General features: G+C 62.5%; 114 protein-coding genes (2 of these 114 running past the window's edge). 60 read left to right on the top strand and 54 right to left on the bottom strand.

All coding sequences use genetic code 11. The features are described from left to right. The 4 genes in view from P0D96_RS12465 to P0D96_RS12450 are tightly spaced (at most 45 nt apart) and all read right to left on the bottom strand, a layout consistent with a single transcriptional unit that may run on beyond the window. Positions 1 to 69, bottom strand: the start of a protein-coding gene (locus P0D96_RS12465) for a chemotaxis protein CheX (RefSeq protein ID WP_408313627.1). Its footprint begins 903 nt before the window's first position; only the first 69 of its 972 coding nucleotides appear in the window; it begins with the start codon at positions 67 to 69; its stop codon lies off the left edge, out of view. Positions 70 to 106: 37 nt separating this feature from the next. After that, complete coding sequence (locus tag P0D96_RS12460) at positions 107 to 649, bottom strand: hypothetical protein (protein WP_408313626.1); 543 nt, start codon at positions 647 to 649, stop codon at positions 107 to 109. Further along, the gene (locus tag P0D96_RS12455; RefSeq protein WP_408284770.1) at positions 646 to 1380 is read right to left on the bottom strand and encodes a methyl-accepting chemotaxis protein; all 735 of its coding nucleotides are present in this window, start codon (positions 1378 to 1380) and stop codon (positions 646 to 648) included. The genes P0D96_RS12460 and P0D96_RS12455 overlap by 4 nt, the downstream gene beginning before the upstream one ends. A 45-nt stretch (positions 1381 to 1425) precedes the next feature. Continuing rightward, complete coding sequence (locus P0D96_RS12450) at positions 1426 to 3816, bottom strand: HAMP domain-containing protein (protein WP_408284767.1); 2391 nt, start codon at positions 3814 to 3816, stop codon at positions 1426 to 1428. A 280-nt stretch (positions 3817 to 4096) separates the two neighbouring features. On the opposite strand from P0D96_RS12450, the gene P0D96_RS12445 reads away from it, so the two are divergent. Continuing rightward, positions 4097 to 5869 (top strand): phospholipase D-like domain-containing protein, encoded by a 1773-nt coding sequence (locus P0D96_RS12445; RefSeq protein WP_408285059.1) that lies wholly within the window; start codon positions 4097 to 4099, stop codon positions 5867 to 5869. Between the two features lie 34 nt (positions 5870 to 5903). Here P0D96_RS12445 and P0D96_RS12440 read toward each other — a convergent pair whose 3' ends face one another. The 4 genes from P0D96_RS12440 to P0D96_RS12425 form a co-directional block, all read right to left on the bottom strand. After that, the gene (locus P0D96_RS12440; RefSeq protein WP_408313625.1) at positions 5904 to 6599 is read right to left on the bottom strand and encodes a DNA alkylation repair protein; all 696 of its coding nucleotides are present in this window, start codon (positions 6597 to 6599) and stop codon (positions 5904 to 5906) included. Next, on the bottom strand, positions 6596 to 6742 hold the full coding sequence (locus P0D96_RS12435) for a hypothetical protein (RefSeq protein ID WP_408313623.1): 147 nt from the start codon (positions 6740 to 6742) through the stop codon (positions 6596 to 6598). Before P0D96_RS12435 ends, P0D96_RS12440 begins: the two co-directional genes overlap by 4 nt. Positions 6743 to 6805: 63 nt before the next feature. Next, positions 6806 to 6958, bottom strand: a complete 153-nt coding sequence (locus P0D96_RS12430) for a hypothetical protein (protein WP_408313621.1) — start codon at positions 6956 to 6958, stop codon at positions 6806 to 6808. 593 nt (positions 6959 to 7551) lie between these two features. Beyond that, positions 7552 to 7803, bottom strand: coding sequence for a hypothetical protein (locus P0D96_RS12425; protein WP_132383423.1), 252 nt, complete (start codon positions 7801 to 7803; stop codon positions 7552 to 7554). Positions 7804 to 8145: 342 nt separating this feature from the next. Between P0D96_RS12425 and P0D96_RS12420 the strand changes: the two genes are divergently transcribed. Then, complete coding sequence (locus P0D96_RS12420; RefSeq protein ID WP_408313619.1) at positions 8146 to 8421, top strand: hypothetical protein; 276 nt, start codon at positions 8146 to 8148, stop codon at positions 8419 to 8421. A 43-nt stretch (positions 8422 to 8464) separates the two neighbouring features. Further along, positions 8465 to 8821, top strand: coding sequence for a superinfection immunity protein (locus P0D96_RS12415; RefSeq protein WP_408177599.1), 357 nt, complete (start codon positions 8465 to 8467; stop codon positions 8819 to 8821). Between the two features lie 64 nt (positions 8822 to 8885). On the opposite strand, the gene P0D96_RS12410 is transcribed toward P0D96_RS12415, so the two are convergent. The 3 genes from P0D96_RS12410 to P0D96_RS12400 form a co-directional block, all read right to left on the bottom strand. Further along, positions 8886 to 9404 carry a hypothetical protein gene (locus P0D96_RS12410; protein ID WP_408313617.1) on the bottom strand — a complete coding sequence of 173 codons (519 nt, stop codon included), beginning with the start codon at positions 9402 to 9404 and terminating at the stop codon, positions 8886 to 8888. A 213-nt stretch (positions 9405 to 9617) separates the two neighbouring features. Further along, entirely contained in the window at positions 9618 to 10097 is a 480-nt protein-coding gene (locus P0D96_RS12405; protein ID WP_132383417.1) for a nuclear transport factor 2 family protein, read from the bottom strand. Between the two features lie 13 nt (positions 10098 to 10110). After that, on the bottom strand, positions 10111 to 10776 hold the full coding sequence (locus P0D96_RS12400; protein WP_408313615.1) for a TetR/AcrR family transcriptional regulator: 666 nt from the start codon (positions 10774 to 10776) through the stop codon (positions 10111 to 10113). Between the two features lie 108 nt (positions 10777 to 10884). Here P0D96_RS12400 and P0D96_RS12395 point away from each other — a divergent pair, with 108 nt between their 5' ends. After that, entirely contained in the window at positions 10885 to 11535 is a 651-nt protein-coding gene (locus P0D96_RS12395; protein WP_408313613.1) for a YceI family protein, read from the top strand. Between the two features lie 81 nt (positions 11536 to 11616). On the opposite strand, the gene tdh is transcribed toward P0D96_RS12395, so the two are convergent. Further along, the gene (tdh, locus tag P0D96_RS12390; RefSeq protein ID WP_408313611.1) at positions 11617 to 12648 is read right to left on the bottom strand and encodes an L-threonine 3-dehydrogenase; all 1032 of its coding nucleotides are present in this window, start codon (positions 12646 to 12648) and stop codon (positions 11617 to 11619) included. A 13-nt stretch (positions 12649 to 12661) separates the two neighbouring features. Further along, positions 12662 to 13861: a glycine C-acetyltransferase gene (locus P0D96_RS12385; protein WP_132383410.1), complete on the bottom strand. Its 1200-nt coding sequence runs from the start codon at positions 13859 to 13861 to the stop codon at positions 12662 to 12664. A gap of 150 nt (positions 13862 to 14011) precedes the next feature. Between P0D96_RS12385 and P0D96_RS12380 the strand changes: the two genes are divergently transcribed. From P0D96_RS12380 to P0D96_RS12370, 3 genes are all read left to right on the top strand, one after another. Continuing rightward, positions 14012 to 14650 (top strand): helix-turn-helix domain-containing protein, encoded by a 639-nt coding sequence (locus P0D96_RS12380; protein ID WP_132383408.1) that lies wholly within the window; start codon positions 14012 to 14014, stop codon positions 14648 to 14650. A 105-nt stretch (positions 14651 to 14755) separates the two neighbouring features. Further along, complete coding sequence (locus tag P0D96_RS12375; protein ID WP_408177593.1) at positions 14756 to 15157, top strand: DUF2471 family protein; 402 nt, start codon at positions 14756 to 14758, stop codon at positions 15155 to 15157. 62 nt (positions 15158 to 15219) lie between these two features. Then, positions 15220 to 16302 (top strand): tyrosine-type recombinase/integrase, encoded by a 1083-nt coding sequence (locus P0D96_RS12370; RefSeq protein WP_408177592.1) that lies wholly within the window; start codon positions 15220 to 15222, stop codon positions 16300 to 16302. Positions 16303 to 16373: 71 nt separating this feature from the next. Here the strand turns inward: P0D96_RS12370 and P0D96_RS12365 are convergent, their stop codons facing one another. Further along, positions 16374 to 17579, bottom strand: a complete 1206-nt coding sequence (locus P0D96_RS12365; protein ID WP_408284746.1) for a DNA-binding protein — start codon at positions 17577 to 17579, stop codon at positions 16374 to 16376. Between the two features lie 614 nt (positions 17580 to 18193). Here P0D96_RS12365 and P0D96_RS12360 point away from each other — a divergent pair. Further along, the gene (locus P0D96_RS12360; protein WP_408177590.1) at positions 18194 to 18706 is read left to right on the top strand and encodes a hypothetical protein; all 513 of its coding nucleotides are present in this window, start codon (positions 18194 to 18196) and stop codon (positions 18704 to 18706) included. Between the two features lie 968 nt (positions 18707 to 19674). Then, complete coding sequence (locus P0D96_RS12355; RefSeq protein WP_408313608.1) at positions 19675 to 21024, top strand: replication initiation protein; 1350 nt, start codon at positions 19675 to 19677, stop codon at positions 21022 to 21024. Between the two features lie 62 nt (positions 21025 to 21086). Here P0D96_RS12355 and P0D96_RS12350 read toward each other — a convergent pair whose 3' ends face one another. From P0D96_RS12350 to P0D96_RS12340, 3 genes are read right to left on the bottom strand one after another with little or no spacing between them, the layout of a single operon-like run. Further along, positions 21087 to 22145: a ParB/RepB/Spo0J family partition protein gene (locus P0D96_RS12350; protein WP_408284742.1), complete on the bottom strand. Its 1059-nt coding sequence runs from the start codon at positions 22143 to 22145 to the stop codon at positions 21087 to 21089. Between the two features lie 25 nt (positions 22146 to 22170). Next, on the bottom strand, positions 22171 to 22833 hold the full coding sequence (parA, locus tag P0D96_RS12345) for a ParA family partition ATPase (RefSeq protein ID WP_012428795.1): 663 nt from the start codon (positions 22831 to 22833) through the stop codon (positions 22171 to 22173). A gap of 16 nt (positions 22834 to 22849) precedes the next feature. Next, complete coding sequence (locus P0D96_RS12340; RefSeq protein WP_408313607.1) at positions 22850 to 23080, bottom strand: hypothetical protein; 231 nt, start codon at positions 23078 to 23080, stop codon at positions 22850 to 22852. A gap of 797 nt (positions 23081 to 23877) precedes the next feature. On the opposite strand from P0D96_RS12340, the gene arsC reads away from it, so the two are divergent. Continuing rightward, on the top strand, positions 23878 to 24237 hold the full coding sequence (gene arsC / locus P0D96_RS12335) for an arsenate reductase (glutaredoxin) (protein ID WP_408177588.1): 360 nt from the start codon (positions 23878 to 23880) through the stop codon (positions 24235 to 24237). 41 nt (positions 24238 to 24278) lie between these two features. Here arsC and P0D96_RS12330 read toward each other — a convergent pair whose 3' ends face one another. Then, positions 24279 to 25265, bottom strand: coding sequence for a sulfonate ABC transporter substrate-binding protein (locus tag P0D96_RS12330; RefSeq protein WP_408284738.1), 987 nt, complete (start codon positions 25263 to 25265; stop codon positions 24279 to 24281). 229 nt (positions 25266 to 25494) lie between these two features. On the opposite strand from P0D96_RS12330, the gene P0D96_RS12325 reads away from it, so the two are divergent. Next, positions 25495 to 26871 carry a GntT/GntP/DsdX family permease gene (locus tag P0D96_RS12325; RefSeq protein ID WP_132383392.1) on the top strand — a complete coding sequence of 459 codons (1377 nt, stop codon included), beginning with the start codon at positions 25495 to 25497 and terminating at the stop codon, positions 26869 to 26871. A gap of 134 nt (positions 26872 to 27005) precedes the next feature. Next, complete coding sequence (locus P0D96_RS12320; RefSeq protein ID WP_408177586.1) at positions 27006 to 27296, top strand: DUF1272 domain-containing protein; 291 nt, start codon at positions 27006 to 27008, stop codon at positions 27294 to 27296. 55 nt (positions 27297 to 27351) lie between these two features. Here P0D96_RS12320 and P0D96_RS12315 read toward each other — a convergent pair whose 3' ends face one another. Both P0D96_RS12315 and P0D96_RS12310 read right to left on the bottom strand, forming a co-directional pair. Further along, positions 27352 to 27555, bottom strand: a complete 204-nt coding sequence (locus P0D96_RS12315; RefSeq protein ID WP_132383388.1) for a zf-HC2 domain-containing protein — start codon at positions 27553 to 27555, stop codon at positions 27352 to 27354. Continuing rightward, positions 27542 to 28150 carry an RNA polymerase factor sigma-70 gene (locus P0D96_RS12310; RefSeq protein WP_408313604.1) on the bottom strand — a complete coding sequence of 203 codons (609 nt, stop codon included), beginning with the start codon at positions 28148 to 28150 and terminating at the stop codon, positions 27542 to 27544. The genes P0D96_RS12315 and P0D96_RS12310 overlap by 14 nt, the downstream gene beginning before the upstream one ends. Before the next feature lie 446 nt (positions 28151 to 28596). Here P0D96_RS12310 and P0D96_RS12305 point away from each other — a divergent pair, with 446 nt between their 5' ends. The 3 genes from P0D96_RS12305 to P0D96_RS12295 all read left to right on the top strand — a co-directional run bounded on the left by P0D96_RS12305 (position 28597) and on the right by P0D96_RS12295 (position 29867). Then, positions 28597 to 28728: a hypothetical protein gene (locus tag P0D96_RS12305; protein ID WP_279388651.1), complete on the top strand. Its 132-nt coding sequence runs from the start codon at positions 28597 to 28599 to the stop codon at positions 28726 to 28728. Between the two features lie 573 nt (positions 28729 to 29301). Further along, complete coding sequence (locus P0D96_RS12300; protein ID WP_132383386.1) at positions 29302 to 29586, top strand: hypothetical protein; 285 nt, start codon at positions 29302 to 29304, stop codon at positions 29584 to 29586. Between the two features lie 11 nt (positions 29587 to 29597). Beyond that, complete coding sequence (locus P0D96_RS12295; RefSeq protein ID WP_243658573.1) at positions 29598 to 29867, top strand: DUF6723 family protein; 270 nt, start codon at positions 29598 to 29600, stop codon at positions 29865 to 29867. Between the two features lie 164 nt (positions 29868 to 30031). Here P0D96_RS12295 and P0D96_RS12290 read toward each other — a convergent pair whose 3' ends face one another. Beyond that, positions 30032 to 30238, bottom strand: coding sequence for a hypothetical protein (locus P0D96_RS12290; RefSeq protein WP_408177584.1), 207 nt, complete (start codon positions 30236 to 30238; stop codon positions 30032 to 30034). 362 nt (positions 30239 to 30600) lie between these two features. On the opposite strand from P0D96_RS12290, the gene P0D96_RS12285 reads away from it, so the two are divergent. Further along, a complete protein-coding gene (locus P0D96_RS12285) occupies positions 30601 to 31155 on the top strand; it encodes an NADPH-dependent FMN reductase (protein WP_408313602.1) in 555 nt (184 codons plus the stop codon). A gap of 84 nt (positions 31156 to 31239) precedes the next feature. On the opposite strand, the gene P0D96_RS12280 is transcribed toward P0D96_RS12285, so the two are convergent. Both P0D96_RS12280 and P0D96_RS12275 read right to left on the bottom strand, forming a co-directional pair. Next, on the bottom strand, positions 31240 to 32244 hold the full coding sequence (locus P0D96_RS12280) for a hypothetical protein (RefSeq protein ID WP_408313601.1): 1005 nt from the start codon (positions 32242 to 32244) through the stop codon (positions 31240 to 31242). 228 nt (positions 32245 to 32472) lie between these two features. Continuing rightward, entirely contained in the window at positions 32473 to 34758 is a 2286-nt protein-coding gene (locus P0D96_RS12275) for a hybrid sensor histidine kinase/response regulator family protein (protein WP_408177581.1), read from the bottom strand. A 713-nt stretch (positions 34759 to 35471) separates the two neighbouring features. On the opposite strand from P0D96_RS12275, the gene P0D96_RS12270 reads away from it, so the two are divergent. The 8 genes from P0D96_RS12270 (at position 35472) to P0D96_RS12235 (ending at position 43174) form a co-directional block, all read left to right on the top strand. Beyond that, positions 35472 to 35840 carry a response regulator gene (locus P0D96_RS12270; protein ID WP_132383375.1) on the top strand — a complete coding sequence of 123 codons (369 nt, stop codon included), beginning with the start codon at positions 35472 to 35474 and terminating at the stop codon, positions 35838 to 35840. After that, positions 35833 to 36456, top strand: a complete 624-nt coding sequence (locus tag P0D96_RS12265; protein WP_132383373.1) for a chemotaxis protein CheC — start codon at positions 35833 to 35835, stop codon at positions 36454 to 36456. The genes P0D96_RS12270 and P0D96_RS12265 overlap by 8 nt, the downstream gene beginning before the upstream one ends. After that, positions 36453 to 37391, top strand: coding sequence for a sensor domain-containing diguanylate cyclase (locus P0D96_RS12260; protein ID WP_132383371.1), 939 nt, complete (start codon positions 36453 to 36455; stop codon positions 37389 to 37391). The genes P0D96_RS12265 and P0D96_RS12260 overlap by 4 nt, the downstream gene beginning before the upstream one ends. Positions 37392 to 37665: 274 nt before the next feature. Then, positions 37666 to 38514, top strand: coding sequence for a presqualene diphosphate synthase HpnD (gene hpnD, locus P0D96_RS12255; RefSeq protein WP_132383369.1), 849 nt, complete (start codon positions 37666 to 37668; stop codon positions 38512 to 38514). 4 nt (positions 38515 to 38518) lie between these two features. Next, the gene (hpnE, locus tag P0D96_RS12250; RefSeq protein ID WP_408177580.1) at positions 38519 to 39787 is read left to right on the top strand and encodes a hydroxysqualene dehydroxylase HpnE; all 1269 of its coding nucleotides are present in this window, start codon (positions 38519 to 38521) and stop codon (positions 39785 to 39787) included. Beyond that, positions 39784 to 41814: a squalene--hopene cyclase gene (gene shc, locus P0D96_RS12245; RefSeq protein WP_408313599.1), complete on the top strand. Its 2031-nt coding sequence runs from the start codon at positions 39784 to 39786 to the stop codon at positions 41812 to 41814. Before hpnE ends, shc begins: the two co-directional genes overlap by 4 nt. Positions 41815 to 41817: 3 nt before the next feature. After that, complete coding sequence (locus P0D96_RS12240; protein WP_408313597.1) at positions 41818 to 42549, top strand: phosphorylase; 732 nt, start codon at positions 41818 to 41820, stop codon at positions 42547 to 42549. Positions 42550 to 42694: 145 nt separating this feature from the next. Further along, on the top strand, positions 42695 to 43174 hold the full coding sequence (locus P0D96_RS12235) for an acyl-CoA thioesterase (protein ID WP_408313595.1): 480 nt from the start codon (positions 42695 to 42697) through the stop codon (positions 43172 to 43174). A gap of 130 nt (positions 43175 to 43304) precedes the next feature. On the opposite strand, the gene P0D96_RS12230 is transcribed toward P0D96_RS12235, so the two are convergent. After that, entirely contained in the window at positions 43305 to 44333 is a 1029-nt protein-coding gene (locus tag P0D96_RS12230; RefSeq protein WP_408313592.1) for an MlaA family lipoprotein, read from the bottom strand. A 2-nt stretch (positions 44334 to 44335) separates the two neighbouring features. Then, positions 44336 to 46951, bottom strand: coding sequence for a hopanoid transporter HpnN (hpnN, locus tag P0D96_RS12225; RefSeq protein ID WP_408313591.1), 2616 nt, complete (start codon positions 46949 to 46951; stop codon positions 44336 to 44338). A gap of 213 nt (positions 46952 to 47164) precedes the next feature. On the opposite strand from hpnN, the gene P0D96_RS12220 reads away from it, so the two are divergent. Continuing rightward, positions 47165 to 47770, top strand: coding sequence for an MlaC/ttg2D family ABC transporter substrate-binding protein (locus P0D96_RS12220; RefSeq protein ID WP_132383355.1), 606 nt, complete (start codon positions 47165 to 47167; stop codon positions 47768 to 47770). A gap of 121 nt (positions 47771 to 47891) precedes the next feature. Here the strand turns inward: P0D96_RS12220 and hpnH are convergent, their stop codons facing one another. Then, the gene (gene hpnH, locus P0D96_RS12215; RefSeq protein WP_132383353.1) at positions 47892 to 49046 is read right to left on the bottom strand and encodes an adenosyl-hopene transferase HpnH; all 1155 of its coding nucleotides are present in this window, start codon (positions 49044 to 49046) and stop codon (positions 47892 to 47894) included. Positions 49047 to 49056: 10 nt separating this feature from the next. Continuing rightward, complete coding sequence (gene ispH, locus P0D96_RS12210) at positions 49057 to 50001, bottom strand: 4-hydroxy-3-methylbut-2-enyl diphosphate reductase (RefSeq protein WP_132383351.1); 945 nt, start codon at positions 49999 to 50001, stop codon at positions 49057 to 49059. Positions 50002 to 50346: 345 nt separating this feature from the next. On the opposite strand from ispH, the gene hpnC reads away from it, so the two are divergent. Together hpnC and P0D96_RS12200 are read left to right on the top strand one after the other, a co-directional pair. Beyond that, a complete protein-coding gene (gene hpnC, locus P0D96_RS12205) occupies positions 50347 to 51213 on the top strand; it encodes a squalene synthase HpnC (RefSeq protein ID WP_408177574.1) in 867 nt (288 codons plus the stop codon). Then, positions 51213 to 52385: a glycosyltransferase gene (locus P0D96_RS12200; protein WP_408177573.1), complete on the top strand. Its 1173-nt coding sequence runs from the start codon at positions 51213 to 51215 to the stop codon at positions 52383 to 52385. Before hpnC ends, P0D96_RS12200 begins: the two co-directional genes overlap by 1 nt. Before the next feature lie 63 nt (positions 52386 to 52448). On the opposite strand, the gene P0D96_RS12195 is transcribed toward P0D96_RS12200, so the two are convergent. Together P0D96_RS12195 and hpnA are read right to left on the bottom strand one after the other, a co-directional pair. Further along, positions 52449 to 52985 carry a hypothetical protein gene (locus P0D96_RS12195; protein ID WP_408313588.1) on the bottom strand — a complete coding sequence of 179 codons (537 nt, stop codon included), beginning with the start codon at positions 52983 to 52985 and terminating at the stop codon, positions 52449 to 52451. Positions 52986 to 53122: 137 nt separating this feature from the next. Beyond that, complete coding sequence (gene hpnA / locus P0D96_RS12190) at positions 53123 to 54133, bottom strand: hopanoid-associated sugar epimerase (RefSeq protein WP_168789160.1); 1011 nt, start codon at positions 54131 to 54133, stop codon at positions 53123 to 53125. Positions 54134 to 54297: 164 nt separating this feature from the next. Between hpnA and P0D96_RS12185 the strand changes: the two genes are divergently transcribed. Further along, the gene (locus tag P0D96_RS12185) at positions 54298 to 54591 is read left to right on the top strand and encodes an acylphosphatase (protein WP_063500556.1); all 294 of its coding nucleotides are present in this window, start codon (positions 54298 to 54300) and stop codon (positions 54589 to 54591) included. A 126-nt stretch (positions 54592 to 54717) separates the two neighbouring features. Here the strand turns inward: P0D96_RS12185 and egtD are convergent, their stop codons facing one another. Next, on the bottom strand, positions 54718 to 55698 hold the full coding sequence (gene egtD, locus P0D96_RS12180) for an L-histidine N(alpha)-methyltransferase (protein ID WP_132383341.1): 981 nt from the start codon (positions 55696 to 55698) through the stop codon (positions 54718 to 54720). 582 nt (positions 55699 to 56280) lie between these two features. On the opposite strand from egtD, the gene rarD reads away from it, so the two are divergent. Beyond that, complete coding sequence (gene rarD / locus P0D96_RS12175; RefSeq protein ID WP_408313586.1) at positions 56281 to 57177, top strand: EamA family transporter RarD; 897 nt, start codon at positions 56281 to 56283, stop codon at positions 57175 to 57177. A 50-nt stretch (positions 57178 to 57227) separates the two neighbouring features. Here rarD and P0D96_RS12170 read toward each other — a convergent pair whose 3' ends face one another. Further along, positions 57228 to 57767, bottom strand: coding sequence for an Mpo1 family 2-hydroxy fatty acid dioxygenase (locus tag P0D96_RS12170; protein WP_408177569.1), 540 nt, complete (start codon positions 57765 to 57767; stop codon positions 57228 to 57230). Positions 57768 to 57858: 91 nt separating this feature from the next. On the opposite strand from P0D96_RS12170, the gene P0D96_RS12165 reads away from it, so the two are divergent. Next, positions 57859 to 58572, top strand: coding sequence for a Crp/Fnr family transcriptional regulator (locus tag P0D96_RS12165; protein ID WP_408177568.1), 714 nt, complete (start codon positions 57859 to 57861; stop codon positions 58570 to 58572). 34 nt (positions 58573 to 58606) lie between these two features. Here P0D96_RS12165 and P0D96_RS12160 read toward each other — a convergent pair whose 3' ends face one another. Beyond that, the gene (locus tag P0D96_RS12160; RefSeq protein WP_408177567.1) at positions 58607 to 58831 is read right to left on the bottom strand and encodes a hypothetical protein; all 225 of its coding nucleotides are present in this window, start codon (positions 58829 to 58831) and stop codon (positions 58607 to 58609) included. Positions 58832 to 59077: 246 nt separating this feature from the next. Here P0D96_RS12160 and P0D96_RS12155 point away from each other — a divergent pair, with 246 nt between their 5' ends. Further along, positions 59078 to 59662: a lytic transglycosylase domain-containing protein gene (locus P0D96_RS12155; RefSeq protein WP_408313585.1), complete on the top strand. Its 585-nt coding sequence runs from the start codon at positions 59078 to 59080 to the stop codon at positions 59660 to 59662. A gap of 45 nt (positions 59663 to 59707) precedes the next feature. Here the strand turns inward: P0D96_RS12155 and P0D96_RS12150 are convergent, their stop codons facing one another. From P0D96_RS12150 to P0D96_RS12125, 6 genes are all read right to left on the bottom strand, one after another. Further along, entirely contained in the window at positions 59708 to 60592 is an 885-nt protein-coding gene (locus P0D96_RS12150) for a 4-hydroxy-tetrahydrodipicolinate synthase family protein (protein ID WP_132383320.1), read from the bottom strand. A 2-nt stretch (positions 60593 to 60594) separates the two neighbouring features. Next, positions 60595 to 60936 (bottom strand): hypothetical protein, encoded by a 342-nt coding sequence (locus tag P0D96_RS12145; protein WP_132383318.1) that lies wholly within the window; start codon positions 60934 to 60936, stop codon positions 60595 to 60597. 250 nt (positions 60937 to 61186) lie between these two features. Continuing rightward, entirely contained in the window at positions 61187 to 61567 is a 381-nt protein-coding gene (locus tag P0D96_RS12140) for a hypothetical protein (protein WP_342960210.1), read from the bottom strand. 301 nt (positions 61568 to 61868) lie between these two features. Next, on the bottom strand, positions 61869 to 62129 hold the full coding sequence (locus P0D96_RS12135) for a hypothetical protein (protein WP_132383314.1): 261 nt from the start codon (positions 62127 to 62129) through the stop codon (positions 61869 to 61871). Then, positions 62122 to 62871: a DNA/RNA non-specific endonuclease gene (locus P0D96_RS12130; protein WP_408177565.1), complete on the bottom strand. Its 750-nt coding sequence runs from the start codon at positions 62869 to 62871 to the stop codon at positions 62122 to 62124. The genes P0D96_RS12135 and P0D96_RS12130 overlap by 8 nt, the downstream gene beginning before the upstream one ends. Before the next feature lie 265 nt (positions 62872 to 63136). Next, entirely contained in the window at positions 63137 to 63496 is a 360-nt protein-coding gene (locus tag P0D96_RS12125; protein ID WP_342960212.1) for a DUF3564 domain-containing protein, read from the bottom strand. Between the two features lie 159 nt (positions 63497 to 63655). On the opposite strand from P0D96_RS12125, the gene P0D96_RS12120 reads away from it, so the two are divergent. Continuing rightward, entirely contained in the window at positions 63656 to 64330 is a 675-nt protein-coding gene (locus P0D96_RS12120) for a DUF4410 domain-containing protein (RefSeq protein ID WP_408313582.1), read from the top strand. 62 nt (positions 64331 to 64392) lie between these two features. Here the strand turns inward: P0D96_RS12120 and P0D96_RS12115 are convergent, their stop codons facing one another. Both P0D96_RS12115 and P0D96_RS12110 read right to left on the bottom strand, forming a co-directional pair. Continuing rightward, positions 64393 to 66087, bottom strand: coding sequence for an acid phosphatase (locus P0D96_RS12115; RefSeq protein ID WP_408313580.1), 1695 nt, complete (start codon positions 66085 to 66087; stop codon positions 64393 to 64395). 98 nt (positions 66088 to 66185) lie between these two features. Continuing rightward, a complete protein-coding gene (locus tag P0D96_RS12110; RefSeq protein ID WP_132379269.1) occupies positions 66186 to 66473 on the bottom strand; it encodes a hypothetical protein in 288 nt (95 codons plus the stop codon). A 302-nt stretch (positions 66474 to 66775) separates the two neighbouring features. Here P0D96_RS12110 and P0D96_RS12105 point away from each other — a divergent pair, with 302 nt between their 5' ends. Beyond that, positions 66776 to 67750, top strand: coding sequence for an IclR family transcriptional regulator (locus tag P0D96_RS12105; RefSeq protein ID WP_408177563.1), 975 nt, complete (start codon positions 66776 to 66778; stop codon positions 67748 to 67750). Between the two features lie 90 nt (positions 67751 to 67840). Here the strand turns inward: P0D96_RS12105 and P0D96_RS12100 are convergent, their stop codons facing one another. Then, positions 67841 to 68914 (bottom strand): porin, encoded by a 1074-nt coding sequence (locus tag P0D96_RS12100; RefSeq protein WP_408177562.1) that lies wholly within the window; start codon positions 68912 to 68914, stop codon positions 67841 to 67843. A gap of 441 nt (positions 68915 to 69355) precedes the next feature. Between P0D96_RS12100 and P0D96_RS12095 the strand changes: the two genes are divergently transcribed. From P0D96_RS12095 to P0D96_RS12030, 14 genes are read left to right on the top strand one after another with little or no spacing between them, the layout of a single operon-like run. Next, a complete protein-coding gene (locus P0D96_RS12095) occupies positions 69356 to 69670 on the top strand; it encodes a non-heme iron oxygenase ferredoxin subunit (protein WP_074289216.1) in 315 nt (104 codons plus the stop codon). A 1-nt stretch (position 69671) separates the two neighbouring features. Next, positions 69672 to 69983: a recombinase-like helix-turn-helix domain-containing protein gene (locus P0D96_RS12090; RefSeq protein WP_408177561.1), complete on the top strand. Its 312-nt coding sequence runs from the start codon at positions 69672 to 69674 to the stop codon at positions 69981 to 69983. A 48-nt stretch (positions 69984 to 70031) separates the two neighbouring features. Continuing rightward, positions 70032 to 71126 carry an aromatic ring-hydroxylating dioxygenase subunit alpha gene (locus tag P0D96_RS12085; protein WP_132379261.1) on the top strand — a complete coding sequence of 365 codons (1095 nt, stop codon included), beginning with the start codon at positions 70032 to 70034 and terminating at the stop codon, positions 71124 to 71126. Then, positions 71119 to 71886, top strand: a complete 768-nt coding sequence (locus P0D96_RS12080) for an SDR family oxidoreductase (RefSeq protein WP_408313578.1) — start codon at positions 71119 to 71121, stop codon at positions 71884 to 71886. Before P0D96_RS12085 ends, P0D96_RS12080 begins: the two co-directional genes overlap by 8 nt. 26 nt (positions 71887 to 71912) lie before the next feature. Next, positions 71913 to 72440, top strand: coding sequence for a cupin domain-containing protein (locus tag P0D96_RS12075; protein WP_408177558.1), 528 nt, complete (start codon positions 71913 to 71915; stop codon positions 72438 to 72440). A gap of 38 nt (positions 72441 to 72478) precedes the next feature. Further along, a complete protein-coding gene (locus P0D96_RS12070; RefSeq protein ID WP_408313576.1) occupies positions 72479 to 73378 on the top strand; it encodes an alpha/beta fold hydrolase in 900 nt (299 codons plus the stop codon). Next, positions 73379 to 74284 (top strand): IclR family transcriptional regulator, encoded by a 906-nt coding sequence (locus tag P0D96_RS12065; RefSeq protein WP_408313574.1) that lies wholly within the window; start codon positions 73379 to 73381, stop codon positions 74282 to 74284. Then, positions 74284 to 75093 carry an SDR family oxidoreductase gene (locus P0D96_RS12060; RefSeq protein WP_408313572.1) on the top strand — a complete coding sequence of 270 codons (810 nt, stop codon included), beginning with the start codon at positions 74284 to 74286 and terminating at the stop codon, positions 75091 to 75093. The genes P0D96_RS12065 and P0D96_RS12060 overlap by 1 nt, the downstream gene beginning before the upstream one ends. Next, on the top strand, positions 75086 to 76744 hold the full coding sequence (locus P0D96_RS12055; protein WP_408177554.1) for a thiamine pyrophosphate-binding protein: 1659 nt from the start codon (positions 75086 to 75088) through the stop codon (positions 76742 to 76744). Before P0D96_RS12060 ends, P0D96_RS12055 begins: the two co-directional genes overlap by 8 nt. Continuing rightward, positions 76737 to 77567: an aspartate dehydrogenase gene (locus P0D96_RS12050; RefSeq protein WP_408313570.1), complete on the top strand. Its 831-nt coding sequence runs from the start codon at positions 76737 to 76739 to the stop codon at positions 77565 to 77567. The genes P0D96_RS12055 and P0D96_RS12050 overlap by 8 nt, the downstream gene beginning before the upstream one ends. 39 nt (positions 77568 to 77606) lie before the next feature. Further along, positions 77607 to 79097 (top strand): aldehyde dehydrogenase, encoded by a 1491-nt coding sequence (locus tag P0D96_RS12045; RefSeq protein ID WP_408313713.1) that lies wholly within the window; start codon positions 77607 to 77609, stop codon positions 79095 to 79097. Between the two features lie 26 nt (positions 79098 to 79123). Further along, positions 79124 to 80089 carry a VOC family protein gene (locus tag P0D96_RS12040; protein WP_408286161.1) on the top strand — a complete coding sequence of 322 codons (966 nt, stop codon included), beginning with the start codon at positions 79124 to 79126 and terminating at the stop codon, positions 80087 to 80089. Then, positions 80082 to 81347: an NAD(P)/FAD-dependent oxidoreductase gene (locus P0D96_RS12035; protein ID WP_408286163.1), complete on the top strand. Its 1266-nt coding sequence runs from the start codon at positions 80082 to 80084 to the stop codon at positions 81345 to 81347. The genes P0D96_RS12040 and P0D96_RS12035 overlap by 8 nt, the downstream gene beginning before the upstream one ends. Before the next feature lie 25 nt (positions 81348 to 81372). Beyond that, the gene (locus P0D96_RS12030; protein WP_408177552.1) at positions 81373 to 82776 is read left to right on the top strand and encodes an MFS transporter; all 1404 of its coding nucleotides are present in this window, start codon (positions 81373 to 81375) and stop codon (positions 82774 to 82776) included. A gap of 109 nt (positions 82777 to 82885) precedes the next feature. Here P0D96_RS12030 and P0D96_RS12025 read toward each other — a convergent pair whose 3' ends face one another. From P0D96_RS12025 to P0D96_RS11995, 7 genes are all read right to left on the bottom strand, one after another. Further along, on the bottom strand, positions 82886 to 84613 hold the full coding sequence (locus P0D96_RS12025) for a J domain-containing protein (protein WP_408313567.1): 1728 nt from the start codon (positions 84611 to 84613) through the stop codon (positions 82886 to 82888). Between the two features lie 6 nt (positions 84614 to 84619). Continuing rightward, positions 84620 to 86329, bottom strand: a complete 1710-nt coding sequence (locus tag P0D96_RS12020; protein ID WP_408313565.1) for an Hsp70 family protein — start codon at positions 86327 to 86329, stop codon at positions 84620 to 84622. Positions 86330 to 86608: 279 nt separating this feature from the next. Continuing rightward, on the bottom strand, positions 86609 to 87070 hold the full coding sequence (locus tag P0D96_RS12015) for a GNAT family N-acetyltransferase (protein WP_408177549.1): 462 nt from the start codon (positions 87068 to 87070) through the stop codon (positions 86609 to 86611). A 120-nt stretch (positions 87071 to 87190) separates the two neighbouring features. Then, positions 87191 to 88294, bottom strand: a complete 1104-nt coding sequence (locus P0D96_RS12010; protein WP_408313564.1) for an NAD(P)/FAD-dependent oxidoreductase — start codon at positions 88292 to 88294, stop codon at positions 87191 to 87193. A 143-nt stretch (positions 88295 to 88437) separates the two neighbouring features. Next, positions 88438 to 88641 (bottom strand): DUF3562 domain-containing protein, encoded by a 204-nt coding sequence (locus P0D96_RS12005; RefSeq protein WP_132379526.1) that lies wholly within the window; start codon positions 88639 to 88641, stop codon positions 88438 to 88440. Positions 88642 to 88817: 176 nt separating this feature from the next. Continuing rightward, positions 88818 to 89882: a DMT family transporter gene (locus tag P0D96_RS12000; protein ID WP_408313562.1), complete on the bottom strand. Its 1065-nt coding sequence runs from the start codon at positions 89880 to 89882 to the stop codon at positions 88818 to 88820. 71 nt (positions 89883 to 89953) lie between these two features. After that, positions 89954 to 90847 (bottom strand): LysR family transcriptional regulator, encoded by an 894-nt coding sequence (locus P0D96_RS11995; protein ID WP_408313560.1) that lies wholly within the window; start codon positions 90845 to 90847, stop codon positions 89954 to 89956. Positions 90848 to 91010: 163 nt separating this feature from the next. Between P0D96_RS11995 and P0D96_RS11990 the strand changes: the two genes are divergently transcribed. The 8 genes from P0D96_RS11990 (at position 91011) to P0D96_RS11955 (ending at position 99320) form a co-directional block, all read left to right on the top strand. After that, positions 91011 to 91622 (top strand): lipocalin family protein, encoded by a 612-nt coding sequence (locus tag P0D96_RS11990; RefSeq protein WP_408286169.1) that lies wholly within the window; start codon positions 91011 to 91013, stop codon positions 91620 to 91622. Positions 91623 to 91692: 70 nt separating this feature from the next. Further along, positions 91693 to 92469, top strand: coding sequence for a DUF1295 domain-containing protein (locus P0D96_RS11985; protein ID WP_408313558.1), 777 nt, complete (start codon positions 91693 to 91695; stop codon positions 92467 to 92469). A gap of 77 nt (positions 92470 to 92546) precedes the next feature. After that, positions 92547 to 93647, top strand: a complete 1101-nt coding sequence (locus P0D96_RS11980; RefSeq protein WP_408313556.1) for an SAM-dependent methyltransferase — start codon at positions 92547 to 92549, stop codon at positions 93645 to 93647. 300 nt (positions 93648 to 93947) lie between these two features. Next, positions 93948 to 94754, top strand: a complete 807-nt coding sequence (locus P0D96_RS11975) for a class I SAM-dependent methyltransferase (protein WP_408313554.1) — start codon at positions 93948 to 93950, stop codon at positions 94752 to 94754. Positions 94755 to 94933: 179 nt separating this feature from the next. Beyond that, the gene (locus tag P0D96_RS11970; RefSeq protein WP_132379221.1) at positions 94934 to 95533 is read left to right on the top strand and encodes a cytochrome b; all 600 of its coding nucleotides are present in this window, start codon (positions 94934 to 94936) and stop codon (positions 95531 to 95533) included. Between the two features lie 49 nt (positions 95534 to 95582). Then, positions 95583 to 97034 carry a glycosyltransferase family 2 protein gene (locus P0D96_RS11965; RefSeq protein ID WP_408286176.1) on the top strand — a complete coding sequence of 484 codons (1452 nt, stop codon included), beginning with the start codon at positions 95583 to 95585 and terminating at the stop codon, positions 97032 to 97034. A gap of 186 nt (positions 97035 to 97220) precedes the next feature. Further along, positions 97221 to 98441: a Rieske 2Fe-2S domain-containing protein gene (locus P0D96_RS11960; RefSeq protein ID WP_408177540.1), complete on the top strand. Its 1221-nt coding sequence runs from the start codon at positions 97221 to 97223 to the stop codon at positions 98439 to 98441. Between the two features lie 465 nt (positions 98442 to 98906). Then, on the top strand, positions 98907 to 99320 hold the full coding sequence (locus P0D96_RS11955; protein ID WP_408286179.1) for a rubredoxin: 414 nt from the start codon (positions 98907 to 98909) through the stop codon (positions 99318 to 99320). 30 nt (positions 99321 to 99350) lie between these two features. Here the strand turns inward: P0D96_RS11955 and P0D96_RS11950 are convergent, their stop codons facing one another. Next, positions 99351 to 100205 carry an oxidoreductase gene (locus P0D96_RS11950; RefSeq protein ID WP_408313552.1) on the bottom strand — a complete coding sequence of 285 codons (855 nt, stop codon included), beginning with the start codon at positions 100203 to 100205 and terminating at the stop codon, positions 99351 to 99353. Positions 100206 to 100376: 171 nt separating this feature from the next. Then, positions 100377 to 101306, bottom strand: a complete 930-nt coding sequence (locus P0D96_RS11945) for a LysR family transcriptional regulator (protein WP_408313550.1) — start codon at positions 101304 to 101306, stop codon at positions 100377 to 100379. 70 nt (positions 101307 to 101376) lie between these two features. Between P0D96_RS11945 and lysA the strand changes: the two genes are divergently transcribed. Continuing rightward, positions 101377 to 102660, top strand: coding sequence for a diaminopimelate decarboxylase (gene lysA, locus P0D96_RS11940; RefSeq protein WP_408313548.1), 1284 nt, complete (start codon positions 101377 to 101379; stop codon positions 102658 to 102660). 24 nt (positions 102661 to 102684) lie between these two features. Here the strand turns inward: lysA and P0D96_RS11935 are convergent, their stop codons facing one another. Then, a complete protein-coding gene (locus P0D96_RS11935; RefSeq protein WP_408313711.1) occupies positions 102685 to 103605 on the bottom strand; it encodes a LysR substrate-binding domain-containing protein in 921 nt (306 codons plus the stop codon). A 121-nt stretch (positions 103606 to 103726) separates the two neighbouring features. Here P0D96_RS11935 and P0D96_RS11930 point away from each other — a divergent pair, with 121 nt between their 5' ends. Both P0D96_RS11930 and P0D96_RS11925 read left to right on the top strand, forming a co-directional pair. Continuing rightward, entirely contained in the window at positions 103727 to 104494 is a 768-nt protein-coding gene (locus P0D96_RS11930; protein ID WP_408177448.1) for a transporter substrate-binding domain-containing protein, read from the top strand. Between the two features lie 39 nt (positions 104495 to 104533). Then, positions 104534 to 105649: a succinylglutamate desuccinylase/aspartoacylase family protein gene (locus tag P0D96_RS11925; protein WP_408313545.1), complete on the top strand. Its 1116-nt coding sequence runs from the start codon at positions 104534 to 104536 to the stop codon at positions 105647 to 105649. 22 nt (positions 105650 to 105671) lie between these two features. Here the strand turns inward: P0D96_RS11925 and P0D96_RS11920 are convergent, their stop codons facing one another. From P0D96_RS11920 to P0D96_RS11910, 3 genes are all read right to left on the bottom strand, one after another. Further along, entirely contained in the window at positions 105672 to 105953 is a 282-nt protein-coding gene (locus P0D96_RS11920) for a cupin domain-containing protein (RefSeq protein ID WP_408286189.1), read from the bottom strand. Between the two features lie 154 nt (positions 105954 to 106107). Continuing rightward, the gene (locus tag P0D96_RS11915; RefSeq protein ID WP_408313543.1) at positions 106108 to 108261 is read right to left on the bottom strand and encodes a phosphocholine-specific phospholipase C; all 2154 of its coding nucleotides are present in this window, start codon (positions 108259 to 108261) and stop codon (positions 106108 to 106110) included. Positions 108262 to 108320: 59 nt separating this feature from the next. Continuing rightward, positions 108321 to 108800, bottom strand: coding sequence for a hypothetical protein (locus tag P0D96_RS11910; RefSeq protein WP_243658353.1), 480 nt, complete (start codon positions 108798 to 108800; stop codon positions 108321 to 108323). 45 nt (positions 108801 to 108845) lie between these two features. Here P0D96_RS11910 and P0D96_RS11905 point away from each other — a divergent pair, with 45 nt between their 5' ends. Together P0D96_RS11905 and P0D96_RS11900 are read left to right on the top strand one after the other, a co-directional pair. Further along, on the top strand, positions 108846 to 110831 hold the full coding sequence (locus P0D96_RS11905) for an amylo-alpha-1,6-glucosidase (RefSeq protein ID WP_408177444.1): 1986 nt from the start codon (positions 108846 to 108848) through the stop codon (positions 110829 to 110831). Positions 110832 to 110882: 51 nt separating this feature from the next. After that, positions 110883 to 111729, top strand: the beginning of a protein-coding gene (locus tag P0D96_RS11900; protein ID WP_408177443.1) for an MGH1-like glycoside hydrolase domain-containing protein. It continues 1961 nt past the right edge of the window; only the first 847 of its 2808 coding nucleotides appear in the window; the start codon lies at positions 110883 to 110885; its stop codon lies beyond the right edge, outside the window.

Genomic DNA, 111729 nt, shown 5'->3' with positions numbered 1-111729 from the left:
CAGCGCCTCTTTGTGCGCCGGGCAGTCGTCCAGCACCAGCACTTTGCTGACCGGCTTGTTCATGTTCATGTCGCGTTCCTGCTCACAGCGGCTATCCATTTCACGGTCAGAACAACTCCAGCTCGCCGCTGGTTTCTTCGACAACGCTCGTATCGGCGACGAAGTCGAGCGGCGCATGCGCGCACACGCACACCGTCGCGGCAAGCCGCACGTTGCCGTCGAGCGTGATCGCATACGACGACAACAGAGCCGGCTTCAATTCATGCAGATGCGGCAGGCAACGCGCGTTCAGCACATAAGGCGTCGACATGCCGAGGTCGGGGAAGTAGCGCAGCAATTCCTGATTCATCGCCCCGCAACACAGGTTGCAGATTTCCAGAAAGACTTCCTGGAAGGGCCGCTCGTCCGCCGTGTCTTTCAGGTAGTAGCCGCGTGTGGTGTCGTCTTCGTCGAAATGAAGAATTAGCAGCAGTCTGAATACGATCGACGAAATGGTCAGCACGACCACTTGTGTATCTTTGGATACGCCGACGCTGGCGTCCGCTATCGGCGCGATCTCGCACAGCTCGCCTGAATCCAGCGGCAAACGCGCCTGCGCGGCCTTGCGGAAAATGCGGTCGAAGCTGTCCTTGGCGTGGGCCGAGATCACACCGCCACCTCGTGCAGCTTCGAATGAAACTGATGGGCCAGCGACTCGACGCTCGCGAGCGATGCCGCGATCATCTTGCCGCCCGCCTGAATGTCCTGAAACGTGGACGTCGTGGTCAGGTCGTTGCGGTGCAAACTGTCGCGATAGCTCTTCGACAATTCCTCGGAACGCGCGGCGAGCGCGCGCACTTCGCTCGCCACCACCGCGAAGCCGCGTCCGGCAGGCCCCGCGCGTGCAGCTTCGATCGACGCGTTCAGCGACACGATCACCACGTGCCGCACAATCGACGACAGCTCCTGATTCTTCGCGTGCATGTCGTGGTTTTGCGTCATCAGCGAAATCATCTGTTCGTGCCAGCGCTCGAACGTCGCACCGAGACTCTTCAGACGCTCGGCTTCGCCGGCAATCTGCCGTGCCTGATGCGCCAGTTGATCTTTGTCCTCGGCGGCCGCTTTCAATGAGGCGCGCAGTTCGTCGGCGCTTGCCGATTGCTGCATCAAGTCCTCGCGCAACTGCGTGGTCAAAGCGAGGAGTTCCTGCTCGGCCTGCTCTCGCGCGCGAATGGCTGCGCCATGATCGGCCCGCTCAGCCTCGAGCCTGGAGATGCTGGCTTGCGCTTCAGCGCGAAGCCGTGCCGTCAGCTTCGCGCTGTGCAGCTTGTGCGCGGCAAATGCCAGCAGCGCGGTCACCGCGCTGCCTGCAGCCATCGCCAATACATACTGTTGAATCACAACCGTTCCCTTCGAATTCCGTCGCGACGTACGCCGATGCGGCGCTCAATCCGCCATCGCGTCGAGTTGCAGTGCGCCGGCTTCGCCACGCGCTTCCAAGCCGAGCGTATCGACGGCGAGGCTGTCCGGTAGACAGACGATCGTCTGGAACTGACGGAACGCCGCGCCCTTGTGATCGTCGGTGAAGCGCAGTTCGATGCTGCCGTTCGCGCGCTTGAGGAAGTCGCGCACGGCGTCCATACCGACACCGCGGCCCGACAACTCCGTGACCGTTTCCGCGGTCGAGAAGCCTGGCCGGAAAATGAAATCGGCGATGGCTTCGTCGCTCAGCGTGTCGTCGCGGCCGATCCAGCCGCGCTCCATCGCGATGCCGCGAATGCGTTCGAGCGCGAGGCCGCGGCCGTCGTCGCTGAGCGTGATCTGCAGCGCGCCATTGTCCACGCCGACTTCGACAGCGATCGTGCCGGCTGGCGCTTTGCCGTGGGCGCTGCGCGCCTCGGCGGTTTCAATGCCGTGGTCCATCGAATTGCGCAACAGATGCATGAATACGTTGTTCAGCGTGCCGCCGACCTGACCACGCAGACGGTAGCCGTTGTCGTCGATACGCACGGTCGGCGCGGGCTTGCCCAATTCGCTCGCGAGCGACGGCAGCGAGTCCAGCACGCCGGAGAGCGCGTCGCGCACACTTTCGCTGCCCAGCGCGCTCAGCGTGCGGCGCAGCGCATCACGCATCGACTGAAGCTCATGCAGTTCGCCGGCGTTGGTCTGGTCCAGCATGCTCAGCGTGTGCTGGATATGTTCCTTCGCAACCATCACGTAGTGGCCGGAGTTGCCGGCGTCATTCGTCTGGTTCTTGTTCTTGCGGCCAAGGCTCTGTTCGTTGATCTTCGCGTAGCTGTCGATAGCTTCGCGCACGCGCGTCAGTTCGCGCATCAAATGCTCCTGATCCCACGAACGATCCGCGTCCGGTTGGCGCAGCTCGTGATAGCTCTGCTCGGTTTCGTGCACGACGTTGGTCAGATGCTGCAGGTTGTAGGTCCGCGCATTGCCCTTGATGGTGTGCATGTTGCGGAACAGTTCGGCAATCGCCGCGTGATCCGCCTCCGAATGCTTGCGGATGATCCGCTCGTTCTCGCTGATGAAGCCCGCCGAGCTTTCGATGAAGTGGTGGAACTTCTCCTCGCTGACCGCGAGAATTTCACCGATCATGTCGAGGCGGCGGCGTTGTTCGCTGGCTTCCGCCGCGAGCTTGCGCAATTCGGTCACGTCACGCACGCAGAGCATCAGGCGCACAATCACGTCGTTTTCATCGGTAATCGCCGACCAGCTCAAGTCGAGAATCTTCACGCGGCCGTCAGGCATGCGTTTGGAAATCTCGCCGACCAGCAGATGCTGATTGAACACGAAGTTGATGCAGTCTTCGCCAAGACACGCATGCGCGGCTGCATCTACTTGCGAGAGCGCGTCCGAACCGAGATCGGTATCCGCGAACACCAGATCCATCAAACCGCGCCCGGCGATATCCTTCGTTTCGAAGATGTCTTCCAGATACGCCGAATACTCCGTGTGAATCACCGCGCCGTCGATCACGGTCAGAATGCCTTGCTGCATGTTCTGCAACATCGCCTGAATGTCGGCGGTTTTCTGCTTGAGTTGCGCCGAGCTTTCCTGAATTTTCTCGATCATGCCGTTGAAGGCGACGATCGAATGGCCGATCTCATCCAGGCGGCCCACCGGCACACGCCGCGTAAAGTCCTGGTTCGAGGCGATCTCGCTCATCATCGCTTGCATGCGGCTGAGCGGGCGCGTGATCTGACGGTAGAGCAGCGAGCCGATGGAGGTCAGCAGAATGATCGCGATGCCCGTGACAACGGCGATTGCCGTGGTCGTGGTCGAGAGCGTGGTGTTCAGCGTGCTGATCGCCTCGTCTTTCTCGCGATTCTTCTCGACGCGCAAGGTCTCGACGATCCCTTCGAGTTCGTCGCGATACTGCGCGACATTAGCGAACAGATACGCCTGCGCGAGTTCGTTCTTACCGTCGGCCTTCATTTTGGCCGTCTCGGCGATCGCGGAGAAATAGTTTTCGAGGCTGTCGTTGGCCTGCGAGACGAGACCCTTCTGGGCGTGGCTCGCGGCATCTTTCGCTTGCAAGGCGAGCGCCTGTTGCAGCGAGGCCCGCTTCTTCGTCAGGTCGTCCTGCGCCTGGGCAACCATGTTGGCGTCGGGCGCGTAGACCAGCGTCATGGTGGCGAGCTGCACATCCTTGACTTGCGACACGAGGTCGGCGGAAGCGAGCGCGCTGGGCACGACGCCTTCCGTGACCTTGCGCACCTCGGCGGCGCTGCCGCGCGTCTGGTAGACGGCGTAGCCGCCGATCGCCGATAAGGCGACGAACATCAAAACAACCAATAGCGTGATGCGATGACGAATAGTCATGTGAACCCCCCGGGGTCTGGCCTTCGCGTCAGCCCTCGTTGGGAGCAGCGCGTTTTATGCGAAATTTGGTCTGACTTGCAGCGCTGCGGAGTATTGCGCACGCATGTTACTAAGCGATGACCGCAGACTTTTAGAGCGCATTCAACGCGTTAAATATATTGCTAAAGTTTCCGAATAAAACGCCGTTAATCAATACCTTTTTTTGATTTCGCGTCTTGTCACCATTTCAACAAACTGCGCATCCAGACTGAAGCTCCATTCGACATCATGGAACCAAATGATGAATGTAAGCGTGCGCAGCTATCTGTCCCCGACACTCGTCCTACTCGCTTTCGATTGGCCCGAAGGCGGCAAGCGCGAAGACTTCCTCGGTTTCGCCATCAAACGGACGCCGGGTTTTCTCGCCGCCGATGGACATGAACGCGAAGCCAGCAGTTGGCTCCCCAACCGGTTGACGTTCAAAGGCGTGGTGCCGGATACGCAGAAAGACGCGCCGACGAATGAGGCGCCCATTCAGAAATTCATGTGGTGGGATGCGCGAATCGATGAGGCGGATCGGGAAAAGTCGTTCACCTATCTCGTCTATCCGGTGATCGGCACGCCGGAAGCGCCGCAATTGCTCGACGCGCAAAAAGGCGAATGCAAGCTGACTTTGCCCGCGCATATGGAGGCGAACATCGGCTCGTGGTTCAACCGCGCCGTGGTCAGTTCGCAGGCGTTCGCGCGTAAAGTCAAGGCGCTGCATCTCGCGCCGAACGCAGCGCCTTCGGCGGAACAGGCATTGCGCCTGCGCACCTGGCTAGCAAACGACTTGCAGGAAGTGTTCGCGCTGACGCTCGATCACGCGCATCGCGCGGCATCGGCGGTGTACCACCTGACCGATCCGCTCTGGGCGATTCCTGCCTTCGAGGCTTTCGGCAAGAAGCAGGGCAAAGCATCGCTTGCCATTGTTTACGACTCGCACAAGGTGTCGCAGAAGGGCAAGCCACCGGCACCGTCGCCGAATCAACCCGCTGTCGACGAGCTCGCCGATGTCGCCACGTTCGCGCCGCGCGACAAGACGCACATCATGCACGACAAGTTCATCGTGGTGGACAACGGCAATGGCGAGGCGTCACCGGCGCGCGTACTGACGGGCTCGGCCAACTTCACCACCGAAGGCATCACCGAGCAGGCGAACGTGCTCCATCTGTTCGATTCGCCGGAACTGGCCACGCTGTACAGCGAACGCGCCAAGGCGCTCGCCGGCAATCCGAGCATTGCGGCGACGGCGAAGCTCACGCCGGGTTGGTCCGAGTCGATTCAGATCGGCAGCGCGAAAGTGCGGGTCTGTTTTTCGCCGGAAGCGAAGGACTCGCGTTTGCAGATCGACACGATCGTCGAAGCGATCAACAAGGCGAAGCACTCCGTGGTGTTCTGCCTCTTCATGCCGACCGACGCGCCACTGCGCGATGCCTGTTTCGCGGCTGGCGACAAAGGCCGGATGATGTTCGGCCTCGTCAACCACATCAGCCCGAAGTCGGCGGAGGCAGCAGAGGAGGCGGAGAAAAACGGGCAGATCGTCTCGACGACCGCGCTCGCCAACATGGAGCTATATCACCGCGGCCGGGACAAGCACGACGTGATCGACGCGGAGTATTTTTCACCGGCAACCGTGCCGGCAGGCTTCGAACCCGAGTTGCGCCTTTTTCCAGGCGAACACGCGCCGAGCTACGCGCCGGTCATCATTCACCACAAGTTCCTGGTGATCGACGCAGAGGGCGCCAATCCGATTGTCTACACGGGCTCGGCGAATATGAGCAACAACTCGGAACATTTCAACGACGAGAACCTGCTGGAGATTCGCGACCGCCGCATCGCCGGCACGTATCTCGCGGAATTTCTGCGGCTCTACGAGCACTATCGGGCGCGTGCGTTGGCAATACGGCAAAAAAACGACGGCACGCATGAGCGTTTGATACTGGCGCCGAATGGCTCGTGGGCGAAGAAGTATTTCGTTGCGGACAGTCCGGAAGACAAAGCGCGTGTTGCGCTCGCGCACGGCGGTGATTAGACCGCACGCGGGCGAACGTTAAGCGATCGAAGCGTCAGCGAATCGGCGGAAGATGCTTCGACGCCTCGCGCAAGGTGAGCGGCGAGATAAGGTCTCGCGAGGCCGATAGAAAACCGCTCACCACGTCGGGCGCGTGCCGCGCGTAGTCGCGCAACGCCCAGCCGATCGCCTTACGGATAAAGAAGTCATTTTCCGCGGCGAGCGCCCGCGCGTAGCCGAAGAGGCGATCTTCGTCGGTATGCCCGCGCCAGCCGAGTTGATGAATCATCGCGATACGTCGCACCCACAGCGATTCGTGCTGAAGCGCGGCATCCATTACCGCCTGCGCCTGCGGCGTCCCGATTCGCGCCGCTTTCAGCACGTCGCCGACCACGGCCGCGAGCGGATCGATCGAATCCCACCACGAAGCATGCTGCGCGATGGCCAGCAAATGCGCGATGTCGGTGGTTGCAAGCGTCTTCCAGTTGCGCGCCAGCAGATCTGTCGCGACGTACTGGTATTCGCGCGCCGGCATCGTCCATAAGCGATTGGCGCACGCCAGCAAGTGATCGGCGTTCTCCACCGGCAGCCGCTTGAAAACCGGCGTTACCGCTTGCCGCCGCAGCGGCGTCGGCACACCGATGAAGTCGAACTGGTGACGCATATAGGCGCGCATGGCGAGCGCGCGGTCTGTGTCGGCGTGCGGGGCGAGCGCCGCCTTGATTTCCTTGGCGAAGGCGTTGGGTGTCATTGAGGTAAGCGCTCGACGTGAACTTCGCCGCGTCGGTAATCGGTGAAGTACGATTCGATGCCGGCCTCACCGAGCGCGCGCACCGGGCACTGCGCGCGGTCTTCGTCAACGCGACGGCTTGCTTCGTCGAGCTTGGCGCGCATGGTGATCTCCAGCAGGGTTGGACGTTTATTCGATGGAAGCATCGAAAATACGTTGAGCGAATGCTAGTTTCCCTGGAAATCGATGTCAAATTCATGCGGAAACGCGCTCGATAAGAACTCGGACTTCTGCTCCCGGATTCCCTCACCTTTGAGCGTGGCCAGATCGACATGAGTCACGCGCAGCGCGCTCTGCTTCTCGCAACGCAGGCCGAACATGACGGCGCACTAGCTGCGTCGCATGTCTCCGCGATACTCGGCGTGTCGTATCTGAAGGCGAGCGAAGTGATCGCGTCGGGCTGTCGCGCGCGATGTGAGAACACCTCGGCAGCGTTGCGCGGGCAAGCTGGCGCGTTCACGCTTTGTTTGTATATGGAAGAGGATGTAAGCAGATGGGCAGCATCGGCGCTGCGCCGATACGCTTCAAGGTGAGGTATTTGAGCGCTCGATGCTTCACCGTCGGCGCTACGAATAGAACTCCCTGGAAATCCTCACCTTATCTCAGGTGCGGATTCAGCGCGGCGTTGACTCACCTCCTGGAATCGCTCACCTTTGCCGGGTGATCTCCTGGAACGGCTCACCTTGCCGTCTCTTGTTTGTGGTTAAGGTGCTGTTCCGGCTCCTGGGACGGCTCACCTCTCGGCAAGTTTGAGCTGTCTGTCTCCTGGAAAGCTTCACCGTTGACCGTGATGCGCGTCATCTCCTGGAATTCCTCACCTTTGATCGTGGCGGCGTCATCTCCTGGAATTCCTCACCATTTATCGGTGCGGCGCTATCTCCTGGAATTCCTCACCATCCTGGAACGGCTCACCTCAACGAGCCACCCTATCGGCAAGCCAGACGACTGCTTTGATTGCCGCGCCGAGCGCTTCCTCCTTCGAAGGAAACACAGCGCCCGAATAGTATTGGACCGGCGTCCAGGCTCCGCCGTCTTCGACATCGCGACGAAATTCTTCGAATCCGTATGTGCCGTCCGAACGTAGGAACAGGTCCACGCATCGGTTGTGCTCATCGTTTTCGATGCTGTCGAACACCAGCGAAGACTTGTCGATACGTGATGACATTTCGGATCTCCACTCGCAGGTCGGGCCTGCACTGCGCGGTTGTCACAACTTGTCCGTCAACGATGCTAGCACCGCGGGCGAATCCATGTTTTCGCCCTTTGGTTCGACCTGAACGCAAATTTTTGGTCATCCGCAGGCTGTTCGTAATCGGCCTTTCTCAGCACGGTGATGCCCGGAAACCCGCCATGGGCCGCACTCCGCTTCATTGTTTGGTTTGCAGCAACTGTGATTTCACGCTATTGGCATAGAAAAAAGATAGGCGCCGTCTAAAGTACAACTTGTCAACGGCGCGGGTCTCACTCGACTCGCGGTGCTTCTAAAAAATCGCATTGGAGATTCATCATGAAAAGCAAACTTCTTGCAGCCTTGCTCGTCGCAGCTACTACCGCTTTCGCTGCTCCCGTATTTGCCAGCGGATATGGTCCGGCACCTTCGTATCGCCCGTCGGTTGGTGCCCCGGCGTCGCAGCGCGGCCAGAGCGCACAAACGGTCGCAGTCGAACGCAACAATGCGGTCGGTTCGGTCAATGATTCGTACGGTGGCGTAGTTGGGTCGTCTTCGGAATCCGGCAGCCGTCAACCTGACCAGTCTCTTGGTCGCTTGTACTCAGGTCACTAATCTGAAGGTCGTGTGCGTACCGAGGCTGTAGCGAGGTGTCGAAATGTTGAAGATTATCGAAGGTGCGGTGGTTCTGGGTGCCCTGATGCTGTATCTGGCGCCCGCAATGATTGCGGACGCCAGAGAACGCAAAGACGCCTTTGCGGTGACCATGGTGAACGTCTTGCTCGGATGGACGGTGATCGGTTGGTTTGCAGCGCTGATCTGGGCGCGGCATCCTGTGAGCGATCGCCGTCTGAAGCACTTCGCGAAGCGAGCACACCGCGCAGTCGCACGAGTCACCATTGATGCAATCGTCGCTCGAGCTGAATGTCGTGGTAGCTCGATCCCGGCGTTCAACCCTCGTTTGGTGCCGATAGTTGCACGTATTGCTGCAAGCAGTAATCGACCGAAAATGTAATTCGGGCTGCTGGTTGCCCGGTGCCTTCGGATGATTGCAAGCTATCTGAATATCGATAGTTTGCTTAGAACTTCACCTTCAATTGAAACCCAACGGTGAACGGAAGATTATCGGAAGGGATCGGCGGAATCACGATGAAGTTCGCGCCCACACGCTTGTATTCGACCATGACGATCGGCGCGACCACCGGCCCGATCGTATGGTCGCGGCCCAAGCCCCAGTTGCCGTAGTTATAGCCCGAGATGATGCCGCCGATCGCCGCGATCCGCACGATGCCCCAGTGCGCGAACTCCGGCGCCCACACCCCGCCGCCATAGTAGGAAGGCCGGCGCAGCGAGTTGCGAAAGCCACCGGCAGTCAACGCCCATTGGTTATTGAGCCAGCATTCGACGCCGAGACCCGGATTGAACTGCTCGAAATGCGTGTTTGGATCAGGGTTGATGTGATACGAACCCAGCATGGCGTCGACCCATACGCCGCCCTCGCACCAATTGCCCGCATGGGCGGCCGTCGCAGCGGCGAGGCTGGCAACGAGCGCCACTGCGGTACGTCGGATATTCTTGTTGATCTGCCGAAAATGCATGTCCTCTCCGCCACCGGTCGAGCGCCGGCGTCATCTATGTTCTGGGTATGCTTGCATGCCGTCCGTCGCGCACTGTACCTCAAGCCGCACACGCGATGTTGAGGACACGCTCGGGCGCGCGGGCACAACACGTGCCCGGACGCGCAGAGATAACAGTAACGGAGAACCGATGGCAGAGCGGTGAACGCGCATCGCGCGTTCACCTGCGCCAGGTCAGAGACCGAGATCGGACAGACTGGGATGGTCGTCGGGGCGGCGGCCGAGCGGCCAGTGGTAAAGACGGTCCGCTTCGCGAATCGGCATATCGTTGATGCTGGCGTGACGGTGCGCCATCAGTCCGTGTTCGTCGAATTCCCAGTTCTCATTGCCGTACGAGCGGAACCAGTTGTTCGAATCGTCGTGCCATTCATAGGCAAAGCGCACGGCGATGCGGTTATCCGTAAACGCCCACAGTTCCTTGATCAAACGGTAGTCGAGTTCTCTCGCCCATTTGCGGCGCAACAAGCCGACAATCTCCGCGCGACCATGCGTGAACTCGGCGCGGTTGCGCCACACGCTATCCACCGTGTAGGCGAGCGACACGCGCTCGGGGTCGCGGGTATTCCAGCCGTCTTCCGCGGCGCGCACTTTCTGGATTGCGGTTTCGCGTGTGAAGGGCGGCAGCGGCGGGCGGGTTTCAATCGAGTCGGCCATGGTAATTCCTCAGTCAGGTTGCGGTTCGCCGGGATGGCGGTCGTTTGCTTGGCGGGATGCCTGGGTCGCCCGCGCACTCCGCGTCGAGCAGGACTTGGGCTGCAGCTTGCGCGTCGAGGGCGGCATCGGGCTCGCCGCTCACCAGTGCCACGGCAATGGCGCCGTCGAGCAAGATCAGCCATTGACGCGACAAGCGCGCCGTGCGACGGGCGTCGATGTCCGACTCCGCCGCGAATGCATCACATTCGGTTTGCACGAACGCCAGCAGGCGTTCCTTGTGATGGCGCGCGACGATCCGGATCGGGTCGTCCGCGGAGGCAATTTCACCGGATGCGTTCAGAAATGCGCAACCGTGAAAATCCTCCGATGCAAACCATTCGCGCAGCACCTCGAACATGCCGAGCAGGCGTTTGCGCGCCGTCTTGCCATGCCGTTGCGTGCCCGCGATAAACCAGTTCATCCAGCGTTTGTCGCGCCGGTCGAGCGCGGCGGCCACGAGCGCATCTTTCGATTCGAAATGCGTGTAAAAGCTTTTGCGCGCCGCGCCGGACTGCTTGACGATCGCGTCCACGCCGGTTGCGTGAATGCCGCCGGCGTAGATCAGCGCTTCAGCCGCGTCCAGCAGCCGCTCGCGCGCGCTGCCGGGTGCGACTGATTCAGTGTGAGTTTCGGTAGCCATGGACGAAGGGTAGAACGATCATTCTCCCTCGTCAAGTCTTTTGCGTTTTTGCAGGTTGGGTGCGCGAACTGTTATCTTGAGCACGATCGGTCAACGGGAACGAACTTCATGAGTACACTGACTCTCCGCGCCACCTTCATGCGCGCCCTGCTCAGCGCAACACTACTGACGGCGGTGGCCTGCACGCCCGTGCAAGTGCTCACGCATACGGTCAGCCAGAACGAAACACGCGTGCCGCCCGGCCGCTACGAAATCGATCCGGATCATTGCAGCATTACCTTCGACATCGATCATTTCAAGTATTCGCGCTTCACGGCGCGTTTCGATCGCAAGAAGGGCGAACTCGACTGGAACGAAGGCGGTCTGGACAAGAGCACGACGTCGGTGACGATCGACGCCGCGAGCATCGATACGAATGTGCCTTTGCTCGACAAAATGGTGAAGAGCGCCAACATGCTCGACGTGGAGCGCTATCCGGAGATTCGCTTCGTCAGCACGCGTTTTGAGCGCACGGGCGAATCGCGCGGCACGTTGACCGGCGATCTGACGATTCATGGTGTCACACAACCGGTCTCGCTCGACGTCGCCTTCAATGGTTTTGCCCCCGATCCGCTCACGAAGAAAGACACGCTCGGCTTTTCGGCCGAGGGTCATTTCAGTCGCGCGAAGTTCGGCCTGGCGACGTGGTATCCGGCCGTCGGCGACGATATTCATGTGCGCATTCAGGCCGAGTTCGTTAAAACGCCCGCAGGCGGGTGAGCGCGGTGCGGGCGTTGGTCCAAGCGCTTTTTTGCTGCACGCTGAGACTGCAAGCGTGGTCGCGCGTCGGCGCGTGTTAACTCATGAGGCCGTCCAGTCGAGAATCACCTTGCCGCTTTCGCCAGAGAGCATCGTGGCGAACGCTTCCTGATAGTCGTCGACCTTGAAATGGTGCGTGAGGATCGGCGAGAGATCCAGGCCGCTTTGCAGCATCGCGACCATCTTGTACCAGGTCTCGAACATCTCGCGTCCGTAAATGCCCTTGATTTCAAGGCCTTTGAAGATGACCTGAGTCCAGTCGATCGCGGTCTGCGCGGGCGGAATGCCGAGCAGCGCGATCTTGCCGCCGTGGTTCATCGCTTCGAGCATGCCGGTGAAGGCGCTCGGCACACCGGACATTTCCAGCCCGACGTCGAAACCTTCGGTCATATGCAGGTCCGCCATCACGTCGCGCAACGATTCGCGCGAGACGTTGACCGCACGCGTCGCGCCCATCTTGCGCGCGAGTTCGAGGCGATAGTCGTTGACGTCGGTGATCACGACATTGCGCGCGCCCACGTGTTTCGCGATCGCCACCGCCATGATGCCGATGGGTCCGGCGCCGGTAATCAACACGTCTTCGCCGACCAGATTGAACGACAGCGCAGTGTGCGTGGCGTTGCCGAACGGGTCGAAAATCGCGGCGAGGTCGTCGGAAATCTCGGGCGGAATCTTGAATGCGTTGAATGCGGGAATCACCAGATACTCGGCAAACGCGCCTTCACGATTCACGCCGACGCCCACCGTATTGCGGCACAAATGCCGGCGGCCCGCGCGACAATTGCGGCAGAAGCCACAGGTGATATGTCCTTCGCCCGACACGCGATCGCCGATTGCAAAGCCGCGCACTTCCTGGCCCATTTCGACGATTTCGCCCACGTATTCGTGGCCGACATGCATCGGCACGGGAATCGTTTTTTGCGCCCAGTCGTCCCACTTCCAGATGTGAATATCGGTGCCGCAAATCGCGGTGCGCGTGATGCGGATCATCACGTCGTTGTGGCCGACTTCGGGTTTCTTGACGTCCGTGAGCGTGAGGCCGGGAGCGCGTTCAAGTTTTGCCAATGCTTTCATGTGCGCCTCCGTATTAGATGACACCGAGTTCACGGCCGACGCGCGCGAATGCATCCACCGCGCGGTCGATCTGTTCGGGCGTGTGCGCGGCGCTCATCTGCGTGCGAATGCGTGCGCGGCCTTTCGGCACCACCGGGAACGAGAAGCCGATCACGTACACGCCTTCCTTCAGGAGCGCATCGGCCATTTTCGAAGCGAGTTGCGCGTCGCCGAGCATGACGGGAATGATCGGATGTTCGCCGGGCACGAGCGTGAAACCGAGCGCACTCATCTTGCTGCGGAAGTGCGCGCCGTTTTCGCGCACGCGCGCGCGCAATTGCGCGCCTTCTTCGCTCGCCAGCAGTTCGAGTACTTTCAGCGAAGCGGCGGCAATGCTCGGCGTCAGCGTGTTCGAGAACAGATAGGGACGCGAGCGCTGACGCAGCAACTCCACGATCTCCTTGCGTGCGGCCACGTAACCGCCCGATGCACCGCCGAGCGCCTTACCCAGCGTGCCGGTGATGATGTCGATGCGCGACAGCACGCCACAATGTTCCGGCGTGCCGCGCCCGTGTTCGCCGACAAAACCCACCGCGTGCGAGTCGTCGACCATCACGAGCGCGCCGTAACGGTCGGCCAGATCGCAGATGCCGGCGAGGTCGGCGATGATGCCGTCCATGGAGAACACGCCGTCGGTCGCGATCAGTTTGAAGCGCGCGCCGGCGGCCTCCGCTTCGATCAGCTTCGCTTCGAGATCGGCGAGATCGTTGTTCTTGTAGCGAAAGCGCTTCGCCTTCGAAAGCCGCACGCCGTCGATGATGCTCGCGTGGTTCAGTTCGTCGCTGATGATCGCGTCGTTTTCGTCGAGCAGCGTTTCGAACAGGCCGCCGTTTGCATCGAAGCAGCTGGAGTAGAGGATGCAATCGTCGGTTTGCAGGAACGCGGCGAGCGCGTGTTCCAGATCCTTGTGCACGGTTTGCGTGCCGCAGATGAAGCGCACGGACGCCATGCCGAAGCCGTCGTTGTCGAGACCTTGCTTGGCGGCCTCGATCAGCCGTGCGTCGCCGGCGAGGCCGAGGTAGTTGTTGGCGCAGAAATTCAGCACGTCCGTGCCGTTAGCCAGACGAATGTCGGCCGATTGCGGGCTGGCGATCACGCGCTCGTTCTTGTAAAAGCCGTCAGCGCGAATCTGCTCGAGGGTGCCGCGCAGATGGGCGAGGTAAAGGTCACGCATGAACCAGACTCCTGAAAAGGGGTGATAGCGCCCGTGTCAGCGTGTTCGGCATGTGCGACCACGAGGCGGCCTGTTATAGTCGGCTGTCAGTTTTATCGGATTTTTTCGTTTTTCCGAACTAAAATCCGGTATGTCGAACAACTCTAAACGATGGGTCAGGAAATGGCAAGTTCGGGTATCCGCCGCGCCGCGGCCAACGCGGCGCCCATCCCAGGCGCAACTTCGGTCCCGGCAGTCGCGGCGCCGCCGCGCGTCGGCGAACAGATTCAGCGTTTGCGCGCCGAACGGCGCATGACGCTGGACGATCTGTCGCGTGCGGCCGGCGTGTCGAAATCGATGCTCTCGGAGATCGAGCGCGACAAGGCCAATCCGACCATCGCGGTCGCCTGGCGGCTGACCAATGCGCTCGGCGTCAGCCTCGATTCGCTGTTCGCGCCACAAAAGACGCCGGAAGCGATCGCTGTCTCCGGGCCGCACGAGATTCCCACTTTGAGCGGGCACGACGCCAAGTATCAATTGCGAGTGTGGGGGCCAATCGAGCTGGCCGGCAAGTTCGAGTGGTACGAATTGACGCTGCAGCCAAGTGGGGCGCTGGTGTCGAACGCGCACGAACCCGGCACGCGCGAGCATCTGACCGTGCTGCAAGGATCGATCGAAATCGAGGCGGCAGGCGCGACGAAACGGCTCAAGGCGGCGGACACCGCGCGTTATGTCGCCGACGAGCCGCACGCGATCCGCAACGCCGGCAAGGGCGAGGCGAAGGCGCTGCTGGTGGTAATTCACGGCTGATCTTCCGGCGCACCGTGGCTAGTTGTTGGCGGAATCGGGACTTCGCCCGAGGTTGCATCCGACACTGTATATTTGTACAGTACAGGGTATCGACTGGAGCCGATCATGAACAAGCTGACAACCGACTCGACCGACCACGCTCTGGCTGCGCTGCGCTATCAAACCGCAGCGCGTGATCTCGAACACATCGTCCGCAATATTGCTGCGCGCTACATCGTGCAACAGGTGCCGCTCACCTGGCGTTTGCTGCATGCCATCGAAGCCGAAGCGCTGGCTGACCTCGGCTTCGCCAGCCGGCACGACGCGGTGATGCTGGGTCTTTTTCAACGACCGTCCGATTTGCCGTATCCGGAAACGGACGAGGCGGTGGACTTCGGCACGTCCACGGCACTGCCGGCGGTGTTCGCGTTCGCGGTCAGTGCTTATGAAGAAGCGGCACGGCGGGCTGCGCAGCCGTCGTCGTCGGAGAACGCCCCTTTGAAACATGCTCGCGCTTGGGGCGACTGAATCCGGGCTGCATTTCCATCCGTTGCCACCTACAATGGGTGCAACTAACGGAAGAATAACCCATGTCACCTCCTCACCTGACCGACCCGGTCCCGCGTCCAGCGCCGTCCACGGATCTCTTCGATCAGCAACGTGAAGACTGGCGCCGCGACCCGCAAATCGCGTTCGACGCATGGCTAGCCAAACAACATTTCCGCCGTTCTTCAGCTGAAGTCTACCAGGCGCAGTGGGGGCTTTTTCTCGATTGGCTGAGCGCGCGTCAACAGAGTCTGGTCACGGTCGAAGCTCACGCGATTGCCGAATTCGTCGTCGGACTCGACGTCAAAAAGACTCAACGTGTACGGTATTTGCGGCTGATCGAGCGAGTGCTCGATCATGTGCGCGAGATCGAATCCGCTTCGACCAATCCGGCACGCTTCATTGCTCAGGATGGCGAAGCAGCGTGGCGAAACGCGCGCGATAACGAGCCGACCGGCTTTCTCAACCACGCCGAACGAACCGCATTGATCGCGCATCTGTTTTCGCCGTTGCCGGATTTGTCTGCGGCGCAACGTTGGCGGGAGCGGCGCGACCGCGCTTTGATCGCCGTGTTTTTAGGCGGTGGATTGAAAACGGGCGAGGCTGCTTCGCTTACGGTTAGTTGCGTGAATGTGGGATCACCTTGGGTAACAATCGAGTCGGCCAATCCGATGCTGACGCGGCGCACTCGGCTCGCACCTTTCGCCGCCGCGATTCTCGACGCGTGGCTCGCCGAACGGCGTCTGTCGGAATTGGCGGGTAATCTGGTTTTTCCCGCATCGCCTTCCGGACGTCCGATGCATAAAGCCACCATGCTGCGCGCGGTCGACGCCTTGATCGACGGAGCCGGGATCGCCGAGTCGCGAGCGTCGCGAGCCAGTCCGCAAACATTGCGCAACACGTTTGCGGCCGATCTGTTCGAGAGCGGGGTCGAGGCGGAACTGGTCGGGCAGTGGCTGGGGTTTGTGCAGGCGGTGTCGGCGAACCGTCTGTATCGCGCGTGGCAAAACTGGATGGATCAGCAGGATTCTCCTGCCGCAGAGGTGCCTGATCCGGCCGTTCCGCCGCTGCCAGCACCTAGGCGTGACGGGCGTTTGACAAGGAAAAGGGGAGACGCCGAGTCCTGAAACTCCTCACCTTTCGGGTCCCGAATTTCCTCACCTTTGGCAATTTGTCCATTATTGCACCGCGTCAAACGTCACGCCGACGCCGCAATCGGGTCGCTCGACAGAAACCGGCTAACCGCCTCCAGCCTAGATTTGCCGAGACCCGACGAGTGATCGCACTCCGGACATTGCAGTTCAAAGCGGTGATCCACCTGCGATAGTTCCGGCTCACCTTCCTCACATTTTGGGCACCGCAGCGGCAGGGCGACATGGCCATCCGCCGCAGTGCCGATCGCCCTTAATTCGTCACCCGTCAGCCGGCCAGCTTCGACCAGCGAGCAGAGCAGACTCGCGATCGCCGGATCGATACCTTGCTGACCGCGCAGGACGGCGACCTCTTTCGTGAGCGCGTCTACTTCGTCGGATTGCTCGCGCAGCTGAGCGTCGAGCCGGTCGCCGCGCGCCTTGGCCGCGGCGATTTGCTGAATAAACTCAAACTCTTTGCGGCTCGCGTCGCGCACCCCGGACTGATAAGTGCCCGCCATGCTGCGCAAGGAGTCGAGCTCGACCAGCATCGGTTTGACGCGCCGCTCGGCTTCGGCGACGGCGTCCTTGATCTGCTGCGCATAGTGTTCAGTGCTTTGGCGCAATTCGACGTGCAATGCGTCGATTCGGTCCCGCAACGTTGCATTGGTCGCGAGTTCGGTGTCGAGCCGTTGACGAAGCGCTTCATTTTCGTGATCGAGTCGGCGCACCGTTGCCTGTAAACCCTCCTGGTGAGCATTTCCGTGTGTGGTTGTGCTCGACAACTCGGCTTCGAGCGCGCGAACACGTTCCCAGGCGGCCTCCGCTCGCAATTCGCTGCGCTTGATCGCGTCTTCCGATGCTTGCTGACGAATTTCCGCTTCTCGAGCGCGCTGGTCGGCGGCGGTGATCTGCGCGCGAATTTCCTCGCGCTCGTCGTCGAGCGTTGTGCGTGCATGAGCGACGGCTTCTTCGAAAAGTACGCCCAGCAATTCGCCGGCACGGTCTTCGAGTGCTTTCGGAATAGCGCCGGTGCCAACTTTCACGCGCGACACACTTCGGATGCGCTCCCAGAAGTGGTCGATGTCCTTAGGAATGTCGCTCGCGCTGCCGGTCTGGGTCAGATCACGAACGGTGGCCATGGAGGGCCGGATTCCCAGATCAAAAAACAGTCGCTTGCATGCGTGCAGCGAAAGTTCTTGTCGCCGTGCCCCGTTGGCTCGCAGAGCTTCAAGCTCGTTTCGAATGGATTGCCGTTCCTGATCCAGATTCATGTATACCTCGATGTCGCTCGAATTGGATGAATCATAACAATTTACGTACTGTTTGCTACGCATTTGTTGGGCTGGGACATGGATTCGAGAATAGGCGTGTTTTGTTGCTAGAAGTGAGTCGGCGGATTTGCGCTAGCTGATTTTTTCCGTGAAACAAAACGAAGAATAGCCAATAAGGTCTTGTAAAGAAAGAGCTTTTAAAGATTTTACAGCGATCGTGCACTGTTTCACGAGCGCTTCATCATGGCTACTTTGGTTGGAAGGCTTTGTCCGAAGGACACGCGGGGAAATACTAGAGAGTAATAAAAGTAAACACCTTTGAACCCATGTTAAAAACGTTAACGCCATGGCAAAGCCTTATCTGGCAAGGGTTCCAGCCCGGTAAGGTGAAGCTTTGCGGGAGAGGTGGTGAGGTCTTGCGGGAATGTCGAGTGATGAGGTTCGGGGGCCTCGGTGAGCGGGTCCGGGACAGAACGTGAGCGGGTTCAGGAGCCACCCCAAAAGTGCGGTGTGACCAAAGGTGAGGTTTTGCAGGACCTGAATGATGTGGATCGCCCGGCGGCGCTCGAAAGTCTGTTCGAGAGTCGACCAAGGCGAAGGTGAGCGCTTTCGGGATGGATTCGTCCGCCCAATTTCGGCCTTATTTTGAACTCGTTAACCCCATTGGTGAGTCAAGTCGGGAGAAAACGCGAACCGAAGGTGAGATTTTACGGGGAAGGGGTGGCATTTTTGCCTTATTTCTGTGCATTCCGGTGCCTAAGGTGAGAGTTTTCGGGAGCGAGGCTGCTTTTCGGGCTGAATCCAAAGTCGACGGCGATGAGTTGGCCGATCGCTGCCTGCCAACGGTGAGGAAATTCGGGAGGTCGGGTTTTGTGGCACGCGCCGTCCGTGAAATGCACCTGGTTTGGATCAAAGGTGAGGTTTTTCAGGAGTCGTTTGGGTGCTCGGCGATCGTTAAGGTGAGGAAATACAGGACCAAAATGGCTTCCATCGCCCGGAAAAGCCCTACTGACGCTGCCGAAGTCGTTTGCGTTTTACGGTCGCTGAAATCGAAAGGTGAGATTTTTCAGGACTGCGACGGCCGCGATCAAAAATGCGGGAATTCACCGAAATCGGCTTTGAGGTGAGGTTTTACGGGAGCGTTCGCAGATGACTCGGCTAAACTGAAATCTATAAGATTATGAAATCATTGAGTATTTTCGATTGCTTTCGCAAAGGTGAGGTTTTTCGGGGGCTCTTTTTTAGGTGGTTTGGGGACCCTCAGATAGCCCTATGGTGAGGTTTTTCGGGACCGTTTTTCCGTGCTTTGGGAGTTCAACATGCCTGAAGGCCGCGTCGTTCCAAGCATGCCGCTAGCATTAAGGTGAGCTTTTTCGGGGGCTTCGAGAGTGTTGATTCGAACCCATCGAGTCAGGACGTCTTGGTCGACCACTGCCTATAACGGTTGCACAAGTGGCAGTGGCATCAATGCACGAAGCTCAGGCGGTGCCGATCTGGGCCGGGTGCACGGTTGGAAAGCTTGCGACGCCTGCGGAGAGATCCCGCGTGGGGCTGCTGCGTCGCGTGAATGCATGGGGCAGAGCTGCGTGCAGGGCGGGTCAAGAAAGCCGGCGACAGGCTTGTAGCGGTGCTCGGCGCGCTCTTCGCACAGCGGAGCACGCATGCGGAGGCGTTGCTTGTTAAGGTGGCGTCGATTCGACCGTTTGGCTTGTCAGCGTGGCACGCTTTGCGCCGGCGCAGCCCTCCCCTGCTGGCCAAATATTGCTCGAAGCTTGTTCACCGACTTGGTCGACCGCAAGTGCACCGGGTCGGCGGGCGCCCCGTCAAAATTCTCGAAATTTTTTGAGGTGAGAAGATTCGGGATCAGATGGCGCCGGTTCGCGCCCGCCGCGGAAATGGTCCGAATTTGCCAGGCCCGCGACCTGCAAGGATGGCCCGAACCTGGCGCGAAACGGCTGAGGTGAGGGTTTTCGGGAGTTGCTCGAGGTGAGTCGCGCCTCGTAAACTCGCTTCACCCGCAACGGTGAGATGCACGCTATAGACGCGTATCACCGCAGCCGGTATGCTCTCGCCAAATCCCTCCTCGACCAGACGCATGGCCACGAAGCGCGCGAAGAAGACCGACGTAGTCAGCCCGAGCTCGGCCGAATTGCGCAAAGCCGTCGAGGCGATCGCGATTCAGCCTAAAAGCGGCAAAATCACGCTCCTTACCCGCAAACTGTTCAACGTGCTCCTCGCCGTGGCTCAGCAAGCGGACGAATCCGGCGACACGTATCGGGCCTTGCTGTCCGATATCGTCGCGAACTCCGCGTTTGATTCCAACGACACCGCGCTCGTCAAGGAGCACTTGCGGCGCATGGTGTCGGTGCAGGTCGAATGGAGCACCGGCACGTCCAGTCAGAAGCCGGGGCGGAAATGGGGTATTTCCACGCTGATTGCCGACGCGGAAATTCTCGAAGACCCCACCACCCGCCGTGTCTGGGTGGAATTCTCGTTCGCACCGAAGATCAAGAAGAAACTGCTCGATCCGGTTCAGTATGCCCGCTTGAGTCTCCAGTTCCAGAGCCAGTTGCGCAGTAGCGCGGGTCTCGCGCTGTACGAGATTTGCGTGCGCTACCTGACCAACCCGAGCCATCTGACGATGCGCGAGACGTGGGAGTGGTGGCGCCCTATCCTCTCCGGCACGCCGGACACGGAAGCGGGCGATGAAGCGAAGCGCGAGTACAAATACTTCAAACGTGATTACTTGCGCCCGGCCATCGCCGAGGTCAACGCCGTTACGAACATCTTCGTCGAACTGATCGAGCACCGGGAAGGACGCCGGGTCGCCGAGATCCAGTTTCGCGTGACCGAACGCAAGCAGCCGATGCTCGCGCTCGACGAACATCCGAACGTGTTCGACAGTACGCTGGTCGACCGGATGGTGAAGATCGGCATCCCGCTGAAAGAAGCGCAAACGCTCTACGCCGACAGCGAAGAAAATCGCATTCGCGCCGCGCTGCAGATGACCGAGCAACGCATGCGCAGCACGTCGTTGCCGCCGGTGCGCAGTGCGCCCGCGTTGTTCAAGGACGCATTGAAGAAAGGTTACGCGCCGCCGGTCGAAGCGTTGCCGTCGAGTGGTGGCGGCAAGGCTGCGGTTGCTGCGCCGGCCGACGACCTCAAGGCGCGTCTGCTCGGCGAGTACTCGGCGTATCGCCGCAAGGAAGCGCGCGAGTTGTACGACGAACAAGGTGAGTACGAGCGGGAGATCGCGCGGCAGTCGTTTGAAGAAGATGAATTGCCGGGACTCGGCACGCACATGCGCGACGACTGGCGCCGCCGCGGGCTGGATTCGAAGATTGTCGAAACGGCATTCTTCGATTGGCTGGCTCGCAAGACTTGGGGCGAGCCTACTGACGGTGACCTGCTAGCCTTCACGCTTAGCCAATCGCGCGCGGCGTAATCATCTAGCGAGCGGGGCGCGGCTCTTGGCTGCCGCGTGCCCCATCTCTGTACCAATCTTTCTTACTTCAACATCTTTTCAATCTGGCGAAGGATGTCGTCGCGCTTTTCACGCGTGAGCCCCTTCAGACGCAGTTCGATTCGATCATCCCCGTACGATTTGAGATCGCCGACCGACACACCGTCGAGTTTGATTTCCAGACGTTGCGCATAGCGTTGCCGGCCCGCTGGTTTGGTGCTTTCCTGAGCGCTCGCCCTCCCCTTGACGATGTCTGCGACTTGCCGCGTACTCAGATCGTCCGAGAGGATCTTGTTGATCAGACGCAGCGTTGCATCGGCGCCGCGGGCAGTGTGATAACGCCCCACCTGATACGCCATGTTCGAGCCGAAGCGGTCTGGTCGCGCGACCATCTCGTGCATGACGACCTCAGGCAATTTGGCAATCGACAAGGCGACTGCAACGGTCGACTCGTCTAGCCCGAGGTGTTCGGCGAGTTCCTTCTGACTCTGGAAATGGCGGTCGTCGAGAAAGCGTTTCCATACGACCGCGTTGTCGAACACCGTCTGCGAATCGCGCTGGACGTTGAGGTCGTAACCGAGCTTGTAGCTCTGGATACCGATCGGCAGATCGATGACGATCGCCTTGACCGTTTCCTTATTCGCTTCTTTCAGGGCCCGCACGCGTCGACCGCCATCGCTGACGTAGTAGGTGCCGGGATTGTCGTAATCCGGGATGACGTGAATCGCCTGCTGCTGCCCCTGCTTTGCCAGATTGACAGCGAGCTCGGCAATCGACGACTTCAGATAGAAGTGCCGCGGATTGAACGGGCTCGGCTTGATCGTCTTAAGCGCCAGCTCGATGACCTGGCCTGGCCGGTAGCCGTGCTCGTTGCGCCAGGTGCGGTAGGCCGCCGATTCATTGGCTGTGTCAACAGCGTCGACTTCGGCAACGCTCTGCGATGTCATGACGGGCGCGAGGGTACGCCCCGCCGCCTCGCTATTCTTCGGGTCATTCTTGACCAGTCCGTCGATAGCGTTCAGGCGATCGAGCGCAGTTCGCTTTTCGCTGCTGGTCGAATCAGGACGCGCTTGAAAGCCTTTGGCGAATTGGGAGGGTTTCATTCAGGGTCCTTTATGCGCATAAATTTCACGGGAGCAAGGCGGCGATCTCATTCGCGCATGCCCGTACTTCGATGGCGGCCAGCTTGGCGCCGCGATCATTCATCTGAAGCACTGTTTGCCCTAACGCCATAGCCTGCTTGTAGGCCTCGCGAGTCGGGATCTGTGTTTTGAGCAGCGGGAACCCGAGCTCTTCCAACGCACGCTTCAGTTCGCGCGTCAGCATCCGTTTCTCTTCGGTCTTATTGAGCAGGAAGACCGCACGCAGGTCTTCGTTCATGACCTGAGCCTGCTGGACAAGCTTCACCAGTCCGATACTCGACCAGTAGTCGGCGGGCGATGACGATGTTGGGATCACCGCGACGCTCGCAGCGAGAAGGACGACGCCGGACACTTTCTCGGTGATAGACGGCGGGCAGTCGACGACGATGATGTCGTAGTCAGACACGAACTTCTTGATCTCGCGATGGATCTGGCTGCCTGCTTCGGAGAGGTTGACGACTGGAAAGGGGATACCGGTGTCGCCGTCTGATGATGCACTGGCCCAGTGGATCAGCGTGTTTTGACCATCTGCGTCTACGACGAGGACGCGTTTGCCTTTCTCATGAAATGCAGCGCCGAGGTGCATCGCGATTGTGCTCTTCCCGACCCCGCCCTTCTGCTGAGTTACCGCGATGATTTCAGCTGCCAATCTTCACCTCCTCTTTTTAGACGCAAATGGATTTTACCTGGATGAATTTGTATTTCAATCGTTTTTGTGTAAACACGAGAAGGATTAGCCGTTCGGATAGGTTTATGCGCATAAAGGATGGAGGCGCGGTGATGGAGGCGCTGTTGAGGTTGAGAGAGGGTGCTGGGGCGATGTGCCGGCTGACCGGTTTGGCCTGCATGGCACCAATTCGATTGCGCTCGCGCCGTGTCCGGATCGCTGTCTTCATCAACGCGAGCGTTGTCGGCAACGTGACATGCGCTGCCGATGAACCCGTGATAGGTCGCCGGAACTGGCCGCAAGATTTATGCGCATAAAGCCCGGCAGCGGGCTCTGCCGTAACCGTGATTTGCGAGAGAGAGCCGGCCCGCAGTTCAATGCGTTGACACGATGATCGGTGCAATGAGCTACACGAGAGCCGAGTAGCGTAGGCACCAGCTAAACCCACGAGCACGGAGGACGCTTGTGCACAGCATGCGTAGATTGGAGGCTGCGCCGCATGAGAAATCCGACTATTGCGAAAAGTCGGTAGGACAGTTTATGCGCATAAACTGCGAAATTGAGCAATTACAAACAGGGGGGCGCCGTTCACCACTTAGCTCCTTTTAGCCGAGCCACTACGCCGCAAGTCGAACTAGCCGGGAGTTCATGGATCGTATGGCGTTCGGAAACTCGCCAAATCGCATTCACGCGCCGCAGGGGAGGTAATCCACAAAGACCTAGCATGGCCTGCCGCGCCCGATACCATTTCGCAGACGCAATTAACTCGGAAGTGAAGCGAACAGAAAAATACCTCTTCACGCGAAAGCCTAGCCGAACGTGACCATCACGCACGTCACGCGATTACGGTCATGTCTCGCCTTTCCTCTCCGAATCCACATCCACTAGCCTGCTTATCTCGCGACCTCGCCAATTCAAAAATCTCTACAGCACCGCCTCGCTCCGCCATCTCCCCACCCGCTAAAATCCCATCCAACGTGCGCCATGCACAAGCATCCCGCAACCAGCCACACCACCCCAAAACCCATGATCACGATCTACCACAACCCCCGTTGCTCAAAATCGCGCGCCGCATGCGAGCTAATCACCACCACCTACAACAGCGCAAACGAAGCGACAGAAATCGTCGAATACCTGAAGCATCCGCTCACGGTCGAACAACTCAAGCGACTGAACGCACAACTAGGCTGCACAGTTCGCGAGATGATTCGTGACAACGAAGCCGAATACAAGGAACTGCAACTCGCCGACACCCCCTTGACCGACTCTCAGTTATACGAAGCATTGGAGAAACATCCTATCCTTCTGCAACGGCCGATCGTCGTGCGAAACGGGCGAGCGGTAATCGGCCGCCCGCCGGAAAACGTTGCCGCACTGTTCGCCTGAATGGCGTAGCAAGGCCAGCAAATCGAAGCTACGCCTGCAGACTAGACCTTGCTACCAGGCAACGCCGCATCCTTGGTAACGATCTTCGTCGGGATGATGCGCAGCTCGCTGAAGGTATCAGCGATACGTTGCTGTTCCGCAAGCACATTCGCATCGACAGGTTTATACACGTGCGCATAGTGCCGCAAGCCCGCTTCGATCACGCCGGCGTCGAGCCCCTGAATCGGCGCGAGTTGCGCGGCAGCCTCGCTGTAATGCTCCCGCACCCACGCGCCTTCTTTGCCCACTTCGTCCATCGTGATCGCGAGCACATCGGCGTTCTGTTGCGCGAACTGTCGCGCGCTCAGGAAGAACTGGTGATGGCTCACAATGCGGTCGGCATCCGCGAGCAAGCGCGCATTCGACTGCCGCTTCGCCGCTTCGAGGAACGGATCCCAGATCGCCCACGCATCGATCGCGCCGCGTTCGAAGGCGGCGCGCGCATCGGCGGGCGCCAGATAGACCGGCTGAATCTCGCTGTACTTCACGCCGCTTTTCTGCAGCGCGGCGACCAGAAACCAGTGAACATCCGAGCCTTTGTTGAAGGCGATTTTCTTGCCCTTCAGATCGGCCAGCGTTTTGATCGGCGCATCCTGATGCACGAGGATGCCTTCGGCATGCGGCGTCGGGACCTCATAGGCGACGTAGACGAAGTTCGCGCCAGCGGCCTGCGCGAACACGGGCGGCGCCTCGCCGACATAGCCGAAGTCGATGGCGCCGACATTCAGTCCTTCCAGCAACTGCGGCCCCGCAGGAAACTCGGTCCATTTGACGGTGATGCCCAGCGGCGCGAGCCGTTTTTCGAGCGTACCGTGCGCCTTCAGCAACACGAGCGTATTGGCGGCTTTCTGATAACCGATGCGGAATTCCTTGGCGTGCGCCTCGGCGGCAAAAGCGGACGCGGAAATGACGGGCAGCGTGGCGGCAGCGAGCGTTGCGCTCACGCCGGCAATGAACGCGCGGCGCGTGAGCAGCGGATGACGTGACATAACAGGGCTCGTAAAAAAGACGGACGCAAAACGGACCGATTGGCTCCGACGATAATTCGTCTGCAAGCCTGGACGAACCGATAAATTCGCATAAGCAAATCACGCGGACGGAACGAAGCACTGCGGCCTTCAAATCTGTCCGCGTAACTGCGTCGAATCTGAAGCGGCCGCTACAATTCGTCATCCGCGCCCGGCCGCGGCTGCGTCATTCGACAAAAAAAGGAACACCGTGCATCTGACGACAACACTCGCGCCGTGGTCATCCCACGACACCCAACTCATTCTGTCGTGCGTGCTCGGGCTCGCACTGATCATCGTTTTCATCAGCGTGCTGAAACTCGCGCCGTTCCTGTCGATTCTGGTCGGCACGTTCGCCGCGGGTTTCGCCGCCGGCCTACCGCTCGAGGCTGTCGCCAGCGCATTCAGTAAAGGCGCCGGCGCGCTGCTCGGCGACGTCGGCATCATCATTGCGCTCGGCGCCATGCTCGGTGCGCTCATGGCCGAATCCGGCGCCGCCGACCGGCTCGTCTCGACCATCCTTAAACACTCCACGCCTCGCACGCTGCCGTGGATGATGGCAGTCGTCGCGCTGATCATCGGCTTGCCGCTCTTCTTCGAAGTCGGCCTCGTGATGATGGTGCCGATCATCTTCGTGATGGCGCGCCGTTCGCAGCAGCCGATCCTGCGCATTGCGATTCCTGCGCTGGCCGGCATGACCACGCTGCACGCACTCCTGCCGCCGCACCCGGGTCCGCTGATCGCGGTGAGCGCATTGCACGCCGATCTCGGCCTCACGCTCGGTCTCGGTCTGATCGTCGCGATTCCCGCGGTGATTCTCGCGGGTCCGCTGTACGGCATCTGGTTGTCCAAGCGGATGCACGTGGTCGAACCGGAGGAAATGGGCAAGCTCTTCAGCGCCAAGGAAGACACTGGCGAGCCGCCGAGTTTCGCGATCTCGCTCATCACGATCCTGCTGCCCGTCGTGTTGATGCTAGGGCGCACCGTCGCCAAGCTGCTGCTTCAGCCCGAAACGTTCCTGTTCAACACCTTGAATTTCCTGGGTGAGCCGCTGGTCGCGCTCGGCCTCACCGTGCTGTTCGCCGTGGTGGCGCTGGGTTGGTCGCGGGGCATGGCGCGCGAGCGCGTCGGCGGCATTCTGCGCAAGAGCTTGCCGCCCATCGCCGCGCTGCTGCTGACCATCGGCGCCGGCGGCGGTCTCAAGCAGGCGCTCGTGGTGGCGGGCATCAGCTCGACCATCGGCAAGATCGCGGTCGGCGCGCACATGCCGCTGATTCTGCTGGCGTGGCTGATCGCCGTCGCGCTGCGCCAGGCGACGGGCTCGGCGACGGTTGCCACCACCACGACGGCCGGCATCGTCGCGCCGGTCGTCGCCGGTCTCAGCACGACGCACAATTCGCTGATGGCGCTCGCCATCGGCGCGGGTTCGGTCTTTTTCTGCCACGTGAACGATGCGGGCTTCTGGATGGTCCGCGAGTATTTCGGCCTGCAACTGAAACAGACGGTGCTGGTCTGGTCGGTGTTGCAGACGATCGTGTCCGTCGTCGGCCTCGCGCTCACGCTCGTGTTGTGGACCGTGCTGACGTGACCGCGCACCAGGCTCTCGCTGCGTTGGCAGGAACTGATGCGCGGCTGTCCATTCCGGGCGGCCGACGCCACTTACACTGCCTGGCAGGCGAGCAGCGGTCCCGCAGCTCGCTTCCCTGAAAACGCGGAGCCACCATGCTTGAACTGAGACCGTCCTGCGAAGGATGCGGCAAGTCACTGCCGCCGAACGCATCCGATGCCATGATCTGCACGTACGAGTGCACCTTCTGCGAAGTGTGTGCGCTCACTACGCTGCGCAACGTGTGTCCGAACTGCGGCGGCAATTTCCAGCATCGGCCGGTTCGCACGCGCGCGCAGCTCGAGAAACATCCGGCCGGCGCCACACCGCATCCCGTTTCGATCGACGAAGCGTCGCATGCGCGTTTCTTCGAGCGCTACCAGAACACGCCGCCCGGCGAGCGCTAGACCAAGCGGCGCGCCCACGCATGCCGTGCCATCCAAGCACGACGCACAGCGCGCTTCAATCGTCGCTGTTCAACGCGCCCGGCGTCGCGATTCCGCTGACCGTATGCGCCGCCACGCGCAGCAGACGGATCTGTTTGCGATAGTTGCGGCAGCCGCTGCAGGTCGGCAGATGCAGCCGGATCGCGACCCATTCGCCGGTCGTCAACGAACGGTCGAGCGCGTCGGACAACAAGCGCGTGATGTGCTTACATTTCCCCATTCGCATCCTCGCTGGATAGGCCCTTTTCGCTCAGGCAAGTGCGCAAGCGCAGCCGCGCGCGGTAGATCAGCACGCTGCAATGATTGGCGGTCATCTGCAATTCGGCGCAAATCGCCTCGGTGTCGAGATCGAGGAATTCGCGCATCATGAACACGCGTCCGATGTGCTCCGGCAAGCGTTCGAGGCACATCTCGAACAGGGCCCAGAACTGCTGCTGACGCAGCGCGGTTTCCGGCGTCGGCCAGGGACGCGGCTTTGTTTCGCGCGACCAATGGCCGTTGTCCTTGAACAACTCGCGATCGAGCAAGGCTTCACCGTCGAGTTCGGATTCGAGCGCCGACAGGTTGCTCGTGCGTCGCCGGGCACGCAGGGTGTCGACGAGTTTGTGCCGCAGGATACCGAACACCCATGTCTTGTGTTCCGACTGTGCGGCGAATCGATCGGCTTGCGTCCATGCCGCGGCGAGCGCTTCCTGAACGGCATCTTCCGCAGCGGCGGCGTCGCGCAATTGCAGACGGGCAAAACGCACCAGGTCGCGCCGCAATTGCGTCAGATAAACCGGATCGTCGAGCGCCGTGCCCCCTACTTGCGCCATGGACTGCCCCATTGTCGCGATCCTGCCTGCCGCGCGTTTTTTCTTGGATCGTAGTGATTCATGAGCGGGTGATTTTCCTCGCACTGTGGCTGAGCGCGTGCGCCATTCTCCCGCGAGCGCCTGCGCAATCGAATCGGTATTGAACATAGGCCCGACCATGAGCGATGACCAGATGAGCTTAGTCGCGCCGTGCAGGCCGTTATGACAATGACAATAGATTATTGCGGAAAGTGAAATCGCGCGGGAGTGATGCTGCCGGCGTAGCGCCGGGCAAGCAATACCCACCGCCAATTGGCACCCGAAGCTGCACCAGACGGCCCACCGGATTATTTCAATAATTGAAAAAAAGTCTTATTGACTTCGCTGTTTGTCGGCGGACCCTCAGTCGATATTCTTCAGTCCATCGATCGCACCAGATCGCGAACCAAACGCTGAGGAGCAGCACCATGAAACGCATTCTTTCCGCCCTGATCGCTTCCGTCGCCCTGTTTGCCGCCGCTTCCGGCGCAGCCCAGGCTGCCGCTCCGTCGCAGTGCAACGGCCCGGCGTCGTATTGCAACGTATTCTTCGGCAACTGATCGGCTGACGGGCACGGACCCGTCGACGAGAAAGTCTTTCGAAGACAAAAAGAAGGGCGCCGATGTGGGCGCCCTTTTGCTTTTGAAGCAGAGAATTAGACTGACTGCCTGATGCTGGCATGAGATCTTCCGGGCAACACCGCTACACGCCCGAATCAACGCGGCGAACGCCATCGGCCAAAAAAATCCATAGAAACTCGGTCCAGGAGACGCCGCGCATCACAGCAGCGGAAAACAATACCCGGCACTCCGAAGCAACACTCGCGCCCGGCACACAAATGCGTTCAATGCTCACCCTACTAACGTGTTACAGTGGGTCAACAGCTTGCAGTTCTCCTGCACATCGCGCGCAGTCTCTGACGCAAACGCCTCGCATCACAGCGCCCTGCACCGAACAGGGTCCCTTCCTCCTACGCATCTCTGCGATGTCGTCGGCCCGGCTTGATTGAAGCGGCCGCTCTGTACGCACATCGTCGATCAACATCACGTTTCGCTGGTACGCCGCGGTCCGGCCGGCATTGCGCCCGACAACGACGCCACGTTCCACGAAAGCCTTCATCGGAGACGAGCATCATGGGCAATACGATCAGAAGTTACCGGGGTCTAGAGATCTATCCGTTGGTGTATCCGCACCAACCGAGCGGTCTCGATGGCGTTCGCCACTACGATTCGGGCTTCGATGCCGCCGTGCGAATCTGCCGGCGCGGCACCGACGACACGATGACCAGCAGCCGCGTGTTTCGCGTGCCGAGCCGTTCACCGTTCGGCGCGGCCGGCGACGCGCGCATTGCTTCAGCCACCTACGCGGAGCAGGTCATCGACGGCATGGTTGCAGGCCAGTCGATCGCTGGGCTCTGATGCGCGCGCCAATGGCAAGTCAAGCTTCCAGGCGCTCGCAAGGCGCGAATCTTCCGGCACTTACGGGCCGTGCGAACTATCAGGTGATGGCGTCGTCGCGCCGTACCTCTAGCGGCACGGTGCCGACACTGAAAGTGATCCGCTTGAGCGACGAGCGGGTGATCTACCCGTTCCAGGGGCACGCCGACATGCCCTTTTTCGAAGACGCCGATGCGGCCCAGTTGTTTGCCGAGACCTACGGCTGGCAATTGGTAGATGGCGACATTGCCGTGCCGGAGTGACACGCTGAACACGCAGCGAGACCAACTCGTGACATAAGGCAGCCGAGCACGACACCTCGCCTTCATAGCTTGGCAAAAAAAGTCGCGACCGCGAAGCGTCAAACGCCAAGCGCTGCGCGACGGCGCAAGACAACAGGCCAACAGGCACGCCGCGCTACCGCCGGCTAAATCTTCCCGCCGCCATCCATGCCGCTACCGCGGCGCCACACTTCCTTGCCGCGTTCGGACAACTCGCCGCTGCTATGCACGGCGTCCGCTTCCGTACCGTCGACGGCCATCTCGCCGCCGGGCTGTTCCTGTGCCCGCTGCTTTTCCTTCTTGCGAGCAGCCACTGCTTCGTCGTGGGATTTACCTGCGTAATTCGGACTCATGGCTCGATCCTCGATCAAGTAGACTTGCTCACGCGGCGCGCGTCATCGGTCATTTATGCCCGTCGCGTGGATTTCCGGCTGAGCAGGACAGGCAACAAACGCTTGTTTGCCTCAAAACGTCCTAGACCGAAAGCATGCTTGATTGACAAGGCAAAAGTACCAGTTATCCACAAGGTTATTCAGTGAATCTGTGGATAACTTTGTGGGATGCAGAGTTATCCACCGCGCACCGCTGCCGTACCTGCCCCAATAGTCGCGGGGCAGTATTTTGCCGCCCGTCGTCGCCGCCCGCGCAGCTATTGGCTATGATGGACAGTTCGTACCCTTTGCGCCTCGAGCGCCTCACAACAAGGAAGCGAATCATGGCCCATCACATTGCAGTCGTCGTCGGAAGCTTGCGCCGCGAGTCGTTCAACCGGCAGTTGGCGCAAGCCGTGATTTCACTGGCGCCGTCCGACTTCACCTTCGAATTCATCGACATCGGCTCGCTGCCGCTTTACAGCCAGGATTACGACGCCGACTATCCCGAAGCCGGCAAGCACTTGAAGCAGCGCATTGAAGCCGCGGACGGCCTGCTGTTCGTCACCCCCGAATACAACCGGTCCATGCCCGGCGTGCTGAAAAACGCGCTCGACTGGGGTTCGCGCCCGTGGGGCGCCAATTCATGGGCCGGCAAACCCGGCGCCGTGATCGGCACGTCGCTTGGCGCGACCGGCACGGCGTTGGCGCAACAGCATCTGCGCAATGTGCTGGCGTATCTCGACGTGCCGACGCTCGGCCAACCCGAGGTGTTCATCAAGCACGATGCGGCGGTCATCAACGAAAAAGGCGAGATCCTGAGCGACGGTACACGCAAATTTCTGCAGACTTTCGTCGACCGCTACGTCGCGTGGGTCAAGCACCAGACCGCTGCTTGAAGCGAATGGCGCGAGCGCATCAGACGACTGAACGCGGCGGCATTGCCGTGACCTCCACGGCATGCCGCCACGAATTGCTCAGGCTCAGACGTGATGATGTCCCGTCACCCGCTCCCAGCCATGACGCACGGCCAGCTTGAAGCGCTCCCACGTGCTGTCCGGCGAGGTGCTTTCCCAATGACGTCGTGCTTCCGGTTCGACGTCGTCCCAAGGCTGGTCGCGATACCGCATGTCCTTACCGATCTCCGCGCCATAGCGGTAGGCCGGCACATAGTCTTCGTAACGTGCGTTTTCGGAGGCGTACTGCTCGTCGTAGTGCGCGCGGAAGTCTTCCTCGTACTCGAGATATTCGTTCGGCATTTGGCCGCCTAAACCGGCGGTCGGCTGGCTCGCTTCGGGGACGACTTCGGACGGCTGCATGATCGCGCCCGAACCCGGTACCGAGCCCGCAGCGATCGCGCTACGGCCTACGTCGCCGACCAGTGGATCCGTGACCGGTTCGTTGACCGGATCCGTCAGCGGGCGCTCGCTGAGCGGCGGCGGCACGAACGGCTCGGCGTCCGTGCTGCCGGGCGGCACGGTGTACCCTGGATCAGCCATCGTGGCAGGCCGCGTAGTCGCGGCCGCGCTGGGCGTCGATACGCTCGACGTACGCGGCGTCATAGCGCCGATGCCGAGTTCATCGAGGACGGAATGCTCGCGCCCGGAGTCTTCCACAGGCGCGTCCCAATCGGGCGAGCGTTCGCCGATATCGGTCGCGCCCAATCTCGTCAAGGTATTGCGAGCGAGGTCCGCGTGGGCTTCGCTCGCCGCGTTGACGCACACGAGCACCGCGCCGCGCCGTACGGCCTCGGCGTAGCGCGCTGTTTCCGGCGCACGTGGACCGCTTGCAAACAGGCTCGACAGGAAACGCTCGATATTTGCCAGCACGCCCGAACTGGCGACTTCGTCGGTTGCGGAACCGACCGACGGTTCCGGATTCGCCTGCAATTCGATCGTCTCGCGTCCAAAACCGGTCTGGACGAGCGTGTCGCGCGCGGCTTCCGCTTGAGCAAAGGTGTCGAATAAACCAATCACGGTGTGTCGCATGGCTGTCTCCCGACGTATTTAGGCAGGACGGACGACGCGCCAACGCGCCGCTCTCGTTGCTTATTTTGACGCCGCAACGATCATGCCGGGCCCGTGCGACGGGCCTGCCGCGCCCGCCGGCGCCGACCTGCGCGCGGCGGCGGCGCAAAAAAGCGCGGCATGCCGCCGCCGCGCTTTTACAACCACCGGTAAATGTCAGATTTGGTTCCACGCCCGCCAAGGCGGGCCTTACTCCGCCGGATGCGCCGCCGGGTCGGCGCCCGTCTGCGTCAGATCGTGCTGGATCGCTTGCAGGAGTTTTTCCAGCAAACCGATATCGAAAGGCTTGGAGAGCACACGCACATCCACGTGGCGGGCCCGGTCGAGTTCTTCCGCGTAGCCGGTGACGAGAATGACCGGCAGTTTGGTCTTGAATGCGAGCACCGCCTCGGCCAGATCGATGCCGTTCATGGTGCCGGGCATATGGATGTCGGACAGCACCAGATCGAACGGCAGCGGTTCGCCGGTGCGCGCTTGCCGCGCGTGGGCGTCGTCGAACAGGCGCAGCGCGGTGTCGGCGTTGAAGACGCACGTGACCTGATGGCCCATCATCTGCAGCAGGGCTTCGGTGCCGGCTGCCACTTCCTCGTTGTCTTCGACCAGCAGAATGCGCAGGCCCGGCGGCGCGCCGTTCTCCTCGGCGCCGGTTTCGGGCGGTCCGTCGACCTCCGGCTCAGCCGTGGCGCGTGGCAGATAGAGACGCACGGAAGTGCCCGCACCGACCGCGCTGTCGATCGCGGCGAGGCCGCCGGAACGCTCGCAGAATGCGAAAACCTGCGGCAAGCCGAGGCCCGTGCCCATGCCTTTCGGCTTGGTGGTGAACAGCGGTTCGAAGGCGCGCGCGAGCACGTCGGGCGCCATGCCTACGCCTGTATCTTCGAGCGACAGTTGCACGAAGTCGCCCGTCAGCGGAAAGCCGTCTTCGTGCCGGAACTGGATATTGGTGGCGCGTACCGTGAAGCGCCCGCCGTTCGGCATGGCGTCGCGCGCGTTCACCGCGACGTTGATGAGCGCCAGCTCCAGTTCCGCGACGTCGACGCGCATCGGCCAGATCTCGACGCCGATATCGATCACCAGCGACACCTTCGCGCCGAGCGAGGCACGCAGCAATTCGCGGCAGGCCGGCAGCCAGCGTTCGAGCGACAGCGTCTCGTTGCGCAGCGGCTGTTTGCGCGCCACGCCGAGCAATTGCCGCGTGAGCGACTGGCCGTTCTTCAGCGCCCGCTCCATTGCCGACAACTCGCGATCCAGACCCGTCACGCCGCGCCGCCGCGCAATCTGCACGTTGGCCGAGAGGATCATCAGCAGGTTGTTGAAATCGTGCGCGACGCTGCCGACCAGCGTGCCCAGCGCCTCCATCTTGCGCGACTGGCGATACGCCGATTCGATCGAGCGGCGCATGGACGCTTCGGCCTGCCAGCGCTCCCACGCCTCCTGTTCGGCGCCCAGGCGGCGCAGCGACAACCAGATCACGCACCACAGCGCGATGGACGGCGTGAACATCGACAGGATCAGCACGCCGAGGTGCCGGTACCACGCGGCCCAGATCGCCGAGGCCCGATAGCCGCACACCACGTAGACGGGATACGAACCGACGTGGCGGAACGCGAGAATCAGATCTTCGCCGTCGACATTCGAATGCATGCGCACCACGCCGGCCCGCCGTCCCTGCGCGAGCGCTTCGGCGAACGGCGTTTGCGGTGCCATGGCGGTGGGCTCGCGCGGCGTGCGCGGATAGTGCGCGAGGATCGAGCCGTCCGTGCGCACGAGGCTCATGGTCATCGGCGTGCCGCTGTTGTTGCCGCCGAGCAGTTCGCGGTAGAACGCGTCGAAATAGCTCGGCCGCAGCGCGACGGAGACCACGCCGGCGAACGAGCCGTCGGCGGCGGGCCGTTCGACGCCCATGTTGAACACCTGTTCGCCGGCCACGTGTCCCGTCATGACTTTCGACACATGCTCCAGATCCTTGCCGTCGCGAATGCCGGTGAAATCCTCGCGCTCGCCGACCGAGATGACCGGCGACGGCAGGTAGCGGCTGCTGGCGAGCAAGGCGCCGTCGCGCCCGAAAATCGACACGGCGGCCACTTGCGGATAGCCGCCGCCCATGACGCGCAGCTTCTCGTGAATGGCGGCTTCGCGCTCGCGAATGCCGTCATCGTCCAGACCCTCGGTCAGATCGACGATGCGCGCATCCAGCGTCTCGTTCATGTCGAACACTTTCAGCGCGTGCTCTTCCGCGATCCGCACCGTGCGTAGCGTCATGTCGGTGGCGTCGGCCTCGCGTGTGCGCAGATCGCTGAGCGCCATGGCCGCGACATACACGCAAGGCAGGACGATCGCAGCGATCAGCAGCGCGATCAACGTGATGCGCCGCACCTGAAAATTCTGTTCCGGCACAGCGGGGAACAATGCCTCGTCCTGCCGGTGAGTGGCAAGGCGGCTCGCGGGCGGCGGTTCGAACCGGTCTGGTGTCATTGTCGGTAATGCGAAGGTCGTTCGGGACAGAGGCCGGGAGTCAGCATCATACGAGAAGCATAGACACGGAGCGGCGGTAGAAGTTACCCGCGGCAAACGGACCGCCTCGGGCGGCTGTCGGACCGCCCATCGACTGACGACTCAATTGTCTGCTTTTTAAAACAGCGACGAATCGAGAAGCGCAAACGTACACAAAAGGATGGAAGTAAAAGAATCCCTTCCAAATCTACCAAAAGATTTTCAAAAATAGTATTTAATGGGAAAATCTCTTTAATGAAAGTGAAATTGGCGAGTTGCCTTTCCGCCGTTTTACTTCGAAAATCAGCGCCATGATAAAAATGCGTCCGCCATGTTCGGACGCATCTGCCGCGAGGGCACCCAGCCAGGCCATGCGTACCACGCGTGGCGGAAGGCGTTCGCGGAATCACGTGCGCGGCAAGGGACCAGCCCGATCCACGAAGCCGCGCAGATTCATCTACGGGGTAGGCTTCGAACATGCCGGTCATAGCCGTCGTCCACCGTGCGCGTACGCTTTCAGGCGTTCCCACCGGTTCCGTCCAACGCGCCTCGCCGCGCGCGCTCCCCGCTCGCCTGCAATCCGTATTTCAGCAAGCTTCAGCCGACTTTGACGCTGGTCGACAGACTTCGCGCTAAAGAATCCGCCTCGATCCGCCGTTAACGCGAATGAGCTAATTCCGCTTTCCGACCCGCCCATGCCTTTGCCCATTGTGATCGCCGATGATTCATTGCTTGCCCGCAAAGTGCTCACCAAGGCATTGCCGCCGGACTGGGAGGTCGACGTGTCTTACGCGTCGAACGGGCGCGAAGCGCTCGCTCTGTATCGCGAAGGCAAGGCGTCGGTGATGTTCCTCGACCTGACCATGCCGGACATGACCGGCTATCAGGTGCTGGAAGCGTTGCAGCACGAGGATCTGAACACCTTCGTCATCGTCGTCTCCGCCGATGTTCAGCCGATGGCCCAGTCGCGCGTGCGCGCGCTCGGCGCTGTGGCGTTCATCGCCAAGCCTGTGACGCCCGAGGCGGTACTACCCATCCTCAAGGAGTACGGGTTGTATGTCTGAGCCAGTCCTCAACGAAGATCAGCGCGACGCGCTGCAAGAGGTCGCCAATCTGGCGATGGGCCAAGCCGCGACACGTCTGGCGCGGCTGCTCGATGCGTTCATCGAATTGTCGGTGCCGCGCGTGAAGGTGGTGGCGGTCAGCGAGGCGGCGCAGGCGCTGCGGGAGATGACCGGGATCGAGGACACGGTGAGCGCGGTGCGCCAGGGCTTTCGCTCCGATATCAAGGGCGAGGCGCTGGTGATCTGCCGCAGCGACAGCATCGAGCAACTGTGTGCGCTCGTCAGCGACCCGTACTCGCGCTCGTCCTACGAAGCGGTGAGCCAGACAGAGCTGGTGTTCGATGTGGCCAACGTGCTGACCGGCGCCTGCGTGTCGTGCATTCTCGACCAGCTCGGCCGCACGCCGATCTTCTCCGCGCCGGGTTTGCTCGGCGAAGCCATGACGCTCGACGAGGTTTTCCAGCCCGGCGTGCTGCAATGGGAAGTGGCCTTGCTGGTCGAAGTGAATTTCGCGCTCGAGGACCAGAGCTTCCGCGCGCACCTCGTGATGCTGATGGCCGAAGAATCGATTCGCCACATGAACGGCGCGCTCGACGCGCTGCTGTCGAGCCTATGAATGTGCCCGTGGACTCGTTGAGCGATCTGGTGGTCGAACGTGTCGGTTTCGGCATTTTTGTGCTGGATCGCGACATGAACGTGCTCATGTGGAACCGCTTCATGCAGGATCACAGCGGACTGACGCCGGACCAGGTGGTCGGCAAGTCGCTCTTCACGCATTTTCCCGAACTGCCGCGCGTGTGGCTGGCACGCAAGATCGAAAGCGTGTTTCAGCTCGGCAGTTTTGCATTCAGCTCGTGGGAACAGCGCCCGTATCTCTTCAAGTTCGATCACGACCGGCCGATTACCGGCGGCGTCGATTTCATGCAGCAGGACTGCACCTTCATGCCGCTCATGCGCGAGCGCGAAGTGGTGGCCGTGTGCGTGACCATTTCCGACGTCACGCACGTGAGCATCGTGCAGCGCGAACGCGAAGAGGCGGTCGCGAAGCTGCAGGAATATGCGGATCGCGACGGCCTGACCGGCATTGCCAACCGCCGCTTCTTCGAAGCGCGCCTGCGCGACGAATACACGCGCTGGCAGCGCTACGGCGGCGATATGTCGGTGCTGCTGTTCGATCTCGATCACTTCAAGAAAATCAACGACCAGTTCGGCCACGGTGTCGGCGACACGGTGTTGCGCGTGATGGCGCAGCGCGTCGCCGAGGTGGTGCGGGCGCAGGATACCTTCGGGCGCTTCGGCGGCGAGGAATTCGCGTTGCTGCTGCCTTGCACGCCGCTCGACGACGCGATGCGCGTCGCGGAAAAGATCCGCTGCACGATCGCCGACACGCCGGTCGAAGTGCAGGGTACGAGCGTACCCGTGACGGCGAGCGTCGGCGGCGCGTCGGCGCGGGTCGGCGTGCCTTCGTATGACGTGCTCATCAACGAAGCCGACGCCGCGCTGTATAGCGCGAAGCGGCAAGGACGCAACCGCTCGGTCGGGTTCGTCTAACGCCGCTCCACAGCGGCGTTGCGCCTCGCCAGAGGCGCCGTACAGGCCACAGTGGATGGCGTGAAGCGCACTGCCTGACCCACTTCAGGCTTCCTTCCGGCCCCTTATCCGCCGACGAAACTGCGGCATCTCACAAACGTTGATATACTTTTCGCCGTTTCCGGCCTCCCAGCCGGGTGTTTCGCGCGTGTCCCCGCGCGCGTGCCGCCGGCCCTGCGGGCAGGCATAAAACTTCTTGAACGCCTTTCAGCGGGCGCCTCCAGCGGAGATCGTCTTGGCTGTTTCCAATCTTGTCGTGGACGATACAGAAATCGACGCCGCTGCCGCCACATCCGGCAGCTCGTTCTATCTCGCAATGCGCATCCTGCCGGCGGCGCAGCGCGACGCGATGTATCAGGTCTACGCTTTCTGCCGCGCTGTCGACGATATCGCCGACAGCGACCTGCCGCCCGCCGAACGCGCCGCCGCGCTCGAACGCTGGCGTGCCGATATCGACGCGTGCTACGCCGGCGCGCCGCGCGCTTCGCTGCGCGCGTTGACGCGGCACATTCACACGTTTCATCTGCAACGCGACGATTTTCACGCGATGATCGACGGCATGGCGATGGACGCCGCCGCCGACATCTGCGCTCCCGATGAAGAGACGCTCGACCTCTATTGCGACCGTGTCGCCAGCGCGGCGGGCCGCCTATCGGTGAGGATATTCGGGATGCAGGAAGAGCCCGGCCGTTTGCTCGCGCACCATCTGGGCCGCGCGCTGCAGCTCACCAACATCCTGCGCGATATCGACGAAGACGCCGGCATCAACCGCTGCTATCTGCCGCACGAATTGCTGGCGCGCGAAGGCATTGCGGTGACGAGCCCCACGCAGATCGCCGACGACCCGTCGCTGCCGCGCGTGTGCGCCACGCTCGCCGAGCGGGCCAAGGAACACTTCGCCGCCTCCGACGCGATCATGGACCGCGAGCCGCGCAACCAGGTGCGGGCGCCGCGCATCATGTCGGGCGTGTATCGCGTGCTGCTCGAACGGACGCTGGAGCGCGGCTTCGACATTCCGCGCACGAAGGTCAGCAAGCCAAAGCTCCGCATGCTGTGGATCGTCGCGCGTTACGCGCTCTTCTGAGCTGATGCAAAAGCTCGTACATGTGGTCGGCGCGGGCCTTGCCGGCCTGGCCGCCGCAGTGCAGTTGCAGCGGCGCGGCGCGCACGTCGTGCTGCATGAAGCGGCTGCCCAGGCGGGCGGCCGTTGCCGTTCATACTACGACTCCAAGCTGGGCGCGACACTCGACACCGGCAATCACATGGTGCTGTCGGGCAATGCCGCGACGCTCAACTACGCGCGGGCGATCGGCGCCGCCGACGAACTGGTCGGCCCGGCCCAGCCCGAATATCCGTTCGTGGATCTGGCCACGCGGGCACGCTGGACCGTGCGTCTGTCGCCGGGACGCCTGCCGTGGTGGATCTTCGACCCGAACGCGCGCGTGCCGAACACCGGGCCAGGCGACTATCTGGCGCTCGCGCCGCTGCTGTTCGCCAAACCCGGGCGTAGCGTCGCGCAGACCATGCGCTGCAACGGACCGTTGTGGGACCGTCTGCTGCGGCCGCTGTTTCACGCCATGCTGAACGTCGAGCCGCGCGAAGCGTCGGCGGAACTGACGGGCGCCATGGTGCGCGAGGCGCTGCTTGCCGGCGGCCTTGCGTGCCGGCCGCTGGTGGCGCGCAACGGGCTGGGCAGCGCGTTCGTCGATCCGGCGCTGCGGCTGTTGCAGCACGGCGGCGCGGCGATCCGGCTGGGCTCGCGCCTCGACGGAATCGTCTTTGCCGCCGACAACCGCCGCGTGCAAGCGCTGAATTTCGCCGCCGAAAGCATCCCGCTCGACGCGAATCAGGCCGTGATTCTCGCGGTATCGCCGGAAATCGCGCAAACGCTCGTGCAAGGCTTGCGCGCACCGACGCGCTTCGCGGCGACCGTCAACGTGCATTTCGCGGTCGAGCCGCCGTTTGGTTTGCCGCAGGTCACCGGGCTGCTCAACGGCACGGCCGAGTGGCTGTTCGCCTTCGAAGGCCGCTTGTCGGTGACGGTGAACGGCGCTGAGCGGTTGCTCGACACGCCGCATGAAGCACTCGCGGCCACCGTCTGGGCCGAAGTGGCTCAGGCGGCGAGCTTGCCGGTCGCGCCGATGCCGGCCTGGCAAGTCGTCGTGGAAAAACGTGCGACCTTCGCCGCGCTGCCGGATCAGGAAATGCGGCGGCCCGGCACGCGCACTCGCTGGAATAACTTGATGCTCGCGGGCGACTGGACGGCTACCGGCCTGCCCGCGACGATTGAAGGCGCGATCCGCTCCGGCCAGAAGGCCGCGGATACGTTGCTGAATGAACCGATGGAACGCCGATGAACGATTTGTCTCAAGCCCAGCCGCTGGACGCCGTGCTGCCTGATTTCGCCGAAGCAGCGCCGAACGCGTCCGCGCCGGCTAATGCGGGCGATGTGCCCACGGCATCGCTCGACGCCGCGATCACGCGCGCGACCGATGCGATTCTCGCCGCGCAGAAGGCGGACGGCCACTGGGTCTACGAACTCGAAGCCGATGCGACGATTCCCGCCGAATACGTGCTGCTGGTCCACTACCTCGGCGAAACGCCGAACGTGGAACTCGAACAGAAGATCGCGCGGTATCTGCGCCGCATCCAGTTGCCCGACGGCGGCTGGCCGCTGTTTACCGACGGCGCGCTCGACATCAGCGCCAGCGTGAAGGCGTATTTCGCACTGAAGATGATCGGCGACCCGGCTGACGCCGAGCATATGGTCCGCGCGCGCGAGGCGATTCTCGCGAACGGCGGCGCCGAAACCGTGAACGTCTTCACGCGGATTCTGCTCGCGCTGTTCGGCGTGGTGTCCTGGCGCGCGGTGCCGATGATGCCCGTCGAGATCATGCTGTTGCCCATGTGGTTCCCGTTCCATCTGTCGAAGGTGTCGTACTGGGCGCGTACCGTGATCGTGCCGCTCCTCGTGCTCAATGCGAAGCGGCCGGTGGCGCGCAACCCGCGCCGTGTGCGGATCGACGAGCTGTTCCGCGGTGCGCCGGTCAACACCGGCCCGCGCGATCGGGCGCCGCATCAGCATGCCGGCTGGTTCCGGTTTTTCAGTGGCGTGGACATGCTGCTGCGCGCCGTCGACGGCCTGTTCCCGAAGGCCACGCGCGAGCGCGCGGTGCGCGAGGCGGTGGCTTTCGTCGATGAACGGCTCAATGGCGAAGACGGCCTCGGCGCGATTTTCCCGGCCATGGCGAATTCGGTGATGATGTACGACGTGCTCGGCTATCCGGCCGATCATCCGAATCGCGCGATTGCTCGCCAGTCGATCGAAAACCTGCTCGTTATCAAGGATGACGAAGCATATTGCCAGCCGTGTCTGTCGCCGGTCTGGGACACGTCGCTCGCGGCGCACGCGCTGCTCGAAACCGGCGAGGCGCATGCCGAACAGGCCGCCGAACGCGGACTCGCGTGGCTGCGTCCGCTGCAGATTCTCGATGTGCGCGGCGACTGGATTTCGCGCCGTCCGAATGTGCGGCCGGGCGGTTGGGCGTTCCAGTACAACAACGCGCACTACCCGGACGTCGACGATACGGCGGTGGTCGTGATGGCGATGCAGCGCTCCGCGACGATTACGCAATCGGATGTCGATCGCGAAGCGATTGTGCGAGCGCGCGAATGGGTGGTCGGCATGCAGAGCAGCGACGGCGGCTGGGGCGCGTTCGAGCCGGAAAACACGCAGTACTACCTGAACAACATTCCATTCTCGGATCACGGCGCCTTGCTCGATCCGCCGACCGCGGACGTCTCGGGCCGCTGTCTGTCGATGCTCGCGCAACTCGGCGAACTGCCGCAGAACAGCGAGCCGGCGCAGCGCGCGTTCGACTACATGCTGAAGGACCAGGAATCGGACGGCAGCTGGTACGGCCGCTGGGGCCTGAACTACATCTACGGCACGTGGACCGCGCTGTGTTCGCTGAACGCCGCCGGCATGCGGCACGACGACCCGCGCATGAAGCGCGCGGCGCAGTGGCTCCTGTCGATCCAGAACGAAGACGGCGGCTGGGGCGAGGGCGGCGAGAGCTACAAGCTCGACTACCACGGCTATGAGCGCGCGCCGAGCACGGCTTCGCAAACCGCGTGGGCTCTCATGGGCCTGATGGCGGCCGGCGAGGTCAATCACGAAGCGGTCGCGCGCGGCGTCGCGTATTTGCAGCGTGAACAGCGCGAGCACGGCCTGTGGGACGAAACGCGTTTCACCGCGACGGGCTTTCCGCGCGTGTTCTATCTGCGTTATCACGGCTATCGCAAGTTCTTCCCGTTGTGGGCGCTGGCGCGCTTCCGTCATCTGAAGCGCAACGGCCTCACGCGCGTCGCGGTCGGGATGTAACGGATGCCGCTATCCACCCCGCCGTCAGCCGATGACGGCCGCAGTCCCTTGCCGGTGATCGTGGTGACGGGCATGGCGTTCGAGGCGCGCATCGCCCGTGGCGAAGGCGTCGAGGTCGTCTACGCGGCGCGCGCCGATCTGCTGGAGCGCGCGTTGAGCGCTGCAGTGGCGCGAGGCTGTTCGGGCATCATCAGTTTCGGCACGGCGGGCGGTTTGGCGCCGGATCTGCAGCCGGGCTCGCTGATCGTTGCGGATGCCGTCGAGGGGCCATTTGGGCGCCTCCAGACCGATCGGCCATGGTCCGACAGGCTCGCAGCCGCGCTGGCGGCCGGGCCGCTCTCCGCGCGTTTGCGGCGCGGTCTCATGGCGGCCGTCACCGCGCCGCTGGTAACGGCGGGCGACAAGGACGTGCTGCATCGCTCGAACGGCGCTTTGGCGGTGGATATGGAGTCGCATATTGCCGGCGCGAAGGCCGCCGCGCATGGGGTTCCGTTTGCCGTGTGCCGCGCGATCGTGGATCCGGCGTGGCGCACGCTGCCTTCCGCGGCGACCGCCGGCCTGCGCGACGACGGCAGCACGGCGCTCGGGCCGATTCTGCGGGAATTGATCCGGCAGCCGTCGCAACTCGGCGCGCTGATCCAGGTTGCCGTCGACGCTCGGGCGGCGCGCCTCTCGCTGGTCCAGGCACGGCGTGCGATGGGCGAGGCCGGGGCCTTGCGCATGGCCACCATCTGAAGCGCGCGTCGCGACGGCGCTGTCCCTTTTATTCAGCAGATATTGAAATACTAGGGAAAACCCTTAGATTTGGTACAATGTCAGTGTTAACCCTAGGCCGTGCTGCCAAGCGCGCGGCCCAGGTGCCTCGAACACGGAGTACCGAATGAATTTCCACACGAGAAAGTGGGTCAAGCCCGAAGATCTGAACCCCAACGGCACGCTGTTCGGCGGCAGCCTTCTGCGCTGGATCGACGAAGAAGCCGCGATTTACGCCATCTGTCAGCTCGACAATCAGCGCGTCGTGACCAAGTTCATGTCCGAGATCAATTTCGTCAGTTCGGCGCGGCAGGGCGACATCATCGAACTCGGCATGACCGCCACGCATTTCGGCCGCACCTCGATCACGTTGCGCTGTGAAGTGCGCAACAAGATCACGCGCAAAAGTATCCTGACCGTGGAGAAGATGGTGTTCGTCAATCTCGACGAAAACGGCGAGCCGGCGTCTCACGGGCGCACGCGGATTCGTTATGCGGATGAGGCGTTTGCCCGGTATCGCGAGGATTCGGGGCCGGTGTCGCAAGGCGCGGTTGCGGTCGAAGAAGAGCGGGTTGCGTCGCGCGCCGAGGTGGATAGCCTGCATTGAACCGGTTGATTGGCTCTAACCCAGACTGCGGCGCGTTGCACGCCGAAGTTGTAGCTTGTCCTGTCTTGGCCGGCGTCTAGCTCGGCTTTACGGGGCGCCCGTTCTGGGCGCCCCGCCTGAATCCCGATACTTATTGCGTCACCGGCGCTGAGGCCGGCTGGGTGCTGTCGGCCGGCGCTGCGGAAGGCGCCGCTGGCGGCGTCGGTGCGGCCGTGCCTGAAGCGCCGTTGGGTGCCGCAGCCGGCGCGGCCGGCTGCGTCGAGCCCGCTGCGCCGCTCGCGGGCGCCTCACCCGGATCGGTGTAGTTGGGCACGCCTGCCGGGGCGCCCGTGGCGGCGCCAGAGGCCGCATTCGGGGCTTCCGCGGCGTCGCCCGGATCCGCGTAGTTGGGCAGAGCGCCTGCCGCCGGCGCGCCCGCTGCGGGCGCCGACGAGGCGCCGGAATCGCCCTGATCGTCATAGTTCGGCAGCGGCGCCGCGTTGTCGCTGGTGCCGCGCAGACGCGCACGGCGTTGCTGCGTGTAGGCGTCGCGCACGAACGAGTACTTGTCCAAGGCAGCCTGTTGCAGCAGGTCCGACGCACCCAGCAGGTCGGAGCGCACGCTCACGAACTGCAGCACGTACAGCGGATTGCGCACCGCCGGCTCCATGTAGTTCAGCGGGTTGAACTTCACGTCGACGATAAGCCCCATGCTGTCACGCACCGTGCTCGGGCCGAACAGCGGCAGGACTAGATACGGCCCCGACGGAATGCCCCAGTGACCCAGCGTCAGGCCGAAATCCTGATGATGCTTGGGCAGCCCGGCCGGCGTCGCCCAATCGAGCAGGCCGCCCAGACCGAAGGTCGAATTGAACGCGAAACGGACGAAGTCCTCGGTCGCGTCGGTGATCTTCAACTGCAGCAGCGCATTCGCGGCATTGGTCAGATCGCCCAGATTCGAGAAGAAGTTGCTCACGGCGGTGCGCAACGGTTGCGGTGTCACCTTCTGGTAACCCTTCGCCACCGGAACGGCGACGTAGCGGTCCAATCCGTCGTTGAAATTGAACACGGCCCGGTTCATCGGCTCGAGCGGGTCGCCGGGTTTACGGTCGGGGCCGGTGGCGCAGCCAGAAATCAAACCGGTGGCGACGAGTGCCAGCGCGGTGTTACGCAGCTTCATGCTTATATTCCTTTTTGCTTCGCGCGACGTGAGCGCGGCTTGCCCATCAACACGGGTTGAAACACCACTGCGCCGATCAGTGTGCAGAACAACGAGAGCGCCAGCAGGCGCCCCATACTGGACGTCCCCGGATGGTGCGACAGCCAGAGGCTGCCGAACGCCGTCGCCGTGGTCGCCGCGCTGAACAGCACAGCGTGCGTCAGGCTCGACTGCAGGAGGCCAGTCTGACCGTGGCGCCACGCCATCACGAAATAGATCTTGAACGCTACGCCGACGCCGAGCATCAGCGGCAAAGCGATGATATTCGCAAAGTTCAGCGGCATGCCGAATACCACGCACAACTCGAGCGTCACGAGCGCCGACACCAGCAGCGGAACCAGCGTGCGCAACATGTCGCCGATGCGCCGCAGCGCGATCCACAGCAGGATCGCAATCGACACGAGCGCGTAGCCGGCGGCCTGCAGGAACGCCTTGATGATGGTGTCGGCCGAATGCAGGATCGAAATCGGCCCGCCGATCGCGCCCGGCTCCGCCTTCTTCACCGCGTGGGCGAAGTGCGCGAGCATGACGTCGTCATTCGGATCGGTGCCGGGTTTCACCTTCGGCGAGATGTCGACGAGGGCGCGGCCGTCTTTCGAAACCCAGCCTTTGGAGATTTCCTTGGGCAGATTCTCGCGGGTGATCTCGGTGGGTTGCAGCAGGTTGGCCAACTGCTTCAGCGCAATGCGCAGCGTGTCGGACATCGCGGTTTCGGCGCGATCGCGCGTGGCCGCATCGGCGGCGGCTAACTTCTGCAATGTGGCGGACAGATGCTTGGCTTCGGCGGCGCCTGGGCCCGGGTGATCGTCGGCGGCGAGCGAGAGCTGGTTCGACGCGCGTTTGAGCGCGGCGACGCGCACCGCGTCCGTCGCTTGTGGCGCGGGTGGTTGCTGCAACGCGGGCAACAGCTGCTGCGCGGCACTCGCAATCAGCATCAGCTTTTGCTGCTGGTCGGCGGGAACGAAGGTGTCGAGCGTATTGACGCGGCCCACTTCCGGCAACGTACGCAGACGCGCGGCCATGCGGTCGGCGTCGGCGAGCGACGGTGCCAGCACATGGACGTTGTTGACCGCCGCTTCCGGCGAATCCTTCAGCGACAGCAGCGTCGCCATCGACTCCGTGTGCGGATCCTTCAGATGCAGCGGGTTGAAGTCGAAGCGCAAATGCGTGAGCAAGGGCGTGGCGCCGATCACGACGATCAGCGTGCCGATCAGCACCGGCTTGCGATGGTGGTCCAGGAAATCGTCGACGGGCGCGAGCCGCTTGAAGCCTGGCGAACCGGCTTCGCCGGGCGGCCGGAAGATCTTCAGCAGGGCCGGCAGCAGCGTCATGTTGGTGAGGTACGCGACGAACATGCCGACGCCCGCGATCTCGCCCAACTCCGACACGCCGCGGTAAGCCGTCGGCAGGAACGAGAAGAAGCTCAACGCGACCGCGACCGCCGCGAGCGTGAGCGGCACGCCGATACTGTGCGACGTATGCATGAGCGCGGCGGAAAGACGGTTGTCGCGATTGCGCTCCTCACGATACTTGACGCCGAACTGCACGCCGAAATCGACCCCGAGCCCGACGAATAGCACCATGAAGGCAACCGAAATCATGTTGAGCGCACCGACCAGCATCAGGCCGAGCGCCGCGGTGATCGCGAGTCCGACGAACAGCGTGATGAACACGGCGGCGATCATGCGGCCCGAGCGCAGGGCCAGCCACAAAATGATCAGCACGACGATGAAGGTGCCGATGCCGTTGAGCACCGCGCCGTCCTTGACCGACGCGAACTCTTCGTCGGCGAGCGGCTGTTCGCCCGTCAGACGGACGGTGGCGCCGAAGCGCGAGTCGAGGTGCAGCGCGGCGGCGGTGTCGCGGATCGACTTCGAGGCCGTCGCGCCCGGCTCCAGCGCGTCGTAGTTCACGACCGGCTGCACGATGACGAAGGCGCGCGCCGGCTCCGTGGCCGCGCTCTTGTCGACCAGCGCACGCCACGAGAAGGCGGCCGGCTGGCCGGCCAGCACGCGGTCGAGCGTAGCCGCGCTTTGCGATAGCAGATGGCTCATGTCGCCGAGCTTCACCTGACCAAGCTGAAGCGGCAGCAACAGACTCGTGGTCAGCGTACCGGCAAGGCCGGTCAGGCTGGGATCGTGTGCGAGGGCGTTGACGAGCGGGCGCGATTGGACGAGCTGCGAGGTGGTCGACATGACTTCGTCAGTCGACGGGAACAGCAGGCCGTTGTGTTCGAAGAACGGACCGCCGGCCGGCTGCGAAACCGCTACGAACTCCTTCGGATCGGCCTTGAGCGCCGTGGTCAGGGCTTGCGCGGCGGCGTCGGCGTATTCCGGCGCGCGCGCTTCGACGACCACCAGCACGGTTTGACCGCGATCCGGGAACGCCTGGTCCATGGCATTTTCGAGCGACGACCATTGCTTGTCCGTCTCGACGAGACGGCTGATGTCCGTGTTGATCTTGAAGTTATAGACAACGTAGAAACCGCTCAAAACGGCGAGCACGAGCGACAGCGCGACGATCCTCATCGGATGACGCACTGAATAGGCGACAAGACGGACAATAGATGACTTCAGCATGTAGGCGAACGTGGCCTTATCACGGTTGTTGTTTTTGACGAAAGTGCACAAGTATACAGAGCCGGAGGGCTCAGTCTCCGGTTCGGTAGCAAGTGCGGCTCCCGCAGACGCTCTTCGGGGCGGGAACGCAATCTCGGTATACTGGTCTATCCTGCGTTCGCTGCGTGCTTGCAAGCCCGGCGGCGCTTACTTCTTTCAGGTTCTGTCGAGCGTATGAAACGTTATCTGTCTGCTTTTCTGGCTGCGGCCGTGGTATCCACCGCGGCATACGCGCAAAGCGCGCCCGACGCGGTTGTAAAAAGTGCTGTCGAGGGCACGGTGGCCGCGATGAAGGCTGACCCGCAGGCGCGCGGCGGCGACATGGCGAAGATCACCCAACTGGTCGAGTCACGCTTCCTGCCGGCCACGGACTTCCAGCGAACCACGCGGATCGCGGTCGGCAAGGCTTGGGCTACCGCGACACCCGACCAGCAAAAGCAACTGTACGAGCAGTTTACGCTGCTGCTCACGCGCACTTACGCGGCCTCGCTGTCTCAACTGCGTGACCAGGACGTGAAGTTCAAGTTCTTGCCGGTCAACGTTCCGGCCGGCGCTAAAGACGTTGTCGTGCAGTCGCATGTGTTGAGCAACGGCGGCGATGATGCGATCGACTATCGCATGACCAAGGGTGCCGCCGGCTGGAAGGTCTACGACATCAACATGATGGGCGCCTGGCTGATCCAGGTGTATCAGACGCAATTTGCCGATCAGATTTCCAAAGGCGGCATCGACGGGTTGATCAAGTTTTTGACCGCTCACAATGCGCGCAGCGCGGGGTGACGGTTGATGGCCTGACGTCGTGCGTGAGGCCTGAGGTATAAAAAAAGCGCGGTGGCTTGCTGGCCACCGCGCTTTTTTGTATTCACGACCAGGGGCGGTGCTAGACCGCCCCTTCGACCGCTCAGTGTGCCGCCGTCGCCGTCTGCACTTTCTTGCCCTTGCCGGACACCTTGATCTCTTCCAGCTTGATCTCGACGTGGCGGGAGAAGACATACTCGGCCGGACGCTGCTTATCCAAAGGAATGTCCTTGGTGAACGCGCCCGACGTCTTCGGACCGCGCAGGCTGACCTTCAGCGCCTTCAGCGGATGCGCCACCGTATCCATCACGGCGGTCGCTTCGAAGCCGCAGTGCACCATGCAGTCGGCACACTTCTCGTAGTTACCCGTGCCGTATTTTTCCCACTGCGTGGTTTCCATCAGTTCCTTGAAGGTCTTCACGTAACCTTCGCCGACCAGATAGCACGGCTTTTGCCAGCCGAACACGGTACGCGCCGGGTTGCCCCACGGCGTGCATTCGTAAGTCTGATTGCCGGCCAGGAAGTCGAGGAACATGCCCGACTGGCTGAACGACCAGTTCTTGCCATTGTTGCCGCGCTTGAAAATCTCGCGGAACAGGTGCTTGGTCTTGTCGCGGTTCAGGAAGTGCTGCTGATCCGGCGCGCGCTCATACGCATAACCCGGCGAGACGGTGATGCCGTCCACGCCCATCGGGCCCAGCGTGTCGAAGAACGCGGCGACGCGTTCCGGCACGGCGTCGTTGAACAGCGTGCAATTGATGTTCACGCGGAAACCGCGGCGCTTCGCTTCCTTGATGGCGGCGACAGCCTTGTCGTACACACCTTCCTGCGACACCGAGTGATCGTGCGCCTGCTGATCGCCGTCGAGGTGAACCGACCAGACGAAGTAAGGATTCGGCTCGTAGTCGTCCATCTTCTTTTCCATCAGCAGCGCGTTCGTGCACAGGTACACGAACTTCTTGCGCGCGATGATGCCCTTCACGATCTGCGGCATTTCCTTATGCAGCAACGGCTCGCCGCCTGCGATCGACACCACCGGCGCGCCGCATTCGTCGACGGCGCCGAGACATTCTTCCAGCGACAGACGCTGATTCAGGATGGGATCCGGATAGTCGATCTTGCCGCAGCCATTGCAGGCGAGATTGCAGCGGAACAGCGGCTCCAGCATCAGGGCGAGCGGGTAGCGTTTGTTCCCGGACAGATGCTGACGCATGATGTATGCGCCGACCCGGACTTTCTGTAGCAGCGGAATAGACAAGACGTCCTCCTTAAACTTCGCGTGCAGCGAGTGGTTGCATCAGCTTCGATGGCAACTTGAATTCGACTTTTTCTTCACGGCCCGCCATCGTCGTGACATCGACAGGCCCCAATGCGCTCAGCGCATCGATTACGTTCTTGACCATCTCTTCCGGCGCCGAAGCACCGGCCGTGATGCCGACCGTTTGCACGTTGGCAAACCATTCCGGCTTCACTTCCGAACCGTCGGCGACGAGATAACTCGCCACGCCGCTTTCGCTGCCGATTTCGCGCAGCCGGTTCGAGTTCGAACTATTGGTTGCGCCCACCACCAGCAGCACGTCGACCTGTTTGCTCAACTCGCGCACCGCTGCCTGGCGGTTCTGCGTGGCGTAGCAGATGTCGCGCGTATCCGGACCGACGATGTCGGTGAAGCGGCGCAGCAGGGCGTCGATAATGCCGCGCGTGTCGTCCACCGACAGCGTGGTCTGCGTGACATAAGCGAGCGGCGTGTCGAGCGGCAGGTCCAGATGCGCGACCTCGGCCTCGCTCTGCACCAGCAGCACCTTGCCTGGAATCTGGCCGATCGTGCCTTCCACTTCCGGATGCCCGGCGTGGCCGATCAGAATCAGCGTGCGGCCGGCGCTGACGTATTGGCGGCCCTGCACGTGCACCTTGGTGACCAGCGGGCAGGTCGCGTCGAGCACGTCGAGACCCCGCGCTTGCGCGTCACGCTCCACGGTTTGAGCGACACCATGAGCGCTGAAAATCGCCACGGCGCCTTGCGGCACTTCGTCGAGTTCCTCGACGAAGCGCGCGCCCTTCTGGCGCAAATTGTCGACCACGTGGCGATTGTGAACAATCTCGTGGCGGACATACACGGGTGCGCCGTGTTGCTGTAACGCGCGATCGACGATCTCGATTGCGCGAACAACACCCGCACAAAAGCCGCGGGGTTGAGCAAGGATGACTCGCATAAGTTGGCGAACTCCGACTGACGCGGGTTCCGAAGAAGTCGGTAAATATGACTTTATCGCCGCGACCATCTAATTAGTTGACGTCTTGAGCCCCGGCGACGTGCCGGTACAGCAAAACCAAACGCGCATTCTAACGCTATCAGGCCGGCTTTGCTTCGGCGGCGCCCGGCGGGTGTTGGGCAGACGCCGCAGCAGCGGATCGATGCCCGGCGCCCTGAGCGGCTGGTTGCGGCAATGCGGATGTGGCAATGATTGCACGCTGCAACGGTTTGACGGAACCCTTAAACTACGTAGTCCTGCGGCGCGTGGGCGCCCGCCTTACAAAAGGGTTTCGAGGCTCGCTGGATGGACGTCGATCAATACGAAAACTTTCCGGTCGCGAGCGTGTTGCTGCCAAAGGCGCTGCGCGCGCCGATCGGCATTATCTACCAGGTTGTCCGCACGGCCGGCGACATTGCCGACGAAGGCGACTGGAGCGCAACCGAGCGGCACGCCCGTCTCGCCGACTTCCGCGCGGGCCTCGACGCGGTGGCGGAGCGGCGCGCGGCGCCGGTCCATCCGCTGCTGTTCGGCAAGCTCGCCGGCGTGGTCGCACAGTATAAACTGCCGCTCGCGCCGTTCTACGATCTGCTCCACGCGTGCGGCCAGGACATCGACACCAGTCGTTACGCCGACCGCGCCGCGCTGCTCGACTACTGCCGCCACTCGGCCAACCCGCTCGGGCATCTGATGCTGCATCTGATCGGCGCGGCCACGCCGGAGAATCTCGCCGACGCCGACGCGATTTGCACGGCGTCGCAGTTGATCAGCTTCTGGCTGGACGTCTCCGCCGATTGGAAAAAGGACCGCGTGTACCTGCCGCGCGCCGATATGCGGCGCTTCAACGTGACCGAGGCGCACATCGCCAACGGTGTCGCCGACGAAGACTGGCGGGCGCTCATGGCGCACGAAGTGTCCTTCGTCCGTGAGACGCTGGTGCGCGGCGCGCCGCTCGCGTTGCGAATTCCAGGGCGGCTGGGCCTCGAGTTGTGCGGCGCCGTTCACGGCGGCCTGCGCTTTCTCGAACGGATCGAGAAGGCGGGCTACGACGTGTTTCACGAGCGGCCGGTGCTCAATACGTTTGACTGGTGCGTCGTCGCGGCCCGCACCGTGGTGATGTGGCTGTCGCGGCGCGTCGGCGTGCAAGCGCGTTCAATCGAGGGTAATGCTTAATGGCGGTGGTTCTGTTTCTTCTTTCGTGTCTCTCCTTGCTGATCTGGTGTGTGTTGCTGTTTGCGCGCGGCGGTTTCTGGCGCGCGCGCCCCGCTGCGCCGCTGACCATCGAGCCGCGCGCAACGTGGCCGGCGGTGGCGGCCGTGGTACCGGCCCGCAATGAAGTCGATGTGATCGCCGAGGCGGTCACCACGCTGCTTGAGCAGGACTACGAAGGCGAATTCCATGTGATCGTCGTCGACGACCACAGCACCGACGGCACCGCCGACGCCGCTCGCGCGGCCGCGTTGCAGCTGCAATGCCCGGACCGTCTGACCGTGCTGAGCGCGAAGCCACTGCCGCCGGGCTGGTCCGGCAAGGTGTGGGCGCAGTCGCAAGGTATCGAGGCCGTGCGCACGCTCGGCTTGTCCGCGGACTTCCTTCTGTTGACCGACGCCGACATAGGCCATCCCGCCGACGCGGTCGTGCAACTCGTTGCGCGTGCGGATGCGGAACAGCGCGATCTCGTCTCGCTGATGGTGCGTTTGCGCTGCGACTCGTTCTGGGAAAAGGCGCTGATTCCGGCCTTCGTCTTCTTCTTTGCCAAGCTGTACCCGTTCTCGTGGGTCAACAACCCGCGCAATCGTACGGCGGCGGCCGCGGGCGGCTGCATGCTCGTGCGCCGTAGCGCGCTGGAAGAAGCGGGCGGCATCGAGTCGATCCGCGCCGAGTTGATCGACGACTGCAGTCTCGCCGCGCGCATCAAGCATCGCGGCACGGGGCGTCATCCGATCCGGCTGGATGTGGCGGCGCGCAGCGTGTCACTGCGTCCGTACGATAGCTGGCGTGAGATCTGGAACATGATCGCGCGCACCGCCTTCACGCAGTTGCATTACTCGCCGCTGCTGCTGGCGGGCACGCTGGCCGGCATGACGGTCATTTACCTGATGCCGCCGGTGGCCGCACTGGTGCTCGGTCCGACGGGCTGGCCGGCGTGGCTCGCGTGGGCGGCCATGTGCTGCGCTTATGCGCCGATGCTGAGCTATTACCGCCGCTCACCACTGTGGGCACCGTTTCTGCCGCTGGTCGCGTTGTTCTATGTCGGCGCGACGTTTGCGTCGGCGGTGCGCTACTGGCGCGGCAAAGGCGGACAGTGGAAGGCGCGGGTTCAGGCGCCGGTGCAGGAACGCTGAAGCCACACTCAGCAATCGCAGCGGAATAGAAAAGCGGCGCTCTCGGGCGCCGCTTTTTTTGCATCAGCCTTTGGTGAGCATCATGTAGAGCTGGATCACCATGTCGGGCGAGAACGTGAACGGTACCCAGCCGTGGCCGGTGTGGCGCATGACCAGCAAACGATCGCCGTTCGACTGCTTCTGCACCGCCATGACCGGATTTTTCGTGGACACGAAGCGCCAGCCCGGCGGAATGCCCGGCGGCGGTTCCGGCGTCATCGACGCGCGGGCGTTCGACAACTCTTCGATCAATTGGCCGATCTGCTCCGCGCGCAGCGCGACCGTCTGGCCGCCGATCGTCATGGTGATCTCGTTCTGCGCGGGGCGATTGATTTCGAGCGTGGGCTGAAGCTTCGGAGCCGCCGCCTCGTCTTCGACGACGACCGCCTCGGTCTCAGCCGCTTCCGCATTGGATTCGGGCGCGGCCTGCTGCGCCGGCGCTTGCAGCGCAGCGTGCTCTACGGGTGTCTCGGGGATGTTTTCGGCCTGCGGGGCCACGACAGCCTGAATGAGCTGATCGACGCCCAATTCGAGTGCGCCGAGCTGTTCGTGAAGTTTCATGCGAGGTTTCTCTGGTAAGACCCACGATTTTAACTGCTGCGCGTAGGCTTTTACCTGTCGCTAACACAGTGACGTTGTAACAAAATGCTTGCGGCTGCACCGGATCGCCCGGCGCGAGCCGCTTATTCACGCCGACATCACGGCTTCAGATAGCCCGCTTGCCGGAACCAGTCGAGCGCGTCGCTCAAGCCCTCACGATAGGGCCGAGCGCGATAGCCAAGCTCACGTTCCGCTTTCGCCGACGTGAAATACATCTTGTTCTTCGACATTTTCAACCCGTCGACGGTGACGAACGGTTCGCGTTTCGTGATCTTGGCGACCGCTTCGGCACCCATGGCGAGCGGGTAGAGCGGCCAGCGCGGCAAGCTCAGCGTCGGCGCCTTGCGGCCGGTCAGCGCCGCGATATCCGCGAGCATCTGTTGAAGCGGCAGATTCTCGCCGCCAAGAATATAGCGCTCGCCGATCTTGCCGCGTTCGAGCGCGAGGAAATGGCCGGCCGCAACGTCGTCCACATGCACGAGATTCAGGCCCGTGTCGACGAACGCCGGAATCTTGCCGAGCGCCGCTTCCACGATGATGCGTCCCGTCGGCGTCGGCTTGACGTCGCGCGGTCCGATCGGCGTGGACGGATTGACGATCACCGCCGGCAGGCCGTCTTCGGCGATCATCCGCTCCACCGCGCGTTCGGCCAGCACCTTGCTGCGCTTGTACACGCCGATCGCCTGATCGGCTTTGAGCGGCGAGGTTTCATCGGCGGACTGGCCGGAACTGGTCACTTTCAGCGTGGCTACGCTGCTCGTGTAGACGATGCGCTCGACGCCTTCCTTCAGCGCCGCGCGCATGGTCGCCTCGGTGCCTTCGAGGTTCGAGCGCTCGATTTCGCTCGGGTCAGGCGCCCACAGACGATAGTCGGCGGCCACGTGCAGCAGATAGCGCACGCCGCGCAGCGCGTTGCGCATCGACGCTTCGTCGCGCATATCGCCGATCACAATCTCCGCGTCCAGCGACTCGACGTTCTGACGCGGACTGGTGGCGCGCACCAGCACACGCACCTTGAAACCTTTCTGTTGCGCGATGCGCGCCACCGACGAGCCGACGAAGCCGGAGGCGCCGGTGACGAGCACGAGATCGCGATTCTGTTCGGTCATTCTGTTTCCATTCCCTGCATGACAGTCGACGGATTGTACGTGGCGCGCGCGCCGTGTGTCGTGTGGGCGGTTTCAAAGAGACGCGGTTGAACGCGCGCTTGCCGAGCAAGCTCGCCGCGACACGACTAGAATGCCGGCTTGAAAGTTTGCGAAGAGAGGACGGCATGGCCCCGGATCTGGACCAGCGGATCGAAACGTATTACGTGCGCGTGCGCGGCACTGTGCAAGGCGTCGGCTTTCGCCACGCGACCGTGCGGCAGGCTCACGCGCTCGGCATCAAGGGATGGGTGGCGAATCTCGACGACGGTTCCGTCGAAGCCATGTTGCAGGGCTCGGCCAACCAGGTCGACCGGATGCTGTCGTGGCTGCGTCACGGGCCGCCGGCGGCGCGCGTGACCGAGGTGACCGGCGAAGAGCGCGCCACCGAAAAGCGCTACGAGCGTTTCGAACAGCACTGAGCGGCCGCACGTAGAACACGCAAGACACGCAAAATCAAAAGGCGGCGCGCCATCATGCACGATGGCGCGCCGCCTTGTTTGCGTGACCGTGCTTCAGTCAGCGGCCCAGTCAGCGGCCGGCCGCGCTCAACGCGCCACCAGCAGGCTCTCCGCAAAACCCCATTCGTCTTCGATCCATTGATGGCTGCACACGAAGCCGGCGTCGTCGGCAATCGCGGGCATTTCTTCCGCGCGATATTTGTGGCTGCTCTCGGTCCAGATCGTTTCGCCCGCCTTGAGCGACACCGTCAATTGCGCGGCGCCCACACGCGCGGTGATATCGCGCTTCGCCCGCAGATGCATTTCGATGCTGCGCGCGTCCGGGTTGAAGCGCGCGACGTGCTCGAACGCCTCCAGCGGAAAGTCGCCGTCGAGCTCGCGATTGATGCGCGCCAGCAGGTTCAGATTGAACGACGCAGTGACGCCGATCGAGTCGTCGTAAGCGGCCACCAGGACGGGCGTCGGCTTGATCAGGTCCGTGCCGAGCAGCAAAGCGTCGCCGGGAGCGAGCATGTTGCGGATATCGCGCAGGAAACGTGTCGCCGCGAGTCTGCCGAAATTACCGATCGTACTGCCAAGGAACAGTACGAGTAACCGCTCGTCCGCCGCGCGTTGCTTGCTCACTTCAGCGAGGCCGGCCAGGTAATCGCGTTCGTAGCCGACAATCGAAATGCGCTCGATGTCGCCGAGTTCGCGCCTGCACAACTGCAATGCGCTGCGCGAAATTTCAATTGGGCAGTAAGAAGTGGGGCGTTTTTTACACAGCGCTTCCAGAATGCGCCGTGTTTTACGGCCGCTGCCGCTGCCGAGTTCCGCGACCGTCACGTCGTGCGGCAGATGCGCGACGATATCCGCGGCGTGCCTGGTCAGCAGACGTTCCTCGGCGCGTGTCACCCCGTATTCCGGCAACACGGTAATCACTTCGAACAGCGCGGAGCCCACTTCGTCATACAGATACTTCGATGGCAGCTCTTTCTGCGGCGTATGGGTGAGGCCTGCGCGAACGTCGGCGGCAAAGGCGGAGCGTAGGTCGGGCGATGCGTCGTGCGATAGGGCTGGCTGGGTCATGCTGGCTCCAGTAGTCACATTCGATGAGCGGGATTGCTGCCGGGCGGCGGCACGCGTGATGAAACGCAGTTGAGGCGTGCCGCGGAGAAGAAGGGCGGGCTCGGTCCGTAGGACTGCCATCGCCGGCCCGGCTCATGGATGCTGCACATGCCGTCCCCCAAGGGGACTTCCTGCAGGGCGTTGCGAACGGTGATGCAAACAGCGTCGCAAGACTAAGTAGCAAGATTCGCGCTTGAGCCGCTTGGCGCGAGATGATGTGCGGCGTTGCCGGTGAAAAGCCCGGCGTTGTTGGCCGCACGTGAAGTTATGTTCTAGTCCATCGACGCGCGATGCGCACGGAATAATTTCAGCCCGCCGACGAAACCATGCGGAGTCGCGAACGGATAACCCGTCTAGAATGCCGCCTTTGCGCCGCTTATCGAAGACAAAAAAACGCAGTGCCGGATACGCACTGCCCGCTTGTGAGACCTCACTTCTAATGACAACAACGAACGCCGCGCGATTGAATGCTGCGCTACAAACATATCTGCCTGCACACGTGCCTGTCTTGCACGTCGACGCGCTTGCCCAACGGGGCGCTCAATGAACCAGTATGACCCAAAGCGCGGCATCGCGTTGTCGGTCTGCGCATCGACGATGTTTGCTTTACTGTCCGCTTACGCCACACTGCTCGCGCCGCTGAACGGCCTCGATATTTTCGCGTGGCGCATCGTCTGGACTGTGCCGGGCGCGCTACTGCTGGTGGCGTTGCGAAAGCGCCTGCCGATTCTCCGGCAACTTCTTTACCGCATGGTGACCGAGCCGAGACTCGGCGCCGCGATGATCGTAAGCGCGGCCTTGCTCGGCGCGCAACTGTGGGTCTTTCTATGGGCGCCGCTGCACGGCCGGATGCTCGACGTCTCGCTCGGCTATTTCCTGCTGCCGCTGGTGATGGTGCTCGTCGGGCGTTTCTACTACCACGAGCGCCTCGACGGATTGCAGTGGTGGGCCGTTGCGTTCGCGGCGGCAGGCGTCGCACATGAGCTGTGGATCACGGGCGCGTTTTCGTGGCCGACCTTGCTCGTCGCGCTCGGCTATCCGCCATATTTCGTGTTGCGCCGCAAAATCAATCACGATTCGCTCGCCATGTTCACCGTGGAGATGGTGCTGCTGTTGCCGCCGGCAATCGTGTTCGTGATCAGCGGTGGCTCGCTGCCGATGATCTCCGGCCGTCTTGACATGTGGTGTCTATTGTTGCCTGGCCTCGGCGCACTGAGCACCATTGCGCTGGCGTCGTATCTCAAGGCGAGCCGGTTGTTGCCGGTCGCGTTGTTCGGCATTCTCGGCTACGTCGAGCCGGTGCTGCTGGTGCTGATCTCGATCACGTTGCTCGGTGAAACGTTGAGCGCGGGACAGTTGGCCACCTACATTCCCATCTGGATCGCGGTCGCGTTGACGGCATTGCATAGCGTGCGCCTCGTTCGCTTCGCGCCGAACTGAGTTGGGTTGATTCGGATCGACCGTGCAGTCGATGAAGCGGGCGGCGCGCTTCAGCGATGTGCCGCGGTACGGTCAGCATTGATACGCGTCGGAGCGACTTGCGCTTCGATCGCTTCGCGTAGCGCGGGCCGCCAGCCGAAGCCGAACAACGCTTCGGCCAGCACGAACAGCGGTCCGATCAGCAGGCCGATCACATCATCGACAAAGGCCGGCTTGCGATGTTCGTAGGCAACGTGGCCGATGAACTGAAACACCCAGCCGACCAGAAAGAGCCCGACGCCGATCACGAGCCACGCGAACGTGGATTGCGTGGCTGTCCACTGGCCGAACGCGACGCAGAGTGCGGACACGAACGCCATCATCACGCCGAGCGGCACGTCGAGCACGAGGTAATACAGCGTTGCCGCGACGAATAACACCCACGCCGGCGACAAGGTCAGCGGCCACGCGCCGACAGCGAAAGCAGGCCGGCTCAATAACACCGCCAAGGCCAGCACGATCATCGGAATGCCGACGAAGTGCGTGGCGATATTGCGCCGGTCACGATGGTAGGCCGCGTATTGCGTAAGCTGTTGCGTCAGCGTTCTCATGGATGCCGCTCCTCCTTCAAAGTCAGCATAATCGCGGGCAGCGGAATTTGAAACCATCGGGTAGCCGACAATCGGGCATGAGTGCCGTTCTATGACAGCGAGTTTTCCATCGAATGAGCTTGCCGCGTTGCTTGGGCGCAGCGCGTGGTTTCGCTCGGCGCCGCCCGCGATGCAGGCGCAGTTGATCGAAGCGGGGCGTGTCGAACGTCTCGCTGCCGGTCAGCGACTTTTCACGCGCGGCGATTCCGATGATGGCCTCTATTGTGTGCTCGATGGCCTGATGAGAATCGGCGCGGCCAGTTCGGCGGGCAAGGAGGCCTTGCTTGCCGTCATCGATCCGGGGAACTGGTTCGGCGAGATCGCGCTGTTCGACAACCGGCCGCGAACCCATGACGCGTATGCCGAACGCGATTCCGAGCTGTTTCATGTGCCGCGCGCCGCACTCGCCGCGCTGCTCGAACGCACGCCCGCCTATTGGCATCTATTCGGTTTGCTGTTGACGCAAAAGCTGCGTCTTGCGTTCGACGCGATCGAAGAGGCCGCATTGCTGCCCGCCGCGCAACGCGTGGCGCGCCGCTTGTTATTGATGGCAGGCGGCTACGGCGAGCCCGGTGCATTGCGGCGCGTGCTCAAAGTCCCGCAAGAAGATCTCGCGATGATGCTGGCGCTCTCCCGGCAAACGATCAACCAGGTGTTGAAGCAGTTCGAAACACAAGGCGCACTGAAACTCGGCTATGCGGAAATCGAAATCACCGATGTGCAAAAACTTGGCGCGCTGGCGGAGTTGAATCCCGCTGCGGATTGATTGCTGTGCTTTTGCTTTTTTTCTTTCGCCTTGCTCACGAGAAGAAGGCAAACGGCAGCGTGGCGGCCAGATAGACCGCGATACCCATCGACGGCAAGCCCACCGCGATAGCGATGGCCGCGATGGCGCTGCTCGCGACGGTCAGCGCAAGCGTGCGCTGACGAGCCGTCTTCCGCCCGGCGAGCGATGCGCGTTGCGGCGTGTCGCTGGTGTCATCTAGCGAAACGGCGGCGTGCTGGCGGATGTTCAGACTGGACATGATGACTTTCCGATGATCGATCATTGGAGTCTGACATTTCCGCCATATCGAACGGCTCAATAACGCGTTGCCCGGCGCAAAAGAGATGTATACGGCCGCCGCAATCCACTACGCGACGCTGAAATCTTTATAAGCTTTTTACGGCACGCCCCTGTTTCTTTTGCGATTCGCTACATCCAGCCCGGTAAGGTCGAGACACCCCGGTCAGGAAGCGAAAATATGCATGGAAATGGTGTTCTGGATGGTGTGCCAGTACAACGAAAAGTCGGCCGCTATCCGGTATCCGGCTTGACGATCATGCTTGTGGCGATCTTCGTCTCATGCGCCACTGCCGCGCATGCCGCTGACGCTCAGCCGGTTACACAGGCACCCATCGTTGCGAGCGAGGCGACTTCAGAAACCAGCTTGCCGGCTCTCAGCGATATCACCGCCGTGCTGCGCGCGCAATTTCGCGTGGCGCCAATGGAATCGCTGAAGATCGCGCGCGCCGTGCTGATCGAATCCGATCGCCACGCGATCTCGCCCGTCTTGCTGCTTGCGGTGATGGCGGTTGAATCGAGCTTCGATCGCCATGCGGTCAGCGTCGCGGGCGCGCGAGGGCTCATGCAGATCCTGCCCGCCGCACATCCGCAATTGATCGCGGGCGCAACCGATCTGTCCGATCCGGCAATCAATGTGCGGATCGGCTCGACCATTCTGCGCCGCTATCTCGACGAGAGCGACGGCGATATCGATGCCGCGTTGTTTCGCTACAGCGGCGGCGGGCGTGGCTATGCGCGCCGCGTCGTGCTGAATATGCAGCGTTTCGACGCAAGCTTGCGCCGTGAATGAAGTACTCATTCGCGGCGCAGTGAGGATAGATCGAATGGGAGTGCGCTAGTTCATCACGCCGGCAAACTCGGCACGCAAATCCTGCAGCCTGTCGCGCGCGGTGCTCAGACGATCGACGAGCTGCGCCGAAGCGCGCGAGATCGGCATGCGTGTTTCGTCGCTGAGCGCATGATCGAAGGCCAGCATGGCTTTGATTGCGGACGGATTCGGCGCGGCGAACAGGAGCCGCAAGACGGGCAGCAAGCTGGCGAACAGATTGCGCGCGTCCACCTCGCGTTCAGCCCCGAGCAGGTCCTGGTACGCGACCAGCAGATCCGCGCAGACGTGCGCGCTGGCCAGAATGCCGCCTGTTCCGCCGTGATGCAGACAATCGTCCAAGGCTTCGTCCGTGCCGCACAGGACGTTGATCGGCAGGGCGCTCAACTTGTCGAAATGCTCCTTCACGCACTCCTTGATCGCGACGATGTTGCCGCACTCGATGAGGCGCGCGACGGTATCCGGCGCGATCGTCACGCCGGTTCGGTGCGGCACGTCGTACAGGACGATGGGGCGCTCGGTGGCGAGCGCGGCCTGCTCGAAGTGCCACTGCACGCCGGCCTGATCCGGACACACGTATGACGGCGCGGAGACCAGATAGCCCGCGCACTCCCAGCGCTCATAGCGCTGAATATCGTGCAGGACGTCGCGTGTGTTCGACCCGCCGACGCCGATCAGCATCGGCAGACGGGAGCCGGTCACTTCGGTCAGCGCCTGCAATACGGTGAGGCGCTCGGCTTCCTGTAACAAGGCGGCTTCGCCCGTCGTGCTCAACGCGACGATGCCGCTGATCTCCGTGCGCAAGTAGTATTCCGCGAGGCGCTGCAATGAGTCGATATCGACTTCGCCGTTACGCAGCGGCGTAACGATGGGCAACCAGATACCTGAGAACATGATTAGCGCGCCTTTGCGGCCGCGCTGCGGCGCTTCAATGGCCCGATCGTCGCAGCGGGAAGCGTCGAGATCAGCGTGTGCAGCGTGAAGTCGAGGTCGTCGGGGGCAATGTCGAGTTGCACGCGGATTTCCTGGCGGACCGCTTCTGTGGAGACGACGTAGACACCGAGAGGAGAATGAAGCAGGACGCGAAGCTGGGTGCCGGGAAGTTCGTACGATCGGTGCGGCAGGGTTACCTGCAAGCGGACGCGCGTCGCGGGAAAGGGAATGACGTTGTTGCGTTGAACGTGCGGCTCGTTGAGCGGCTGAGTGGCAAAACTGTCGATTGATTGTGTGAGAGCCATGTGATGCGGCGTTCGTCGACGCCATGGTTGATCAAGACAGCTTCAGATTAGACGTCTGCGGGTAAACGCGGTGCAAAAATTGGGGTGTTCGTTGGAAAAATCATACGGCTCCCTTAACGTGCAAGAACTCGACGCGATCCGAAACGCGCATGAAAAAAGGCGAGTCATATGACTCGCCCTCCCTGAACGGCACATTCGGCTTCGATTACCTACACATGCCTGGCCGGTGCGTGCCGGAACCGATCACGTGTTATTGCGTTTTCGTCGTGTCGGTCTTTGCGCCGTCGGCTTTCACCGGGGCATTGCTGGCCTCTTTCGCGCTCTCCGTTTTAGTCTTGGCGGCGCTCGTTTCTGCCGCGGCTTTCTTGGTGGTCTTGTGGGCTTTTGCCGTGTGATGGGCGGAAGTCTTCTTCACTTGCGCTTTGGTGGCGGCTTTGGCCGGCGCTTTCGTTGCCGCGGCGCCTTCGTCCGTGGCGCCCGTTTGCACGGCGGTGCTCGCCTTCAGGTTCGCCTGGCCAGCGGGCTGCGTCTGCGCGGGCTGGGCGGCTTGTGTGGTGGACGGTGCGGCCGTTTGAGCGAAAGCGGTCGACACGAGCAGAGCGGAAGCGAGAGCGGCGAAAAGCGTCTTCATGGTTTAACTCCTGGTTAACCGGTTGATTCCTGGTTGATTCTTGTATCGCGGCTGAAATGTTTCAGCGCTGCCGGTTTAACGTTGGCGGGGAGACAGGAGTTGACGACGGTGTGGTGACAAAACGTAACCGCTGAAACATATTGGGGATCCCGAAGCAGTTTCAGCTACGCGGCCCACGGCGGTGAACGGTGCCGGATACGACGATGCGCTAGCAGGGGTATTCCGAAACGTGAGACCGCGTGCGAAAGGCGAAGGCGGCGAACGTCTTCGCGCCTCCGCATGACTGCGCTAAGTTAGCGCGTCATTGAAACGGGTTCTGGACGACCCCCGGTTTCGCATCCGGTTCATCCTTCACTTTCGCGGGCAAATTGCTCTGCGCCTGCAAGCTGGTCACGATCGCATCCACTGCTTCCTTGAGTGCCAGCGCCGCCTTCAATCCGCGCTGATCCTGCGTCAGTTCCAGCGTGCCATTCAGCACGATGCGCGTCGTACCGTTACTCACGGTCAACGCATCGCCCTGAATGTTCAGCACATCGTCGTCGTTCGAATAGGGTTTAAACACCTTTCAGTCCTCCCGGTCGCTGATCTTTGAGGTTCTCCGGAATGCCCGGAAAACGGATGCCCGATGCTGCTTCGAGTTCGTGAATTGTCTTGATGTCGTAACGGTTGGTCGAGACGTTGTCCACCACCACGGCGAACGCCAGCTTCCGCGACGGCACGTAGACCACCTTGAACAACTGCGTCGGCACGAACACGCGGGTTGGTCCAATGGTCTGCAACTGCTGGCCGTTGAAGATCGGGCCGGTGACGACATAGGTATCGTCGTACGACACGGCGATCTTGCGCACCGAGGTTTCAATGCGCGCCCACAGACGCTGGTTGTTCTCGCGGTTTTGTGGCACGACGTTGGCCAGTGAGAACGATTGTGCCATCGCCTCCTGATTCCAGCGATTACCCGCCGGGCTCATATGACCGCGATCGAACCCGCTGCGCTTGTAGTCCGCGAGCGTGGCGCCTTCGCCGTCCGGCAGACGCGCGTCTTCGAAGAACTTGTTGGTGCGCACCATGTCTTTGGCGGCTTCGATATGGTCGCGCGTCAGATGCTCGGCGGACCACAGCGGACCGTGCGTGATGCCCGAATGCAAAACCGCGAAATCGCTATAGCAAAGCATGCGCGTTTTCGGGGCCATCTTCTGATTGCTCAGAACCGGCCATTGCGCATTCGGTGTGAATTGGGTGCAGGAAGGCGCTGCGCTAGCGTGAGCGGCAACGGCGAACAACAGACAGGCAAACCACTTCTTCATGTGTCAGTCAGTCGAGGGATGGGGGCGCAAGTATAGCGTTGCGACCACATCGCGCCGCACCAAAAAAAACGGGCCGCCTTGCAGCGACCCTAATGCGTGGACTTCCAACTCTACGCACGCAAACTTAAGGCGAGCTTAAATGCGCAGGAGACGAAAGCGGCAATCGAAAAAAAGTGCGCACGAACGCGCATACGAATGTACCCATGCGCTAGCGAAGCGCCGCTCGCGCACGGAAAATTCGACCGATAAAAAAGGGTGTGGAAACTTAATTGCCGAATACGCTGTGTTCAGCGCGGACCTGTTGGCGGTCCACTGCTTGCAGACGCCAGAAGCCGCTGGTCGTCGCGCGCGTCGGCAGGGCAGTCCATGCTGCGGCGCCTTGCGCGGCGCTCACGCGCTGCTTGCGGTCCACGTGCAATCCGCGCAGCGTGCACAACGGCGCATCCGTGCTGGGCGCACAGAGGGTCGTCACACCGTTATCGTCGTGTAACTCGCCCCAGGGGGGCAGATCGATCCCTTGATGTGCTTCTCTCGACCACCGGTGTTCGTCGGTATCGAGCCATAGCACAGCGTAGTCATGGCTGACGGTGGGATCGGAACCGTTGATGAGGATGGTCAGTCGCATGGCGGGTTCCGTACAAAGTGCGAAGTTGGCTTTACCAGTCTACGCCGCAAAGCGTGTTATGCAAGGCAAAACGTATGACGATCAGGCACGAAAAAACGGACGCCCGATGCGTACGGCTGTACGATAGCCGCGTCCTGTTGACGTTCGCGGAGGCATGCCATGCTGAGTCGATTTCTGCAATGCGCGGTGATCGCGGGATGCCTGAGCGCGGTGGCCGCCGTCAGCGCCGCGGCGGACAGCGCACCGTTCGCCGCGCCGGTGCCGATCGTCTATGTAGCCGACTTCGATCTAGACGTGGCGAACGTGACGCCGGACAGCGGACCGGGCCAACGCGCGCGCCGCCTGCGCGGTTTGCTGCCGAGCGGACCGGGACCGATGGGGCAGGACAAAAATCCTCAGGACCACGCCAAACACATCGTGGACGAAATGGCGGACGCGCTGACGGACGATCTGAAGAAGGCTGGTGTCGATGCGCGCCGCAGTGCGCCGGGTCAGCCGTTGCCGGCTGTCGGTTGGCAAGTGCGCGGCGTGTTTCTGAGCGTTGATGATGGCAATCGCCTCAGGCGTGCCATGGTGGGTTTCGGCGCGGGCCAGAACGACATCCAGGTGGCGGTGTCGTGCGATAGTCTCGGGGCACCTGATTTGCCGCCGCTGTATCAGGCCGTCGACGAAGCCGACAGCAAGGGCATGCCGGGCGCGGTCATCAAACTGAATCCGTACGTGATCGCCGCCAAGTTCGTGATGGCGAGCGGCGACGAGAAGAAGACGATCAAGAAGACGGCGGAGCAGATTTCAGATGCGGTGATCGCCAAGCTGCATGGCGTCGCGCAGTAGTTTGCGCTGAAACACCGGCGGCGCGGCCGCAGGCGTTTCAACTCTCACGAACTCTCGAACCTTCAAGCCAGATCCAACGGCGCTGTCAAATCGCCCAGCGGCGCGAGCCCATTGCTCGCGAATGCGCGATCGCGCGCCACCACACCGTCGAGCGGCGCGAGGCCGTGCACACGGCTGATCAGTCGAAGAATCGAATTGGTGTCGTACACCGTGTGATCGACGTAACCCTTCCTCGCCAGCGGCGATATCACCAGCGCGGGAATCCGCGAGCCTGGACCCCAGCGATCGCCCTTCGGCGGCGACACGTGGTCCCACCAGCCGCCGTTCTCGTCGACGGTGACGATCACGACCGTGTTCGCCCACTGCGGCCCGCGTTGAATATGCTCGATCACCGTCGCGATGTGACGGTCGCCCGACTCGACGTCCGCGTAACCCGCGTGCATGTTCAGATCGCCTTGCGGCTTGTAGAACGCGACTGCCGGTAAGCGTCCTGCATCGATATCCGCGATCAGATGGTTGGTCGACGCGTCGTTGCCGAGGCCGCCATCGCGGAGATACTTTCGCCGTGCCGCCGTGCCCGGCGCGTAGTTGGTGAAGTAGTTGAACGGCTGGTGGTGATACTGGAAGTCGGGCACCGCGCCCGTATCCTGGTGCTCCAACGCGTACTGCCAGGCGCCGCTGTACCACGCCCAGTCGACACCCTTGTCGGTCAGCCGGTCGCCGATCGTCGCGTAATTCTGTGGCGGAAGCACGCGCGGATTCGACAGGTCCGCGAAGGCCGGATTGCCGCCTTCGGCCGGCCGCACGTTGCTCGGCTGATACGGCGGCGCCATGGTGTTGACGGCGTAGCCGTCGGCGGTGAACGCGCCGTCGTTGACGAATTTCGGCGGGCCGTCGAGTGCGGAGGCGGGCGACTCTTCCGACTGCTTCAACCGCGTACCGGTCGGATCGTCGCCGTCGACCACCGACACCATCTTCTTCGCCGGGCTGTTCTGGATGTCGGGATAGAACGGCGCCTGCGCCGAGATCAGAAAGATGTGGTTCAGCCACGAGCCGCCGAAGGCGGCCATGAAGAAGTTGTCGCACACCGTGTACTGCTGCGCGAGATTCCACAGACGCAGCGTGTCGGCGGAATTGCGGTAGTGCCCCATCACCAGGCCGCCGGAATCTCCCCATGCGGCGAACTGGTTGTTGCGGCCGGCATTGATCTGCATCTGGTTCTGATAGAAGCGATGCACCAGATCGCGTGTGATCACGCCGGTCGGCAGCGGCGCGCCCTGCGCGTCGGCGATATGGAACGGGCGGTTATGCAGGTTGACGATATCCTTCTGGCCGATCATGTAGCGCTTGCCGTCCACTTCCTGGGCTTGCGGCACGAGGCCGCCCCAGATGGCCGGCAAGCGCGGCAGCGGCGTTTTGCCGTCGCGGTCGAGTTGCAGATAGCGCTCGGCGCTCACGGCATCGAGCGGATGCTGGACGCCGGGGAAATTGCCGTACAGGTTCGCGAAGCTGCGGTTCTCCGCGTAGATCACTACGATGTGCTTGACCTGATCGTGAAGCGCGGCGTCGAGCCGCAAGTCGGCAGCGCTGCGCGGCGCGCCAGTGCTCGACATGCTTTGGTCGGTTTTGCAGCCCGTCAGCGCCAGTCCGATACCGACCGCTGCCAGGCCGGTCAGGACTCGGCGGCGGTCGGGGTCGTCGGGGGCGTTATCGGCGTTGTCGGCGTTCGGCGGCAGAGTGGAGTCGTGGTCGGTCATCGGTAGGTTCCGAAGTGGCTGTGACGGGCACTAGAGCGCCGCTCGGAGCGGCGTGCGCGCGGCACCGGTTGCGGATTCGAAGCGGCGAAAGAGGCAGACTAAGGCAGCCGGCGCTTCACGCGCCAACTGTTATGCGTGGCGTCGACGGCAAGCAGAAGCCAATGCCGCGTATCGACTGGGTGACGCTTTTGCGTGGCATAGCGATCGACCATCAATTCGAGTTCGTCGAGCGCTCGGCGGTGGCACGTGGCGTTGGCGCCGGAACCATCCGCGAATTCGACGACGGCGGCTGCCCCCCGGGCCGGCTCGGGCAAGTGCGCGATGCGCACCGCGCAGCCCGGATAAAGGTGCGAGTCGGCAACCTGAATCTGAATGGAATCGGACATGAGCATGGCCTCCGGACGCCTGGGCGGAGCGAATGCGCGGCAGCGAGACCTCGCGCAATGGACCGCTTCAAAGCATAGCACCGCACGAAATGGTGGCGGTGCAGCAAATGGCATGGTTAACCACGACCCGGCCCACGACCCGGCGCACGACCCGGCATAGCGCGCGCGTGTCGCGTTGGTTGACGATCGCACGGCTTGCGGCCACGGCGTCGTGCAAGAAATAGCGAAGGCGGTGAGGGCGGCGCGCGCCACGCGCTATCATGCTGATCTGACCTTGATGAACAGCAGAAACGGCAGCCAAGATGGCAAAAGAAGAGCAGACAGGAGTGGGACGCAAGCACGCAAAGCCACGCGGTGCGGCCGCCTCGATTTCGCAGGACGACGCGTTGCCGCCGGCCCAGGCGAACGACGCCGAGTCCCCGGATTCCACCGACGAAGAGAGCGCCGGCGGATCGACTTATCTCGTGCCGGGCCTCGAGCGCGGCCTGCGCATTCTGGCGGAATTCAGCGCGCGTGAGCCGGTGCTCGGCGCGCCCGAATTGTCGAAGCGCATCGGCATTCCGCGCACCACCACGTTCCGTTTATTGCAGACGCTCGAAGCGCTCGGCTTTCTCGAGCGCGTCAACGGCGACCGCTATTTCCGCCTGAGCGTCGCGGTGTTGAGGCTTGGTTTCGAATATCTGAGTTCGCTCGAATTGACCGATGTCGGCACGCCGATTCTCGAGCGCCTGCGTGACGCCACGGGTCTGAGCACGCATCTGCTGATCCGTGATCAGCGCGACGTGGTGTTCGTTGCCAAGGCGCAAACCCATGCGCCGATGTTCAGTTCGGTCAAGGTGCATGTCGGCACGCGTTTGCCGGCGCATGCGACGGTCCACGGTCAGGTATTGATGGGCGATCTGAGCTTCGAGGAGTTGCGTCAGTTGTATCCGGAGCCGCAACTGGAACGTTTCACCGAACGCACGCCGGCCACCGTCGAAGAACTGTACGAAAGAGTGCGCGAGAGCGCGGCGCTCGGTTATGCGTTGAGCGAAGCGTCGTTCGAGCGAGGTATTTCGGTGGTGAGCGCGCCGGTGCGCGAGCAGAGCGGCAAGATCGCAGCGGCGTTGACCGTGACGATTCCACGTTCGGATATCGGCGAAGCCGAAGAGCGCGAGCCGCTCATCATCGCGGTTTGCCAGGCGGCGCTCGAACTGTCCGAGCGACTCAGCTACCGGCCGCGCCCGGATGATCCGACTGCGGTTCAGGCTCGCCGCAAGTCGGTGGCGGCCGGTTGATTCCGCCTCTACTTCCGCATTCACTTCAGCGCTAGTCCGGCTGCGATTGCGGCCGGACTGCATGCTCCACATCGCGGTTTCAGCAGAACCTCAGAACGAGTGATGGATGCCGGTCAGAATGATCGTCTGGTTCCGTCCACTCGACACACCCGCCGTAAAGAACGCCGCATCCGTATTCGAGCCGGCGCGCTCGTACAGCGCATTCACATACAACTGCGTCGACTTCGACAGCGCGTAGATATCGCCGATCTCGAACTGCGTCCAGCGATGCCCCGCCAATGTCGTCGTGGCAGCGCCGCCGGCCACGCTGTTGAATGGCGTGAACTGATAATTCGCGCCGACGTCGTAGCTCTGATACGTGTCCGAGTGTCCGCCCGACTCCAGCTTCACGCGCGTGTACAGACCGTGCACCAGCAGCTTGCCGAACTGGTATGACGCGCCCGCGCCCATGTTTTCGACCTTGTCCGCGGTGTAGTTGGCCGCAGGCACGCCCTGGAAGTTGGTGATGCCCGTCGTGACGATCGACGGTGTGCGATTGTGCTCGTTCGCATACGTCGCGCCGGCCTTGAACGGACCGTTCGCATAGCTAAGCGCGAAGCTCAAGGTCTTGCCGGTCGAGAAGTTGGTCGTGTTGCCGAGACCCATCATCGCGCCAACCTGGAAGCCGCTGAAACTCGCCGAGCGGAATTTCACCGAATTGTCGAACGGCACCACGCCCGTGTCAGCGAGCTCGTCGATATTGCCCGGGTGGAACGCGTACCAGCTGGCCGCCAGATAGGCCGTGCTCAGCGGACCCAACACGTCGAAGCTGAACGGCGTCTGATGACCGAGCGTCACCGTGCCGATCGTGTCCGAACTCAGGCCGACAAACGCCTGGCGATTGAACAGCACGCCGGGTTTAGCGAACGCGCCGGTGTTCGTATAGAAGCCGTTTTCCAACTGGAAGACTGCTTTCAGGCCGCCGCCCAGATCTTCCACCCCCTTCAGGCCCCAGCGGTCAGGCTGCATGTTGCCCTGTTCTTCCATCCACTTCGAATGGCCGCCTACATTGCTGATATACGCGACACCGGCATCCAGGCTGCCGTATAGCGTCACACTGCTCTGCGCCCATGCGCCCGTCGTTGCGCAGATTGCCGTCAAGCCGGCCGCAATGATGTGCTTCACCGTTGGTTCTCCTGATCACACGACGGATAGCTCTCGCCGGATTCGTCGTCCCTGATCCTTGCTTTGGGTTGAATGCAGCTCTGGGGTTTATGCGCCAAAACTGCTCCGCTTTATGTTCCACCTATGGGCGTCTGTATCGCCTATGGAAAATTATAGTGAGTCTGAGAGTAGTCAAAATAAATTTTCGGACCCCGTACAAACCCGCATAAGGGTGGCCGGATTCATCGGAAAATTTGGCTCAAACCCAAGCCCTGCACTGCTCGGCGAGTGCCGTAGCCATTCGCGCCGCCTCGCGCGATGCTGTGTTGAGAGCGCCACACTCGGTGTTTTCCCCTACCAGTCCAGATTTTTATTTTCTCTGGTCGAAGCCGCTCCTATAATTATCCATACACGAACTGATGTTCCTTGTATGGAACATAAGGCTTCAGGAGAAGGCGAGAAATGACTGAACAATGGCGCTGCGCCGGCCATGCCGGCGACCTGTCCGATGACGCGCCGCTCGAGTTCAAGCTCGACGGCACGGAGATCGGCATCTACAAGGTGGGCGATGCGCTGTACGCGCTGGAAAACGTCTGCCCCCATGCGTACGCGTTGCTGACGCAGGGCTTTGTCGACGGCGACACCGTCGAGTGCCCGCTGCACGAGGCCGTGTTCCATATCCCGACCGGCAAATGCTTGAAAGAGCCCGGTGGCCGCGACCTGAAGATGTACTCGGTGCGTCTCGCCGGCGAAGAAATCCAGATCAAGGTGGAATGACATGCGAGAGCAAATCGTGAATTTCAATCCCTTCCTGAAGCCGTGGCTCGCGCCGCAGCCGAACAACGTCGCCGGCAAGGGGGTGATCGAAAAGCCGGGCGAGACCGAGAACTTCATCTGGCAGACGCGTAAGGCCGAGCCGACGCAATACGAAAACGACTTTGGCGATGCGCTCGAGAAAGTTTTCGAAGCGGGCGCGGTGGAGTTGCAGGAAGTGGTCGACGGTTTGAACCGCGTCGGCTTCCGCACCCCGGAAGGCAGCACGTGGAACGCCGACCGCCTCGCCGCTGAATTCCGCCTGCTCGCCGAATAAGCGCGCTTTCCCGAACACGTTCATCGCATCCGTATCCGGAGTCTCTTCATGACGTCCCCCAATACAACTCAAGGCGCGGCTGACCCGATCCAGTCGTATCTGGACAAAGGCCTGCGTAACTACTGGTATCCCGTTGCGCCGAGCTGGCAAGTCGGCGACGCGCCAGTCGGCATCACGCGCCTCGGCGACCAGATCGTGCTGTGGCGCGACAAGGAAGGCAAAGTCCACGCGCTCGAAGACCGCTGCCCGCACCGCGGCGCGCGTCTGTCGCTCGGCTGGAACCTCGGCGGCAGTGTCGCGTGCTGGTATCACGGCATTGAAATCGATGGCAGCGGCGAAGTCACCAAAGTGCCGGCCGTGTCGAACTGCCCGCTGGAAGGCCAGAAATGCGTCAAGTCATATCCGGTCGAAGAGCATGCCGGCGCGATCTTCCTGTGGTTCGGCGACGAAGCGCATAAGGAACCGACGCCGCTGGTGTTGCCGGAAGAGCTGGTTGGCGAGGAATACGCGAGCTTCCTGTGCATGTCGAACTGGAAGTGCAATTACCAGTACGCGATCGACAACGTGATGGACCCGATGCACGGCGCGTATCTGCACGCGACCTCGCACTCGATGGCCGAAGGCGACAAGCAGGCCGACATGCGCGTGCGCAAGACTGAAACCGGTCTGATGTTCGAAAAGGTCGGCCAGCGCGACGTGAATTTCGACTGGGTGGAACTCGGCGAAACCGGCACGCTGTGGATGCGCCTCGCGATTCCCTACAAGAAGAAGTTCGGCCCGGGCGGCAACTTCGGGATCATCGGCTTTGCGACGCCGGTCGACGGCGACAACTGTCAGGTGTACTTCTGGCGCACCCGCAAGGTGTCGGGCTGGCAACGCGACGCCTGGCGCTTCCTGTACCGCAACCGCCTGGAAGGTCTGCATTGGGCCGTGCTGGAGCAAGACCGCTACGTGCTGGAAAGCATGGCGCCGAACGCGCGCAATCACGAGTTCCTGTATCAGCACGACGTCGGCATGACGCGTGTGCGCCGCATGTTGCGTCAGCGTGCACAGCAGGACTTCGCCGCGCTGGAAGCACATCGCGCTGAAGCCGCGAAGTCAGGCGCCGCGCAAACGGCAGATGCAGGCCACAGCCATGCATAACGACGCGTCCGCAGTGCTCAACGGCCGGCGCGTCCTCGTGACGGGCGGCGCGCGTGGTCTCGGCGCGGCATTCGTCCGCTCGCTCGTGCAGGCCGGCGCGCGCGTGGTGTTCGGCGACGTGCTGCACGAAGAAGCCAAGGCGCTCGCCGCATCGCTCGCCGAGCAAGGCCACGCGGTCACATACGTACCACTCGATCTCGCCGATCCCGCGAGCATCAAGCAATTTGCGGAGCAAGGCGCGGCGCAGCTCGGCGGTCTCGACGCCCTGATCAACAACGCGGCGATCACCAACTCAGGCGGCAAGTTTGCCGACGAGTTGTCTGTCGATACGTGGGACGCCGTGATGAACGTCAACGTGCGCGGCACCTGGCTGATGAGCACCGCCGCGCTGCCGTATCTGCGCGACTCGGGACGCGGCAGCATCGTCAACATCGCCTCGGACACGGCGATGTGGGGTGCGCCGAAGCTGCTCGCTTATGTCGCCAGCAAGGGCGCGGTGATTTCGATGACCCGCTCGCTGGCGCGTGAATTCGGCGCGCATCAGGTGACGGTCAACGCGATCGCGCCGGGGCTGACCGAAGTCGAGGCGACCGCGTACGTGCCCGACGAGCGTCACGAGTATTACTTGCAAGGCCGCGCGCTCACGCGCGCACAAGTGCCCGACGACGTCACCGGGCCGGTGCTGTTCCTGTTATCCGATGCCGCTCGCTTCGTGACCGGCCAATTGCTGCCGGTCAACGGCGGCTTCGTGATGAATTGACCTTGTCGAATCAAAAGGAGAAAGAGATGGCGGACGCCGATATCGAACGCAAATCGTGGGACCAACCCGCGGACGCGAGCTTTGCCCAATGGCTGGACACTCGCGTCGCGCGCCTGGAAACGCGTCGCTATGACTGGGACGCGCTGAAGTTCCAGGCCGACTACGACCCGAAGTATCGCCGCGCGCAAATGCGCTATGTCGGCACTGGCGGCACGGGCGTCGCGAAAGACATGAACACGGTGCCCGCAGGCGGCTTCACGTTCTCGACGATGGTGATCCCGGCCGGCAACATCGGCCCGAGCCATATTCATATGGATGTCGAAGAAATTTTCTTCGTGCTGCGCGGCAAGATGAAAGTGATCTGCGAGAAAGACGGCGAAACGTGGGAAGCGGTCCTCGGCGAGCGCGATCTGATCTCGGTGCCGCCGGGCGTGTATCGCACGGAAATCAACGTCGGCGAAGAAGACGCGTTGATGTGCGTGATGCTCGGTTCGCCGAAACCCATTACGCCGACGTATCCGCCGGATTCGCCGCTGGCCAAGCTCAAGCGCTAAGACGTCGTACCCGTTTCAAAACACCCGCGAAGGAAATCATGTCCGCAGTCCCGTCCTCTATCACCGATAGCGCCGATCAGCACGCCACGCTCGAAGCCCGCCTCGCGCGCTTTCCGGCGCAGCAGATCTGGCTGGCCTCGCAACGCGCGGTGAGCTATCGCGAAGTGGATAGCGCCGACAGCAGCGCGCTGCCGCTCGTGTTGCTGCACGGTATCGGTTCGGGCGCGGCTTCGTGGGTGCAGCAGTTCGCAGGACTCGGTGCGACGCGCCGCGTGCTGGCGTGGGATGCGCCGGGTTATGGCGCATCCACGCCGGTCGCGGCTGAATCGCCCGTGGCGAGCGATTACGCAAGCATATTGAACGAGTGGCTCGACGCGCTTGGCATCGAACGGTGCGTGCTGCTTGGCCATTCGCTCGGCGCGATTATTGCCGGCGCGTTTGCCGTGACGCATCCGCAGCGTGTGGCTGGTTTGCTGCTGCTATCGCCGGCTGGTGGCTACGGCGCGGCATCGGCTGAAGTGCGTAATTCGAAGCGCGATCAGCGTCTCGCGATGCTGAGCGAACTCGGTCCGCGAGGCCTCGCCGAAAAACGCAGCACCAATATGTTGTCCGCTCACGCAGGCGGCGAAGCGCGCGCATGGGTGCGCTGGAACATGTCGCGCGTGATCCCGCATGGCTATGCGCAGGCCACGCATCTGCTCGCCAACACCGATCTCGCCGGCGACCTCGCGCGCTACACAGGCCGCATCAACGTGGCCGTCGGCGCCGACGACACCATTACGACGCCCGAAGCCTGCGAGCGACTCGCATTGGCCGCGGGCACCCAATTGCAGGTCGTGCCGCGCGCGGGGCACGCCGGCTATATCGAAGCACCCGCCGCGTACACCGCGATCATCGACACGTTCTGTCGCACGAGCGACGGACAACGGAGCCAATGAATGACGCCCGACACGCCCGACACAATTAACGCCGAGCGCGAGGCGGACGAAGTCCGCAATGACCCCGGCAACGACACCAACGGCGACACCGCCTACCGGGTGCCGGGTCTCGAACGCGGTCTGAAGATTCTCACGGAGTTCTCGCCGCGCGAACCGGTTCTCGGCGCACCGGAATTATCCAAGCGCCTGAAGATTCCTCGCACGACGGTGTTCCGTCTGCTGCAAACGCTCGAATCGCTCGGCTTTCTCGAGCGTGCCGACAAGGACCGCAACTATCGCCTCGGCGTCGCGGTGCTGCGGCTCGGTTTCGAATATCTGAGCTCGCTCGAATTGACCGACCTCGGTCTGCCGATTATCGAGGCGCTGCGTACGGAAACGGGCCTCACGAGTCACATCGTGATTCGCGATGGACGCGACGTCGTGTTCGTCGCCAAGGCACAAAGCCATGCGCCGATTTTCAGCTCGGTGAAGGTCAACGTGGGCACGCGTCTGCCGGCCTATGCCACGACACATGGCCAGGTGCTGATGGGCGACATGACGCTCGACGAGCTGAAGAAGCTCTATCCCGAGCCGGAACTCGAGCGCTACACGAAGCAGACGCCGGTCACTGTGGACGATCTGTACGAACGGATTCGCGACGACGCGAAGCGCGGTTTCGCGATCAGCGAGTCGTCGTTCGAGCGCGGCATTTCGGTGGTGAGCGCGCCGGTGCGCAACGACACGGGCCGCATCGTCGCCGTGATCACGACGACGATTCCGCGCCACGAGATCGATGCGTCGCTGCTCGATAGCGGCCTGATCGACAAGGTCCGCCGCGCGGCCGACGAACTTTCGCAGCGGCTCAACTATCGGCCGAAGGGCGGCCCGAAGGCGGGCAGCAATTACATGAAGGCATTGGGACTCTGATGATCCAAATCGACTTGACCGGACAGGTAGCGGTGGTGACGGGCGGTTCGTCCGGCATCGGCCTCGCGACCGCCGAACTGTTTCTGCGGGCGGGTGCCTCGGTCGCGATCTGCGGCCGCGACACCGAACGTCTCGCGCAAGCGGAAGCCGCGCTGAACGCGCAGTTTCCGAACGCGCAGTTGCTTGCCCGCCGCTGCGACGTACTCGACGCCGACGACGTGAAGGCTTTCGCAGAAGCGGTGCAGACGCGCTTCGGCCGCACCGACATGCTGGTGAACAACGCTGGCCAGGGCCGCGTGTCCACTTTTGCCGACACCACCGACGACGCCTGGCGCGAAGAACTCGACCTGAAGTACTTCAGCGTGATTCGCCCGACCCGCGCATTTCTGCCGATGCTGCGCGACGCGGCTGGGGTGAGCAGAAGCGCTTCAGTGGTCTGCGTCAACTCGCTGCTGGCGTTGCAACCCGAGCCGCACATGGTGGCGACTTCGTCGGCGCGCGCCGGCGTGCAGAACCTGCTCAAGTCGCTCGCGGTGGAACTCGCGCCGCAGCGCATCCGCGTCAATTCGATTCTGATCGGCATCGTCGAATCGGGTCAATGGCGCCGCCGTTACGCAAAAGAAGCGCAGCCGGGCCAGAGCTGGGAAGACTGGACGGCCGAGCTGGCGCGCAAGAAAAACATTCCGCTAGGCCGCTTCGGTCGCCCCGAAGAAGCCGCTCAAGCGCTCTTTTATCTGGCTACGACGCTGTCGTCCTATACGACGGGCAGTCATATCGATGTTTCTGGAGGCGTTGCACGACATGTCTAACAAAACCACCATTGGCGAACTGATCGCCGCCTTTCTCGAGCAATGCGGCGTTCAAACCGCATTCGGCGTGATCTCGATCCACAACATGCCGATCCTCGACGCGATCCATAACCGCGGCAAGATCCGCTATGTCGGCGCGCGCGGCGAAGCCGGCGCGGTGAACATGGCTGATGGCCTCGCGCGCGTCTCCGGCGGCCTCGGCGTTGCATTCACCAGCACGGGCACCGCGGCGGGCAACGCAGCGGGCGCGATGGTCGAAGCATTGACCGCCGGCACCGCGCTGCTGCACGTCACGGGCCAGATCGAAACCGAATACCTCGATCAGGACCTCGCGTATATCCACGAAGCACCGGACCAACTGTCGATGCTGTCGTCGATCTCGAAGGCCGCGTTTCGCGTGCGTTCCGTTGAAACGGCGCTGCCGACTATCCGCGAAGCCGTGCGTGTCGCGCAAACCGCGCCGAGCGGTCCGGTGAGCGTCGAGATTCCGATCGACATTCAGGCCGCCGAAGTCGAATGGCCCGCCGATCTGGCCGCGCCGCACATCACGACGCTCACGCATTGCAAGCAGCGCGTCGCGCAACTCGCCGATTCATTGGCGACGGCCAAGCGCCCGTTGCTGTGGCTGGGCGGCGGCACGCGTCACGCGACCCAGGCGGTCGAGCGTCTGGTGGCGCTGGGCTTCGGCGTCGTGACCAGCGTGCAAGGCCGTGGCGTGCTGCCGGAAGATCATCCGGCCACGCTCGGCGCGTTCAATGTGCACACGGCGGTCGAGAGCTTCTACAAGACGTGCGACGCGCTGGTGGTGGTCGGTTCGCGTCTGCGTGGCAATGAAACGCTGAAGTACAAGCTCGCGTTGCCGCAACCGTTGTATCGCATCGACGCCGACGCGCTCGCCGATAACCGCGGCTATCGCAACGAGATGTTCATTCACGGCGATGCATCTTCGGTACTCGAAGAACTTGCAACGCTGCTCGAAGGTCGTCTGAAGGTCGACCCGACTTTCGCGCAGGATCTCGCTGCCGCGCGCGAAAGCGCCGTCGCCGATGTGGGCAAGGGCCTCGGCCCGTACAAGCGTCTCGTCGACGCGCTGCAGTCGGCGGTGGGCCGCGACTACAACTGGGTGCGCGACGTCACGATCTCGAACAGCACGTGGGGCAACCGCATGCTGAAGATTTTCTCGCCGCGTGCAGGTGTTCACGCGCTCGGCGGCGGCATCGGCCAAGGCATGCAGATGGGCATCGGCGCGGCGCTCGCGGGTAGCGCGGCGAAGACCGTGTGCCTCGTCGGCGACGGCGGCCTGATGGTCAACGTCGGCGAACTCGCGACGGCTGTGCAGGAAAACGCCAACGTGATGATCGTGCTGATGAACGACCAGTGCTACGGCGTGATCCGCAACATTCAGGACGCGCAATACGGTGGCCGCCGCTGCTACGTCGATCTGCATCAGCCGGATTTCGCGCAGTTCTGCGAAAGCCTGAAGCTCACGCACTACCGCATCAAATCGCTCGACCAGGCCGACGCGATCATTCGCGAAGGTATGGCGAAGACGGGTCCGGTGCTGGTCGAAGTGGACATGCTGTCGGTCGGCTCGTTCGCCACCGCGTTCGCGGGGCCGCCGGTCAAGGAACAGGAGCCGGAACATGCGTGACGCGGGCTACGCGGGGCATCACGCACCCGTCGACGTCGCGATGATCGGCTTCGGCGCGATCGGCCAGGCGGTGTATCGCTCGGTCGCCGCCGATCCGACGGTGCGCGTGTCGCACGTGATCGTGCCGGAGCGCCACATGGCTTCGGTGCGTGAAGTAGTGGGCGACTCGGTGGATGTCGTGGCCTCCGTGTCCGCGTTGAGCAGCCAGCCGCATTTCGCGCTGGAATGCGCGGGACATAGCGCACTGGTCGATCACGTGGTTCCGTTGCTGAAGGCCGGCACGGACTGCGCGGTCGCATCCATCGGCGCGCTGTCCGACATGCTGCTGCTCGACGCACTCTCCGCAGCCGCCGATGAAGGCGACGCCACGCTGACGCTGCTCTCCGGCGCGATCGGCGGCGTGGATGCGCTAGCCGCGGCCAAGCTCGGCGGTCTCGACGAAGTGCTGTACACCGGCCGCAAGCCGCCCACGGGTTGGCTCGGCACGCCGGCGGAACAGCTCTGCGATCTGCATACGCTGAGTGAAGAGAAGGTGATCTTCGAAGGCAGCGCGCGCGAAGCGGCCCGGCTCTATCCGAAGAACGCCAACGTGGCCGCGACGATCGCGCTGGCCGGCCTCGGTCTGGACCACACCACGGTTCGACTGATCGCCGATCCGAACGTGACGCGCAACGTGCACCGCATCGTGGCACGCGGCGCATTCGGCGAGATGTCGTTGGAAATGTGCGGCAAGCCGCTGCCGGATAACCCCAAGACGTCCGCACTGACCGCGTACAGCGCGATGCGTGCGCTACGCAATCGCGCGGCGCGCTGCGTGATTTAAGCCCCAGTTGATTAGCTGAAGCAAACCGGAATGACCGACATGACTCACTTCGATACCAGCCTCGTGCTCACCGGCGATATTTTCATCGGCGGCGAATGGCGGCAAGGGCGTGGCAACCCGTACAAAAGCCTGTATCCGGCGGATCAGTCGGTCAACATGGAAATCTCGACGGCCAATGCCGACGACGCCCGCGACGCCGTGGAAGCGGCGGATATCGCATGGCGCCGCGCCGACTGGTCGGGTCTGAAGCCGCATCAACGCGCGCTGATTCTGTACCGCATCGCCGATCTGATCATGGCGCGCCACGAAGCGCTCGCGCAACTGCAGCGCCGCGATAACGGCAAGCCGATCGGCGAAACTCGCGTGCTGGTGGCAAGCGCCGCGAACACGTTCCGCTATTTCGCGGCGTGCCTCGAAACGCTCGACGAAGAAGTCACGCCCTCGCGCGGCGACTATCTGACGATGAGCATTTACGAACCGATCGGCGTGATCGCCGCGATTACGCCGTGGAATTCGCCGATTGCATCGGACGCGCAGAAGCTCGCGCCGGCACTCGCGGGCGGCAACGCAGTCGTGTTGAAGCCGGCTGAAGTGACGCCTTTAGTGTCATTGGCATTGGCGCGCATTTGCGAAGAAGCCGGTGTGCCGAAGGGCGTTCTGAGCGTGTTGCCCGGAAAAGGCTCCGTAATCGGCGACGTGCTGGTGCGTCATCCGCTGGTGAAGAAGGTGTCGTTCACGGGCGGCACCGAAGTGGGCCGCGGCATCGCGCGCATCGCGGCGGACAAGTTGATGCCAGTGTCTCTGGAGCTCGGCGGCAAGTCGCCGACCATCGTGTTCGACGACGCCGATCTCGATCATGCGGTCAACGGCGTGCTGTACGGCATTTTCAGTTCGTCGGGCGAAGCGTGCATCGCGGGTTCGCGCCTGTTCGTGCAGCGCTCGATCTACGACGCGTTCATGAAGCGTCTCGCGGAAGGCGCGCGCAAACTGCGTGTCGGCGATCCGTCGCGTGAGCAAACGCAGATGGGTCCGCTGATTACGGCGGCGCATCGCGAAACCGTCGAACGTTATGTCGCGCTGGGCCTGGAAGAGGGCGGCCGCCTGCTGTGCGGCGGCGAACGCCCGGTCGGCGATGGCCGCGAAGCAGGCACCTACTTCCAGCCGACGATTCTCGAAGGCCTGACCAACAACGCCCGTATCTGCCAGGCAGAAATCTTCGGCCCGGTGCTGGTGGCGATGCCGTTCGACGACGAAGCCTCGCTGCTGAAAGAAGCGAACAACAGTGTGTTCGGCCTCGCCGCCGGCATCTGGACGCGCGATTACAAGCGCGCATACCGGATCGCACGCGCACTGGAAGCCGGCACCATCTGGATCAACACCTACAAGCTGTTCTCGATCTCGACGCCGTTCAGCGGCTGGAAAGAGAGCGGCATGGGACGCGAGAAAGGCCGGCTCGGCATCCGCGAATACATGCAACAGAAGAGCCTCTACTGGGGCTTGAACGACGCGCCGCTGGCGTGGGCGAATTAATACGCAAGATACGCAAGAGGCACGTTATGACGATTCTCGGCATTGAACAGATTATTTACGGCGTGACAGATCTCGCCACCTGTCGCCGCTTTTTCGCGGACTGGGGCTTGAAGGAAGTCGCGCACGATGAAACGCAGGCGCGCTTCGAAACGCTGAACGGGTGCACGATTCTCGTTGTGAACGCTGACGATCCCTCGTTGCCACCCGCGTTCGAAGAAGGCCCGACGCTGCGCGAAGTAACGTGGGGCGTGGCCACGAAAGCCGAACTCGACGAATTGCGCGGGCGCTTCGCAAGTCAGCCGGGCCATTTCGAAACCGACGACGCCGTCGGCTGCATCGACCCGAACGGCATGGCGATTCGCGTCGAAGTGACCCGCAAGCGCGCGCTCGACATTCACGGTTCGCCGTCGAACGTGTGGGGCCAAACGTTGCGCGTCGATCAGCCGTCGCCGATTTACGAGCGCGCCGAGCCGGTCGAAGTGGGCCACGTGGTGTTCTTCACGAACCGTCTCGCCGAACAGGAAAAGTTCTATCAGGAACTGCTCGGCTTCGAAATGTCCGACCGTTATCCGGGCCGTGGCGCGTTCATGCGCTGCGCGCCGCACGGCGGCCATCACGACATTTTTCTGCTGGCTTTGCCCAACGGTAAGCGCGGCCTGAATCACGTCGCGTTCACCGTGCGCGATATCCACGAAGTGTTCGGCGGCGGCATGCATATCAGCCGCTGCGGCTGGGACACGCAACTCGGGCCGGGGCGTCATCCGGTGTCGTCGGCTTACTTCTGGTACTTCCAGAACCCGGCGGGCGGCCTGATCGAGTATTACGCCGACGAAGACCAGCTCACGCCCGACTGGCAGCCGCGCGATTTCGAACCGGGCCCGACCGTGTTCGCCGAATGGGCGATCGACGGCGGCATCGACGGCAATACACGGCGCCAGAAAAACGCGAAGGCGCCGGAAGGCAAGTTCATGACGGAGCGCAAAAATGACTGACGCTGCTGCCGCAAAGGCGCAAGCCGCCCATGCCGGACTCGAAGCCCCGCGCACGATCGTCGTGATCGGCGGCGGTCAGGCGGCCGGTTGGGTCGTGAAGACCTTGCGCAAGGAAGGCTTCGACGGTCGCCTCGTGATGATCGCCGACGAAGTCCATCTGCCGTATGAACGTCCGCCGCTCTCGAAAGCGGTGCTGGCGGGCGAAGCGGATATCGACACCGTGCGGCTCGTGAAGCCCGACGACTTCGACGCGCTGAACGTCGAAGCCTGGCAGCCGGATTGCGCGACTTCGATCGAACGCGAGCAGCGCATCGTGCGCACGCGGTCGGGCCGCGAAATGCAATACGACCGTCTGGTGATCGCGACGGGCGGTGCGGCGCGAAAGTTGCCGGAGTCGCTTGTGAAGACCTCGCACATTGCCTACTTGCGTACGCTCGATGAAGCCGTTGCTTTGGGTGAACGCCTGCGTGCCAGCAAGCGCGTGCTGGTGGTGGGCGGCGGCTGGATCGGCCTCGAAGTCGCGGCCACGGCGCGCAAGCTCGGCGTCGAGGCCACGGTGGTGGAAGGTGCGCCGCGTCTGTGCGCACGTTCGTTGCCGCCGATGGTGTCTGGTTTCCTGCTCGACCTGCATCGCTCGAACGGCGTGGACGTGTGTTTGAACGCTTCGCTCACCGCGCTCGAAGATCATCCGCACGACGCCAATCGCATTCGCGCCACGTTCGCGGACGGCTCGACGCTCGACGCCGATTTTGCGGTGGCCGGCATCGGTCTCACGCCGCACACGGCGTTGGCGCAAGCCGCGGGCGTGAAGGTGGAAGACGGCATCGTGGTCGATCATTTCGGCGCCACGGACGACCCGCGCATTTTCGCGTGTGGCGACGTCGCCAACCATCCGAGCGCGTGGCTCAAGCGCCGCGTGCGGCTCGAATCGTGGGCCAATGCGCAGAACCAGGCGATTGCCGTCGCGAAGGCATTGCTCGGCACCTTCGAACCGTATGCGGATATTCCGTGGTTCTGGTCCGATCAGTATGACGTGAACCTGCAGATTCTCGGCGACATTCCAGGCGATGCACAACTCGCCGTGCGCGGCGACTTGCGGGGCAAACGCGCCACGCTGTTCCATCTGGAAGACAGCGCGATTCGCGGTGTGATCGCCATCAATACGCCGCGCGAACTGAAACTGTCGCGCAAATGGATGAACCAAGGCCGAACCATCGACCTTGCCACCCTGACCGACGCCTCAACGGCGCTTGCCTAACCACATCTACGGACGGCACAACGGCATGAGAACCATCGACAACACCATGGGGGACCGCAGCAGCGCCGGTGTCTCAGGCCCTGTGACCCGGGGCTCGATCATCGCGCGTCTGGAGCGCTTGCCCAAGAATGCGATGCAGGTGCGCGCGCGCATACTGATCGGTCTCGCGACGTTCTTCGACGGCTTCGATGTGATCGCGATCGCGGCCACGTTGCCGATCCTAATCGCGAAGTGGCATCTGACGCCGTGGGAAATCGGCTTTCTGATCGGCTCCGGTTCGGTCGGGCAACTGATCGGCGCGTTCGTTTTTCCGTGGTATGCGGAGCGCAAGGGGCGCGTGAAGGCGATCGCGCTGAGTTCGGGGATCATCGGCATCACCAGCATTGCGTGCGGTTTTGCGCCGACGTTCGCGGCGTTTGTCGTGTTGCGCGTGATTCAGGGGCTTGGGCTTGGTGGCGAATTGCCGGTGGCCGCGACTTACATCAACGAGATCAGCCGTGCGCATGGCCGTGGCCGTTTCGTGCTGTTGTATGAAATCGTTTTCCCGGTCGGCCTGCTCGCTTCGAATGCGTTGGGTGCGTGGATCGTGCCGCGCTTCGGCTGGCAAGCCATGTACTTTATCGGCGGCATGCCGTTGATCCTGTTCTTCGTGCTGCGCAAGCTCGTGCCGGAATCGCCGCGCTGGCTCGCTGAACGTGAGCGGATGGCCGACGCGGATGTGGCGGTGCATGCGTTCGAACGCGCGGTCAAAGGTCCACTTCCGCCGGTCACGCAGTCGGCTGAATTCGAAGCGATGGCCAATCGTCATCCGAAGCGCCGCATGGGCGACCTGTTTGGTCCCGCGTATCTGAAGCGCACGCTGGCCGTGGCGATGTTGTGGATCACTTGCGGCTTTATTCAATACGGTCTTTCGACGTGGCTGCCGACGATCTACCGCACGATTTATCACGCGCCGCTGCAACTCGCGCTAAATCTGGCGGTCGCGGCTTCGGTGCTCGGCGTGGTGGGATCCCTGACTTGCGCGTTGCTGGTCGACAAGGTGGGACGTAAGCCGATTATCAATCTGTCGTTCGTGGCGTGTGCGATTTCGCTGCTGCTGGCGGGTGTGCTCCACGATTCGTCGGTGTATGTCGTGGCGACGTGCTGCGCGTTCTCGCTGGGCTTCCTGGCTTGCGGATTCATCACGGCTTATGTGTACACGCCGGAGCTGTATCCGACGAGTATCCGCGCGATGGGGTGCGGCGTCGGCGGCGCGTGGCTGAAGGTGGCGGCGATCTTCGCGCCGGCTATCGTGTCGAAGACGATGGTCGGTGGGAATCTGCAGGTCGCGTTCTATATCCTCGCGGCGGTGCCGTTTCTTGCGGCGGTGGCGGTGCACTTTCTTGGGATTGAAACCAAGGGTAAGGTGCTGGAGCAACTGGAGGCTTGAGGTTTTTACTGTTTGAGTTTGGTGGGCGGTTGATGTTGCAGTACCGCGATTAGCTGGGAGACGAGGGGCGCACTGGGTGGTGTGCCCCTTCGTTTTTTTTGGGGGGTGATTACCGCGTCGCCTGGCGCGCTTCTCGCCGCTGCCTAATCCCCTCAATAACCCAGATACTCATCAACCCCGCACTCACGCATGCGATGATGTCCGGCTTATAAATCGCCAGCGCCATCCAGACAAGGTTGGCATACCCGCGAAAAAACGCCGGTATCGCTGCGCGCAGATCGTTCCAGCGCGTCGTCGCCAGCACGCCGCCGGCCGCCGACATCACCGTAAACAACGCCCACGCGAACTGCGTCGCACGCACTTCGCGCTGCAACAGCAATACGATCAACGCTGCGAATCCAGCGAACCACAAAGGCGCGCAAACCCAAAACAACAACCGCGGCCGACGCGCGATCCATCCGCGCCATTCCGCTTGCGAAAACGAAATGAAGAACGCGAACAGCACACCATGCGCATAAGGCATCAGCCACGCATGCGAATCCGTCGCGATCCAGTGGCCCGCAAAGCCCAACGCCGTCGCGCTGAATGCGGCGAGTATCGCGAGCTCCTTGATAGGCGGCCAGCCGTGAATCAACGCGGCCCAGATCGTACAGACGCTCAGCGTGGCCATCGCGATCGATGTCGAACGGCCGCTGCCGTCCTCACAGAGCGCAACGGTTGTCGCACCGAGCCACACGGGAATCCAGCCATAACGCAGCCAACCGATCGAGCGCAACGCTCGCAGCCGCTGTTGCTGAGGCTCGGACAGCAGCACGGTCGTAGCGGCGACCGTTACCAGCGCGAGCATCAGCGTCGACAAAAGGATGCCCAACTGAGCGGGCGACCATTGATCGAACCATCGGCTGCTATTGGGTTTCAGCGAAGCGTCCGCGAACAGCAAGCCGCACCACGCGTTCAAGGCGAGCGCCGGTCCGAACAGACGGCCCGCGCCGATGCGGAATTTGAGGCAACGTCCCCAAAAATCGACTTTCTCGGCATCGAGCCGCAGCCGCACGACATTCGGATGGTAGCGACCAAGCGCGGTCAATAACTGCTCCATCTCTGCGCGCACGCCGGCACGAAGCAGTGCTCGCGCGCCGGCCGCCAATTGCGGCGACGGACCTTCGAGCAATGCCATTGCGTTCGTGAAGCGCAGGCGCAGCGCGTTGTAGTCCTCGTCGGCGAACACGCGGTTCAGCGCGAGCGTGGCAATGGCCGCGTTGCGCCGTCGTAGATGTGCCGCGTTGTCCCGCCAGCCGAGAACCGCGCTCAAATTCATGCGCAGCATGGCCGGCGTGTCCTCGTTCAGACAATGACACAGCGCCTGCCATTCGAGTTCATCGCGCGTCGCAATGTTGACGACGGCGGCGAACAGATCCTGCAAGGAGCGGCGCGACTCGAGGTCGTCCGTTTGCGCGATGAAGTTTTGCCAGAGCTGGACGGCGGTTTCGAAAGCGTCGGGTTCGCGGACGGCGGCCTCGACTTCCGAAGTGTTGACCGTAACGTGGGACGTCGCCGGCGCGGTTGCAGACTTCCGCGTAGTTGCGATCAAACGCTCGGGTTCAGTGCAAGACGCGTTCGCTGTTGGTGCCGCGGCTACTTCTTTCGCGATCGCGCCACTCGCCATCTGCAACGCCGACTCGTACGCGTACCGCAGACGCTGAAACGCTTCGGCGTCTTGATCCGGACGTTGCTGCTTCAACAGCCGCGCATAAGCGCGACGGACCGCCCGCTCGTCGGCATTCGACTCGATGCCGAGCACATCCCAAGGCCATTGATTGTTCGAGATGGTATTCATGGCCGGTCAGTAAGTCACATGTACATCGAAGCGATCCAGCAGCGCGCTCAGTTCACCGCGCGCCTGCGCGATTTCATCGGCGTTTTGACGCTCGATCAGTGCCTGGAAACGGGCGATATGCGCGGCCAGATATTGCCGATGATCGCCGAGCGTTTCTTCATAGACACGGTCGGCGCGCGTCAACAGCGTCCGGTTCTCGAGTTGATCGCGAGGGTGGATCTTCAACGCGCTCAACGCGGTAAGTCGCTCGCGAATTTCTTCCGGTGTCATCACGCCGGGATTTTCTTCGATCACCATCGCGCGTTTTACGCCGCGCGGAAACGCAGTGGCCTCCACTTCCAGCACGCCGTTGATGTCGTATGTGAAGCGCACATCCGCGCCTGCTTCGCCAGCTGCCTTGAGCGGCACTTCGAGCGTGAATTCGCCGAGCGCGACGTTGTCCGTGGTCAAACGCGCTTCGCCCTGAAACACCTTGATGCTCAGCATCTGCTGGCGGTCGCGCACCGTGAAAATGCGCTGCATGCGGCTCACCGGCACGATCGTATTGCGTTCGATGATCGGCAGAAAGTGACCCGGCACGAACTGAGCCGACCCGACCTGCATGGCTGTGTCGATACCGAGGCTATAGGGCGCGACATCGGTCAGCACCATTTCGTCGAGCCCGGCATCGCGTCCGACGAGTCCGGCTTGCACCGCCGCGCCGAGCGCGACCACTTCGTCCGGATTCAAATGTCCGGCGGGTAGGCGGCCGAACATCTTCGAGACCAGCTTGCGGACCATCGGCATGCGCGACGCGCCGCCGACGAGGATGATTTCGTCGAGCGCGGCGACGGCAATCTTCGAATCGCGCAATGCACGTTCCACCGGTTTGCGCAGCCGTTGCAGCAAATGCTCGCAGGTGCGCTCCGCTGCGGCCGCGTCGAGTTCGAGCGTGTGCGCGTGGTCGTCGATCGTGAGTTCGAGCGTGACGCTGTCGACGCCGATCCGCGTGAGCTGACGTTTCGCGCGTTCGGCTTGCTGATGCAGACGTTGCGCGGCAACCGGCGTGAGCGATTGGACCTTGAGTCCGTTGCGCTGGCAGAACAACTCGACCAATGCATCGGTGAAATCCTCACCGCCGAGAAAATTGTCGCCGGTGCTGGCGCGCACTTCCATCACGCCTTCGAAGAAATCGAGCACGGAGACGTCGAAGGTGCCGCCGCCCAGATCGAAGATCAGAAACTTGCGCTCGCTGTCGCGTTGATGCACGCCATATGCGAGCGAGGCCGCGGTCGGTTCATTGACGAGGCGCAGCACGTTCAGGCCGGCGAGTTCGCCGGCAATGCGCGTGGCTTTGCGTTGTGCGTCGCTGAAATAGGCGGGCACGGCGATCACGGCGTCGCTGACTGTTTCGCGGAGAAACGCTTCGGCATCGGCCTTCAACGACTTGAGCACCAGCGAGGACAACTCCTCGGGACGCAGCGACTGCGTGCCGAGCGACACGGTGCGACTCGTGCCCATATAGCGTTTGAAGTTGGCGGCGGTGCGCTCGGGATGCGTATGCAGGCGGTCATGAGCGGGGCGGCCGACGAGGATCGAGCCATCGCCGTCGATGGAGACGCACGAGGGCGTGAGCGTCTCGCCTAACGCGTTCGGGATGAGCACGGCGCGGTCGGCGCGCCAGATTGCCGCAAGACTATGCGTGGTTCCAAGATCGATGCCGATGATCGAAGGCATGTACAGTTTCCGATTCGTTTGCGCCCCTCCATGAGGAGATCGCCCAAGGTTTCGCTGATGAACCGCGTGGAGCCGGGTGTAGCTCCGTCCAATGGCGATAACGGCAGACCACACGCAAACTTGAGCGGCACGCGAAACGAAGGCGGCGGAAATCGGACCGGACAATGCGCGGCGCATGGTGGCCACGAGATCGGTCGGAGATAAAAGCAGTGTGCCGCACAGAGCGCGCGGCACGGCGAGACGAGCGGGAAGCGCGCTAGGCGAGCCCGCCGCGCGGCATCACAAGGCTTTGCGATAGACCAGGAAGCCCGAACGGTCCGCAACCTTGTCGTAGAGCTTCATCGCCGTCTGATTCGTCTCTTGCGTTTGCCAGTAGACGCGTTGCGAACCATCGGCTTTGGCGCGCTCATACACCGCTTCAATCAATGCGCGGCCAACGCCTCTGCCGCGCTCGGAGTCGAGCGTGTAGAGGTCTTGCAGATAGCAGATCGGTCCTTTCATCGTCGTGTGACGGTGATACAGGAAATGCACGAGGCCGAGCAACTGGCCGTTGCGTTCAGCCACCATGGCATGCATCGGCTCGTAGCCGTCGAAAAAACGTTCCCACGTGATTTGCGTGATCTCGCGCGGCAACGCGGTTTCGCCCGAGCGGCCATAGAACGCGTTGTAGGCATCCCATAGCGGCAGCCATGCATCGAAGTCGCCGGGGACGACGGGGCGGATTTGAATCGAATCGGACATGTGCGGTTCCTGGTCGGAAGAAGACTGCTGAACCGCCAGCATAGAAAATTTGCGGCGCTATTGTTAGATCCACAGTACGTTCAGAATGTGGAGCCACCAACTGTGAATCGAGGAAAACGTTCAGGCCGTCTCGGCTCTGAGCCACCGCGCGAGCGTGGCGTCGTCGTCCGTCTCCAGCGTCTCCGCGATGCGCCGCCCCACCGCTGCACCGAATTTGTAGCCGTGCCCCGAGCAAGCCGACACCACCAGCGTGTTGCCGATGCGCTTCGAAAAGAAACGGTTATCCGCCGTGAACGTGTACGCGCAGGTTTTTACTTCGGATACCGTATATTCGTCGATGCGGCTGAATGGCGGCGCAAACAGCCGCCGCAAGCGGTCGCCTTCACCGGGCGCGGCAACGCGACTCGCGTCGGGGTCCGGCGCGCGTGATTTATTGATGCCCGCGCCAAACTTCAGACCAATGCCGTCGAGCGGCGGCAGCACATAGCCGTCGCTCGCGCCGCCGATATCGACGATCGCGGGCGCCGTCGACCACGCGTCTTCCAGATCCGCGGGCGGCTCCAGATAGGCGACGATGTTGCGATACGTCATCAGGTTTTCGGCAAGCGCGGGAAACAATTGCGGCGTCCATGCGCCCGCGGTGACCACGAGCCGGTCCGCATGTACGATCACGTCGTTTTCGATGCGCACGGAAGCGGTCTGAGGGTCGACCGCGAGCACCTTGGTGTGCATGCGAATGTCGGCGCCGCGCATCTTGAGCCACGCTTTCATATCGCGTGCAATGCGTTCGCTGAAAAGTGCGCCGCCGTCGTGATCGAGGTAGGCGTAACGAAACGTGGCTGGGTCGAGAAACGGGTAGCGCGCCGCTGCTTCGAGGGGTTCGAGCCTTTCGTACTCGAATCCCATGCGGTCGAGGCCGTTGCGAAACTGTTCGGCGCCATCGCCCGCGAATTGCGAAATGCCGAGCACGCCGCAATTTGCATAGTGCGACACGCCGAGATCGTTCCACAGCAGGTCCCAGCTATCGAACGCCTCTTCGATGTTTCGCGCATAACCGTCCGCATCGCCATATGCGCGACGAATCATGCGATGCCGGTCGCCCGACGCGCCGAGTGGATTTGGAATCGAGCCCTGCTCGATCAGCGTGATGTCATGTCCCTGTTTCGAGAGCGACCACGCCGTGCTCAAACCGGCGATGCCCGCGCCTACGATCGTTACCCGCATGCCAACTCCCCCGAGTCGATGGTTCTGGGCGAGAGTCTATCAGCGGGAAAAAAATCGGTGCGCGTTATGTGAATTTTTGCGCGAGTCGGTCGAGGCGAAAAAAATTGCGATTCAGCAGGCGGTGGTCTCCGCGCGCCGCCGTGTCAGTGTTTGCGATTCGAACTGTCGCGAAGCTGGTTGCGTACTTTTTTCGCGGCGAAGAGCGGCACGTAATCGAATACACGCGCGTCGTGCCGGTAGTTGGCCAAGGTGTCCGCGTACATCTTCGAGACCGTTTCCGCCGGCGTGTCGGTTTCTTCGGCGATGCTTTTCACTAATTCATCAACATTAGGCTCGGGTTGTGACATGGATCTCTCCAAAGGTGCAGACAGGTTGGGCGGATGGCACGCGGACAACAGGAGTTTCATTACAGGATGCGATGCGCGGCGATGCCAATTGAATCGGTCTATCGCATGATTTTTTTTCAGAGAGATTTTTGTCTTGCGATGCAGCAAGCGTCCGTGCTGCACGGCTGGCCGAAAAATCAATGCGTGTGCCGGTGATGGATATCCGGGAAATGCGCATGCGCGTGCGTCATGGGTGCATGGCGGTGCGAATGGGTATGCGGCTCGTCGCCGTCCCACGCGAAGTCGTGCTCGTGCTGGTGATGCGCGTCGTGCCGGTGACGATGCGAGTGCTCGAGCGGATCGTGCGTGTGCGGATGCTCATGACGTTCGCGAATGTGCAGCCACACGCCGAGCGTCATCAGCGCTGCAGCGACCCAGAAAAGCGGCGGCGGCAGTTCGGGCCACAGTAGCCAGGATAAAGTCACGCCGAATAGCGGCGCAACCGAAAAATATGCACCGGTTCGCGCGGTGCCGAGATTGCGCAGCGCGACGACGAACAGCACGAGACTCACGCCGTAGCCCGCAAAGCCGGTGAGCATGGCGAGCGCGACGGTCGAGAGCTTCGGCCATGCGGCGCCGAGGGTGAGCGCGAGCGCCACGTTCACCGAACCGGCCACGAGTCCTTTTATGCAGGCGATGAACATTGCATCGTGAGCCGACACCTTGCGCGTGAGATTGTTGTCCACGGCCCAGCACGCGCAGGCGCCGATCAGCAGCAGCGTGCCGGGCGGCAGTCCCGCCGCGCCCGGCTGCCATGACAGCGCCACGCCGCCCGCGACGATCGCGGCCATGCCGAGGAACACCTGCACGTCGACGTTCTCGCGAAACACGATCCACGCGATCAACGCGGTGAATACGCCTTCCAGATTCAGCAGCAGTGAACCTGTGGCGGCCGGCGTCGTTTGCAGACCCAGCATCAGTAAAGCGGGCCCGGCGACGCCGCCGGCTGCGATCGCGCCGGCCAACCAGGGGGCTTCGCGCAACGGGAAATGGCTGTGGCCGACCGGCTGGCCGGCGCCGCCGCCTTTTAGCCGGCGCGCCAGAATCACCGCGGCAAGGCCGCAGCCGCTACCGAGATAGAACAACCCAGCCAGCAGGAACGGCGAGAGCGAGCCGAGCAGCGTCTTGGCGAGCGGTGTCGTCGCGCCGAATAGGGCGGCGGCGAGCAAGGCGGTGAATGCGGCGTTTGAGCGGGTAGGCATGAGGGAATTCACGCGGGAGCGGGCGTTGCGGACACGATAACGCTAACCGGATCACGCCGCTTGTATCGTCGCTAAGCTGCGCTGAACAAGCGCTCCGACAGAAAATCGACGAACGCGCGCAGCTTCGGCGACAGTTGCCGGCTGGATGGCCAGAGCACGGAAAACTGTCCTGCATGCGCCAGATGGTCGTCGAGCACGTTTTGCAGTGTTCCCGCCCGGATCGCGTCGCGAGCCAGAAAATCCGGCATGTAGGCCACGCCCAGACCGAGTTCCGCCGCCGCTCGCAGGGCTTCCATGTTGTTGCAGGTCAGCGCGGTCGGAAAGCGCGCGGCCGCGTCTTCGGGAAGTCCTCGAAACGCCCAGTGCTGCAATTTGCCCGAGGTCGGAAAGCGGAAGCGCAAGCACGCGTGCTGCGCGAGATCGGCTGGCGCGAGCGGCACGCCGTGCCGTTGCAGATAACCCGGCGACGCGCACAACACGAAGCGGAACGGGCCGAGCCGCTTGGCCATCAGTTGCGAATCGGGCAGATCGCCGCTGCGGATCGCGGCGTCGAAGCCGCCTTCGATCACGTCGACGATGCGGTCGTTGAAATCCAGTTCGAGGTCGATCTCGGGATAGCGCTCGGCGAATTCCGGAAGGATCGGCAGCAGGAAGCGATAGCCGATGGTCGGCAAAGTCACGCGCAGGCGCCCGCGTGGCGCGGCGTTGGCTTGCAGCATCATCGCTTCGGCTTCGCTCAGCGCGTCGAGAATCTGCCGGCAGCGTTCGTAGAAGCGCTCGCCGTCGTCGGTCAGGCTGACGCGCCGCGTGCTTCGTTGCAACAGCCGCACGCCGAGGTGTTGTTCGAGCCGCGCGACGCTTTTGCCGACGGCGGAGGGCGACAGGCCGAGCCGCTGCGACGCGCCGACGAAGCTGGACGCTTCGGCCGTTTGCACGAAGGCGACGATCCCGCTCAGGTTTTCCATTCGGTCGATTCAGGAATTGAAGTCTGCAGTCGGGCCAATTTAGCATCATTTGCCGCTTTCATTCTGTTATCGGTATGCGCCTTCTTGCGGAGAGCGGCGCACGCATCCAGACGGCCTGGTCGAACGTAATAGGTGTATTGCCGCCACGTTCGAGGCCCTTGCCATGCGCCGAGTTGCCTACGTCAGCGCTGCAGCTGCCGGCGCTGCAAGCGTTCTGCTGCTATCACTCACGGCCTGCTCCAACGATCCGCCCAATCCCAACCCGCGCGCGAGCGAACCGCTCGCCACCGTGCCCGTCGACTTGCCGCGCTACATGGGCCGCTGGTACGTCATCGCGAACATTCCGTATTTCGCCGAACGCGACATGGTGGCGAGCCGCGCCGAATGGACACTGCGCGCGGACGGCAAGATCGACGATTCGTACTACGCCCGCAAGAAGCGCTTCGACGCCGAGGAAAAGCACTATCAGTTTCTCGACACGCCCGTGCCCGGCAAGGACGGCGGCGAGTGGAGCGTGCAGCTGTTCTGGCCCATCCGCGTGACGCAACTGACGCTTTACGTCGACCCAGACTATCGCTACACGATCCTCGGCTATCCGGGCAAAAACCTCGGCTGGATTTTTTCGCGCGAGCCGGACATGAGCGAGGACACATATCGCGCCTTGCTTGCGCGGCTCGATGCGATGGGCTATGACACGTCGCGATTCAGACGCGTGCCGCAGCGGCCGGATCAGGTGGGCAAGCCGGGCTTTGCGTCGCCGGGCGACAAGGATTAGCGGGCGCATCGTACGCATCCGATACCACCGTCGCCGCGTATAACCCGCATTGCCGTCGAATGAGGAAACCATGCCACCACTTGTCGCCGCCGTGATTGCCCTGATCGGACTCATCGCGCTTTTCAGCGCCGTCTGGGCGTGGCAGTTGAGGAGCGAAAACGCCGGCATGGTCGATCCCATCTGGGCGTATTCGCTGGGCCTCGTGGCGGCGCTCTACGCGATGCTCGGCACCGGCGACCCCTTCACGCGCGCACTGACCGCGCTGGGCGGTTTGGTCTGGGGCGCGCGGCTCGGCACGCATCTGTGGAAACGCAACGCCGGCAAGCCGGAAGACGCGCGCTATCGCCGCTTCCGCGCAGAATGGGGCGACAAGGCGGCAAGCCGGATGTTCTGGTTTTTCCAGTTGCAAGTCGTGATTTCGATGTTGCTGTCGATCGCGTTTCTGGTGCCGTCGTACCGCGGTACTGCGCCTGCCGTCGGCTGGATGCTGCTAGCCGTCGTGGTGTGGATCGTCTCCGTGGCCGGCGAAGCGATGGCCGACCGCCAGTTGCGAAACTTCAAGGCCGATCAGGCCAATCGCGACGCCGTGTGCCGCGTCGGCTTGTGGCGTTACTCGCGGCATCCGAATTACTTCTTCGAATGCGTGCATTGGCTCGCGTATATCGCGTTGTCGATCGGCACGCCGTGGGGTTGGTTCACGCTGTTGCCGCCGGTGCTGATGGCGTTTCTGTTGCTGAAGCTCTCCGGTATTCCGCTGCTCGAAGAAAGCATGGCAAAACGGCGTCCCGGTTATGCCGACTATATGCGTACCACCAGCGCCCTGATTCCGTGGCCGCCGCGGCATTGAAGACGGCATTGAAGACGCAAGCCGGGCGCAAGCGCGCCTTCGAAAGAGTCGAAAAGAAACGCCAAGGAGTCAGCCTCATGAGTCTTTCCACCACTGACCACACGATGCCGCCGTCGCCCGCCGAGCCCAGCGATGGCTGGCTCATTCAAAGTTGCGAACGCGGCTGGCTACCCGACAGCGTGATCCGTTTCGGCATGCGTCAGTTGATGCGTCAGCGCCTGCGCGATGAAGCGGTCGACAACGGCGAGTTGCGCGCGCAACGGTTCAACCGTCTGCTCGACGATCTGCGCGCGAGTCCGGTCGCCATCGAAACGCAAGCCGCCAACACGCAGCATTACGAGGTGCCGGCGTCGTTTTTCCACGCGCATCTCGGACCGCATCTGAAGTATTCGTGCTGCCTGTATCCGACCGGTGGCGAAACGCTCGCGCAAGCCGAAGCGGCCATGCTCGAACGCTATGCCGAGCGCGCGGAACTCGCCGACGGTCAGCGGATTCTCGATCTCGGCTGCGGCTGGGGTTCACTGTCGTTATGGCTGGCGGCGCGGTATCCAAATTCGCGCGTCGTCGCGCTTTCGAACTCGCGCGGTCAGCGCGCGTTCATCGAAGAGCGCGCAGCGCAGGCTGGCTTGCACAACCTCTCGGTGGTGACGGGCAACATCGTCGATTTCGAATTCGACGGGGCGCAACTTGGCGGCGGCTTCGATCGCGTGGTGTCGATCGAGATGTTCGAGCATATGAAGAACTACGGCTTGCTGCTCGCGAAAATCGCGCGCTGGATGCGCGCCGACGCGAAGCTGTTCGTGCATCTCTTCGCGCATCGAACGCTGGCCTATCACTTCCAGGTGCAAGACGTCAGCGACTGGATGTCGAAATACTTTTTCACCGGCGGCACGATGCCGTCGGAGGCGCTGCTGCTCAATTTCCAGGACGATCTGCGCATGGAGCGGCAGTGGTGGGTGAGCGGCACGCATTATGAGCGCACGGCGAATCATTGGCTCGCCGCGCTCGATGCGGCGCGTGATCGGGTGATGCCGATGCTGATCGACACCTACGGCCCGCGCGATGCGGCAGTGTGGCTGCAACGGTGGCGCATGTTCTATATGGCGGTGGCTGAACTGTTCGGCTACGCGAATGGAAAAGAGTGGGGCGTCGGGCATTATCGGTTCGTGAAGCGTTGAACCGCGGTGGGCCGATCCGCTTAAGTGCTAGGCGTGACGCGATACGCCGGCTGGCTTTCATTGTGTTTTCACGCTTGGCTTACTGCCGAGCGACCGTCTTGCGAGTGCCTCCGGACGATTTATCTGATCGTCAGGAAACTGCGCAGTCATCCGGGCATCAAACCTTGGGTGCACTCTGAGGCAGGGAAGCCCTGTCTGATCGAGCTGCCTCGCAACAGCGGCGCCAATGGACCGCAGCAACGACAATGGCGTTCCGTTGGTCGTTTGCCATTGCCGCAACCGACCCGCATGGAATCGCCGATGACCACCCCAATCCCCTTCGTCCCCGACCGCTTCAGGACCACCGCCGCGCATTACCTGGCGGGCCGTCCACCGTATTCGCCGCAATTGATCCGCCGCGTCGCGCAGTCCTGCGAACTCGGCGGCTCGCACCGGCTTCTGGACCTCGGCTGCGGGCCGGGGCAATTGTCACTGGCGTTTTCGTCGTGGGTCGGCTCGGGTCTCGCGCTCGACCCCGAACCGGAAATGCTGCGCGTCGCCGCGAGCCTGGGCGCGGGGATTGCGCCGAACATCGAGTATCGCGAGGGGAGTTCTTACGATCTGTCGCCGGCTTTGGGGCGCTTTCGGCTGGCCGTCATCGGGCGGGCGTTTCACTGGATGGACCGGCCCGACACGCTCGCGCGTCTGGATGCGCTGATCGAACCGGAAGGCGCGGTCGCCCTGTTTTCGACCGCGTTCGCCACCGACTCGCCGATGGCCTGGCTTGCGCCGTACCGTGCGCTGCTCGAGGCTTACTCGGAGGGCGACCCGGCGCGCATGCAGCGCAAGGCGGACGGCTGGGAAAGCCACGACGCGGTGCTGGCGAAGTCGCCGTTCCCGATGCTCGAACGCGTGTCGATCGTCGAAACGCGGCGGGTCTCGGTCGAATCGCTGGTGACGCGGCCGCTGTCGATGTCGAGTCTGTCGCGCGAACGGCTCGGCGAGCGGCTGGACGAACTGCTGGCGCGCATCCGGCAACTACTGGATGCGTATGCAACCAACGGCTGGCTCGACGAACGGATCGAGTCGGCCGCGCTGATCGCGCGGCGCGAGGCGGCGCACGGTTAAGGTGCAATGACTTCTAAGCCGGCGGCAACGAAATAATCCGAAAACATAGAGTTAAGCGCCCGGCGGAATAAAGCGGCACACTCGGGCGTTTGCCTATACATCGGCTTGCCTTGATGTGTTACGGCATCGCCGGATTTTCAAACAGCTTTCGCAGCCATGCCGCTGCGGACGGAACAATCATGAACACACACGCCGACTCTTTGACCGATTCGACCGGCACGCCAGTGCCGACGCGCTACACACGTACGGCCATGGTTCTGCATTGGCTGATCGCGCTGCTGATGATCGGCAACGTGGTGCTCGGGCTGAGCGCGGATTCGTTGCCGGACGACTGGGTGCGTCCGGTGGTCGACACCCACAAGTCGATCGGCATCACGGTGCTGGGTCTCGCGCTCATGCGCATCTTGTGGCGTGTGTCGCACAAGCCGCCGCCGTTGCCGCGCGAGTTTCCGTCGTGGGAAAAGATCGCCGCGCACGTCGCGCATTTTTTGCTGTATCTGCTGATGATTGCGCTGCCGCTGTCCGGCTGGCTGCACGATTCCGCATGGAAAGACGCGGCGACGCACCCCATGCATCTGTTCAATCTGTTTCCGTGGCCGCGCATCGGCTATGTGATGAATCTCGATCCGGCGCTGAAGGAGACCTTGCACGACCGCTTCGGCGCCTTGCACACGTGGCTTGGCTACGCGCTCTATGCGCTGCTGGCGATGCATATCGGCGGCGCGTTGAAGCACCAGTGGATCGATCGCAAGTCGGTTCTGAAGCGCATGGTGCCGTGAGCGCCGCATTCACCTATCAACCGCAACATTGACAAACCCGGCAGTCATTTTGAAGAAAACCCTGGAACAGGCTCTCGCTCTCGCTTCGCCGCGCATTGTGCCGCGTCGCACGACACCGTTGAGCACGCTGATTCATCTGAGTGTGGTCGTCTTGTGGCTGCTGCTGTTCGCGCGCGCCTTCTTTCTGCAGGGCGCGCTGGCGTGGTCGACGGGTATCGCCTACGTGGTGTACGACACCTTGCTGCTTGCGTTTGTCACGTGGAAAACGCTGCCGTTGATGCGGCGTGCGCCGTCGCTCGAGCCCGAGTTCGAACGGCGCAGCTTGCCGAGCATGGGCGTGATCGTCGCGTCGCATAACGAAGCGACGGTGCTGCCGGTCACGATCGCCGCGCTGCTGCGGCAAACGCACGGGCCGGCGCAAATCGTCATTGCCGACGACGGTTCCACCGACTCGACCCGCGAGTTGCTCACCGGGCGCTTCGGCCTTACCGCGGCCGCAGACGGCGTGCTGAGCGCGCCGAGCGCGCTGTATCCGAATCTGTTCTGGCTGCGTGTGCCGCACGGCGGCAAGGCCCGCGCGCTGAATGCCGCGATCACCGTGATGACCACGGAAACGGTCATGACCGTCGACGCCGACACCTTACTCGACGACGACGCCACCTACGCCATGCGCGCCGCTTTCGCGAGCGAACCGAAGCTGGTCGCCGCGGCCGGCATTCTGGTGCCGGTGTGCGGCAAGTCGGTGTCGGGGCGCGTGTTCCAGTGGTTCCAGACCTACGAGTACATGCGCAACTTCATCGCCCGTTTCGCGTGGATGCGTGCTGATAGTCTGCTGCTGATTTCGGGCGCCTTCGCGTCCTTCAAGCGCGACGCGCTGGTCGACGTGGGCGGCTTCGATCCGCAGTGTCTCGTCGAAGACTACGAGCTGATTCACCGGCTGCGCCGCTATTCGGTCGACCACGGCCTCGACTGGGACGTGCGCGTGGTCGGCGAGGCGCATGCCCGCACTGACGCGCCGGACAATCTCGCCAGTTTTCTGCGTCAACGGCGCCGCTGGTTCGCGGGCTTCCTGCAGACGCAGTACTGGAACCGCGACATGACCGGCAATCCGCGCTACGGCACGCTCGGCATGCTGATGCTGCCGGTCAAGGCGATCGACACCATGCAGCCGATCTACGGCCTGACCGCGTTCGCGTTGCTGCTCGCCTTCGTGTTCGGTGGCCATGGCGCGATCGTCGTGTCGATCTTCAGCGTGATCGGCCTGAAAACGGCGATCGACCTCGCGTTCTATTTGTGGAGTATCCATTTGTACCGGCGCTGGACCGGCGAGCGCGCCGGCACCAGTTTGTGGATGGCGATGCTGGCGGCGGTTGCCGAGCCGTTCACGTTTCAGCTGGTGCGGCACGTGGGCGCCGCGCTCGGCTGGCTGCATTTCCTGCGCGGCGGACGGTCGTGGGGCGTGCAGCGCCGCTCGGGGCTGGTGGCACACGACGAGAGCTGACGCGGCGCGTGGTCTCTTCAGGAGAGTAGTGGGAGCAGGACGGTGCGCTTGCGCGAGCAGGCGCCGCAGTAGGTGGTTGCACGGTCCCCGAACCCATACGGCGTCGGGTTCTAGTAGACTGGCGACGATGCCGCCCGCAATTTGCAGGGCGCAACCTTCTATCCGCCCGTGCACGGAGACCCACCTATGCATGCTGTTCCCCCGCTAGAACGAGACACCGTCGATGTAACCGTCGATGCGTCGCCTGCCCAGGCCGCATCGCAGAAACCCGCTCACATGCCGGGCCAGGCCGCCAACGACGCACCGGTGCGCGATCTGCGCCGCGTCGGTATTCACCCTGACTACTGGTATCCGCTGGCGTGGTCGCACGAGGTGAAGCGGGGCAAGACGCATGGTGTGACGTTCGCGGGCGAGCCGATCGTGCTGGCGCGCACGGAGTCCGGCAAGGCGTTCGCGCTGGAGGACCGCTGCGCGCATCGTCAGGTGCCGTTGCATCAGGGCGTGGTGGATGGCGAATCGATCCGCTGCGGCTATCACGGCTGGACTTACGACTGCTCGGGCAAGTGCATCGACGTGCCGTACCTGGGCCGCGACCGTTTGCCGAACGGCGTGCGCTCTTACCCGTGCCGCGAAATCGAAGGCCTGATTTTCGTTTTCCCCGGCGACGCGGCGCTGGCCGAGCAACGGCCGCTGCCGGCGTTCGGCTCGGTCTCGGACAAGAAGTACAAGACGCGCCGCTTCGGCCGTCCGGTGAATTGCCACTACTCGTTCATGCACGAGAACCTGATGGACATGAACCATCAGTTTCTGCATCGCAGGCAGATGGGGCAGATGCGGGCGCGTTCGCTCGGCCGGCGGCGCGGCGAGGGCTGGGTCGAAGTCGATTACACATTTGCGCGCATGGCCGGCCAGCAGCCGATCGGCGAAGCGATCGTGTTCGGCCAGAGCCGTAAAACCGGCGGCGACAACGACAAAGACGTGATGACGATCCGCACCGAGTATCCTTATCAGACGCTGCAGATCCGCACGTCCGAGCAGACGCTGGTAATGGATCTGTGGATCGTCTACGTGCCGCTCGATCGCGAGCAGCGCACCAACCGCACGTTCGGGCTGCTGTCGATTCGCAAACCCGGTGTTCCTGGCGTGTTGAATCTCGCGTGGCCGCTGCTGGTGTGGTTCACCGAGCGCATTTTCAAGGAAGACCGGGAGATCGTCGAAGCCGAACAGCGCGCCCACGATTCGCAGGGCGCGGACTGGAATCACGAGGTGTTTCCTGTCATCAACGATCTGCGCGCGTTGCTGCGCGAGAACGGCGCGCCGGATCAGGTGGTGGGTGCCGGCACGGGCGACACGGCTGTGATTCGCTTCTGGGATTCTCGTCACGGCAACCCGTTGGCGAAGAGCTGATTCTCGGGTCGTTTTGACGCCGGGCGCATGATGTGAGTGGCGATCTGCCCGGCATGTCCGCACCAGGAATCCGCACGAAAACTTTCCCCCTCAAGGGGAATTAATCCATCTCCCGACGGTAGGGAATACCGGGCGATCGAGCGGCGATAATGGCAGCTAATGCACGGCGGTTTGCGCTAATCGACATGCGCTGGCCGCGGACGCGTGTACCATTTCGCTTTTTCCGATCTTCAAGAATAGCCCGTGACTACGCAACAAATCCCTACCGCACCCCGTAAATCCCTCACTCTGCTGCAATTGCTGGGCCTCATCGGCGCCGCCGGCCTGATTGCCGCGATCGTGTTGAACCAGTTCGTCTGATCTCCACGCGAAGCCTCTGCGCGACGCTTCCGACCCATGCCGGCACGTCCCTAAGGAAGTTCTTCCTGGGACGCGCTGCCGGCTTCATCGATATTCCGATTTGCCATGTACAAGAAGGGCGTAGCCGTAGAAATCCAGTTTTCTCCCGAGCGGCTCAACGACGGCGCGGGCGATCCCTATTGGATCGATCTGACGCAGGCTGAAGCGCAGCGGCTGCTGGAAAGCTTGCAGGCGCGCCTCGCGGAAACCGGCGTGGGCACAGCCGCGCCGTTGGTGGTGAGCCTCGATGACACGCCGGCGTCGCACGCGGCTGATGCGCCGCACGCGGCGGAGCCTGCCGCTTCGGCGGACGACTTCAAGCAGTGGGTCTGCGTGATTTGCGGCTGGGTCTACGACGAAGCCGCAGGTTTGCCGGAGGAGGGCATCGCGCCGGGCACGCGCTGGGCGGACGTGCCGGCCGACTGGCGCTGCCCGCTTTGCGACGTGGGCAAGGAAGATTTCGCGTTGGTCGAGTTTTAAGCCCGGCCAACGCACGACATACGCCTAAGTTCAGCCCGCTCCTTCCGGAAAGTCCGCGCCCAGCGTGGTGGCTTCCCACGCATCGAAATCGCCGCGCATGAAGTCCAGCTTCTTGCGCGCCAGTTCGAGCGCGGTCTTGCCGAGCAGCAACCGCAGCGGCGGTGTGTCCGACAGCGCGGCGTCGATAATGGCCTGCGCGGCGCGCACCGGGTCGCCTGCCTGTTTGCCGCTGCGCGCCTCGGTCTGCTTGCGGCGCTCACCGGCCGTGGCAGCATAATCGTCGATTACCGTGGCCGATTGTTTGATCGACGGGCCCGCCCAGTTCGTGCGGAACGGTCCCGGTTCGACGATCAACACGTCGATGCCGAGCGGCTTCACCTCCGTCGCCAGCGATTCGGATAGACCCTCCACCGCATATTTGGTGGCGTGGTAATAGCCGGTCGCCGCGAAACTCGTGATACCGCCGATCGACGACACATTGACGATCAAGCCGCTGTGCTGCTCGCGCATGATCGGCAAGACCGCCTTCGTGATGTCGATGAGGCCGAACACATTGGTTTCGAACATGGCGCGGACTTCGTCGTCCTCGCCTTCCTCGATCGCGGCCAGATAACCGTAACCCGCGTTGTTGACGAGCACATCGATGCGGCCGAAACGCTGTTTCGCTTGCGTTACAACTTCGTCGATCTGCATGGGGTTGGTCACGTCGAGTGGCAGAACCAGTGCGCGATCGCCGTGACTTTCGGCGATATCTTTCACTTTCGACGCGTCGCGTGCGGTCACCACCGCGCGCCAACCTCGCTCCAGCACCAGCTTCGCCAACTCGCGGCCGAAGCCGGTGGAACAACCTGTGATCAGCCAGACGGGATTGTCTCGATTCATCATTTGGGAAACTCCTGTTGATGGTCTACGACATGTAAAAACTCATGCGGCGCGAAGGCGCTGTGCGTCGTTCGCGTCCGCAATCGGTTTGCTGCTGTGTTTAGCTTGAAGCGTGCCCGGATTCTTTCGGTGGAGGTCGGCGATTGCCCGCGCGTTGATTCGCGAACAAAGCGCTCACTGCTGCTTGCGTCCGGTGTGGGATTTCAATTGTAGCCGCAGCGCGGCGGCTTCGCTTTGCAACGCTCGAACGAACGCGCCGGCCAGCGGATGACCCGGACGATGCTCCGGCTGAATCACGCTCACGCGAAACGGCAACGACACGGCGAGCGGCCGGATATGCAGATGGCGACCCACGAAATCGAGGGCTGTCAGCGGATTGACGATCGCGAGGCCAAGCCCTTGCCGCACGAAACTGCACACGGAGACGGCAGTGGGCGTCTCGACGATCTGGCGGCGCGCGATTCCTGCTTGCGCGAAGGCCTCGTCGATCTGAATCCGGTACGGATCGTTCGACGACAGGCTGATGAACGGCTGATTGGCGAAATCCTTCAATGCGATTACTCGCTTGCCGAGCAACGGATGCTCGTCGGGCAGCACGCACACTTCATCCACTTCGAGCAGCGGCGTCAGGCGCGTGCCCGCCGGCGGCGCGCCGTGTTCGGTCAGGCCCAGATCGTAGCGCTGCGCGGTCAGCCATCCCTCGAGAAACGGCGACTCCTGGGTCGCGATCGACAAACTTGCGCCCGGTTGCGCGTCGTGAAAGCGCTTCGCCGCGCCCGGCAGGATCGAATGCGAAAACGCGGGCAACGCGATGACGGAAAGCTGGCCGCCCTGGAATTCGCGCAGGCTCGCAGCGGTGGACGCCACACGTTCGAGTCCGACATACGCGCGCTTGATCTCGTCGAACAAGGTGAGCGCGGACAAGGTGGGACGCAATCGGCCATTCGTGCGCTCGAACAATGCAAAGCCGATGCTCTGTTCCATGCGCGCGAGTTCGCGGCTCACCGTGGGCTGCGAGGTGAACAGCATCTCGGCCGCTTTGGTGACGCTGCCCGCGGTCATTAGCGCGCGGAAGACTTCGATATGCCGATGTGTAAGCGCCATGATGGATATATCAAAAGTGAATTGGCATGCCAAGAATTGGTATTTTACTGAATGACGCGTTTTCCGCATCATGTCGCTCACACCAACATTTCGATATCGAGAGACGGGGACCGTGACGCCATTCAATCCGCAACAACTCGTCGAACTCGCCCACGAGCACGGCACGCCGCTGTGGGTCTACGACGCTGGCGTAATCCGCAAACGCATTGCCGAATTGCGCAGCTTCGATGTGATCCGCTATGCGCAGAAAGCGTGTTCGAACCTGCATATCCTCAAACTGATGCGCGAGGAAGGGGCGATGGTCGACGCGGTCTCGTTGGGTGAACTCAAACGCAGCCTAGCGGCAGGCTTCACGCCTGATGGCGATCCCGAAGGCGTCGTGTTCACGGCGGACCTGATCGATCATGCGACGCTCGCCACCGTGATCGAGCATCGCATCACGGTCAATGCGGGCTCGCTCGATATGCTCGAACGGATAGGACGGCATACGCCCGAAGGTCATCGCGTGTGGCTGCGGATCAATCCGGGCTTCGGTCACGGGCACAGCAACAAGACCAACACGGGCGGCGAGCATAGCAAGCACGGCATCTGGCTCGACGATGTGCCGCACGCGGTCGAGCTGATCCGGCGTTATCGCCTGAAGCTGGTCGGGCTGCACATGCATATCGGTTCGGGCGTCGACTATGGGCATCTGTCGCGCGTCTGCGATGCGATGGTCGAAGCCGTGAAGGGCCTGGGCCACGATATCGAAGCGATTTCCGCGGGCGGTGGTTTGTCAGTGCCGTATCGCGAAGGCGAGCCCGATATCGACGTCGCGCACTACTTCCGGCTTTGGGACGCGGCGCGCCGGCAGATCGAAGCGCATGTCGCGCATCGCGTGAGGCTGGAGATCGAACCGGGCCGCTTCCTCGTCGCGCAATCGGGCGTGCTCGTCGCGGAAGTTCACGCGTTGAATCGACGCCCCGCGCAACAGTTTGCTTTGGTCGATGCCGGATTCAACGATCTCGTACGGCCATCGTTTTACGGCAGTCATCATGAGATGACGGTGCTGAAGCGCGACGGCTCGCCGAGCGAAGCGCCGGTCGATTCGTTCGCAGTGGCCGGGCCGCTGTGCGAAGCCGGCGATGTCTTCACACAAGCCGCAGGCGGCGTCATTACGAACCGCTCAATACCGATACCCGAAGTGGGCGACTTCTTCGTGTTTCACGATGCAGGCGCGTACGGTGCCTCGATGTCCTCGAACTACAACAGCCGGCCGCTTGTGCCCGAGGTGTTGCTCGAGCATGGCAAGCCGCGATTGATCCGCCGGCGGCAAACTGTCGATGAGTTGCTCGCGCTCGAAACTTCGGCCTGATTTCAGCGCCACTTCAACGCCGCGTCAACGCGCCCGCACCGTGCGCGTGTACGAAGCGATCATCGTGGCGAGTTCCTGCGCGGCGGGCGTGAGCGGAATGGCCGCGCGCTGCAGCAGGCAGACGTTCTGTTCGACCGCGCGCTCGCGCACTGGAATGGCGGTGAGCGTGCTCGCAAACGGTCCGCGCTTCACCACGATCGACGCTTCCAGCGACAGGCAATCCGTCGCGCTCACCAGATGCAGCGTTTCGTACAGGCCTTCCACCGTTGCGACGATTTTCGGCGGCGGCAGGCCGTGGCTTTCGAACAGATGGTTCAGGCGGTTGATTTGCGGATCGTCCGTGAGATTCGGCGAGCGCGTGGCCGCCCACGTGCAATCGGCCAGTTCGGCCAGCGTGGTCGCACCAGCTTTCGGATGCCCTTGGCGGCAGACGATCACCGGATCGGACGGATACAGCGGCGTCACCGAGAGATCGGCGGTATCCGTGTGCTTCGATACCAGCGCAACCGCGAAATCCAGCGTGCCTTCGCGAATCCACGAAATCATCATGCGCGAAGTGCCGGTGCGCAGATGCACCGCGACCCGCTCGAAGCGCGTGCGAAATTCCATCAGCACCGGCGCGAACGCATCGATCAGCGGTTCGGTGGTCATGCCGAAGGTGACCTCGCCGACGTAGTCGCCGCGCAGTTGCTGCACTTCCTGCTCGGCGCGTTCGCATTCGCCGATAATCGCGCCGGCGCGCTGCAACAGCCGCTGGCCGAGCGCGGTCAGCGCAATGCCACGATTCGTGCGGGTGAACAGGGTCGCGCCGAGCATCGATTCGAGATTCTGCAGTTGTTGCGTGATGCCGCTCTGCGCGATGCCTAGCGCCCGCGAGGCCGCGCGGATGCTGCCATGCTCGGCCACGGCGGTGAACGCGCGGAGCTGGGAGATCGTCAACGCCATGAGGGCTGCCGTCCAGTGATCGGTAAAAGTGATCATGATGGTCCGAATGGGGCTTCTTTGAGGCGCGGACGCGGCATAGGATAGCTCGGTCGTCATTCGCCCACCCACACTTCGTGCTCCCATGAAAATTCCGTTGATGATCTTGAGCGCCGCGCTGGTTTTCAGCAGTGGCGCGTTTGCCGCTGAGCCCACCACGCTGCGCCTCGGTATCGACCCGAGCTATCCGCCGATGGACGCCAAGGCGCCCGACGGCAGCTTCAAAGGTTTCGACGTCGATCTCGGCAATGAAATCTGCAAGCGCATCCACGCGCGCTGCCAGTGGGTCGAACTCGAATTTTCGGGGATGATTCCGGCGCTGCAGGCGCGCAAGATCGACGCGATCCTTTCGTCGATGGCGATCACGGAGAAGCGCGAGCAACAGATTCTGTTTTCGTCGAAACTCTTCCAGTTCAAATCGCGGCTGATCGCGCGGCAAGGTTCGGCGCTCGCGGGCGGCACGAATGCGCTGGCGGGCAAGCAGATCGGCGTGCAGTCGGGCACGCAGTTCGAGGGCTATGCGCTGAAGAACTGGGCGCCGCTCGGCGCGCATGTGGTGGCGTACAAGAGTCAGGACGAAGTGTTCGCCGACTTGCAGAACGGGCGACTCGATGGCGCGTTGCTCGGTTCGGTGGAAGCGGACATCGGTTTCTTGCGTACGCCGGCGGGCAAGGGCTTTGCGTTCGTCGGCGAACCGCTTTCGATGGGCGATCGCGGCGTGGGCATCGGCTTGCGCAAGGACGAGACCGCGGTGCAGGCCTCCATCAACGCGGCGATCGCCTCGATGCTCAAGGACGGCACGTACGCGCAGATCGCGAAGAAGTACTTCGACTTCGATCCGTACGGCAATTGATTCTTCGACTTCCGACTTCTCTTCTACAGACTCCCGCTCATGAACAGGCAATCGATTCCGCTTCTCTCGCCGGCTATCGGCACGCACCGCGAACTGGTGTCGTTTCATTTCGGCCCGGCGAATAGCGGGCAGAAGATTTATATCCAGTCGTCGCTGCATGCCGATGAAACGCCCGCGATGCTGACAACCGTGTTGTTGAAGCGTCGTTTGCTCGAACTGGAAAAGCAAGGCGCGCTGAACGCGGAAATCGTGCTGGTGCCCGTGGCGAATCCGGTCGGGCTCGGGCAATACGTGCTCGGGCAGTTTCTTGGCCGCTTCGATCTGGGCAGCGGGAAGAACTTCAATCGCCACTTCCTGCAGTTCTCGAAGCTGGTCGCGCGAGCTAAAGAAACGCTGGGTTCCAATGCAGCCGAGAACGTGCGGCTAGTGCGAAAGTTGATTGCCGAGGAATTGACCGATCAGAAACCGTTGACCGAGTTCGAATCGCTGCAACTGGCGTTGCTGCAACTCTCGTTCGATGCGGATGTGATTATCGATCTCCACTGTTCGCTCGAAGCGGCCATGCATCTCTACACCAGCGAGGCCGCGTGGCCGGAGTTCGAGCCGTTGTCGCGCTATCTCGGCGCACAGGCGTCGTTACTCGCCACCAATTCAGGCGGCGAATCGTTCGATGAAACACACAGCCTGTTGTGGTGGAAATTGCAGCAGGAGTTGCCGGCCGATAAGCCGGTGCCCAACGGTGCGATCGCCGTGACCGTGGAATGCCGCGGGCAGCGCGACGTGTCCTATGAAGTCGCTCAGGAAGATGCCGACGCACTTGTCGATTATCTGGTGTGGCGCAAGGCGATCAAGCTCGATGCCAAGCCTTTGCCGGAGCTACTGTCGCCTGCCACGCCGCTCGCCGGCAGCGAGCAGTTCTATGCGCCCGGAAGCGGGATTCTGATTCATCGCGCGAAGATCGGTGATACGATTCGTGTCGGCCAGGCGCTGTTCGATATCGTCGATCCGCTGACCGACGAGACCACGACGATCGCCAGCAAAACCGAAGGTGTGCTTTACATGCGGCGCGCGATTCGCTTCGTGACGGCCGGCGCGCCGCTCGGGCGTGTGACGGGTACGCGGGCCTTCAGGACAGGGGTTTTACTGGGCGCCTGACGCTACAGGCGCGCACTGTCATTCAGGCCGCGCCTGACTGCTTCCTTCCCACCAGATACGTCACACCATTCGGACCAAAGCGCTCCGCATGCGGCTTGTTCGCCGGCAAGTGGAAGACGTCGCCGACGCGATACGCCCGCACTTCGTCGTCCATGCGTATGCTCATTTCGCCTTCCAGGATCAGGGCCTTGGCTTCGAATGCATGCTCGTGAATTTCCATCTCGACGTTGGCCTCGCGCGTGACAACCACGGCGTCAGGGAAGCCTTCTTTCGTCAGGCTTTCGATGAATGCGTTACGGTCCATGATGTGCCCATCAGCAGGAAGTGGCGAAGAATGAATGTAACGCTATCCGCCATTTCGTGCAGGACGTCTTGCGCGACCACAACCTGCGCTGAGCTACGGTCAAGCGCGCCGCCGAGGCGGCCGCCTGACCGAAGCCCTTTACCTTCACCCGCCCTTAGTTCACCACCAACACCGGCGCAACCGCCGCCGGATCGCTAATGCTCCGCCGCCCATTCTCGACGTGACCCGCAAGACGGCGCGAGAAGCTGGCGTCGTCATGACTCGTCACCGTCAAGTCGTACCAGTGATGGCTCGACGCCAGCACCCACGCTTCTTCGATATGCGCGCCGGCCGGCACCAGCACCGGACGCGGGCGCGCGCCGTACGCGTTGTCCGTCACCGTCAGACGCGCAATGCCGCTGCCCTTGTTGCTGAACTTCAGGAACACGTTGCCGTTCGCGGCGTCGTATTGCACCTTCACTTCCGGTTCCGCCGGTTTGTTGTTGCCGCGGCCGGCGGCGATCTGCGCGTTCTGCGCCGTCGACTGTTGCGTGTTGCCCGCAAACTTGCGCACGAAGCCATTCGGGCCGAACACTTCGAAGGTGTACACGCCGTTGGTCATCGTCAGATCGAACGTCTCATTGATCGACTTGCCCGCTTCGACGGTGTAACGCCACGGACCGTCCGTGCGATTCGTCGCGTACATATAGAAGTGCGCGCCTTGATCGCCGGTGTTGCCGATCGAGATCTCGAACGTGTTCTTCTTCTCGTTGGCCTGGCCATTCACATGCAACTCGTACGGCAACGCGCGCGCGAAACGAATACCGCTTTCCTGCGGATCGATAGCGCCCGGCGTCGCGGGCACGGTCGGCTTCGGCTGCGTTGCGCACTGATTGTCGGCGATGCTCTTGTAGTTGCTCGTGTCCGGCAGCGGCGGCACTTTCGAGTCCGGCGTGCGGAAGTCGAAGGCCGTGGTCAAGTCGCCGCACACCGCGCGGCGCCATGCCGTGATGTTCGGCTCATACACGCCAAAGCGCGCTTCGATGAAGCGAATCACCGACGTATGATCGAACACCTGCGAGCAGACAAAGCCGCCCTTGCTCCACGGCGATACGATCGTCATCGGCACGCGCGGGCCGAGGCCGTACGGCAGGCCGTCGGCGGTGTAGCTGCCGCCGCGCTGCGGATTCACCACGTTGTGAATTTCGCCTTCGGTGCTGACCGTCGACTTGCCTTGCGCGCCGGTCGTCGCCGGTTGCGGCGGCACGAGGTGATCGAAGAAGCCGTCGTTCTCGTCGTACATGATGAACAACACCGTCTTGCTCCACACCTCGGGATTCGACGTCAACGCATCGAGAATCTGCGAGGTGTACTCCGCGCCGTATGCGGGCGTATAGCTCGGGTGTTCCGAGTACGCGGCCGGCGGGCACAACCACGACACTTGCGGCAGCTTGTTGGCCAGCACGTCGGCCTTCAGGTCGTCGATGGTGCGCACGGTTTGCGCGCGCTCATACAACGGCGAACCCGGCTGCGCGTTGATGAAATTCGTGAAGTTCTGCAGGATGTTGGTGCCGTAGTTGCCGTTCAACGGATCGGCGCCGGTCAGCCCCTGCTGGTACACCTGCCACGAAATGCCCGCGGATTGCAGACGTTCCGGGTACGTGGTCCACGAGAGCAACTGATAATTCGGCGGACCGTCGCCGTCGACGAAATCGTTGTTGTCGAGCAGCGGTCCACCCAGCGTGCCGCTCGGATCGACCATGCCGGTCATCAGATACGAGCGGTTCGGGTGCGTCGGTCCCGGCAGCGAGCAGAAGTACGCGTCGCAGATGGTGAACGCATCAGCCAGCGCGTAGTGGAACGGAATGTCGCTGCGCAGGTGATAGCCCATCGTCATGTCGGTCTTGTTGGCGGGCCACTGGTCGTAGCGGCCGCCGTCGATCGCGGCGTGAGTCTTGTACCAGGAGTGATCCAGATCGCCGACGCATTGCGCGCTGGTGGTCGCCGTGTTCAGATGGAACGGCAGAACCGGCTGGGTCGGATCTTCCTTCGACGGTTGATACCACACCGGCTTGCCGTTCGGCAGCGGAATCGGGAAGCGGTCGTTGTAGCCACGCACGCCGCGCATATGGCCGAAGTAGTGGTCGAACGAGCGATTCTCCTGCATGAACACGACGATGTGCTCGACATCGCGGATCGTGCCGGTGCGCGAAAACGCGGGAACGGCGAGCGCATTGCGAATCGACTCGGGCAGCGCGGTCAGCGCGGCAGCAGCGCCGGCGGATGAAGCCACGGTCTGCAGGAAACGGCGACGGCTAGTTGATGTCATCGAATATCACCTTCTGCGGGGGGGAAGAATAGCGCGCCACGCGCGCCGGTGGAATTAGGTCAGTTGCTGCTGGCGCTGTCGCCGGGTGCGTAATGCATGACAGGCGCGACTTGCTGGTTGTCCGCGGCGAGACTGGCTTGCATGTTCTGCGTGATTGGATCGGAGGCCGCTGCCGGGTCTGCTGCGAGCGTTGAGGATGCGTTGAGGATTGGCGTCGCGGGCGCTGCCGCCGCATTCGGCGCGGCGTCGTTGTTCGCAGCGGCCGGCGTTGTCGATGCTGCCGACGGCGCGGAATCATCCGCACCGCAACCGCTCAACGCTAAAGTTGCAAGTGCAACCAAAACGGCACTCGCGACGCGTTTGTTTTGTCCCATGTCTACATCCAGTTTCGTGAAAGCGGATGCAGTGTCTAATCCTTTCAAGAAATAATTGTGAAACGTTTGCGAGTGGTAAAACTTGCGTCGATAAGTCGGTTTTTCGAAAGAAAGTGGAAAGTGATAAGTAGGAGAATGGTCACCGCGGCGCCTTATGCCTGACATTCAGGCGCGCTGAAAAATGGACGGCTTTGCTCAACCGATATGTTCATGACACACATCGAACAACCCTTCGACATCACGCGCCTCGAAGACGAATGGCTGGAAGCGGACGGCTTCGGCGGTTTCGCGTCGGGCACGGTGGGCACGCTGCGCACGCGCCGCTATCACGCGCTGCTGCTCACCGCGACGCGCGCGCCAGGCGGGCGCGTGGTGCTGGTCAACGGCGTGGAGGCGTGGCTCGAAGCGAACGGCGAGCGTTATCCATTGAGCATGCAGCGGTACGTGCCCGACTTGATCTATCCGGACCTGACAGCGAGTCTTGCCGCGTTCGATACGAAGCCATGGCCAACGTGGCGTTTTCAGATCGCTGCGCAACTAGTGGTGACCGCTGATGTGTTCGTCAGCAAGACGACGCGCGAAACTGTTTTGCGCTGGCGCCTGGACGGTGGTGCTGGAGTCGCTTCTCAAGCGAGCACGCTGACATTGAAAGTCAGGCCGCTGCTGTCGGGCCGCGACTATCATGCGCTGCACCATGGAAACGCCGCGTTCAACTTCGACGCGCAGACGAGCGACGACCAGGCCAGCGTAAATTGGCAACCCTACGGCGACCTGCCGGTAATCCACGCCGCGACGAATGGCGTCTACACGCACGCGCCCGATTGGTATCGCAACTTCTGCTACGTTCGCGAGCGGGAACGCGGCCTCGACTTCAGCGAGGATCTCGCCACGCCCGGCGTGTTCAGCTTCAATCTCGCCGATGGCGAAGCGGTGATGATTCTCAGCGCTTCAGGCGCCACGAGCGGAACGCAACCGGCGAACGCAAAAGCGCCAGCCATCCACGCAGCAGAACTCGCACGCATCGAACAACAACGCCGCGACGCGCTCGGCTCACGCCTGCAGCGCTCCGCCGACGCCTACGTCGTGACGCGCAACGAAGGCCGCACGATCCTCGCGGGCTTTCCGTGGTTCACCGACTGGGGCCGCGACACCTTCATCGCGATGCGTGGCTTGCTGATCGCATCGGGCCGGCTCGACGACGCCGAAGCGATCCTGCTTGAATGGTCGAGTACGTTGTCAGAAGGCATGCTGCCGAATCGCTTCCCCGACTATGGCGACACGCCGGAATACAACTCCGTCGACGCATCGTTGTGGTTCATCGTCGCCGTCCACGACTATCTGGCGACGCATCACGCGAGCGCTGCAACGCAGCAGCGGCTGCAGCAGGCCAGCGAATCCATCCTCACGGGCTACACGAAAGGCACGCGCTTCAACATCCAGGCGTCAGCCGACGATGGCCTGCTGAGCGCCGGCGTACCCGGCGTGCAACTCACGTGGATGGATGCGAAAGTCGGCGACTGGGTGGTGACGCCGCGCATCGGCAAGCCGGTCGAGGTGCAAGCACTTTGGATCAACGCATTGCGCATTGCAGCAACGTGGAATCCGCAGTGGCAGCCGGCCGCTGAGCGAGCGTTGCAAGCGTTTCATGAACGCTTCGTCGATCCGTCCACGCAAGCGCTTTTCGACAACGTGGACGTCGACCACGTCAAAGGCGCGATAGATCGCGCGATCCGGCCCAACCAGATCTTTGCCGTAGGCGGCCTGCCGTTTTCATTGCTGGAGGGCGCACCGGCGCGCGCGGTGCTCGATCAGGTGGAAGCACAGTTGCTCACGCCGCTGGGACTGCGGACGCTCGCGCCGTCCGATCCTGCCTATCGCGGACACTACAACGGGTCTCCACTCGAGCGCGATGGCGCCTATCATCAAGGAACCGTGTGGCCGTGGCTGCTCGGCCCGTTCGTCGAAGCGTGGCTGCGAGTCCACGGCGGCGCGGCGGATGCCCGTATGCAGGCGAAAACGCGTTTTCTCGACCCGCTCTACGCGCATCTCGACCACGCCGGTCTCGACCATTTCTCCGAAATCGCCGACGGCGATGCGCCGCACGCACTCGCCGGCACGCCGTTTCAGGCGTGGTCGCTGGGAGAGTTGCTGCGCATTGAACACCTGCTTGCCGGGTTGGCGACCGCGGGTGCCTAAACCGCGCTACGATGTGTGTCCCACCGCCAAGCCCGATGCAAGGATGTAGTCATGCCACCGCTGCGCGCTGCCAATCTGCTCGCCACCATTGAAGGTTCACGGCTGCATTCGGCCGACTGCGCGCATTGGCAGCGCTGGGGGCCGTATCTCAGCGAGCGTCAATGGGGCACCGTGCGCGAGGATTACAGCCCGGACGGCACCGCCTGGGACTATTTTCCGCACGACCATGCGCGCAGCCGCGCGTATCGCTGGGGTGAGGACGGCATTGCCGGTTTCGGCGACGACAAGCTGAGCTGGTGCGTTTCGCTCGCGCTATGGAACCGCAAGGACGCGATCCTGAAGGAGCGTCTGTTCGGCGTCACGAATGCGCAGGGCAATCATGGCGAGGACGTGAAGGAACTGTACTTCTACGTCGACGGCACGCCGACGCATTCGTACATGCGCATGCTCTACAAGTATCCGCAAGCCGCCTTTCCGTACGACGACCTCGTTCAGGAAAACGGGCGCCGTGGCGGCGACATGCCGGAGTACGAAATTCTCGACACGGGCGTGTTCGACGATTTGCGCTACTTCGACGTGCAGGTGGAATACGCCAAACACGCGCCGGACGACATTCTCATGCGCGTGACCATCGAGAATCGCGGCGATCAGGCGGCCTCGCTGGATGTGCTGCCGCAAATCTGGGCGCGCAATTCATGGTCGTGGAAGGAGAGCAAGGACAAGCCCTCGCTCGTCGCCGGCACGGACCACAATGGCGAGGTGCATGTGGTCGGGCATCAGCATGGCCATGAGCCGATTGTCGTTACCGCCTGGTCGAAAGACGCACCGCAGCTGACGTGGCTCTTCTGCGAGAACGATACCAACGTCAAGCGCCTCTTCAACATGGACGGCGCGGGCC

The sequence above is a fragment of the Paraburkholderia sp. RL17-347-BIC-D genome (assembly GCF_046027915.1).
Taxonomy (GTDB): domain Bacteria; phylum Pseudomonadota; class Gammaproteobacteria; order Burkholderiales; family Burkholderiaceae; genus Paraburkholderia.
This window is presented reverse-complemented; position numbering and strand designations above follow the sequence as displayed.

Excerpts from the sequence above, each read along its gene's own strand:
- P0D96_RS12130 (WP_408177565.1), bottom strand. The coding sequence starts at position 62,871 with ATGAAGAAGTGGTTTGCCTGTCTGTTGTTCGCCGTTGCCGCTCACGCT.
- P0D96_RS11990 (WP_408286169.1), top strand. The coding sequence starts at position 91,011 with ATGCGCCGAGTTGCCTACGTCAGCGCTGCAGCTGCCGGCGCTGCAAGC.
- P0D96_RS12015 (WP_408177549.1), bottom strand. The coding sequence starts at position 87,070 with ATGTCCGATTCGATTCAAATCCGCCCCGTCGTCCCCGGCGACTTCGAT.
- P0D96_RS11920 (WP_408286189.1), bottom strand. The coding sequence starts at position 105,953 with ATGGACCGTAACGCATTCATCGAAAGCCTGACGAAAGAAGGCTTCCCT.
- P0D96_RS12380 (WP_132383408.1), top strand. The coding sequence starts at position 14,012 with ATGGGTCAGGAAATGGCAAGTTCGGGTATCCGCCGCGCCGCGGCCAAC.
- P0D96_RS12030 (WP_408177552.1), top strand. The coding sequence starts at position 81,373 with ATGAGAACCATCGACAACACCATGGGGGACCGCAGCAGCGCCGGTGTC.
- P0D96_RS12450 (WP_408284767.1), bottom strand. The coding sequence starts at position 3,816 with ATGACTATTCGTCATCGCATCACGCTATTGGTTGTTTTGATGTTCGTC.
- P0D96_RS12075 (WP_408177558.1), top strand. The coding sequence starts at position 71,913 with ATGGCGGACGCCGATATCGAACGCAAATCGTGGGACCAACCCGCGGAC.
- P0D96_RS12105 (WP_408177563.1), top strand. The coding sequence starts at position 66,776 with ATGGCAAAAGAAGAGCAGACAGGAGTGGGACGCAAGCACGCAAAGCCA.
- P0D96_RS12375 (WP_408177593.1), top strand. The coding sequence starts at position 14,756 with ATGAACAAGCTGACAACCGACTCGACCGACCACGCTCTGGCTGCGCTG.
- P0D96_RS12065 (WP_408313574.1), top strand. The coding sequence starts at position 73,379 with ATGACGCCCGACACGCCCGACACAATTAACGCCGAGCGCGAGGCGGAC.
- shc (WP_408313599.1), top strand. The coding sequence starts at position 39,784 with ATGAACGATTTGTCTCAAGCCCAGCCGCTGGACGCCGTGCTGCCTGAT.
- P0D96_RS12095 (WP_074289216.1), top strand. The coding sequence starts at position 69,356 with ATGACTGAACAATGGCGCTGCGCCGGCCATGCCGGCGACCTGTCCGAT.
- P0D96_RS12140 (WP_342960210.1), bottom strand. The coding sequence starts at position 61,567 with ATGAAGACGCTTTTCGCCGCTCTCGCTTCCGCTCTGCTCGTGTCGACC.
- hpnC (WP_408177574.1), top strand. The coding sequence starts at position 50,347 with ATGGACGTCGATCAATACGAAAACTTTCCGGTCGCGAGCGTGTTGCTG.
- P0D96_RS11995 (WP_408313560.1), bottom strand. The coding sequence starts at position 90,847 with ATGGAAAACCTGAGCGGGATCGTCGCCTTCGTGCAAACGGCCGAAGCG.
- P0D96_RS11970 (WP_132379221.1), top strand. The coding sequence starts at position 94,934 with ATGAACACACACGCCGACTCTTTGACCGATTCGACCGGCACGCCAGTG.
- P0D96_RS12185 (WP_063500556.1), top strand. The coding sequence starts at position 54,298 with ATGGCCCCGGATCTGGACCAGCGGATCGAAACGTATTACGTGCGCGTG.
- P0D96_RS12025 (WP_408313567.1), bottom strand. The coding sequence starts at position 84,613 with ATGAATACCATCTCGAACAATCAATGGCCTTGGGATGTGCTCGGCATC.
- P0D96_RS12435 (WP_408313623.1), bottom strand. The coding sequence starts at position 6,742 with ATGCGCGCCAAGCTCGACGAAGCAAGCCGTCGCGTTGACGAAGACCGC.
- P0D96_RS12285 (WP_408313602.1), top strand. The coding sequence starts at position 30,601 with ATGGCCCATCACATTGCAGTCGTCGTCGGAAGCTTGCGCCGCGAGTCG.
- P0D96_RS12420 (WP_408313619.1), top strand. The coding sequence starts at position 8,146 with ATGAAAAGCAAACTTCTTGCAGCCTTGCTCGTCGCAGCTACTACCGCT.
- P0D96_RS12305 (WP_279388651.1), top strand. The coding sequence starts at position 28,597 with ATGAAACGCATTCTTTCCGCCCTGATCGCTTCCGTCGCCCTGTTTGCC.
- hpnE (WP_408177580.1), top strand. The coding sequence starts at position 38,519 with ATGCAAAAGCTCGTACATGTGGTCGGCGCGGGCCTTGCCGGCCTGGCC.
- P0D96_RS12235 (WP_408313595.1), top strand. The coding sequence starts at position 42,695 with ATGAATTTCCACACGAGAAAGTGGGTCAAGCCCGAAGATCTGAACCCC.
- P0D96_RS11945 (WP_408313550.1), bottom strand. The coding sequence starts at position 101,306 with ATGGCGCTTACACATCGGCATATCGAAGTCTTCCGCGCGCTAATGACC.
- P0D96_RS12445 (WP_408285059.1), top strand. The coding sequence starts at position 4,097 with ATGAATGTAAGCGTGCGCAGCTATCTGTCCCCGACACTCGTCCTACTC.
- P0D96_RS12010 (WP_408313564.1), bottom strand. The coding sequence starts at position 88,294 with ATGCGGGTAACGATCGTAGGCGCGGGCATCGCCGGTTTGAGCACGGCG.
- P0D96_RS12260 (WP_132383371.1), top strand. The coding sequence starts at position 36,453 with ATGAATGTGCCCGTGGACTCGTTGAGCGATCTGGTGGTCGAACGTGTC.
- P0D96_RS12270 (WP_132383375.1), top strand. The coding sequence starts at position 35,472 with ATGCCTTTGCCCATTGTGATCGCCGATGATTCATTGCTTGCCCGCAAA.
- P0D96_RS12045 (WP_408313713.1), top strand. The coding sequence starts at position 77,607 with ATGACTCACTTCGATACCAGCCTCGTGCTCACCGGCGATATTTTCATC.
- P0D96_RS12295 (WP_243658573.1), top strand. The coding sequence starts at position 29,598 with ATGGCAAGTCAAGCTTCCAGGCGCTCGCAAGGCGCGAATCTTCCGGCA.
- P0D96_RS11960 (WP_408177540.1), top strand. The coding sequence starts at position 97,221 with ATGCATGCTGTTCCCCCGCTAGAACGAGACACCGTCGATGTAACCGTC.
- P0D96_RS12360 (WP_408177590.1), top strand. The coding sequence starts at position 18,194 with ATGGATTCGTCCGCCCAATTTCGGCCTTATTTTGAACTCGTTAACCCC.
- P0D96_RS12340 (WP_408313607.1), bottom strand. The coding sequence starts at position 23,080 with ATGAAGACAGCGATCCGGACACGGCGCGAGCGCAATCGAATTGGTGCC.
- P0D96_RS12370 (WP_408177592.1), top strand. The coding sequence starts at position 15,220 with ATGTCACCTCCTCACCTGACCGACCCGGTCCCGCGTCCAGCGCCGTCC.
- P0D96_RS12040 (WP_408286161.1), top strand. The coding sequence starts at position 79,124 with ATGACGATTCTCGGCATTGAACAGATTATTTACGGCGTGACAGATCTC.
- P0D96_RS12315 (WP_132383388.1), bottom strand. The coding sequence starts at position 27,555 with ATGGGGAAATGTAAGCACATCACGCGCTTGTTGTCCGACGCGCTCGAC.
- P0D96_RS12330 (WP_408284738.1), bottom strand. The coding sequence starts at position 25,265 with ATGTCACGTCATCCGCTGCTCACGCGCCGCGCGTTCATTGCCGGCGTG.
- P0D96_RS12085 (WP_132379261.1), top strand. The coding sequence starts at position 70,032 with ATGACGTCCCCCAATACAACTCAAGGCGCGGCTGACCCGATCCAGTCG.
- P0D96_RS12275 (WP_408177581.1), bottom strand. The coding sequence starts at position 34,758 with ATGACACCAGACCGGTTCGAACCGCCGCCCGCGAGCCGCCTTGCCACT.
- P0D96_RS12005 (WP_132379526.1), bottom strand. The coding sequence starts at position 88,641 with ATGTCACAACCCGAGCCTAATGTTGATGAATTAGTGAAAAGCATCGCC.
- P0D96_RS12300 (WP_132383386.1), top strand. The coding sequence starts at position 29,302 with ATGGGCAATACGATCAGAAGTTACCGGGGTCTAGAGATCTATCCGTTG.
- P0D96_RS11925 (WP_408313545.1), top strand. The coding sequence starts at position 104,534 with ATGAACAGGCAATCGATTCCGCTTCTCTCGCCGGCTATCGGCACGCAC.
- P0D96_RS12290 (WP_408177584.1), bottom strand. The coding sequence starts at position 30,238 with ATGAGTCCGAATTACGCAGGTAAATCCCACGACGAAGCAGTGGCTGCT.
- P0D96_RS11935 (WP_408313711.1), bottom strand. The coding sequence starts at position 103,605 with ATGGCGTTGACGATCTCCCAGCTCCGCGCGTTCACCGCCGTGGCCGAG.
- P0D96_RS12405 (WP_132383417.1), bottom strand. The coding sequence starts at position 10,097 with ATGGCCGACTCGATTGAAACCCGCCCGCCGCTGCCGCCCTTCACACGC.
- P0D96_RS12440 (WP_408313625.1), bottom strand. The coding sequence starts at position 6,599 with ATGACACCCAACGCCTTCGCCAAGGAAATCAAGGCGGCGCTCGCCCCG.
- hpnN (WP_408313591.1), bottom strand. The coding sequence starts at position 46,951 with ATGCTGAAGTCATCTATTGTCCGTCTTGTCGCCTATTCAGTGCGTCAT.
- rarD (WP_408313586.1), top strand. The coding sequence starts at position 56,281 with ATGAACCAGTATGACCCAAAGCGCGGCATCGCGTTGTCGGTCTGCGCA.
- P0D96_RS12070 (WP_408313576.1), top strand. The coding sequence starts at position 72,479 with ATGTCCGCAGTCCCGTCCTCTATCACCGATAGCGCCGATCAGCACGCC.
- ispH (WP_132383351.1), bottom strand. The coding sequence starts at position 50,001 with ATGCGAGTCATCCTTGCTCAACCCCGCGGCTTTTGTGCGGGTGTTGTT.
- P0D96_RS12080 (WP_408313578.1), top strand. The coding sequence starts at position 71,119 with ATGCATAACGACGCGTCCGCAGTGCTCAACGGCCGGCGCGTCCTCGTG.
- P0D96_RS12055 (WP_408177554.1), top strand. The coding sequence starts at position 75,086 with ATGTCTAACAAAACCACCATTGGCGAACTGATCGCCGCCTTTCTCGAG.
- P0D96_RS11910 (WP_243658353.1), bottom strand. The coding sequence starts at position 108,800 with ATGTCAGGCATAAGGCGCCGCGGTGACCATTCTCCTACTTATCACTTT.
- arsC (WP_408177588.1), top strand. The coding sequence starts at position 23,878 with ATGATCACGATCTACCACAACCCCCGTTGCTCAAAATCGCGCGCCGCA.
- P0D96_RS12170 (WP_408177569.1), bottom strand. The coding sequence starts at position 57,767 with ATGAGAACGCTGACGCAACAGCTTACGCAATACGCGGCCTACCATCGT.
- P0D96_RS12090 (WP_408177561.1), top strand. The coding sequence starts at position 69,672 with ATGCGAGAGCAAATCGTGAATTTCAATCCCTTCCTGAAGCCGTGGCTC.
- P0D96_RS12280 (WP_408313601.1), bottom strand. The coding sequence starts at position 32,244 with ATGCGACACACCGTGATTGGTTTATTCGACACCTTTGCTCAAGCGGAA.
- P0D96_RS11980 (WP_408313556.1), top strand. The coding sequence starts at position 92,547 with ATGAGTCTTTCCACCACTGACCACACGATGCCGCCGTCGCCCGCCGAG.
- P0D96_RS12000 (WP_408313562.1), bottom strand. The coding sequence starts at position 89,882 with ATGCCTACCCGCTCAAACGCCGCATTCACCGCCTTGCTCGCCGCCGCC.
- P0D96_RS12310 (WP_408313604.1), bottom strand. The coding sequence starts at position 28,150 with ATGGCGCAAGTAGGGGGCACGGCGCTCGACGATCCGGTTTATCTGACG.
- P0D96_RS12160 (WP_408177567.1), bottom strand. The coding sequence starts at position 58,831 with ATGTCCAGTCTGAACATCCGCCAGCACGCCGCCGTTTCGCTAGATGAC.
- P0D96_RS12035 (WP_408286163.1), top strand. The coding sequence starts at position 80,082 with ATGACTGACGCTGCTGCCGCAAAGGCGCAAGCCGCCCATGCCGGACTC.
- P0D96_RS12320 (WP_408177586.1), top strand. The coding sequence starts at position 27,006 with ATGCTTGAACTGAGACCGTCCTGCGAAGGATGCGGCAAGTCACTGCCG.
- P0D96_RS12120 (WP_408313582.1), top strand. The coding sequence starts at position 63,656 with ATGCTGAGTCGATTTCTGCAATGCGCGGTGATCGCGGGATGCCTGAGC.
- P0D96_RS11930 (WP_408177448.1), top strand. The coding sequence starts at position 103,727 with ATGAAAATTCCGTTGATGATCTTGAGCGCCGCGCTGGTTTTCAGCAGT.
- P0D96_RS12110 (WP_132379269.1), bottom strand. The coding sequence starts at position 66,473 with ATGTCCGATTCCATTCAGATTCAGGTTGCCGACTCGCACCTTTATCCG.
- egtD (WP_132383341.1), bottom strand. The coding sequence starts at position 55,698 with ATGACCCAGCCAGCCCTATCGCACGACGCATCGCCCGACCTACGCTCC.
- P0D96_RS12415 (WP_408177599.1), top strand. The coding sequence starts at position 8,465 with ATGTTGAAGATTATCGAAGGTGCGGTGGTTCTGGGTGCCCTGATGCTG.
- lysA (WP_408313548.1), top strand. The coding sequence starts at position 101,377 with ATGTCGCTCACACCAACATTTCGATATCGAGAGACGGGGACCGTGACG.
- P0D96_RS12230 (WP_408313592.1), bottom strand. The coding sequence starts at position 44,333 with ATGAAGCTGCGTAACACCGCGCTGGCACTCGTCGCCACCGGTTTGATT.
- P0D96_RS12050 (WP_408313570.1), top strand. The coding sequence starts at position 76,737 with ATGCGTGACGCGGGCTACGCGGGGCATCACGCACCCGTCGACGTCGCG.
- P0D96_RS12020 (WP_408313565.1), bottom strand. The coding sequence starts at position 86,329 with ATGCCTTCGATCATCGGCATCGATCTTGGAACCACGCATAGTCTTGCG.
- P0D96_RS12365 (WP_408284746.1), bottom strand. The coding sequence starts at position 17,579 with ATGAATCTGGATCAGGAACGGCAATCCATTCGAAACGAGCTTGAAGCT.
- P0D96_RS12195 (WP_408313588.1), bottom strand. The coding sequence starts at position 52,985 with ATGAAACTTCACGAACAGCTCGGCGCACTCGAATTGGGCGTCGATCAG.
- P0D96_RS11955 (WP_408286179.1), top strand. The coding sequence starts at position 98,907 with ATGTACAAGAAGGGCGTAGCCGTAGAAATCCAGTTTTCTCCCGAGCGG.
- P0D96_RS12115 (WP_408313580.1), bottom strand. The coding sequence starts at position 66,087 with ATGACCGACCACGACTCCACTCTGCCGCCGAACGCCGACAACGCCGAT.
- P0D96_RS12125 (WP_342960212.1), bottom strand. The coding sequence starts at position 63,496 with ATGCGACTGACCATCCTCATCAACGGTTCCGATCCCACCGTCAGCCAT.
- P0D96_RS12410 (WP_408313617.1), bottom strand. The coding sequence starts at position 9,404 with ATGCATTTTCGGCAGATCAACAAGAATATCCGACGTACCGCAGTGGCG.
- P0D96_RS12240 (WP_408313597.1), top strand. The coding sequence starts at position 41,818 with ATGCCGCTATCCACCCCGCCGTCAGCCGATGACGGCCGCAGTCCCTTG.
- P0D96_RS12395 (WP_408313613.1), top strand. The coding sequence starts at position 10,885 with ATGAGTACACTGACTCTCCGCGCCACCTTCATGCGCGCCCTGCTCAGC.
- P0D96_RS12425 (WP_132383423.1), bottom strand. The coding sequence starts at position 7,803 with ATGTCATCACGTATCGACAAGTCTTCGCTGGTGTTCGACAGCATCGAA.
- P0D96_RS12400 (WP_408313615.1), bottom strand. The coding sequence starts at position 10,776 with ATGGCTACCGAAACTCACACTGAATCAGTCGCACCCGGCAGCGCGCGC.
- P0D96_RS11975 (WP_408313554.1), top strand. The coding sequence starts at position 93,948 with ATGACCACCCCAATCCCCTTCGTCCCCGACCGCTTCAGGACCACCGCC.
- P0D96_RS11905 (WP_408177444.1), top strand. The coding sequence starts at position 108,846 with ATGACACACATCGAACAACCCTTCGACATCACGCGCCTCGAAGACGAA.
- P0D96_RS11950 (WP_408313552.1), bottom strand. The coding sequence starts at position 100,205 with ATGATGAATCGAGACAATCCCGTCTGGCTGATCACAGGTTGTTCCACC.
- P0D96_RS12355 (WP_408313608.1), top strand. The coding sequence starts at position 19,675 with ATGGCCACGAAGCGCGCGAAGAAGACCGACGTAGTCAGCCCGAGCTCG.
- P0D96_RS12385 (WP_132383410.1), bottom strand. The coding sequence starts at position 13,861 with ATGCGTGACCTTTACCTCGCCCATCTGCGCGGCACCCTCGAGCAGATT.
- P0D96_RS12145 (WP_132383318.1), bottom strand. The coding sequence starts at position 60,936 with ATGGCTCTCACACAATCAATCGACAGTTTTGCCACTCAGCCGCTCAAC.
- P0D96_RS12265 (WP_132383373.1), top strand. The coding sequence starts at position 35,833 with ATGTCTGAGCCAGTCCTCAACGAAGATCAGCGCGACGCGCTGCAAGAG.
- tdh (WP_408313611.1), bottom strand. The coding sequence starts at position 12,648 with ATGAAAGCATTGGCAAAACTTGAACGCGCTCCCGGCCTCACGCTCACG.
- P0D96_RS12430 (WP_408313621.1), bottom strand. The coding sequence starts at position 6,958 with ATGTTCGGCCTGCGTTGCGAGAAGCAGAGCGCGCTGCGCGTGACTCAT.
- P0D96_RS11915 (WP_408313543.1), bottom strand. The coding sequence starts at position 108,261 with ATGACATCAACTAGCCGTCGCCGTTTCCTGCAGACCGTGGCTTCATCC.
- P0D96_RS12150 (WP_132383320.1), bottom strand. The coding sequence starts at position 60,592 with ATGTTCTCAGGTATCTGGTTGCCCATCGTTACGCCGCTGCGTAACGGC.
- P0D96_RS12200 (WP_408177573.1), top strand. The coding sequence starts at position 51,213 with ATGGCGGTGGTTCTGTTTCTTCTTTCGTGTCTCTCCTTGCTGATCTGG.
- P0D96_RS12165 (WP_408177568.1), top strand. The coding sequence starts at position 57,859 with ATGACAGCGAGTTTTCCATCGAATGAGCTTGCCGCGTTGCTTGGGCGC.
- P0D96_RS12060 (WP_408313572.1), top strand. The coding sequence starts at position 74,284 with ATGATCCAAATCGACTTGACCGGACAGGTAGCGGTGGTGACGGGCGGT.
- hpnA (WP_168789160.1), bottom strand. The coding sequence starts at position 54,133 with ATGACCGAACAGAATCGCGATCTCGTGCTCGTCACCGGCGCCTCCGGC.
- P0D96_RS12220 (WP_132383355.1), top strand. The coding sequence starts at position 47,165 with ATGAAACGTTATCTGTCTGCTTTTCTGGCTGCGGCCGTGGTATCCACC.
- P0D96_RS11985 (WP_408313558.1), top strand. The coding sequence starts at position 91,693 with ATGCCACCACTTGTCGCCGCCGTGATTGCCCTGATCGGACTCATCGCG.
- P0D96_RS12350 (WP_408284742.1), bottom strand. The coding sequence starts at position 22,145 with ATGAAACCCTCCCAATTCGCCAAAGGCTTTCAAGCGCGTCCTGATTCG.